This window comes from Nitrospira sp. M1 (genome assembly GCF_965152605.1).
This window is the reverse complement of the sequence record NZ_OZ224217.1, coordinates 2,497,029-2,612,371: the sequence shown is the minus strand read 5'-3', so window position 1 is coordinate 2,612,371 and position 115,343 is coordinate 2,497,029. Positions and strand designations below refer to the sequence as shown.

General features: G+C 46.8%; 104 protein-coding genes (1 of these 104 only partly in view). 95 read left to right on the top strand and 9 right to left on the bottom strand.

All coding sequences use genetic code 11. The features are described from left to right. From ACWHX8_RS11950 to ACWHX8_RS11800, 31 genes are all read left to right on the top strand, one after another. Positions 1 to 172, top strand: partial view of an STAS domain-containing protein gene (locus tag ACWHX8_RS11950; protein WP_447968354.1) — the 3' portion only. It extends 113 nt beyond the left edge of the window; the window shows 172 of its 285 coding nt (coding positions 114-285); the start codon falls outside the window, past its left edge; it ends in the stop codon at positions 170 to 172. Positions 173 to 282: 110 nt separating this feature from the next. After that, complete coding sequence (locus tag ACWHX8_RS11945) at positions 283 to 1,425, top strand: methyl-accepting chemotaxis protein (RefSeq protein WP_447968353.1); 1,143 nt, start codon at positions 283 to 285, stop codon at positions 1,423 to 1,425. Between the two features lie 113 nt (positions 1,426 to 1,538). After that, the gene (locus ACWHX8_RS11940; RefSeq protein WP_447968352.1) at positions 1,539 to 1,910 is read left to right on the top strand and encodes a response regulator; all 372 of its coding nucleotides are present in this window, start codon (positions 1,539 to 1,541) and stop codon (positions 1,908 to 1,910) included. A gap of 106 nt (positions 1,911 to 2,016) precedes the next feature. Continuing rightward, positions 2,017 to 4,131: a chemotaxis protein CheA gene (locus tag ACWHX8_RS11935; RefSeq protein ID WP_447968351.1), complete on the top strand. Its 2,115-nt coding sequence runs from the start codon at positions 2,017 to 2,019 to the stop codon at positions 4,129 to 4,131. Between the two features lie 419 nt (positions 4,132 to 4,550). Further along, a complete protein-coding gene (locus ACWHX8_RS11930) occupies positions 4,551 to 5,057 on the top strand; it encodes a chemotaxis protein CheW (RefSeq protein WP_447968350.1) in 507 nt (168 codons plus the stop codon). A gap of 10 nt (positions 5,058 to 5,067) precedes the next feature. Beyond that, on the top strand, positions 5,068 to 8,037 hold the full coding sequence (locus tag ACWHX8_RS11925; protein ID WP_447968349.1) for a methyl-accepting chemotaxis protein: 2,970 nt from the start codon (positions 5,068 to 5,070) through the stop codon (positions 8,035 to 8,037). A gap of 109 nt (positions 8,038 to 8,146) precedes the next feature. Continuing rightward, on the top strand, positions 8,147 to 8,722 hold the full coding sequence (locus tag ACWHX8_RS11920) for a c-type heme family protein (RefSeq protein WP_447968348.1): 576 nt from the start codon (positions 8,147 to 8,149) through the stop codon (positions 8,720 to 8,722). A gap of 469 nt (positions 8,723 to 9,191) precedes the next feature. Then, positions 9,192 to 9,734, top strand: coding sequence for a c-type heme family protein (locus ACWHX8_RS11915; RefSeq protein ID WP_447968347.1), 543 nt, complete (start codon positions 9,192 to 9,194; stop codon positions 9,732 to 9,734). A gap of 344 nt (positions 9,735 to 10,078) precedes the next feature. Continuing rightward, a complete protein-coding gene (locus ACWHX8_RS11910; protein ID WP_447968346.1) occupies positions 10,079 to 10,543 on the top strand; it encodes a DUF420 domain-containing protein in 465 nt (154 codons plus the stop codon). 90 nt (positions 10,544 to 10,633) lie between these two features. Beyond that, positions 10,634 to 11,449 carry a CheR family methyltransferase gene (locus tag ACWHX8_RS11905; protein ID WP_447968345.1) on the top strand — a complete coding sequence of 272 codons (816 nt, stop codon included), beginning with the start codon at positions 10,634 to 10,636 and terminating at the stop codon, positions 11,447 to 11,449. 199 nt (positions 11,450 to 11,648) lie between these two features. Beyond that, a complete protein-coding gene (gene cheD / locus ACWHX8_RS11900; protein WP_447968344.1) occupies positions 11,649 to 12,257 on the top strand; it encodes a chemoreceptor glutamine deamidase CheD in 609 nt (202 codons plus the stop codon). Between the two features lie 87 nt (positions 12,258 to 12,344). Beyond that, on the top strand, positions 12,345 to 13,406 hold the full coding sequence (locus tag ACWHX8_RS11895; protein WP_447968343.1) for a protein-glutamate methylesterase/protein-glutamine glutaminase: 1,062 nt from the start codon (positions 12,345 to 12,347) through the stop codon (positions 13,404 to 13,406). A 636-nt stretch (positions 13,407 to 14,042) separates the two neighbouring features. Beyond that, positions 14,043 to 16,853, top strand: coding sequence for a chemotaxis protein CheW (locus ACWHX8_RS11890; protein WP_447968342.1), 2,811 nt, complete (start codon positions 14,043 to 14,045; stop codon positions 16,851 to 16,853). 3 nt (positions 16,854 to 16,856) lie between these two features. Next, positions 16,857 to 17,321, top strand: coding sequence for a chemotaxis protein CheW (locus ACWHX8_RS11885; protein WP_447968341.1), 465 nt, complete (start codon positions 16,857 to 16,859; stop codon positions 17,319 to 17,321). A gap of 144 nt (positions 17,322 to 17,465) precedes the next feature. Further along, positions 17,466 to 19,952: a methyl-accepting chemotaxis protein gene (locus tag ACWHX8_RS11880; protein ID WP_447968340.1), complete on the top strand. Its 2,487-nt coding sequence runs from the start codon at positions 17,466 to 17,468 to the stop codon at positions 19,950 to 19,952. A 122-nt stretch (positions 19,953 to 20,074) separates the two neighbouring features. Beyond that, complete coding sequence (locus ACWHX8_RS11875; RefSeq protein WP_447968339.1) at positions 20,075 to 20,440, top strand: response regulator; 366 nt, start codon at positions 20,075 to 20,077, stop codon at positions 20,438 to 20,440. 87 nt (positions 20,441 to 20,527) lie between these two features. Then, entirely contained in the window at positions 20,528 to 21,628 is a 1,101-nt protein-coding gene (gene cheB / locus ACWHX8_RS11870) for a chemotaxis-specific protein-glutamate methyltransferase CheB (protein WP_447968338.1), read from the top strand. A 28-nt stretch (positions 21,629 to 21,656) separates the two neighbouring features. Further along, a complete protein-coding gene (locus tag ACWHX8_RS11865) occupies positions 21,657 to 22,514 on the top strand; it encodes a CheR family methyltransferase (protein WP_447968337.1) in 858 nt (285 codons plus the stop codon). Continuing rightward, entirely contained in the window at positions 22,501 to 22,950 is a 450-nt protein-coding gene (locus ACWHX8_RS11860; protein WP_447968336.1) for a chemotaxis protein CheX, read from the top strand. Before ACWHX8_RS11865 ends, ACWHX8_RS11860 begins: the two co-directional genes overlap by 14 nt. A 33-nt stretch (positions 22,951 to 22,983) precedes the next feature. Then, entirely contained in the window at positions 22,984 to 23,373 is a 390-nt protein-coding gene (locus ACWHX8_RS11855; protein WP_447968335.1) for a PilZ domain-containing protein, read from the top strand. 207 nt (positions 23,374 to 23,580) lie between these two features. Continuing rightward, positions 23,581 to 23,937 (top strand): STAS domain-containing protein, encoded by a 357-nt coding sequence (locus ACWHX8_RS11850; protein WP_447968334.1) that lies wholly within the window; start codon positions 23,581 to 23,583, stop codon positions 23,935 to 23,937. Positions 23,938 to 24,299: 362 nt separating this feature from the next. After that, the gene (locus ACWHX8_RS11845) at positions 24,300 to 25,604 is read left to right on the top strand and encodes an HD-GYP domain-containing protein (RefSeq protein WP_447968333.1); all 1,305 of its coding nucleotides are present in this window, start codon (positions 24,300 to 24,302) and stop codon (positions 25,602 to 25,604) included. After that, on the top strand, positions 25,601 to 28,648 hold the full coding sequence (locus ACWHX8_RS11840; protein ID WP_447968332.1) for a response regulator: 3,048 nt from the start codon (positions 25,601 to 25,603) through the stop codon (positions 28,646 to 28,648). The genes ACWHX8_RS11845 and ACWHX8_RS11840 overlap by 4 nt, the downstream gene beginning before the upstream one ends. 29 nt (positions 28,649 to 28,677) lie before the next feature. After that, positions 28,678 to 29,595, top strand: coding sequence for a response regulator (locus ACWHX8_RS11835; protein ID WP_447968331.1), 918 nt, complete (start codon positions 28,678 to 28,680; stop codon positions 29,593 to 29,595). Between the two features lie 102 nt (positions 29,596 to 29,697). Next, on the top strand, positions 29,698 to 29,922 hold the full coding sequence (locus ACWHX8_RS11830; RefSeq protein ID WP_447968330.1) for a helix-turn-helix domain-containing protein: 225 nt from the start codon (positions 29,698 to 29,700) through the stop codon (positions 29,920 to 29,922). Between the two features lie 797 nt (positions 29,923 to 30,719). Further along, positions 30,720 to 31,103, top strand: a complete 384-nt coding sequence (locus tag ACWHX8_RS11825) for a chemotaxis response regulator CheY (protein ID WP_447968329.1) — start codon at positions 30,720 to 30,722, stop codon at positions 31,101 to 31,103. Between the two features lie 59 nt (positions 31,104 to 31,162). After that, positions 31,163 to 31,780, top strand: a complete 618-nt coding sequence (locus ACWHX8_RS11820; RefSeq protein ID WP_447968328.1) for a protein phosphatase CheZ — start codon at positions 31,163 to 31,165, stop codon at positions 31,778 to 31,780. A 107-nt stretch (positions 31,781 to 31,887) separates the two neighbouring features. Beyond that, positions 31,888 to 33,816 (top strand): chemotaxis protein CheA, encoded by a 1,929-nt coding sequence (locus ACWHX8_RS11815; protein WP_447968327.1) that lies wholly within the window; start codon positions 31,888 to 31,890, stop codon positions 33,814 to 33,816. Positions 33,817 to 33,942: 126 nt separating this feature from the next. Further along, positions 33,943 to 34,884, top strand: a complete 942-nt coding sequence (locus tag ACWHX8_RS11810) for a chemotaxis protein (RefSeq protein WP_447968326.1) — start codon at positions 33,943 to 33,945, stop codon at positions 34,882 to 34,884. 35 nt (positions 34,885 to 34,919) lie between these two features. Next, on the top strand, positions 34,920 to 37,022 hold the full coding sequence (locus ACWHX8_RS11805) for a methyl-accepting chemotaxis protein (RefSeq protein WP_447968325.1): 2,103 nt from the start codon (positions 34,920 to 34,922) through the stop codon (positions 37,020 to 37,022). 55 nt (positions 37,023 to 37,077) lie between these two features. Next, positions 37,078 to 38,751 carry a methyl-accepting chemotaxis protein gene (locus tag ACWHX8_RS11800; protein WP_447968324.1) on the top strand — a complete coding sequence of 558 codons (1,674 nt, stop codon included), beginning with the start codon at positions 37,078 to 37,080 and terminating at the stop codon, positions 38,749 to 38,751. A 45-nt stretch (positions 38,752 to 38,796) separates the two neighbouring features. On the opposite strand, the gene ACWHX8_RS11795 is transcribed toward ACWHX8_RS11800, so the two are convergent. Then, positions 38,797 to 39,072 carry a hypothetical protein gene (locus ACWHX8_RS11795; RefSeq protein WP_447968323.1) on the bottom strand — a complete coding sequence of 92 codons (276 nt, stop codon included), beginning with the start codon at positions 39,070 to 39,072 and terminating at the stop codon, positions 38,797 to 38,799. A gap of 151 nt (positions 39,073 to 39,223) precedes the next feature. Here ACWHX8_RS11795 and ACWHX8_RS11790 point away from each other — a divergent pair, with 151 nt between their 5' ends. The 45 genes from ACWHX8_RS11790 (at position 39,224) to ACWHX8_RS11570 (ending at position 85,764) form a co-directional block, all read left to right on the top strand. Next, on the top strand, positions 39,224 to 40,384 hold the full coding sequence (locus ACWHX8_RS11790) for a protein-glutamate methylesterase/protein-glutamine glutaminase (protein WP_447968322.1): 1,161 nt from the start codon (positions 39,224 to 39,226) through the stop codon (positions 40,382 to 40,384). 88 nt (positions 40,385 to 40,472) lie between these two features. Further along, on the top strand, positions 40,473 to 40,931 hold the full coding sequence (locus tag ACWHX8_RS11785; RefSeq protein ID WP_447971906.1) for a chemotaxis protein CheW: 459 nt from the start codon (positions 40,473 to 40,475) through the stop codon (positions 40,929 to 40,931). A 19-nt stretch (positions 40,932 to 40,950) separates the two neighbouring features. Then, complete coding sequence (locus ACWHX8_RS11780) at positions 40,951 to 41,712, top strand: flagellar motor protein (protein ID WP_447968321.1); 762 nt, start codon at positions 40,951 to 40,953, stop codon at positions 41,710 to 41,712. A 34-nt stretch (positions 41,713 to 41,746) separates the two neighbouring features. Then, positions 41,747 to 42,490 (top strand): flagellar motor protein MotB, encoded by a 744-nt coding sequence (locus tag ACWHX8_RS11775; protein WP_447968320.1) that lies wholly within the window; start codon positions 41,747 to 41,749, stop codon positions 42,488 to 42,490. Between the two features lie 371 nt (positions 42,491 to 42,861). Next, entirely contained in the window at positions 42,862 to 43,581 is a 720-nt protein-coding gene (locus tag ACWHX8_RS11770) for a flagellar hook-basal body protein (RefSeq protein ID WP_447968319.1), read from the top strand. Positions 43,582 to 43,730: 149 nt separating this feature from the next. Then, positions 43,731 to 44,522, top strand: a complete 792-nt coding sequence (gene flgG, locus ACWHX8_RS11765) for a flagellar basal-body rod protein FlgG (RefSeq protein WP_447968318.1) — start codon at positions 43,731 to 43,733, stop codon at positions 44,520 to 44,522. Between the two features lie 3 nt (positions 44,523 to 44,525). After that, on the top strand, positions 44,526 to 45,266 hold the full coding sequence (flgA, locus tag ACWHX8_RS11760) for a flagellar basal body P-ring formation chaperone FlgA (RefSeq protein ID WP_447968317.1): 741 nt from the start codon (positions 44,526 to 44,528) through the stop codon (positions 45,264 to 45,266). Then, positions 45,263 to 45,970 carry a flagellar basal body L-ring protein FlgH gene (locus ACWHX8_RS11755; protein ID WP_447968316.1) on the top strand — a complete coding sequence of 236 codons (708 nt, stop codon included), beginning with the start codon at positions 45,263 to 45,265 and terminating at the stop codon, positions 45,968 to 45,970. The genes flgA and ACWHX8_RS11755 overlap by 4 nt, the downstream gene beginning before the upstream one ends. 13 nt (positions 45,971 to 45,983) lie before the next feature. Further along, the gene (locus tag ACWHX8_RS11750) at positions 45,984 to 47,150 is read left to right on the top strand and encodes a flagellar basal body P-ring protein FlgI (protein ID WP_447968315.1); all 1,167 of its coding nucleotides are present in this window, start codon (positions 45,984 to 45,986) and stop codon (positions 47,148 to 47,150) included. 77 nt (positions 47,151 to 47,227) lie between these two features. Continuing rightward, positions 47,228 to 47,587, top strand: a complete 360-nt coding sequence (locus ACWHX8_RS11745; protein ID WP_447968314.1) for a rod-binding protein — start codon at positions 47,228 to 47,230, stop codon at positions 47,585 to 47,587. 83 nt (positions 47,588 to 47,670) lie between these two features. Next, the gene (locus ACWHX8_RS11740; RefSeq protein ID WP_447968313.1) at positions 47,671 to 47,991 is read left to right on the top strand and encodes a flagellar biosynthesis anti-sigma factor FlgM; all 321 of its coding nucleotides are present in this window, start codon (positions 47,671 to 47,673) and stop codon (positions 47,989 to 47,991) included. A gap of 25 nt (positions 47,992 to 48,016) precedes the next feature. Beyond that, the gene (locus tag ACWHX8_RS11735; RefSeq protein WP_447968312.1) at positions 48,017 to 48,508 is read left to right on the top strand and encodes a flagellar protein FlgN; all 492 of its coding nucleotides are present in this window, start codon (positions 48,017 to 48,019) and stop codon (positions 48,506 to 48,508) included. 6 nt (positions 48,509 to 48,514) lie between these two features. Then, positions 48,515 to 50,173 (top strand): flagellar hook-associated protein FlgK, encoded by a 1,659-nt coding sequence (gene flgK / locus ACWHX8_RS11730; RefSeq protein ID WP_447968311.1) that lies wholly within the window; start codon positions 48,515 to 48,517, stop codon positions 50,171 to 50,173. 66 nt (positions 50,174 to 50,239) lie between these two features. Further along, positions 50,240 to 51,367, top strand: coding sequence for a flagellar hook-associated protein FlgL (gene flgL, locus ACWHX8_RS11725; RefSeq protein ID WP_447968310.1), 1,128 nt, complete (start codon positions 50,240 to 50,242; stop codon positions 51,365 to 51,367). Between the two features lie 231 nt (positions 51,368 to 51,598). After that, positions 51,599 to 52,558: a GGDEF domain-containing response regulator gene (locus ACWHX8_RS11720; protein ID WP_447968309.1), complete on the top strand. Its 960-nt coding sequence runs from the start codon at positions 51,599 to 51,601 to the stop codon at positions 52,556 to 52,558. Next, positions 52,558 to 53,001: a hypothetical protein gene (locus ACWHX8_RS11715; protein ID WP_447968308.1), complete on the top strand. Its 444-nt coding sequence runs from the start codon at positions 52,558 to 52,560 to the stop codon at positions 52,999 to 53,001. The genes ACWHX8_RS11720 and ACWHX8_RS11715 overlap by 1 nt, the downstream gene beginning before the upstream one ends. A 140-nt stretch (positions 53,002 to 53,141) precedes the next feature. Further along, the gene (fliW, locus tag ACWHX8_RS11710) at positions 53,142 to 53,627 is read left to right on the top strand and encodes a flagellar assembly protein FliW (protein WP_447968307.1); all 486 of its coding nucleotides are present in this window, start codon (positions 53,142 to 53,144) and stop codon (positions 53,625 to 53,627) included. 122 nt (positions 53,628 to 53,749) lie between these two features. After that, positions 53,750 to 54,001, top strand: a complete 252-nt coding sequence (gene csrA / locus ACWHX8_RS11705) for a carbon storage regulator CsrA (RefSeq protein WP_447968306.1) — start codon at positions 53,750 to 53,752, stop codon at positions 53,999 to 54,001. Positions 54,002 to 54,317: 316 nt separating this feature from the next. Beyond that, a complete protein-coding gene (lhgO, locus tag ACWHX8_RS11700) occupies positions 54,318 to 55,574 on the top strand; it encodes an L-2-hydroxyglutarate oxidase (RefSeq protein ID WP_447968305.1) in 1,257 nt (418 codons plus the stop codon). Positions 55,575 to 55,621: 47 nt separating this feature from the next. Continuing rightward, positions 55,622 to 56,554: an NAD-dependent epimerase/dehydratase family protein gene (locus ACWHX8_RS11695; protein WP_447971905.1), complete on the top strand. Its 933-nt coding sequence runs from the start codon at positions 55,622 to 55,624 to the stop codon at positions 56,552 to 56,554. Then, on the top strand, positions 56,541 to 57,041 hold the full coding sequence (locus ACWHX8_RS11690; protein ID WP_447968304.1) for an NUDIX domain-containing protein: 501 nt from the start codon (positions 56,541 to 56,543) through the stop codon (positions 57,039 to 57,041). The genes ACWHX8_RS11695 and ACWHX8_RS11690 overlap by 14 nt, the downstream gene beginning before the upstream one ends. A 41-nt stretch (positions 57,042 to 57,082) precedes the next feature. Further along, positions 57,083 to 57,847 carry a nucleotidyltransferase family protein gene (locus tag ACWHX8_RS11685; RefSeq protein WP_447968303.1) on the top strand — a complete coding sequence of 255 codons (765 nt, stop codon included), beginning with the start codon at positions 57,083 to 57,085 and terminating at the stop codon, positions 57,845 to 57,847. Beyond that, the gene (locus ACWHX8_RS11680; RefSeq protein ID WP_447968302.1) at positions 57,844 to 59,052 is read left to right on the top strand and encodes a methyltransferase domain-containing protein; all 1,209 of its coding nucleotides are present in this window, start codon (positions 57,844 to 57,846) and stop codon (positions 59,050 to 59,052) included. Before ACWHX8_RS11685 ends, ACWHX8_RS11680 begins: the two co-directional genes overlap by 4 nt. Next, positions 59,049 to 59,975 carry an NAD-dependent epimerase/dehydratase family protein gene (locus ACWHX8_RS11675; protein ID WP_447968301.1) on the top strand — a complete coding sequence of 309 codons (927 nt, stop codon included), beginning with the start codon at positions 59,049 to 59,051 and terminating at the stop codon, positions 59,973 to 59,975. The genes ACWHX8_RS11680 and ACWHX8_RS11675 overlap by 4 nt, the downstream gene beginning before the upstream one ends. A gap of 15 nt (positions 59,976 to 59,990) precedes the next feature. After that, positions 59,991 to 60,980 carry a GHMP family kinase ATP-binding protein gene (locus ACWHX8_RS11670; RefSeq protein WP_447968300.1) on the top strand — a complete coding sequence of 330 codons (990 nt, stop codon included), beginning with the start codon at positions 59,991 to 59,993 and terminating at the stop codon, positions 60,978 to 60,980. Between the two features lie 106 nt (positions 60,981 to 61,086). Next, positions 61,087 to 61,734, top strand: a complete 648-nt coding sequence (locus ACWHX8_RS11665) for a D-sedoheptulose-7-phosphate isomerase (RefSeq protein WP_447968299.1) — start codon at positions 61,087 to 61,089, stop codon at positions 61,732 to 61,734. A 196-nt stretch (positions 61,735 to 61,930) separates the two neighbouring features. Beyond that, positions 61,931 to 62,983, top strand: coding sequence for an SDR family oxidoreductase (locus ACWHX8_RS11660; protein WP_447968298.1), 1,053 nt, complete (start codon positions 61,931 to 61,933; stop codon positions 62,981 to 62,983). 2 nt (positions 62,984 to 62,985) lie between these two features. Continuing rightward, positions 62,986 to 64,521, top strand: a complete 1,536-nt coding sequence (locus ACWHX8_RS11655) for a PfkB family carbohydrate kinase (RefSeq protein WP_447968297.1) — start codon at positions 62,986 to 62,988, stop codon at positions 64,519 to 64,521. Between the two features lie 102 nt (positions 64,522 to 64,623). Beyond that, entirely contained in the window at positions 64,624 to 65,631 is a 1,008-nt protein-coding gene (locus ACWHX8_RS11650) for an NAD-dependent epimerase/dehydratase family protein (protein WP_447968296.1), read from the top strand. Continuing rightward, a complete protein-coding gene (locus tag ACWHX8_RS11645) occupies positions 65,624 to 66,706 on the top strand; it encodes a thiamine pyrophosphate-dependent dehydrogenase E1 component subunit alpha (protein ID WP_447968295.1) in 1,083 nt (360 codons plus the stop codon). Before ACWHX8_RS11650 ends, ACWHX8_RS11645 begins: the two co-directional genes overlap by 8 nt. Next, positions 66,703 to 67,761, top strand: coding sequence for an alpha-ketoacid dehydrogenase subunit beta (locus ACWHX8_RS11640; protein WP_447968294.1), 1,059 nt, complete (start codon positions 66,703 to 66,705; stop codon positions 67,759 to 67,761). Before ACWHX8_RS11645 ends, ACWHX8_RS11640 begins: the two co-directional genes overlap by 4 nt. Positions 67,762 to 67,790: 29 nt before the next feature. Further along, positions 67,791 to 68,804: a GDP-mannose 4,6-dehydratase gene (locus ACWHX8_RS11635; protein ID WP_447968293.1), complete on the top strand. Its 1,014-nt coding sequence runs from the start codon at positions 67,791 to 67,793 to the stop codon at positions 68,802 to 68,804. A 12-nt stretch (positions 68,805 to 68,816) separates the two neighbouring features. Beyond that, a complete protein-coding gene (locus tag ACWHX8_RS11630) occupies positions 68,817 to 69,536 on the top strand; it encodes a hypothetical protein (protein WP_447968292.1) in 720 nt (239 codons plus the stop codon). Between the two features lie 114 nt (positions 69,537 to 69,650). After that, positions 69,651 to 70,478 (top strand): SDR family NAD(P)-dependent oxidoreductase, encoded by an 828-nt coding sequence (locus tag ACWHX8_RS11625; RefSeq protein WP_447968291.1) that lies wholly within the window; start codon positions 69,651 to 69,653, stop codon positions 70,476 to 70,478. 43 nt (positions 70,479 to 70,521) lie between these two features. Then, positions 70,522 to 71,766 (top strand): class I SAM-dependent methyltransferase, encoded by a 1,245-nt coding sequence (locus ACWHX8_RS11620; protein ID WP_447968290.1) that lies wholly within the window; start codon positions 70,522 to 70,524, stop codon positions 71,764 to 71,766. Between the two features lie 25 nt (positions 71,767 to 71,791). Then, the gene (locus tag ACWHX8_RS11615; protein WP_447968289.1) at positions 71,792 to 72,574 is read left to right on the top strand and encodes an SDR family NAD(P)-dependent oxidoreductase; all 783 of its coding nucleotides are present in this window, start codon (positions 71,792 to 71,794) and stop codon (positions 72,572 to 72,574) included. Next, positions 72,567 to 73,379, top strand: a complete 813-nt coding sequence (locus tag ACWHX8_RS11610; protein WP_447968288.1) for a transketolase — start codon at positions 72,567 to 72,569, stop codon at positions 73,377 to 73,379. The genes ACWHX8_RS11615 and ACWHX8_RS11610 overlap by 8 nt, the downstream gene beginning before the upstream one ends. Further along, entirely contained in the window at positions 73,376 to 74,338 is a 963-nt protein-coding gene (locus ACWHX8_RS11605; RefSeq protein ID WP_447968287.1) for a transketolase family protein, read from the top strand. The genes ACWHX8_RS11610 and ACWHX8_RS11605 overlap by 4 nt, the downstream gene beginning before the upstream one ends. Next, positions 74,335 to 75,021 (top strand): class I SAM-dependent methyltransferase, encoded by a 687-nt coding sequence (locus tag ACWHX8_RS11600; protein ID WP_447968286.1) that lies wholly within the window; start codon positions 74,335 to 74,337, stop codon positions 75,019 to 75,021. Before ACWHX8_RS11605 ends, ACWHX8_RS11600 begins: the two co-directional genes overlap by 4 nt. Before the next feature lie 38 nt (positions 75,022 to 75,059). After that, positions 75,060 to 75,719 carry a class I SAM-dependent methyltransferase gene (locus tag ACWHX8_RS11595; RefSeq protein ID WP_447968285.1) on the top strand — a complete coding sequence of 220 codons (660 nt, stop codon included), beginning with the start codon at positions 75,060 to 75,062 and terminating at the stop codon, positions 75,717 to 75,719. Between the two features lie 155 nt (positions 75,720 to 75,874). After that, positions 75,875 to 76,885 carry a GDP-mannose 4,6-dehydratase gene (locus ACWHX8_RS11590; protein ID WP_447968284.1) on the top strand — a complete coding sequence of 337 codons (1,011 nt, stop codon included), beginning with the start codon at positions 75,875 to 75,877 and terminating at the stop codon, positions 76,883 to 76,885. Between the two features lie 101 nt (positions 76,886 to 76,986). Next, complete coding sequence (locus ACWHX8_RS11585; protein WP_447968283.1) at positions 76,987 to 78,066, top strand: zinc-binding dehydrogenase; 1,080 nt, start codon at positions 76,987 to 76,989, stop codon at positions 78,064 to 78,066. A gap of 37 nt (positions 78,067 to 78,103) precedes the next feature. Further along, positions 78,104 to 80,581 (top strand): glycosyltransferase, encoded by a 2,478-nt coding sequence (locus ACWHX8_RS11580; protein WP_447968282.1) that lies wholly within the window; start codon positions 78,104 to 78,106, stop codon positions 80,579 to 80,581. A gap of 37 nt (positions 80,582 to 80,618) precedes the next feature. After that, positions 80,619 to 84,842: a glycosyltransferase gene (locus ACWHX8_RS11575; RefSeq protein ID WP_447968281.1), complete on the top strand. Its 4,224-nt coding sequence runs from the start codon at positions 80,619 to 80,621 to the stop codon at positions 84,840 to 84,842. Positions 84,843 to 85,002: 160 nt separating this feature from the next. Then, complete coding sequence (locus ACWHX8_RS11570) at positions 85,003 to 85,764, top strand: SDR family oxidoreductase (RefSeq protein ID WP_447968280.1); 762 nt, start codon at positions 85,003 to 85,005, stop codon at positions 85,762 to 85,764. A gap of 375 nt (positions 85,765 to 86,139) precedes the next feature. Here ACWHX8_RS11570 and ACWHX8_RS11565 read toward each other — a convergent pair whose 3' ends face one another. Beyond that, positions 86,140 to 86,304, bottom strand: a complete 165-nt coding sequence (locus tag ACWHX8_RS11565) for a hypothetical protein (RefSeq protein WP_447968279.1) — start codon at positions 86,302 to 86,304, stop codon at positions 86,140 to 86,142. Between the two features lie 35 nt (positions 86,305 to 86,339). Continuing rightward, positions 86,340 to 86,750, bottom strand: coding sequence for an FkbM family methyltransferase (locus tag ACWHX8_RS11560; protein WP_447968278.1), 411 nt, complete (start codon positions 86,748 to 86,750; stop codon positions 86,340 to 86,342). Between the two features lie 227 nt (positions 86,751 to 86,977). Here ACWHX8_RS11560 and ACWHX8_RS11555 point away from each other — a divergent pair, with 227 nt between their 5' ends. Together ACWHX8_RS11555 and ACWHX8_RS11550 are read left to right on the top strand one after the other, a co-directional pair. After that, positions 86,978 to 87,142 carry an integrase core domain-containing protein gene (locus tag ACWHX8_RS11555; protein WP_447968277.1) on the top strand — a complete coding sequence of 55 codons (165 nt, stop codon included), beginning with the start codon at positions 86,978 to 86,980 and terminating at the stop codon, positions 87,140 to 87,142. A 790-nt stretch (positions 87,143 to 87,932) separates the two neighbouring features. Further along, positions 87,933 to 88,964, top strand: a complete 1,032-nt coding sequence (locus ACWHX8_RS11550; RefSeq protein WP_447968276.1) for a TylF/MycF/NovP-related O-methyltransferase — start codon at positions 87,933 to 87,935, stop codon at positions 88,962 to 88,964. 150 nt (positions 88,965 to 89,114) lie between these two features. Here ACWHX8_RS11550 and ACWHX8_RS11545 read toward each other — a convergent pair whose 3' ends face one another. Both ACWHX8_RS11545 and ACWHX8_RS11540 read right to left on the bottom strand, forming a co-directional pair. After that, positions 89,115 to 90,215 carry a methyltransferase domain-containing protein gene (locus ACWHX8_RS11545; protein WP_447968275.1) on the bottom strand — a complete coding sequence of 367 codons (1,101 nt, stop codon included), beginning with the start codon at positions 90,213 to 90,215 and terminating at the stop codon, positions 89,115 to 89,117. A 536-nt stretch (positions 90,216 to 90,751) separates the two neighbouring features. Then, complete coding sequence (locus tag ACWHX8_RS11540) at positions 90,752 to 91,546, bottom strand: FkbM family methyltransferase (protein ID WP_447968274.1); 795 nt, start codon at positions 91,544 to 91,546, stop codon at positions 90,752 to 90,754. Positions 91,547 to 92,109: 563 nt separating this feature from the next. On the opposite strand from ACWHX8_RS11540, the gene tnpA reads away from it, so the two are divergent. The 17 genes from tnpA (at position 92,110) to ACWHX8_RS11455 (ending at position 109,313) form a co-directional block, all read left to right on the top strand. After that, positions 92,110 to 92,541 (top strand): IS200/IS605 family transposase, encoded by a 432-nt coding sequence (gene tnpA / locus ACWHX8_RS11535; protein WP_447968273.1) that lies wholly within the window; start codon positions 92,110 to 92,112, stop codon positions 92,539 to 92,541. A gap of 536 nt (positions 92,542 to 93,077) precedes the next feature. Next, the gene (locus ACWHX8_RS11530) at positions 93,078 to 93,764 is read left to right on the top strand and encodes an FkbM family methyltransferase (protein ID WP_447968272.1); all 687 of its coding nucleotides are present in this window, start codon (positions 93,078 to 93,080) and stop codon (positions 93,762 to 93,764) included. 459 nt (positions 93,765 to 94,223) lie between these two features. Further along, the gene (locus ACWHX8_RS11525; protein WP_447968271.1) at positions 94,224 to 95,510 is read left to right on the top strand and encodes a glycosyltransferase family 9 protein; all 1,287 of its coding nucleotides are present in this window, start codon (positions 94,224 to 94,226) and stop codon (positions 95,508 to 95,510) included. Positions 95,511 to 95,518: 8 nt separating this feature from the next. Further along, a complete protein-coding gene (locus ACWHX8_RS11520) occupies positions 95,519 to 96,619 on the top strand; it encodes a glycosyltransferase family protein (RefSeq protein WP_447968270.1) in 1,101 nt (366 codons plus the stop codon). Continuing rightward, positions 96,616 to 97,689, top strand: coding sequence for a glycosyltransferase family protein (locus tag ACWHX8_RS11515; RefSeq protein WP_447968269.1), 1,074 nt, complete (start codon positions 96,616 to 96,618; stop codon positions 97,687 to 97,689). The genes ACWHX8_RS11520 and ACWHX8_RS11515 overlap by 4 nt, the downstream gene beginning before the upstream one ends. 17 nt (positions 97,690 to 97,706) lie before the next feature. Beyond that, on the top strand, positions 97,707 to 99,524 hold the full coding sequence (locus ACWHX8_RS11510; RefSeq protein WP_447968268.1) for a CgeB family protein: 1,818 nt from the start codon (positions 97,707 to 97,709) through the stop codon (positions 99,522 to 99,524). Positions 99,525 to 99,626: 102 nt separating this feature from the next. Further along, positions 99,627 to 99,851 carry a four helix bundle protein gene (locus ACWHX8_RS11505; RefSeq protein WP_447968267.1) on the top strand — a complete coding sequence of 75 codons (225 nt, stop codon included), beginning with the start codon at positions 99,627 to 99,629 and terminating at the stop codon, positions 99,849 to 99,851. 185 nt (positions 99,852 to 100,036) lie between these two features. Further along, positions 100,037 to 101,692: a glycosyltransferase family 9 protein gene (locus ACWHX8_RS11500; protein WP_447968266.1), complete on the top strand. Its 1,656-nt coding sequence runs from the start codon at positions 100,037 to 100,039 to the stop codon at positions 101,690 to 101,692. Continuing rightward, complete coding sequence (locus tag ACWHX8_RS11495) at positions 101,676 to 102,209, top strand: hypothetical protein (protein ID WP_447968265.1); 534 nt, start codon at positions 101,676 to 101,678, stop codon at positions 102,207 to 102,209. Before ACWHX8_RS11500 ends, ACWHX8_RS11495 begins: the two co-directional genes overlap by 17 nt. 244 nt (positions 102,210 to 102,453) lie before the next feature. Next, positions 102,454 to 103,281: a flagellin N-terminal helical domain-containing protein gene (locus ACWHX8_RS11490; protein ID WP_447968264.1), complete on the top strand. Its 828-nt coding sequence runs from the start codon at positions 102,454 to 102,456 to the stop codon at positions 103,279 to 103,281. Between the two features lie 76 nt (positions 103,282 to 103,357). After that, a complete protein-coding gene (locus ACWHX8_RS11485; protein WP_447968263.1) occupies positions 103,358 to 103,798 on the top strand; it encodes a flagellar protein FlaG in 441 nt (146 codons plus the stop codon). Between the two features lie 106 nt (positions 103,799 to 103,904). After that, the gene (gene fliD / locus ACWHX8_RS11480; RefSeq protein ID WP_447968262.1) at positions 103,905 to 105,293 is read left to right on the top strand and encodes a flagellar filament capping protein FliD; all 1,389 of its coding nucleotides are present in this window, start codon (positions 103,905 to 103,907) and stop codon (positions 105,291 to 105,293) included. A 26-nt stretch (positions 105,294 to 105,319) separates the two neighbouring features. Next, positions 105,320 to 105,712 carry a flagellar export chaperone FliS gene (gene fliS, locus ACWHX8_RS11475; protein ID WP_447968261.1) on the top strand — a complete coding sequence of 131 codons (393 nt, stop codon included), beginning with the start codon at positions 105,320 to 105,322 and terminating at the stop codon, positions 105,710 to 105,712. Between the two features lie 7 nt (positions 105,713 to 105,719). Further along, a complete protein-coding gene (locus ACWHX8_RS11470; protein WP_447968260.1) occupies positions 105,720 to 106,040 on the top strand; it encodes a hypothetical protein in 321 nt (106 codons plus the stop codon). Positions 106,041 to 106,609: 569 nt separating this feature from the next. Then, a complete protein-coding gene (locus ACWHX8_RS11465) occupies positions 106,610 to 106,897 on the top strand; it encodes a hypothetical protein (RefSeq protein WP_447968259.1) in 288 nt (95 codons plus the stop codon). Positions 106,898 to 107,029: 132 nt separating this feature from the next. Further along, the gene (locus tag ACWHX8_RS11460; RefSeq protein ID WP_447968258.1) at positions 107,030 to 107,635 is read left to right on the top strand and encodes a PilZ domain-containing protein; all 606 of its coding nucleotides are present in this window, start codon (positions 107,030 to 107,032) and stop codon (positions 107,633 to 107,635) included. Then, positions 107,541 to 109,313, top strand: a complete 1,773-nt coding sequence (locus ACWHX8_RS11455; protein ID WP_447968257.1) for a CsgG/HfaB family protein — start codon at positions 107,541 to 107,543, stop codon at positions 109,311 to 109,313. Before ACWHX8_RS11460 ends, ACWHX8_RS11455 begins: the two co-directional genes overlap by 95 nt. Before the next feature lie 94 nt (positions 109,314 to 109,407). Here ACWHX8_RS11455 and ACWHX8_RS11450 read toward each other — a convergent pair whose 3' ends face one another. The 4 genes from ACWHX8_RS11450 to lon form a co-directional block, all read right to left on the bottom strand. Continuing rightward, positions 109,408 to 110,802, bottom strand: a complete 1,395-nt coding sequence (locus ACWHX8_RS11450; RefSeq protein ID WP_447968256.1) for an HD domain-containing protein — start codon at positions 110,800 to 110,802, stop codon at positions 109,408 to 109,410. Between the two features lie 126 nt (positions 110,803 to 110,928). Further along, positions 110,929 to 111,378, bottom strand: a complete 450-nt coding sequence (locus ACWHX8_RS11445; protein WP_447968255.1) for a DUF2062 domain-containing protein — start codon at positions 111,376 to 111,378, stop codon at positions 110,929 to 110,931. Positions 111,379 to 111,399: 21 nt separating this feature from the next. Then, the gene (gene thiL / locus ACWHX8_RS11440) at positions 111,400 to 112,440 is read right to left on the bottom strand and encodes a thiamine-phosphate kinase (protein WP_447968254.1); all 1,041 of its coding nucleotides are present in this window, start codon (positions 112,438 to 112,440) and stop codon (positions 111,400 to 111,402) included. A 4-nt stretch (positions 112,441 to 112,444) separates the two neighbouring features. Next, positions 112,445 to 114,910, bottom strand: coding sequence for an endopeptidase La (gene lon / locus ACWHX8_RS11435; protein ID WP_447968253.1), 2,466 nt, complete (start codon positions 114,908 to 114,910; stop codon positions 112,445 to 112,447). Positions 114,911 to 115,343: the final 433 nt, after the last annotated feature.

The window sequence follows — 115,343 nt, the reverse complement described above, 5'->3', positions numbered from 1 at the left end:
TTCGTGTGAACTCGATGTTTCGGACGTTGAGCGCGTGGATTCTTCTGGAATACAGTTATTGGTCGCTGCGTCGCAACATGGCTCATTGGGTATTACGGGGATGACTTCCGCGATACGTGAAAAAATTATTGGGGTCGGGTGTGAACAGTTAGTCACGATCCAGGACAAATAAGTTCGAGAACGATCAGAAGAGGGGGTATCGATGAACACGAACATTCACACCAATCAGATAATGCGCCACGGTGGAAAGTTTGTGCGTCCCTGTCTGAATGGAGGTTGGCGATGAACGTGGATTGGTGGTGGGTGATGGGTGCGTTGTGTGTTGGTGTGTTGGTCGGGTATTTCGGGAGGCGGCACCAGTCTGAATCGTTCTCCTCTGGTGACGAATCGATCAGAAATGACGAATTGGAACAACAACGACACGTGACGCAAAGTTGGCAAGCATTTGGTCGAGCACTCACTCCGTTGCTTCCAGTGTTTGTCGGGCAAATGAAGTCGGTGATTCAAGAGACCGAAGAGGCCGCGTCTGGGCTCATACAGCGATTCCAAACCATCTCCACGCGTGCGCGAGAACAAGCATCTGAAGCCGAGGCCCTGCTCGTTGCGGGAGAAGCGATCGATTCATCAGGGAACGATACGTCGGTTGAGGCGATCTTACATGAAACCAGACAGACGATGGACATGTTTGTCGGTCAGGTGACCTCGACGTCACAAGTGACGCTGAGTACGGTGTTGGTGATGGAAAAGGCGGTCGGGACAACATCACGAATTGCAAACGTGGTTGAAGAGGTTGAGTTTATCGCCGATCAAACCCGTCTTTTGGCATTGAATGCCGCGATTGAAGCGGCCAGAGCAGGAGAGCACGGGCGAGGCTTTGCGGTTGTGGCCGATGAAGTCACGAAACTGGCCAATCGATCTGGGCAAGCAGCAGAGCAGATTCGAACATTGGCGACTGAGGTCAAAGAAACGACAGAGTCTGCCATGACCGAATTGCAATCCTTGGCGTCCCTTGACATTTCCGACACCTTGGCGGCTCAACATCATGTAATGGAAATGACTGAAGTGATGGTGAATAAAAATCAAGCGCTGAAAGATAATATGACGCAGAGTACCGATCGCGCAAAAGAACTTGGAAACGATATTTCACAAATTGTGATGTCCATGCAGTTTCAAGACATCACGCGGCAAAAGTTGGAGCATGTCTATCAGCCGCTGGAACTCATTTATGGACCGTTACGTGAATTTCAATCCCACGATGATTCGACCGTGTTTCCAGAAGAAGTGTTTCATCAACTGAAGGAGTTAGAAAATTCGTACACAATGGAATCCGAGCGTGTGCTGATGAAGGCGGCCAAAGACGGGCAGGAAGCGGTCGTTGTGGGAACGGCCACTGAAACGAAAGAAGAAAGTGTGACCTTGTTTTAATCCATGAAAATTAGGGCAGTCTGACACAGACGTGAGTTATGAATAACAACAAGAAAAGAAGCGTTGGGGCAGAGAATGTCTGTTACCGAATTTAACCGGAGCGAGGTATGGCCATGGGTAAGACGGTATTAGTGGTTGATGATTCAGTCTCTATGCGACAAATGGTGACATTCACGTTGAAGGGGGCAGGGTTTGACGTGGTAGAGGCTGGGGATGGGCAGGAAGCTGTCGATAAACTGAACGGCGGTGCCAAGCCTAATCTCGTCATCACTGATTTGAATATGCCCAACATGGATGGCATATCCCTTATCAAAGCGATTCGGGGCATGGCGGCACATAAGTTTACGCCAGTGTTGATGCTGACCACGGAGTCGGCTGCGGATAAAAAGAAAGAAGGGCAAAGTGCAGGGGCGACAGGGTGGATCGTGAAGCCGTTCAACCCGGATCAAATGCTCGCGACAATCGGAAAGGTATTGCCGTCATGAACTGTACGCCGTGTATTCGCATTGTTGGCACGGAGTCTGAGCCGTTTCCTGGAACTAATGAACACATCACACACCACACTCGCTACCTGTACTAGAGGACAAGCCCATGGCTGTTGATCTTTCTCATTTTCAAGAATCCTTCTTCGAGGAATCCGCTGAGCACGTTGAGACAATGGAGACTGGCCTTCTGGAGTTGGAGCAACGGCCGACAGATCTCGACTTATTAAATCGAATATTCCGTGCTGCTCATTCCATCAAGGGGAATGCCGGCATGTTTAATTTTACGGCCATTGGCGGATTGACGCACAAGATGGAAAACATCTTGGATAAGTTGCGCAATAGCCAAATGCTGGTCACGAAAAACATTATTGATCTGCTTCTGCAGGCCTTAGATGGATTGAAGACATTGTTAGATGTTGCACATAGCGGAGACGCCTATGATGAAGATGGCATCCGCGTGATTGAAGAGCAGCTGGTCGCCTGTTGTGAAGCGGCTCCTGTTGATGATGTCTCAAGTCCGACTGCAACATTTCAGGCACCTGTTGCCGAGTCACGTCCCGCGTCGTCACGGACCATTACGATTTTCTGGAAACCATTGGTCGAGTTATTTCAACGCGGTCTTGACCCGGCACAGATATTTAAAGAACTGGAAGGCTATGGAGTGCTGAAAGAATTACGTGTCGATACTGGTGCGCTGCCACAGCTGTTCGAGCTGGACGCCGAATGTTGTTATTTGGCATGGACCGTTCTGCTAGAGACCGACAAGCCGGTGAACGATCTTGATGCCGTCTTTGATTTTGTTCGCGATGGAAGTGTGCTGACATTTACGGAAAGTGAACCCCATCCTACGGAAGAGGAAGGCTATAAAACCATCGGTGAGATTCTTGTCGATGAAGGGGCTGCCTCTCCGGCTCAGATTGAGACGGCGCTCGCGAAGCAGAAACCATTAGGTCAGATATTAGTAGAAGAGAAAGCTGTTTCCCCACAGCAGGTGAATCAGGCGCTGACCAAACAGCAGCAAATGAAGAAAGGCGAAACTGCGTCAATTCGGGTGGATACGGAAAAAATCGACAAGTTGATTAATTTGGTGGGAGAGCTGGTCATTACGCAGTCCATGATCACCGATCTTGGCGAAAAATTTACCATGAATCAGTTGCCGATTTTGCAAGAACGCATCATTCAGTTGGAACGTAACACGCGGGAACTCCAGGAACGGGTCATGTCGATTCGCATGGTGCCGATTGGCGCCACGGCGTTCAATCGGTTTCCACGCCTCGTTCGCGATCTCGCAAGCAAAAGTGGAAAGAAAATTCAATTGGTCATGTCTGGAGAAGATACGGAATTGGACAAGACCTTGATCGAGGCCATAGGCGATCCCTTAACCCATTTGGTCAGAAATTCAGCCGATCATGGACTTGAAGGCCCAGAAGAACGTGTCGCGGCAGGGAAACCGGAATTGGGAACCATTCGCCTCAATGCCATGCATGACGGCGGAAGTATTTGTATCAGCGTGGAAGATGATGGTCGAGGGCTCAATAAACAGAAAATTCTCAAAAAGGCCATCGAAAAAGGGTTGATTACTGAGAGCGAATCTCTGAGCGATGAAGCGGTTTGGCTGTTAATTTTCCGGCCTGGGTTTTCCACGGCTGATACCATTACCGATATTTCCGGTCGGGGGGTTGGCATGGATGTGGTCAAACGAAATATTGAAGCGCTGGGAGGGAGCGTGGCCATTCAGTCGGTCGAGGGGAAAGGGTCAAAACTCACACTGAAACTTCCGTTGACCTTAGCCATTATCGACGGCATGACGGTTCGTGTCGCTCAAGAAAACTATATCATTCCTCTTATTTCCGTGACTGAATCCATTCGACCGAAACCTTCAGAGCTTCAAACGGTCGTTGGCAAAGGGGAAGTCTTTAACCTTCGAGGTGAATGGGTGCCGATGGTTCGGCTGTACGAGGTGTTTGGTGTGCAGCCGGAGTTTAGCGATCCGTCTGAGGCCTTATTAGTGATTGTGGAATCCGATGGAAAACGGGTCGCGCTGTTTGTTGATGAACTCACAGGTCAACAGCAAGTGGTCATTAAGAGTTTAGAACAGAATTTTCAAAAAATTGAGGGCATATCGGGAGCGACAATATTGGGAGATGGACAGGTGGCGTTGATTCTTGATGTGCCGAGTCTTGTCAAATTATCCAAAATGGCAAAAGTAGAAGCTGCCTGAGGCGTGAAGCGGGAAACGTGAAAGAAGAGAGCAAGAAATAGAGTTCATGAGTATAGCGAATCTCAATTCGGTCCAGTTGAAGCCTAAGGATTTTCAATGGGGTGCCAAACGCTTCAAACATCAGAAGGTTATACCCGCTTGGATCGACTAACCATGCTTGACGTTACCTATCACGTATTGGATGGGAAGCGCGTACACGGTGGCGCTTGATCTCGTTTCGGTATAACTGAATCGGCTATAGCGTAGTGCGGTACAACGGTTCAACCAACGGAAGTTATGAGAACCAGCTATATATGGTGAAATTGAAAGCAAGTGAAAAGGATGAGGGATGAAATACATGATGAAAGAGCTAGCGAGAGTTTTCTCTTTCGCCTACCCCTTCACTCCTTACTCCCTTACTGATTAAGAAGGAGGATTTCATGTCCACAGAGGTAGCAGAGGCGACGGAAACCCAAATCGGTTTGAATACCGATAGTCAACAATATCTGACATTTGACTTAGCTGAAGAACATTATGGCGTGGACATTCTCAAGGTTCAGGAGATCAAGGGCTATACGGCCGTCACAAAGATCCCGAATACCCCTGACTATGTCAAGGGAGTCCTTAATCTGCGGGGAACAATCGTTCCAATCGTGGATCTTCGCTTGAAGTTTGGAATGGAGCCAACTGAGCCGACGGCGTTTACCGTCATCGTGGTGGTGAATGTCAGAGAGCGAGTGATGGGATTCCTCGTCGATGCGGTTTCAGACGTGTTGGAGTTAGCTAGTAAAGACATCCAACCGCCTCCAGATCTTGGTCAGAAATCGGATATTACCTTTGTGTCGGGCATTGGGAATACGAATGATCGTTTGGTGACATTATTGGATATTGATCGGGTGATGGCCGAAACCGACGTTGAGGCTATCACGGCCAATCGCTCGGAATAGGACAGAAATCATGAAAAAACATCGGAATGAGTTTCAACAGACTCAGACATTACTACAGACATCAAAGGGGGGTGAGGGTGCCATGAAACAGATGATGCAAACCTTTCTAACGTGGGGAATTGCGGCCAAATTGGTCACCGTATTCCTAATTTTCGGGGTGCTTCCAATGTCGGCGGTCGGATTGATTGCCTATAACGCTGGAGAAGACATGAAGGCCGGAGTCGGCATGCGGTTTCAGGCAATGGCCAAAGCGTTATCCGATAAGATTGATCGAAATCTGGCTGAACGATATGGCGATGTGCAGGCATTTGGCTACAACGACGCCGTACATCGAATTTCTCAGTGGTATGATCCCACACCGTATAATACGATTAGCCAGGTCATGAATAGATACGCGGCAGCGTACGGAATTTACGATTTGCTGATTATGGTGGATACGCGCGGCGATGTGGTGGCCGTGAATAACCAAGATTCGAAAGGCAATCCAATAGACAGTCAATTTATTTTCGAGAAAAATTACAGTCAATCACCATGGTTTAAAGCGCTCGAAAAGGGAGAATTTACGACCAAACGAACGTATACCTCGGCCGGTAACGACACATGGACGGGAACGTACATCGAAGATACGCATATCGACAAAGACGTGGCGCAAGCGACGGGACGAGATGGGTATGTGATGGGATTCTCGGCGCCGGTCTATGGTCATAACGGCGAAGTCGTAGGGTATTGGACGAACCGGACCAGCATGCGAGGGATTGAGCAGATGTTCCTCATGACCTATCGATCGTTAAAGTCTCTAGGATATCCCGGAGCGGAGGTGACGCTTATTGATCCCAAGGGTCGGGTGCTTGTGGATTTTGATCCGACAACATATGGCACGGAGGATGTTCCGCGAAATTTCGATGTGCTGCTGAAAACCAATCTCGTGGAACAAGGCATTCCGGTTGTCCAGGAAGCGGTTGCGGGAAAGGATGGATTTGAGACTGGGGTCCATGCCAGAAAGCAAATTTCTATGGTAGCAGGCTATACCCATCTCAAGGGATCCATGGGATTTCCCGGCATGAGTTGGTCGATGCTGGTACGTGTGCCTGAGGAGGAAGCCTTAGCCGACGCCAATAGTGTGCAATCGAGTGTCATGCAAACAGGGTTGATTTGTTTAGCCTTGATCGTACCCATTGGATGGTTTGTTGGCCGAACCGGAGCCCAGCAAGTGGTTCGAGTGCAATCGGCGGCAGAAAAAATGTCTGCCGGCGATTATGATGCTCGGGTCGATGTAATGTCTAAGGATGAAATCGGACAATTGGGCACGGCGTTCAATAGTATGGCGGAGAAGATTCAAGAAAACGCGAAAGAGGCCAAAGAATTTGAAATTAAAATGAAGGCGGTGAATAAGGCCCAAGCCATGATTGAATTCAATCTGGATGGCACGATCCTGACGGCCAATGAGAACTTTCTTAGTACCGTGGGTTATTCGATGGACGAAATCCGTGGCCAACATCATCGGATGTTCTGTGAAGCCGCCTATTCGAATAGTCCGGAATATCAGAACTTCTGGGCGAAGCTCAATCGCGGGGAGTTCGATGCGGGCGTGTATAAACGCCTAGGCAAAGGGAACAAGGAAGTGTGGATTCAAGCTTCCTACAACCCCATCATGGATGCCAGTGGGAAGCCGTATAAAGTCGTGAAGTTTGCCACGGATATCACAGGGCAACAGAAGGCACTTAATGAGGTGGAAGGTCTCATCAGTGCGGCAGCGAAGGGTCAACTGTCTTCTCGCATCGATGCGGGGCAATTTGAAGGCTCCTCAAAAGCCCTCACGCAAGGCTTTAATAGTTTGTTGGATGCGGTGGTGACACCACTTAATGAAGCGCAGATGGTCATTGGGGCTGTTGCACAAGGTGATCTCACCACGCAAATGACGGGTGCCTATCAAGGTGAATTCGAGAAAATTAAAACGAGTTTAAACCTTGCCATAGACAACTTAGTTAACACGGTGAAGTCTGTACGAGAAGGAGCCGATTCGGTATCGATGGGTTCCACGGAAATTACTCAAGGCAATGAAGATCTTTCGCAACGGACCTCGCAACAGGCATCGGCGTTAGAAGAAACCAGTGCCTCCATGGAGGAAATGACGTCGACGATTAAACAGAATGCCGATAATGCGAAGCAAGCCAATCAATTGGCGGTTGCGGCACGCGAAGTCGCAGAAAAAGGTGGAGCGGTGACGGAAAAAGCTGTCGATGCGATGAGTGAAATCAACAAGAGTAGTAAGAAAATCGCGGATATTATTAATGTCATCGATGAAATCGCATTCCAAACCAATCTCTTGGCGCTGAATGCTGCGGTGGAAGCCGCACGTGCCGGAGAGCAGGGGCGCGGGTTTGCGGTTGTGGCCTCGGAAGTGCGTAATTTGGCCGGACGATCGGCGACGGCTGCCAAAGAAATTAAAACCTTGATTAATGAATCTGTTCAGAAGGTTGGGGACGGGAGTGAACTGGTGAACCAATCCGGCCAAACCTTAGAGGAAATCGTAAATTCCGTGAAACGGGTGACGGATATTATTTCCGAGATCAGCGCGGCGTCACAGGAACAGGCGGCTGGTATTGATCAAGTCAACAAAGCCGTCATTCAGATGGATCAGTCCACGCAGCAAAATGCGGCTCTGGTGGAACAGACGACTTCGGCGTCTCAATCTATGCGGCAGCAGGCCGGTGAGTTGTTGACGCAGGTCGCATTTTTCAAAACCGATGATGCTGGGTCTGCCAAGTCGGGAAGCGGCGTTCAGCCGGTCAAGCGGAGTGGAAGCGCACCAGCGAAGTCAATGGGCTCAGTCGCTCAGCAGAAAACGGCTCCGTCCGCAAAGTCGTCACCAGCTCCGGCTCACTCGTCGTCATCGGCGGAACCGGAGAAGGCGGGAGTTGGTTCTGGAAACGGTCATGATCGCCGGCAACGCGACGATGACTTTTTTGAAGAATTCTAGAAGCTGTACGGCGTGAGGCGTAAGGAGGCATATGAGAGAGGTTGTGCTCTGTATGCCTTTCGTCTCACGCCTAACCCTTAACGAATATTGTTGAAAAAAAGGAGACCATATGAGAAGCCTAAGAAAGAAGCCATTCTGGTCTGTGGTCATCGTATCGATGATGATCCTCATAGGAAGCGGTATGACTGTGCTATCAACGAGTCAAGCGACGATGACCAAGGACTTTACGCTGGATCGCGATGCGATGACCAAGTATATTCTTGCAACGGTAAAAGCGGCTCGAACTGTGTATTCTCAAAGTGTTCTGCGTAAGGTGAAAGCGTCAGGGATGAAAGCGTCGGAAGATTGGGTCAAGGAAGACCATGCCGTGATGTTGCCTGCGCAGTATGTTAAGGCATTAGGTTATGAGATCCAAGGCTATGAATTGTCACTTGTGGGGACCTATCCGCTTTACAAAAGTAACCAAGCCAAGACGCCAATGGAAAAGGAAATGTTAGCCAAGCTTGCAAGTGGAAAGGAAAAGATGCTGACGTTCCAAGATGGAACGCAATTTAAGGGCATGTCGGCGGATTTCGCCATTTCGCAAGGTTGTGCCGATTGTCATAATCAGCATCCCAACACCACCAAGCGTGATTGGAAAAAGGGTGACTTCATGGGAGCCATTATCATCCGTATGCGTGGATAATGTTGTTGTGTGTGAAGCGTGAAGCGTGAGATGCGAACATATCTTACGTTTCATGCTTCATGTTTTTTCGTTTCTTTCCTGTCTTTTCCCTCTTTCGATTCATATCTTTTTGCCCTCCGCCCACTTCATGCTTTATGTCATTCCCCTGTGCGTGGAAAAAAAACGCTACCGGACTTCTCGTCATGTTGCGAGAGTACATGCCTCTTGACGGATTGAGTGTTACGGCTCTCTTGGTCTATTCATGTCTTGATGACATGCAATCTTAGGCAAGACTGTTGCCATTTTCATACGATTAAAAAACGATGGGGGCGTGGAGAATTCTTTCCGTTTAGAGTTTCATGTCATGGAAGAGCACTGTGTAACAGGTCTCCCATGTTTGACATTTTTCGTTCTATGAGCTACCGTGAGATCTCAAGGTTAAGTGTATTTTCTTAGTATTTATTATCATTACTCTAAAGGAGGGGGTATTATGAGGAATTATTTGCTGAGATTTTCGACTGGGGTTTGTGCTGTGACGGTAGGGGTGGCATTGGTGATTCCATTTGCCCAGGCGGGTGATATCAGTAAAGGCCAGGCTGCCGAATTTATTCTCGCTACGGCTAAGGCTGCACGTACAGTATACGTAAAAGATATAATCAGCAACGCCAAGAAAGGCGGGGTGAAGCCTAATGAAGATTGGGAAAAAGCCGATCACTCGGTGATGTTACCCGCACAGTTTGTCAAAGCCGTCGGTTCGAAGATTGAGGGATTTGAATTAGGATTGGTTGGAACCGACCCTCTCTTTCCCTCGAATGCGCCAAAGACCGATGCTGAAAAAAAGGCATTGACCGAATTAGCAAGCGGGAAAAAAGACGTTGTGACCTTTGAAGACGGTGGGCAAACAGTCGGGATGTCCGCCGATTTTGCCATTGTTGATGGTTGTGCCGATTGTCATAATCAGCACCCCAAAACGACCAAGAAGGATTGGAAAAAGGGTGATTTTATGGGTGCTATCGTCGTCAGGATGAAATAGCATTCGAACCAGAGATGTATGCCCAGATCGCGTAGAGGGTCAAGAATCCCTCTACGCGATTTTTTTCGTCTGCGAAACGTCACGTCTCGTGGGTGTTGTCGTTTCTTGTCCATTCATGATGCGTTCTAAGCAGTTTTTCTCGTAACCAGTTACGGCTTACCAATCAATCAGTCCTTCATTCAGACTTTCCTGCCCGTCATAATCTTACGTTGAGACTGTTCATTATCTTTACATCCTGACCGATAAAGCATTGGCAGACCTCTACAGTGTGTTGGGGCACTCACGATGACAGGGGCAGGTCGTCTGCGTAGGTCTGAGCTCTCATATTGAACACGATGATTTCAATGAACACTGCTGATGTCATGTGGGCTGTCGTCTTGATCGGCATGACGGTTGCCTATGGAGTGGCGCTTTTTGGTGTACGGGCGGCCAAACAGCAGAATGTCCATCGCCATGCCAAATGGATGATGGCCTCATGCACCTTGGTTGGATTGTGGCTTGCCGGGTATGTTGCGAAACAAGTGATGTTTGGACGAGATGAATTTCCGGGAACAGTTGACGAGTATTGGCAGTATTATATTCCTGTTCTTGTCCTTCATACGAGTTTGGCTATGACGACAATTGGTTTGGGAGTCGCGAATCTCTATACCGGTTTGACCCGACTTCGATTGGGAGCGGAAGTGGAAACTCTGGTGAACGTCGTGCGGCGTCATCGGATCCAAGGCAAGGTATTGGTCGGAACATTTTCTGGGACGATTGTGACGGCCTATGTGGTGTACGTCATGTTGTTTCAGTGGGTGCCGAGTTAAACGTCGGTCATTTCATTGTTCGGGACAAGAATGCATGGAGCGAAACACGATGAGACAACCCCTTGAGCAATATCAAATAGGTGAGCACTCATGAATGCAACAATTTCGGATACCGAGTACAGTCAATTTCAAAAATTTATTTACGAGCAGGTGGGGATTACGCTGAGCGGAGATAAAAAGACGTTAATTGTCTCGAGACTTGGGAAACGGCTTCGAATGTTGGAATTATCGACGTATCAGGAATATCTGGATTATGTGCGTGGAGACGCTGGACAGGAAGAACTCACGAACTTATTAGATTTGATCTCGACCAATAAAACCGACTTTTTTCGAGAGCCGGTCCACTTTGACTTTCTTCGTGAAAAGATCTTGCCGACGCTAGCCGATGTGCGACAGATTCGAATTTGGTCTTCCGCATCGTCTTCTGGAGAAGAGCCGTATACGATAGCCATGACGCTCCACGATTCAGTCTTGAATCCATCGCATTGGAGTTTCAAGGTCCTGGCTTCTGATATTTCAACGAGAGTGCTTGCCAAGGCCGCGTCGGGAGTGTACGAAGACGAACGCATTGCCGGACTCGATTCCGATCTGGTACGCCGTCATTTCCTTCGAGGGAAAGGTGAAAAAGCCAATTTCGTAAAAGTCAAACCGCATATTGCGAATGTCGTGCGGTTTTGCCGTATTAATCTTATGGATGACGCCTTTCCCATTCGCGAACCGTTAGACGTGGTCTTTTGTCGGAATGTCATGATTTACTTTGATCGTGATACTCAATCACGTCTGGTGCGTAAGTTTTATCGATATCTTAAGCCTGGCGGGTATCTCTTTATAGGACATTCCGAGAGTTTACAGTGGGTGGAGCATGAATTTACGTACATTGCTCCCACGATCTATCAAAAAGTATAGAGCAGAGAGCGGATGATATATGGCCAAAGGGTAAAATTCGCACAACTATAATGAATCCAAATAGGTATTAGTTTGCGTGAACACGGTTGTTGTGTACTGTATGGCTTCTGAGCAGCATCTTCTGTTGGCTTCCTATTTCAGAGTCTCCTGCAGAGCAAGTAGCGAAAGACATTGATCAACTAACCCTTGAGTCATAATTATGTCACAAAGTTCAAATATGGAGTTTGGACACATCCGAAGAATGAAAGACATTCGATTTCCTCATGAAGTGGCAGTCATTCTTCCGGGTGAGTACTTTCTCAGTGAAACACCCATGGTTGTCTATACCGTCTTGGGGTCGTGCATCTCGGTCTGCCTCCGAGACCCGCAAGCTGGAATAGGCGGAATGAATCACTTTATGTTAGCCGCTCCAAAGGGGCAGCATGACAACGATGCCTGGTCGGAGTCGGGGCGATACGGCAGTTATGCTATGGAAATGTTAATCAACGGTATTTTAAGTCGTGGTGGGCATCGTAAGCGCTTGGAAGCTAAGGTCTTCGGTGGTGGGAAAATTTATGACGGCAGTTTGGATGTCGGAGCCAAAAATGCCGCGTGGGCATTGGATTATCTTCAACAAGAGGGGATGCCGCCAGTAAAAGCTGATGTCGGGGATGTCTGTCCTCGGAAGGTGTATTATTTTACGGATACCGGCAAAGTCTTGATGAAAAAGCTGGATCGCGTGCAATCTCAAAAAATTGTACAACAAGAGCGACAATATGAATCGACGCTCAAAAAAGAGCCTGCGGCAGGTGAGGTGACGTTGTTCTAAGCAGCCACATAAAGGCTGTCACACCTGGAGATGCTGCGTGTGTCGGCTGGTCTGCGTTGTCTGGTGTTCGATAACAAGGAGTGACGAATGAGTACAAAAAAGATTCGAGTGCTGATTGTCGATGACTCTGCGTTGATTCGAGGGGTCATGACTGAATTGTTGCGGCAAGATCCTGAAATTGACGTTGTGGGGTCGGCGACGGATCCCTATGCTGCGCGCGATAAAATCAAAAGTCTGAATCCCGATGTGCTGACTCTTGATGTTGAGATGCCCAAAATGGATGGGTTGACCTTTCTTCAGAAAGTTATGGCTGGTCATCCCATGCCCGTCGTGATGGTCAGTTCACTGACTGAATCTGGTTGTGAAACAACCTTACGCGCGTTGGAGCTTGGTGCCGTTGATTTTATCACCAAGCCGAAAATCGACGTGCAACATGGGTTAGAGGAACTTGCTGAGTCGATTACAAGCAAGATTAAAACCGCGGCGGCGGCCACGGTACGAAAACGAACCCCGACAACTGTGAATCCCGATCGTCTTCGTGAATTAGCGACGCAATCTTCCATGATAAAAACGACGGATACGATCATTGCGATTGGGGCATCTACCGGTGGAACTGAAGCGTTGAAAGAGTTGCTTGAAGTGCTTCCGCCAAGTGTCCCACCGATTGTTATTACGCAGCATATGCCGGAACGATTTACCAAAACCTTTGCCGATCGCTTGAATCAAGTATGCCAGATTAGCGTGAAAGAAGCAGTGGATGGAGATAGTGTCATTCCTGGACAGGCGCTTCTTGCGCCGGGCAACTATCATATGGAGCTCCGCCGAAGCGGTGCGCGTTATCAAGTCACCCTCAATCAAAACCCTCCAATCAATCGTCATCGTCCTGCTGTTGACGCGATGTTTCGTTCTGTTGCGCATTATGCCGGTGCCAATAGTCTTGGAGTGATCCTTACCGGTATGGGTAATGACGGCGCGGCGGGGATGCTTGAAATGAAAAAGGCGGGTGCGTTTAATTTGGCTCAAGATGAAGCGTCATGTGTCGTCTTTGGTATGCCGAAGGAAGCGATTAAGGCTGGTGGGGTTGATAAGATTCTTCCTTTGTCCGACATTCCTGCCGCTATGTTGTCGCATCTGAAGAGTGTCTCGTAAGTAGACCGTATGTCGGATAGGGAAACCGGAAAATATCATGAGAAAGCCCATTGCAACGCTCATCTCAGATGCAGGTTCCTAGTTGTGTCTTGTGATTCATCTATAGCATTGTGATGAACAGTATGGAATAAGAACGCTGGCTTTCCCACGGTTCCTGATCTGAGACCTACCTTCCTTTGTCGTGTCATATCTTTCCTCCTTCCTTACATTCAATATGTTGTTGGGATACGCAACATGTGAATTCCTCTGCTGCCCGATTATTGTTTGTCATATCGTCCGACCTGAGTGCATTGGCATTATTTTCGATAGTAGAGACCGAGCTTTCCTGGTGTGCCTATGACTCATGAGTTGTAGAGAGTATTCTGACTTGCTTCCATTGCCCACCAGGGACACCTTGTCATAGGCAAAAATTTCCCAATATCAGGTATATCTGCTGTACGAGAGTATGATGAAAATGCATTTTCCTATCAGATCTTTAACTTTGTATGAAATTTCTCCGAAAGAAATAAGAGGAGTCTTCATTGATTTGACGCTCCAGTGAATGGTGATAGGTCCGCGTATGACGGTCCTCATTGTCAGATCGTATGACCGTCTATATCGATGAATTGGCATGATGTCTGAAAGAGAACGTTCTTGATGAATAATATGGATGTGGCCGTTTCGGAATTCTTAATCGAAAGCGATGAGAATGTGAGTCATATTGAACAAGACTTGATCAGTCTTGAATCGGCTCCTGATCAGCGTATCCTCTCAAGTATTCTTCGAGCCATTCACACCATTAAAGGTTCCTGCGCATTTTTGGGATATTCGAAATTGGAGGGGCTAACGCATACAGGCGAACGGCTTCTCAATTTGGTGCGCGATGGCGAATGTGCACTCACTCCGAAGATGATACCGACACTCTTGAAGATGGTTGAAGCGATTCGCCACATGTTAGAAATTATCGAGCAGGAAGGCATGGATGGTGAAAATGATTATGCCGAATTGAAACATCAATTGGAGGCACTGAAATGTGGGGGAGAGGCTGATGTTGAACCGGCTAGCGACGTGTCGGTTGTGACCTCCTTGCCCTATTCGTCTGTCGATGCGGAGATCGTGCTGGAACGTCCACCGAATACATTCGAGGTGTGTGAGCCGGTTCGATCCAATCCCGAATTAGATGAAGCCGTCGTAGAGTTTCTCAAGGAAAGTCATGAAAGCCTGTCGCAGGTTGAAAGAGATCTTGTTGATAGTGAAAGCCATCCGAGTCAAGAGAAGCTGGCATGTATATTTCGCGCAATTCATACCATCAAAGGAACGTGTTCTTTTCTTGGATATGCCAAGTTGGAAAGTCTGACGCATGCGGGAGAAACATTATTGAGTTGTCTTCGTAATGGGGAACTTTCACTCACCGTTGCGAGAGTAAGCGCGCTGTTGTCTTTAGTTGATGCCATTCGAATGATGCTTGCAAGTATCGCACACCACCGACATGACGGGAGCGATGATTGTCTTGAGCTAAAAGCGAAGCTCTTTGCGCTTCAGACGTCAGAGTTTGACGTGCCAATGAGTCCTGCGTTGTCAGGAGAAGATATTTCCTCTGCATGGCCATCTCCAGGTCTGCCGCCGCTCTCAACAGGGACGGGTTCCTCGACGACGTCACGGCAGGGTTCTGCCGACTCTCGTTCACAGGACTTGGTGGATCGTGGTATGCGGCACCATGCAGCGGGTTTGGTAGAGGATTCACGCCAGCCCGGAGCGGTAGGGTCATCAATCCGTGTTGATGTGACGGTATTAGATACATTGATGAGGATGGTTGGGGAGTTGGTCTTGACTCGCAATCAAATCGTTCAGTGTCCTGGTATGCAACAGGATTCCACATTCATGGCGACGGCTCAACGCCTGAGTATGATTACAGGAGAGTTGAAGTCGGGGCTTATGAAAACGCGAATGCAAGCTATTGGGAATATGTGGAATACGTTCCCACGAGTGGTTCGGGATCTGGCTCTTGCCTGTGGGAAAGATATTCGACTTGAAATGGAAGGACAAGAGACCGAATTGGATAAGGTGCTCCTTGAAGCGATTCAAGGCCCGTTGACGCACCTTGTACGAAATGCTGTCGATCATGGCATCGAACCTCCTCAGGTTCGGGAGGACACTGGAAAACCACGTCAAGGACGAATTGTATTGCGTGCGTATCATGAAGGAGGACAGGCGCATGTGGAAATTGTTGACGATGGTGGGGGGATTAAGACGCAACGCGTAGCGCAGACGGCGATTGCGCGTGGTGTCGTGTCAGAGGCTGATGTTTCGCGGATGCAGGAGCATGATCTTTTGCAACTTGTATTCTCTCCCGGCTTATCAACCGTATCGGAAGTGACAAATTTGTCCGGGCGCGGCGTCGGCATGGATGTCGTAAAAACCAATATTGAAAAAATTGGTGGAAGCATAGAAATTACAAGCACGGCTCAGAAAGGCACGACGGTGCAGCTCAGCGTACCGTTAACGCTTACGATTAGTCCGGCTCTTATCGTGACGGTTGGTGAGGAACGCTTTGCCATCCCCCAAGCCTATCTTCAGGAATTTGTCCGCATCGATGCGCAATTATATGCTCAGAGGACAGAAGTCGTTCAGGAGGCCTTGATGTACCGGTGGCGCGGACGCGTCATTCCACTCCTTCATTTGCACAACGTATTACAGGTCGCTCCTGTTGTATCCGAGAGTACAGCAGGGTCGTTGTGTTCAGACATCACCAATATCGTCGTCCTACAGGCTGGTCGTTTTCGATTCGGGCTTGTCGTGGATACTGTCCAGGATATTGAAGAAATTGTGGTCAAGCCACTTGGGACGCCACTGCAGGGATTAGACGTGTATGCAGGGGTGACAATTATGGGTGACGGTCACGTGGCTCTGATCTTAGATGTGATGGGTTTGACTCGTCGTGCCAATTGTGTGTTGGGTCAAGGTTCGCTCTTGCCAGTTGTGAGCCCTGCACAAGAGGAGGGGGCCGCCCGTTCCGGGAAATCTCAGATGTGTGTCATCACTCAGGTTGGTAATGATGAGCGTGTGGCCATACCGGTCCACAGGGTCATACGAATAACCGATGTACAGAAACGTGTGTTGCACATGGTCGATGGGAACCACGTGATGCGGTATCAAGGTCAGATTGTAGTGATTGTGCGGTTATCCTCACTGCTAGGGTCGTATTACGAACCATTATCTGATGAACGTGACCTGTGGCACGTCGCGCTCATGGATCATGATGGCCAATATGTAGGAGTTGTTCTTGATCGAATTATTGACATTGTGGATGTTCAGGTTGATGGGCACGCAACATCGAATCGTCCAGGCATTCTGAGCTCGACCGTCATCCAAGGAAAAATGACCGCGCTATTAGACATTGATGTTGTCTTGAAGACCGGTTTGCCAAAGTCCGTGGGATCAGTAACCCTGGAATGTCTGGAGACTTGAGTCATGTCAGGAGTCCGACAGTTCTGTACGTTCACCGTCGGTACGTTCTTGTTTGGCGTAGATGTTCGTGTTGTGCAGGAAGTCCTTCGCGATCAACGCATGACAGACGTTCCATTGGCTTCTCCTGTTATTCGAGGGCTGATGAATTTCCGGGGGCAAGTCGTTACGACGCTTGACCTTCGTCGTCGATTAGGAATTGACGCTGGGTCGTTCGATTCTTCTCCTATGAATGTTGTCATTCGAACTGATCATGAACCGATCAGCCTTCTTGTCGATGAACTTGGAGATATCATCGACGTTACTGATGATGCCTGGGAACTTCCGCCTTCCAGCCTTGACGGCGAGGTGAAGGCATTACTCGTTGGAGCGTATACATGTAATGACCGAATGCTGTTGGCTCTGGACGTGGGAAGGGTGATGGCCGTGTCTCATGAGGACCATGCGCACGATCACGCGGTTTCGCTGTGAGATTCTATGAGGGGAAAGTGGACACTGATATATGCGTATCGGCTATGGGACATCGTGTTGCCACTCTCTATCGCACAAAGACAATGCCGGCGAGAGCACGCTCATATGCTGTTTACACGTTGAATCCGAAGAGGAGAAGAGACGATGAGTCGATTTGAGAAGTCTGTACGCAAGTGTAGTATTACGGCAAAACTGATTGGCCTGTGTGTCATTTTTGGAGTTGTCCCAATGACGGCCATTGGATTCATTGGATTCGATGCCGCTCATCAAATGGAAGAAAAAGTTGGGGGGAAGTTTGAGAGTGTGGCCAAAACGATTGCTGATAAAATTGATCGGAATCTTTTCGAGCGATATGGTGATGCTCAAATTTTTGCACGCAATGAAGTGGCGCAATCGCATCTCCAATGGGGGAGTCCTTCGATGGCGCATGAGCTGACGAAAGCCATGAATCACTACGTGGCGACTGCCGGAGTCTACTACCTGACGATTATGGTGGATACCGAGGGGTACCCCATTGCCGTGAATTCAACGGATGCTGCAGGCTCTCCGATTCCCACAGCCCATCTTCTGCAAAAGAATTATCGAGCAACGCCCTGGTTTCAAGCATTATCAAAGAAGAACTATACCGTCGCGATGCCATTTACTACCCCCAATGCTCATCAGTTGACCGGAACATACATTGAAGACATTCATGTCGATACCGATGTCAAAGATGTCTATGCTGGTGACGACGGGTTGACTATCGGATTTTCAGCACCCGTTGTTGATCAAGATGGGAATGTCATTGCGTATTGGAGTAACCGCACCAAGTTTGCGCTGGTCGAACATATTATTCAAGAAGCGTATCAGGAACTCAAAGCTGAAGGGTTTTCAAGTGCTGAATTGACATTGTTAGATGGTCAAGGTCGAGTGCTCGTGGACTACGATCCGATCGGATATGGAACGGAACGCATGGTTCATGATTTTGAACATGTCATACTCAAGTTAAATTTAGCTGAATCGGGAGTCGAGATTGCCCAAAGGGCTGTTGCTGGACAATCCGGATATCAGAATGGCATTCATGCACGAAAGCAAATAGTCCACGCCGGAGGGTACACGCATTTACAGGGGGCATTAGGGTATCCGGGAATGAATTGGTCGGTTCTGGTGCGGATTGCGAAAGAGCAGGCGGCGATAACGCCGATGAAACTTAAGATGGCCATCCTGCTGACAGGGGGCGTGTGCTTGCTTGTCTTGTTGCCGCTTGCATGGTGGGTTGGACATAAGGGGACGGCACGAGTCAAACAGATTCAAGGTGTCGCTCAAGCAATGACGGCGGGCGACTATAGTCTTCGTGTGAACATGCAGTCATCTGACGAAGTTGGGCAATTGGCCAACACGTTTAATCATATGGCGGATAGGATTCAACATAGCACGCGAGAAATGTCCCGGATCAATTCAATCGTCGAACATGCACCGATCAATATCATATATGTGAATCATGACTGGAAGATTCAATACATGAATCCCGCTTCAAGAAACACGTTGAAAACCATTGAAGCGTATTTGTCTGTCACTGCCGATCAGCTGATTGGTCATTCACTAGAAACTTTCCACAATGATCAAGATTATCAGCAACGACTGTTGGATATTCAGAACAATCCACCAGGAGAAACTCACATTCATGTCGGTCCAGAAATCTTGGAACTGTTGGCAAGCCCGATTTACGATGCGACGCATCAGTACCTCGGAGCGATGGTGGCATGGCGCGTCATGACGCAACAATTAGCCTTAGAACGTCAGATTCAAGAGTCGGCAGCGTATGAAAAAGCACAAGCGGAAAAGTTGAAGGACGGGGTCGCAGAAATTGCTTCGATTGCGACGTCCTTAGCCAGTGCTGCGGAAGAGCTGAATACTGTCAGTCGTCAAATGGGAGGTATGGCCGAAGAGACATCCAATCAAGCACATATTGTCTCGGGTGTTGCAGAGGAAGTGAGCAAGAATATTCAGTCTGTTGCGATTGGTTCAGAAGAGATGAGTGCCAGTATTCAGGAGATCTCGAATAATACCACGAACTCTGCACGTGTCGCGACAGAGGCGGTGACTGCTGTGGTGACCGCGAATGCCACCGTTGGAAAACTCGGACAGAGTAGTGCAGAGATTGGCAGTATTATTAAAGTGATTAATTCGATTGCGGAACAAACGAATCTCTTGGCCTTGAATGCGACCATAGAAGCGGCCCGAGCAGGGGAGGCAGGGAAGGGATTTGCGGTGGTTGCCAATGAAGTCAAGGACCTTGCGAAAGAAACGAAGCATGCCACTGAGCATATTAGTCACATGATTGAAACGATTCAAGCCGATACCAAAGGTGCGGTGGATGCCATTGCTCAGATACATGAAGTGATTCAACAGGTGCACGATTTTCAAAATACGGTAGCCAGCGCGGTCGAAGAGCAAACCGTGACGACCAATGAGATGAGTCGTCATGTCTTCGAAGCGTCAAAAGGCGGAGTAGAGATTGCGAGTAACATTGCACATGTGGCTCAGGCTGCGACCAGTACCAATGAAGGTACGCAACAAACAAAGGCTGCTGCCGAAGAATTAGCGAAAATGGCTGCCAATCTTCAATTGGTGGTGGGAAAGTTCACGTAACGCATCGGATTGGAAGCATCCAATCTCTTGTGTCGTGTACGGTTCCTACCTGGGGGCCGTGAAATGGATATCCAATAACGAGTCAGGATTCATGGAGCGTGGTGTCGAGGAGGGAGGTGTGTATGCATGTGTTGGTGATTGATGATTCAAAGGCCATGAGGATTATTCTTCGGCAAATTCTTGAATCACTTGGCGGACAAGTGGAGGAAGCTGTTGATGGAAGGGACGGTCTCCAAAAGTTGCAGGCGATGGGACCTGTCGATGTGGTGTTGGTTGATTGGAATATGCCAGCCATGAACGGTTTGGAGTTTCTCAAGACGATACGGGCAGACGCCTCCTATCCACGTGTTCCCGTGATGATGGTGACAACGGAAACCGAAGTCTCTCAAATGGAAAAGGCGTTGGATGCCGGTGCTGATGAATATGTCATGAAGCCGTTCACGAAAGATGTGATTCGTGAAAAACTCAGGTTGATTGGTATTCAGTAATACAAGAACGAGGCAGTGGTGGTGTACCGTTGTCTCCCTGCGTGTCAGATCAATGCATATGATGTACGAGGGTCTCTATACCTTGTGATGGCAAATATTCGTGTCCTGATTATTGAAAGCTCTGCTGTGATTCGTCGTCTGCTTGCAGACGAACTGAGTCGTGACTCCAAGCTCGATATTGTAGGGAAAGCTGCCACTGGTGACATTGGTTTGGCGATGATTGCACGGGATAGCCCGGATGTCGTGAGTGTGGGCATCGACATGTCTACTATGGATGGCCTGGCGATCGTCAGTGAAATTCGACGAAGATATACGCATCTTCCCATTGTTCTCTGTAGTACGCTCAATCAGCGTGCGGCTCGTGAAACACTTGAAGCCTTATCTCGCGGGGCCGATGATTATGTCACGATTCCGTTCAATATTGAACGTGATGCTTTTGGGAGAAATCGCCTACGAAACGAATTGATTTTCAAAATGAAATATCTCTGTCACCGGTCCATTCATGACGCGCCCGTTGACCCACGTCCAGCAACTGCACGTGACGCGTTCGTGAGTAAACGAGACGTGAAGATGGCACGTGTTGACATCGTAGCGATTGGAGTATCGACCGGTGGACCAAATGCATTGGCCGATGTGCTGTCGCAGTTTTCACAAGAATTTCCTGTACCGATTGTTATTGTTCAACATATGCCTCCTATTTTTACACAGTGTTTGAGTGAACGATTATCGTCGAAATGCGTCATTCCTGTTCAAGAAGGGGTGTCAGGAATGACTCTGCTTCCGGGGCAAGCCTGGATCGCGCCAGGAAATCATCACATGACCGTCGTCTCCAAAGGGCATCACGTCGAATTGGCCTTGAATCAACATCCCCCTGAAAATTCTTGCCGTCCGTCGGTTGATGTGTTGTTCCGTTCAGTGGCCCATGTGTTTGGTAATCGTACGCTGGCAGTCATATTGACAGGGATGGGACATGATGGCCTAGCGGGGAGTACCGTGATTCGCGCGAAACATGGACACATCATCGTGCAAGATGAGGAGAGTTGTGTGGTGTGGGGAATGCCCGGGGCCGTGGCGCAAGCCGGATTAGCCGACAAAGTCCTTCCACTGTCACAGATTGCGGGTGAGATCACACGACGAGTGTCTGTGGAGCGTACAGTATCAATTATGCCACCTCAGGCAACAGTGTAATTCTATGTTGTCTTGTAGTCGTAGCCATATGTCTCAATCTTTATCTGAAGCCGAAATGCAATTTATCAGTGACCTTGTGCGAGAGCATTCCGCCATTGTCGTTGAGGCCAAAAAAGAGTACTTAGTTCGAGCTCGACTCGACCCTATTGTGAAGGAAGAGGGGTTGACGTCAATCACTGATCTTGTTTCCCAATTACGTGGCACTCCGTATGGACAACTTCATCGACGTATCATTGAGGCCATGACCACGAATGAAACAAGTTTTTTTCGTGACCTTACGCCATTTGAAGCATTACGAGATACGGTGCTCCCTGATTTGATGAAAAAACGAGCGGGCAGCAAATATGTGAATATTTGGTGTGGTGCGAGTTCGAGTGGTCAGGAGCCGTATACGATGGCTTTAGTGATTCGTGAACTGTTTTCTGACATAGATTCGTGGAGCATAAAAATTTTCGCAACAGACATCTCCACCGAAATGCTTCACCGCTGCAAGGAGGGGAAATATAGTCAACTCGAAGTGAATCGTGGGCTTCCGGTGAAACTGTTGTTGAAGTATTTTTCGAAACGCGGCCTATGCTGGCACGTGAATGATCAACTTCGAAAGATGATTGAGTTTAAAGAGATGAATCTTGTTGGACAGTGGTTGCCGTTTCCGAAGCTCGACATTGTGTTTTTACGAAATGTACTGATTTATTTTGATGTTGAAACCAAAAAGAGAATATTAGCAAAAATTCGAGAACATATGAGCCCTGATGGGTACTTATTCTTAGGTGGATCAGAGACCACGCTCAACCTTGATCCGGGGTTTGAACGAGTGTCCATCTGTAACACCTCCTGCTATCGGCTTCGTCCAGTTATGAAGGATTCACATCATGCAATTTCTTGAACAAGAAATTTTGGAGATTACAGAAACGACCTGGCAGTCATTACTGGGGTTCGAGATTCACGTGAGACAGGTTTCTTCTATCCCACGGCTTACTGAAAGCCCCTGTATTGGGTTCGTGAGTATTTCCGGTGAGTGGAATGGTGTGGTGTTGTTACAGGGTTCTGATCCGTTAACGAAATCTGCCGCTGCGGTCATTTTTGGAAAAGATCTGAGCGCGGTGACACACGACGATCAACGTGATGTGCTGTATGAATTGACCAATATTATTGCAGGGAACATGAAGTCTCTTCTTCCCAGTCCGTGTCAACTCTCTCTTCCCATTGTGCTTCTGTCGCCTATCATGTGTTGTCCGGTTTCCGGACTTACACGGATCAGTGCATTATGTTTCGATTGTCAGGGACAGCCCATGTATGTGTCGGTGTGGCAGGAACCGTAATGTGAGATTGTGACAAAAAGGAGCACGCGTAAAATGAGTGATACGCCAGGACGTCGAGCATGTACACGAGTGGATGTGACGCATGTGGTTGAATTGCAGGCAGGTGAGACGAGACCTATTCAGGGCGTTCTGTATGATGTGAGTCTCAATGGGCTGTATGTTCAGTGTGCGGACCGACTTCCGTTGCATGCTGATTGTCATGTGACATTGAGTCTCGATGGTGGAGATGGTGAACTGTGCATTCATGCCACGGGTCGTGTCGTGCGGATTGATGATGCCGGGCTTGCCATTCAATTTACGAACATTCTGGGTGAAGACAGTCTTGCACATCTTCGAAATCTTGTGCTGTTGAACAGCCACGAATGTCTCCCGCAGGTAGAACAAGAGTTTCGTGAGCACTTAGGTGTGAAGGCGAAAGAGTAGGTTTTTCCGTTTCTGCGTCTTCGTTTATGTAGATTCGTGAGTTTTTATCTTTTCCATGAAGTCTTTACTTAATTTTTCTGTTCGTTGTCCGATAACGGGAATAGGTCGGGAGAAGAAACGTGTGAGTGAGTTGATGGTTCACGTTGAACGGTCCACACGAAACGTGAATGATGCCATTGGACGTTTTATGGTTTAGAGGAGGGTACGATGCAAATTACTGAACAACAAGAAGGTGAAGTGGTCGTTCTGGAATTAGAGGGCCGGTTTGATTTTGGCGCAAGAAAGGTCTTTAAGGATACCGTCGAGCGACTACAAAAAGATGGCTGTTCACATATTATTATTAATATGGAACATGTGTCGTTTGTTGATAGTTCGGCCTTGGGATTATTGGTGATTGCGCATCAAAATTTAAAGGTGAAACATGCACAGCTCAGTCTCGTGAATCCGCAGCCCTATGTTCGACAGGTGTTGGATCTCGCGAATGTTCCCAAAATGGTTCAAATATTTCCTACACTTCAAGACGCCAAGCGTGTGTCTCCGAGTGCGGCGCCTGTCAGTCAGTAAACTCGTCGCCGCTGTGTTCCAACAGTATGATGCATGCGGAACCCTTATAGATCGTAGGCGTATAGTCGATTCAATGATAGCGAAACCAGGTAATCTTCAGCCGTATGTGCATCACGTATACAGCGCAACAACGCACGTCGTACAAGCGAAAGTTAAAAGGAACGGCTATCACTTCCATATCCTTGACGCGTTGGATGCCGCGTAGAAAGTCCTCATTGTACAACGTGAACCCTTCTGAAATAAAAATCGCACCTGAAATAGGAAGCCAACAGAAGGTGCTGCTCAGAAGCCATACAGCATACAACAACCGTGTTCAAGCAGACTAATACGTATTTGGATTCGCGATAACCGTCAAAGGCTTTATGACGAAGGCATCAGATTCCCCTGTTCGTCCTCCTACAGCCTCCAAGACGAAACGGATAGCCACCAGCCAGCTTAAGTCTGGGATGTTTCTCGTTGGTGTCTATCAGTCATGGTGGAAATCTCCATTTTTTCGACATAATCGTCTTCTGAAGACACAAAAAGAGGTTGACCTTCTTCTCAAGTCTGATGTCACGGAAGTCATGATTGATCCGACCCGTGGATTGGATGTTCATGAGGATGGAGAAGACGCATCGCCCGCATCATCTACTGCTACTGTAAGCCCAGATGTCGTCGAGCCTCAGAAGGAAGAGGGGCCTTCCTCGTTACCTGTCCGCTCACCCCGAGAAGTTTCCATACAGATTAAACACGATGCTGTAGCCGCTATAGAACGTGTGTTTGAAGGTGTGAAGACCGGATCCATCATTGATCACCCTACGCTCCAACACACAACCCATGCATTATTAGAACAGGTGCTTCATCAAGAGCAGGCGATGGCTGAAGTCTATTTACTGCAGAATCTTCAACTTTTTGATAAGACATTATATGGTCATGTTGTCGATGTTGCGATTCTCTCAATCATGGTTGGATTCCAGCTTGGCTTGTCTGAAAAGGATTTAGAAGTTCTCGCTCTCGGTGGGTTGCTCCATGATGTTGGTCATGTACGAATTCCACGGAATTTACTGCAACGAAAACATGCATTAACTGAGTATGAACAAGTCATTTTTGAACGTCATGTCGAGCGAGGTCTTGCCATTCTTGAGCAATGCCCATCGATTTCATCCGATGTGCAGCGGGTCGTCGCCGAACATCATGAACGGCAAGACGGGTCTGGCTATCCCGATCAGCGAGCTGCTGACGAGCTTTCAATTCTGAGTGACATTATCGGGTTTATTGATCAATTAGATTTGTTGGTCAGTCCCTGGGGGCCACCGCCAGGTCTCCCAACGGCGTTAGCCATTCGTACACTGTACCGGCTGGCAAAAAACGGACAGTTACGTACCGAGTCTGTCGAAGCACTCATACGATGTCTCGGGATCTACCCACTTGGCAGTCTTGTCAGTTTGTCAACGGGAGAACGAGCCGTGGTCATCAAAGCTAATCCTCTCGAACGGTTAAAACCAACAATAAAACTCATTTCGGATCAAGATGGTACCTTGTACGATTCGCCTATTATCGTCAATCTTGCCTCTAGCAGGGTATTGAAGGGGGAGCGGGTTATCGATGACATCCTCAATCCAATCAGTGTCCATATCGATGTTGAGCAATACTTTGCTCACGACTCCATGAACGAAAGCCATAGATGAGTACGCATCCAATCACACCCGAAAATCAGCAACTCAAAGATGCATATCGTCGACAAGTCTCGATGAATCATGCTTTATTGAAAGCCCTTGCGGTTGGGGTCTGTATCCTCGACGATTCTGGGAAAATTGTCACGTTGAATGATGCCGGGGCTCGTATGTTGGGATGGAGTGAATCGTTCGTTCGTGAAAAACATGCGCATGAGATTTTTGAATGCCTGACTCCTGAGTCTGATTACGAATCGGCCTATTGTCCCATTCATAGATGTGAGCAGACTCGTTCTCTTGTCTGGACGCCTCAGATACGATTTCGCACGCGTGCTGGTGAATGGTGCTGGGTTGAATTGTCGAGTCTCGCCTTGGATGATGTCGGTGGTTCCGGGATGATGATGACGTTTCGGGATCTCAGTACAGAACGGCAATTGCGTGAAGATTCACACAAGCTGGCTTCGATTCCGGAAGAAAGTCCATTCCCTATCATCGAAGTTGATATGGTGGGAAACTTGCTGTATGCCAATGCGGCGATGATTCATCTGATGCATGAAATTGACCATCGTTCTTCCTGGCCGGCTATCGGATTTCCTCTGCAATACCTTAGTGTCATTCAAGAATGTTTAACGACGAATATCGTGCAGAGAGATATTGAAGTTCATCTGGGACCGTATCAATATGTCTGGGTGTTTAGTCCCCATCCAGCCCTCGGGTTGGTGCGTGCGTTTGGCATGGATGTGTCTGACCGGAAATTAGCCGCAGATGAGTTGGCGGCCTTTGCGGATAGGCTTGAAAAAAACAATCGAGAGCTTGATGAGGCGCTGGTGAAGGCCGAGGCGGCGACAAAAGCTAAAGCGGCGTTCTTAGCGACGATGAGTCATGAAATTCGAACTCCATTAAATGGCGTGATTGGCATGACGGAGATGCTGTTACATTCCTCGTTAACGTCGGAGCAAGCCGAATCTGTATCGTTGATGCGCTCCTCAGGTGAGTCCCTTCTGACGATTATTAACGATATTCTGGATTTTTCTAAAATTGAAGCTGGGAAGCTACACCTTGAAATTGTCAGTTTTGAAATTCGGCAATTGCTCGAGGATGTGTTGGATGTATTCGCTGAACGCGCTCACAACAAATCTCTCGATTTCGCCAGCATTGTTTCCCCGGATGTTCCTGAGTCACTCGTTGGTGATCCGAATCGCCTTCGGCAAATTCTCACGAACTTTATCGGGAATGCCATTAAATTTACCGAGCAAGGAGAAGTGTTGGTGAGAGTCGAAAGACTCCGTCGTCAGGAAGACTCGAGACAGAGTGAGGTCACGAACATGACTTCGACTGTATCTGAGAACCCGTCTGCATTGCGCGCTCAAGTCGTACATGTTCCATCTTCAGCATCCGGCCTGTGTGTACGTCTTTCTGTGTGTGACACTGGGATTGGTATTTCTGAACATGCACAACAGCACGTATTTCAAGCCTTTTCTCAAGCTGATGTCTCGACGACGAGAAAATATGGAGGGACCGGTCTGGGCTTAGCCATTTCTCGTCAGCTTGTCGAGTTGATGGGAGGCGTCATCGGTGTTGAGGCTTCTGATGGGGGTGGAGCAACGTTCTGGTGTCATATTCCGTTTGACAGTGATGCAGACGCTCCCAGCCACGATGTTGAGTGTTCTCCTTCACTGGCACAGAATCGAGTCTTATGTGTCGGGTCTCCATCGGCTACTTCGCAAATGCTCGAGGGTCTTTGTCATGAGTTGGGAGCTCAGTGGGCTGTGACGGCAGACTGCACGCAAGCACGTTCTTGGTTACGTGCGGGATTAAAGGAGTCGCGTCCCTATACCACGGTATTGGTTGATTCTTTGATTCCTGATGCGTATAGACTGAAGTTCATCAATGCGGTGAAAACCGATCCTCTCCTTAAACAGGTCAACATTGTCATGCTTGTCAATAGAGGAATGCCTGCGCCTGACCAAAAGGGTCAAGAGACGATGATTGATGCGGTGTTGACGAAACCTGTTCATCGTGCACAATTACAACAATGCTTGGACCGGACGCGAGGCGAGGCTCTTGTGCCTCAGAGGCGATCGAATGAGACGGCTGAGATCGTTCCCATATTCTCAGGGTTATCGGTGTTAGTGGCTGAAGATAATTTAGTGAATCAAAAAGTCGTTTCCTGGGCTCTAAAGAAAATCGGGTGCCATGTGACGATGGTCGGTACTGGACGTGAGGCGGTGAGAGTGAGCTCAACTGGTGACTATGACGTCATTTTTATGGATTGGCAAATGCCAGAAATGGATGGCCTGGAAGCCACGCGTGCAATACGGGCGCGTGAAGCATTAGGCGTGAAGCGTGAAGCGGAAGACAGAGAAATTGAAGCATCTACCGAGATACGAAATACGAGCGACGAGCAACGAGACACGCTTCGTGTGCCAATCATCGGCATGACGGCCAATGCCATGAAGGGCGACCGAGAGGAATGTTTGCATGCAGGAATGGACGATTATATGGCTAAGCCTATTCGCGTTCATCAACTGTCGGCTATGCTCAGCAAGTGGTTGCCGACGTGTTTGAATGCATCGTCGGCAATGTCTCAGCCTTTCGAGGAAGCGGTATCCAGCTTGGGTGGAACGCAGACGACATCTGATAGCCCGTCAACGGAGATGGATAAACACGATACGGCTATTGTCTATGATGTCACGAAAGCCCTCGATGAGTTAGGTGGTGATTGGGTTCTTCTTCAGAGCCTGGTGATGATATTTCTTGACTCGGGTCCCAAGCTTATGGAATCGATTCACACGGCGTATGAGGCCATGTCGTATGATGCGCTGTGGAATCATGCGCATCAACTGAAAGGATCGTTAGGCGCGTTGCATGCGCTCGATGCGGCCCATGCTGCTACTCGTTTAGAAAAGGCGGCGCGTTCTCACGATCATCAGTCATCAGTGCAGGCGTATGTAGACTTACAGCAACAGTTCAGTCTATTGATTCCTGCGTTGGAGAGAGTCGTGTCTCAAGACGTGGTCTCAGAGTCGCATCGTACTCGTTCGGGAGTGTCGTCGTAACGTCCTGTCAGTGAAATGAGTGTTGCATAATGACGCAATATAATCAGGAACGAATTCTCGTCGTTGATGATGAACAGTCGATCCTTGATGCGATGGCCGAAGCCATTCGTTTATTAGATTGCACGGTGATCACGGCTCAAAATGGGGAGGAGGCTTGGGAAAAATTTGAAAATGAAAAGCCTGATGTTGTCGTGACGGACGTACGGATGCCGCATCGAGATGGATTGACGCTTACGACTCAAATCAAAGCCTCTCAACCCTTGTGCCCAGTGATTGTTGTCACAGGGTTTGGCAGTGAGCAGGCTGCTGTGGCTGCCTTAAAAGCCGGGGCTTCGGATTATCTTGTGAAACCCTTTCAGTTGAGCGAACTTCGTGAAGCGGTTGATCGGGCCTGTTCACTCTTACGGGCGAGGTGGGCTGATGAGTATGTCCTGGCGATTGTCGATGATATGACGAGTTCCTTCGTGATCGATAATCTTCCGGAAATGCTCGGGAGTGTGGTGAATGTGATTCTCAAAACGTTGACGGGATGTCTTGCTGGTCAACAATTGCTGAGTGTCCGGGTGGCATTGCAAGAATTACTGATGAATGCGATTGAGCATGGGAATTTAAATATTACTCCTGAAGAAAAAGCGAATGCACTCATAGATGATACGTATGATCAGCTCTTGCAAGTTCGTCGGGAGGACCCGAAATATCAGGCACGTCGAGTTCGACTGTCATGTTCGCATGATGTGCGTAAAGGCAAGGTCCACATTCGAATCGTCGATGAGGGGAATGGATTTGAGTGGACAAAGCTGTTAGATCGAGACGTTCGAACCTTGCCTCAGACCGCACGGTCAGGACGAGGTATTTTTTTGGTGCAAACTCTTGTGCCTGATGTGATGTACCATGGAACGGGAAACGAGGTGACCTTCAGTGTCACGTATGACAGTGTTCGACAATAAATTCACACAATTGTGGGCTATTTTCGTCGAAAAGTTCTCAAGTTTATGAATCTTCGCTCCGATACGAAAAGCATTAGTAACCATATGCAACGAGGTATCTCCATGAATGATTTGCTCACGTTACACGAAGTTTCCACTTTTTTAAAAGTTCCAAAGTCCACAATTTATAAACTTGCCCGTGAACGACGGTTGCCAGGTCATAAAGTTGGCAAACACTGGCGTTTCGTCAAAGAGGAAATTGAGGCCTGGGTGCAAAATGCCGGAATCGAAGAGGCCGTTGGTGTCGGGCATCAGAATGGTTCATCGAATGGATTTAGCTTGAACTAACACGCGTTGGAATATGGGGATTCTGTTGTTAGATGTCTGTGCCATTCGGTTATTGTATGCGGTCTGTTTACATGCTGCTTTTACCCTGTCTTCATCATATGATTCATGCGGGGGGTGTCGCTCCCGCATGAATCCCATCATCGTGCATGAGTGAGAGGTCGCCTTCATTCATACAGAAATGAAAGGCCTCTGCCTTTCACAATCTGAATCTTCAAGTGGCCGGCAGGTTTCTGTGTTACCTCGACGTGTTTGAGGCGATGCAGAGCAATGATTGCACGTATCGATTCGACCCTCTACCTCGAGTACCCTTGAATGCTGGCTCGTGAGTGTTGAGAGGAGAGTGGTCGAGAGACGTTTGAGTCATCGTGCCGAATGGGCCTCTTCTCTGTTCTTCATCTTGTATTTCTGCCTTTTTCCCCGACGCGTAAATCCCACAGTTTTCCATTCCACAATTGATTACGCGGGTTCCTCTCCAATTGTAAATATTCTCACGTGATTGCTTAAGAAATGCTGTATGTTGACCGATTCTCAACATACGGTATACGCATATGAGGGAGACGACTTACGTGAGTATGCGCAATTTGACAGTCTATCACGTGTAACCAAGAAGACTGTCGGGAACGGTAGGGCCAAGGGATAGGACGAAGCAGATTATCGTGCAGTTTGAGGAAGATACTTATGTGATGAAAGTGGCAAGACTGCCATGCTGTTTACGTGAATAGGGAGTGGGGCGGCAAAGCGCCGTTGGGAACGAGTTTGTTCAAAGTGTCACGAGATCACGAAGGAGGGATAAGGTTATGTTGGACACGAGTATGAAGGTGTTAGTCGTTGATGATATGTCGACGATGCGTCGTATCGTGAAGAATGTGTTAAAGCAAATCGGGTATTCAGATATTGCCGAAGCGGAGAATGGCCAAGATGCCCTGACAAAATTAAAAGCTGGTGGGTTTGGGCTGGTTGTGTCTGACTGGAACATGCCCGTGATGCCTGGCATTGAATTGTTGCGCAATGTGCGGGGTGATGCCAATCTGAAATCACTGCCCTTTCTGATGGTCACGGCGGAAGCACAAAAAGAAAATATTATTGAAGCGGTGCAGGCTGGCGTGAGTAATTATGTGGTGAAGCCGTTTACGGCCGAAGCGCTTCAAGAAAAGTTAGAAAAGATTTTCGCGAAGAAATAATGCCATGGATTCACTGCTCGATGTGCCGGTAGCCGCCGGAACCAATAAAGGAGATCGTTATGCTCGTAGATCGAGGCTTTGAAGACACGAATGAGCCTGTGACGGAAGAACCCGACCAGTCTATCTATGATGAATTGGGAGAGTTGACGAAATATGTCGAAATGATGACTCGGACAATTGGGGAAATGGAAGTTCCGGTGGCTTCGACGTCCGATCAATTACCGGATGCGACTGCGCATCTTGGAGAACTGGCCAAGATTACCGAAGAGGGTACGCACAAGGTCATGGCGATTACTGAGGAAATGACGGAAAATCGAGATCGACTCAAGACCATGGTGCAGAATATGGCAGGTGCTTCACCAGAAGATCTTGCGAAACAGGTCAAGGCCATCACGATCTTATTGGATGCGGATGAAGCACGGATTACCAATATCACCGTCGCGCTCGGCTTTCAGGATATTGTGGCCCAACGTGTGGCGAAGCTCGTGACTGTGTTGGATGAAGTCCAACATAAGCTCTTAAAACTTGTGGTGGTGTTTGGTTTACAACATAAAAAAGGCCAAACCAAAAAGGAGGGGCGTGGGTACGACATGTTACATCAGCTTGAAGCTTCTAAAAATACCGCACTCAAGCAAGACTTTGTGGATGATATTCTTTCAGAGTTTGGATTTAACTAAAGGATAGGAATTGGTGACGAAACTGTAAGGATTGACGATGTCCATGAACATGATTGCCCCCTTTCAGTGTCTTTCGCCTATCTCCCACCGACAAGACGGAGTTTCTCATGAACGATGAGATGAAAGAAATCTTAAATGATTTCCTCGCCGAAGGTTCTGAAATGTTGGAAGCCCTTGATCAACATTTCGTGCAACTGGAAGCCGATCCCAATAATACCGACCTCTTGAATGAAATATTTCGTGCCATGCATAGCATGAAAGGCTCAGCCGGATTTCTTGGATTTACCAATCTTGTTGAAGTGGCTCATCAAGGTGAGAGTCTCTTAAATAAGTTGCGTCAGGGAGACATTAGCGTTTCCCCTCTCATCATCGACATCATCCTCGAAGCCGTGGATGCCGTCAAACTCCTACAAGAAGATATACGAGATACCGGAGAAGACACGCATGTCGATACCAGTGTTATTGTGAATAAACTGACGCTGATGCTTGATAGTGCTCCTGTCCTCGGATCTCAAGATTCGAGCGCACGTGCAGACGAGATGCCAAGTGTCCCGAGTGAGGAAGCCTCGACGACAATTTCAGAACAAAGAGTATCGCCGGGACTCGTTCTACCAGAGGGTGATGTGTCGGAAGAAGTTTTGTCAATTGAAGCACCTGTCAATGCCGAAACCCAAGAATCTACAGAGTCGCCTTCGAGCAGTTCGGCGGTGCCATCACCAACTCCAGAGCCAGAAGCTGATCTTTCAGTGATGTTGAACAAGATCAAGGATGTAACGAATCGTTCGATTCAGGCTGCGAAACCTGCTCAAGGTAAAGCGGGTTCGGGAAAGGAAGAAGATCAGACTGTCCGTGTCGAAACGCGTCGTCTTGACCATGTGATGAATCTCGTTGGAGAGCTGGTGTTAGGCCGGAATCGATTGATGAAACTGGGCTATGGTCTTGAGGAAAGTTTCGAAAATGATCCTCATGTTCGTGAGTTAGGGGTGACCTTAGCCCAATTGAATCTCGTGACCTCTGACCTGCAGCTCGCCGTCATGAAAACACGAATGGTGCCAATTCGTAAAGTCTTCGCTAAGTTTCCACGTCTTGTCCGAGATGTGTCGAACAAGCTCGGGAAGCAGGTTCGTTTGGAGTTACTTGGCGAGGATACGGAAGTTGATAAATCTGTTGCTGATGAACTTGGCGATCCACTGGTGCATTTAGTGAGAAATTCAATGGACCATGGGTTGGAAACGGCGATAGATCGACAGAATGCTGGGAAAGCATCGGAAGGGTACGTACGACTGACGGCATCACAAGAAGGCAATAGTATTGTGATACGGATTGAAGATGATGGTCGTGGCCTACAAGCAGAAAAAATAAAGGCCAAGGCTCTTGAACGGGGTTTAGTGTCTGAAGTCGACCTTGCGTCCATGGGGCCTCGTGAAATGATGAGTCTGATCTTTCTTCCTGGGTTCAGTACGGCGGATCAAGTGAGTGATTTATCCGGTCGTGGCGTGGGGATGGATGTTGTTCGTACAAATATTAGTCGGATGAACGGAAGTATTGAATTAGACTCTGAACCAGGTCATGGGAGTCGTGTGACGATTAAGCTGCCCTTAACGGTTGCGATCATTCAAGCGCTGATGGTTGAAGTGGAATGCTGTACCTTTGCGATTCCACTCGCCTCGGTCATTGAAGCCGTCAAAGTCACGAAAGATGAAATTAAGACGATCAACGGGCAAGCGGTGCTAAATCTCCGAGAACGTATTCTTCCGTTAATTCATCTTTCAGAGAAATTTCAGATTCCAAGTCAGTCTGCTCCCGAGGAATGTTATGTGGTCGTGATTGCCATCGGTGAACGGCATTTTGGTGTTGTCGTTGACCGATTGCGCGCACAAGAAGAAGTGGTCATTAAATCACTTGGCGAGTTTTTGTCTGAAGTGAAGGGTGTCGCGGGAGCGACGATTACTGGAGATGGCAAGGTCGTCTTAATTTTAGATATGGCAGATCTCGTTGAGGATATACGGGGTGCTCCGTTGACAATGATGGCATAAATCTGAGTGCAACGTCAGGTGATGCACGTCAATGAAATGGCAAGGATGAAGAGCATGCAAGACGGTATTATGCATTTATACGTATCGCACATTCGATGATTGACGACTCGTAGAGGGAGTAACACCATGTCGAAATGGATGGCGGAAATTGATCAGCGGACGAGATTGGCTGGCGCCAATAAGATGGAACTGCTGATGTTTGATCTTGGAACCGACGAAATTTATGGCATTAACGTCTTTAAAATTCGTGAGGTCATGAAGGTTCAGCCCATGACCAAAATTCCAGATTCTGATTCTCGAATTTTAGGCATCGTGAATCTCCGTGGTGAAAATATTGCCTTAGTGGATCTCAAGCAAGCGATTGGTCTCGGAGTGTTGGAACATGAGGGAGCCAAGCTTATTATCACGGAGTATAACGATCAGAAGCAGGGTTTTCTTGTGGCAGGTGTCGATCGCATTATTCGAATGTCATGGGAACGCATCCATACTCCACCGCCTATGGTGCATTCGAGCCGTCAAGGTTCGGTCACGGCCGTGACGAAATTGGATGATGGACGCATGGTGTTGATTCTTGATGTTGAAAAAATTCTGATTGAATTACATCCGACATTATATGATGACATGTATGCAAGCATCGAAGTGTGTTCTGGATTGACGGGAAAGCGGCTTCTTATCGCCGATGACTCATTAGTGGCGCGAAAGCAAATTGCCAAGACGTTGGAGCGATTGGGGGTACATTGGGAGGAAGCCTGTACGGGAAAAGAGGCATGGAATCGGCTGCGGGCGATCGCGCAAGATGCTGAGATCACGGGGCAACCACTGGATAAGTATGTCGATGCGCTGTTGACGGATATTGAAATGCCGGAAATGGACGGTTTTTCATTAACCAAGCATATTCGACAAGATCCTCGTCTTGCCGGCTTACCGATTCTCATGCACTCTTCGTTATCGGGAAGCTGCAATCTTGATAAAGGGAAATCTGTCGGAGTCACAGATTTCGTGACGAAGTTTGATCCAAATGTTTTACGAGAAAAATTGATTCAACACGTTGCAACCACGGCTGTGTGACGCCGCGTCATTGCGACAACTGAAGGGAAACAACGATGGCTTCACAATTTCGCATCTCACAATGGATGCTAACCCCCAAATTGGTGCTGCTCCTCATTGTCTTTGCCGTGATCCCAATGGGAGTCATTGCGACCATTGGCGTGTTCGCGAGTTATCAAATCGAGGATGTCGTCGGTAAGCGTTTGGCAAGTATGGCGTTTGGGTTGGGGGATAAGATCGATCGGAACCTTTTTGAACGCTACACGGATGTCAAAGCCTTCTCACTGAATCATGTGCTCAATGAACGAGAGGCGTGGTATCAAACGAGTGAGGCTGGGAATGCCATCACCCGCGCCATGAATGCCTACATTGCCAATTATAAAGTCTATTCATTGTCCATCGTCGTTGATCTGCAGGGAAACGTTATCGCGGTCAATAGTCGAGATGGAAATGGAGAGCCAATTGATTCGACATTTTTGTACCAACAAAACTATCGAGACCGTTCATGGTTTCAAGCCTTGGAACAAGGTGTCTACACCTCGGACATGCCATTTACGGCCTCCGGAAATGATCAGTTGAGTGGAACCTTCATCGAAGATGTGCATGTCGATCCCGATGTCCAACGTGCGTATGGAAATCACAACATCTTGACACTTGGCTTTTCCGCACCTGTCTACAAAGAGGGTGAAGTGATTGCCTATTGGTCGAATCGTACCAATTTTGCCTTAATCGGTGATTTGATTCAGCAAGCGTATATGGAGCTGGAAGCTTCCGGCTATCCATCTGCGGAAGTGACCGTGTTGGATGCGACCGGGCGCGTACTGGTTGACTATGATCCTTCTTCTCAGACGACCAAAAACATTGTGAATAATATGGACGTTCTCTTTACCTTGAATCTTGTCGAGAAGGGGATTTCAGCCGCTCAACAAGCGGTGCTGGGAAAGACTGGATATGGAAATGCCTTTCATGCACGGAGACATATTCTGCAAATTGCTGGGTACACGCATTTAGACGGTGCGCTTGGATTTCCCGGTATGAACTGGTCTGTCCTCGTTCGTGTTCCGGTTGAAGATGCGCTTGCGCAAGCTATAGCGATTCAACGGACTATTCTTCTTGCCGTCCTGATCTGTTCGTTGTTGGTTATTCCACTTGGGGTGTGGATTGGTCGGAAAATTGTCGGTCGCGTGAAGCCGGTTATGGAGGTGGCCAATCTGGCGTCTCAGGGAGATTTTTCACGTCGAGTCCCTGTCACGACGCAAGATGAACTCGGACAGATTGGACAAGCGCTCAATGGGTTTTTAGATCATTTGAATCATATCATGAAACAGTTTAATCAGGTGGTTCAAGCTGTGGCGACTTCTTCAGAAAAACTCTCAGTGAATGGTCATGAGGTTGCACTGGCAAGCCGCGAACAGACGAGTCAAGCCACTCAGGTTGCGACTGCCGTTGATGAAATGTCGGCGACGGCATGTGAGATGGCCAGAAATGCACAAGTGCTGGCCGGAACAGCTCAGGAAGTGAATCATTCAGCCGTGAAAGGCGGAGAGATTGTTGCAAACTCCATCAACGGCATGGAAACGGTGACGACGACCATGCAAGCATCAGCCGATCAAATCAATGCTTTAGGGAAGCGGTCGCAAGAGATTGGGGAAATTATTCGCGTGATTGAAGATATTGCCGATCAAACCAACTTGCTGGCGTTGAATGCGGCAATCGAAGCGGCTCGTGCTGGCGAGCAGGGTCGAGGCTTTGCGGTGGTCGCTGACGAAGTGCGGAAACTTGCGGAACGCACAGGAAAGGCCACGAAGGAAATAGCCGGGGTCATTGAAACGGTGCAAGTTGGAACACAAGAAGCTGTTCAGTCAATGGAAGCTGGCACCACTGAGGCACAAAATGGCATGCTGTTAGCTCGTGAAGCTGGTCAGCGATTGAATGAAATCGTTGAAGGTGTTCAACGTGTGGCGGATATGATTCATCAAATTGCCGGTTCAACGGAAGAGCAATCACTCGTCTCGGATCAAATTGCACAGAATATTCAAGCCGTGGCAAGTCTGAGTCAGCAGAATGAAAACAGTGTGGGAGAGGTCGCGGCGGCGACAGGCGATATTGCACGAATGGCGTCTGAGCTTCAAGCATCAATTCGTCATTTTCGCTTGTAATGCGGACATATATGGATACGGTCATACGTCGTACTTACATGAAAGGAATCGGGGCATGAGGAGCATGAAGATTGGGGCAAAGTTGATTGCAGCAGTTGGGTGCCTCGCCACGGTGATGATCTTCATCGCTCTTCTGTTTCTCTACAACCAAGAGGAACATCGTGTATATGCGTTATTAGACGAACGTAGCAAAATGATTCAAGTCCAGATGGAAGTCATGCGGGCCTATGTTGCGAAGAACTATGTGGGCAAAATTAAAAAAATGCCAGTTGGTTCAGAGATCGTTGTTGCACGTGAGCATGCCACCAATCCGTTGGCGATTCCATTTCCAGCCACAGCCACACAAGAAATCGGAAAGGCACTCAGTGACAAAGGTGTGTTTCAAGCACGATTGATCAGTGATCGACCCATGAATCCCGCGAATGCTCCTGCTGACGAATTTGAACGCAAGGCCATAGACGCGGTGATGGCTGGCGCGGATTCGTATGCTTCGGAAGACATACTTCATGGCGTGCCGACTTACCGGCGAGCGAGTGCTGATAGAGCTTCCGAGCCTGCCTGCGTGACGTGTCACATTGATAAGCAGGTTGGAGATGTGATCGGCTTATTATCCGTGTCCATTCCCATGGCTCATGCGAAGGAAGAGATGATGGCCTCTGTGACTCGGACCGGAGGAGCCTTGTTCGCCATGCTGCTCATCTGTTTGGCTGTATTCTACGTGTTTCTACAAAAATTTGTCTTACGCCCTCTACACAGTTTGACGTTGCTCTCAAAGGATATTGCACAGGGTCAAGGTGACTTGACGAAGCGAGTCCCTGTGGTCAGTCATGACGAGATTGGCGAGTTGGGACGGTATTTCAATTTGTGTATTGAAAAAATTCAACGATCGATGGGAATGGTTTCAGAGGCGACGCGTCGAATTGTTGTGTCGGCAACGGAGCTGTCGACGACCTCGAATGAGTTATCGCAAAGTTCAGAGGGGCAAAACTCACGAATGGTGCAATCGACTTCAGCCGTTGAGGAAATGACCATGACTGCGAGCGAAGTGGCCAGGAATTCAACTGAGGCGGCTCGTCTGGCTAAGGATACGTCAGAAACAGCACGAACCGGACATGAGGTGATGATGGAAACCGTGGCTGGTATGGAGCAGGTGTCTGAAGCCGTTGGGCAATCCTCGACGATTATTGTGACGCTTGGAAAGTCATCCGATCAAATTGGGGACATTGTTCGTGTGATCGAAGATATTGCCGATCAGACGAATTTACTTGCCTTAAATGCTGCCATCGAAGCGGCGAGGGCTGGAGAGCAGGGTCGTGGGTTTGCCGTGGTCGCTGATGAAGTGAGGAAATTAGCTGAACGGACGACAAAAGCGACCAAAGAAATTGGCGATATGATTCGACAAATTCAGCACGATACCAAGAGTGCCGTTGCCTCAATGGAAGATGGGACACAGCGCGTGCTGGGGGGCGTCGAGTTAGCGAATAAGACCGGTGAGGCGCTTGAAAAAATACAAAGCATGGTGGATCAAACGACAGACATGATTCAACAAATTGCCGATGCGGCAGAAGAGCAGTCCTCTGCCACTCGACAAATAGCTACTGATCTAGAAACTGTTGCGCAAAGTTCAAAAGAAGCGTCAGGTGGTGTAACGGAGTCTGCAAAGGCCAGCCATGATTTGCGTGTGCTTGCCACGGAACTACAGTCATTGATCAACACGTTTCGCATTTAGGTGTGTGTCGATGAATATCTATTGTTGGATCCTTGTCTGTCCATGCTATGAAGAGGCATGGGGATCAGGGGGAAGTGGCGGGTTCGGAGGTGACGACTTTTGTCCATTGCCTTGCCGTTGATTCACCGCACGTTCCAGGAGGCCAACGGAATCTTTGAGAAGGTCTGCGGCGCAGGAAAGCGTGACGTGAAGTTGTTGCATGGCATCATTCCATCGCCCTTCTTTTTGTAATTCTTGGAAACGGCGGTGTTGTTCTTGAAGTATGGCCTTTTTGGCATCAAGCATGAGACGTTCGACTTCGGTACTAGGATGACGGTTCATGGGTATTTCCAATCGTTAATATAAAAAATATGATATTCGGCAGACTATCAGAGGCTCAAATACCCTTTCAAGAATACGTTCTCGCATATTGTATTCGATTACGTCTGAATGAATTAGATTCCTCCACAATGCGATGGAATTCATGAAAAACATGGAAATACAGAAGGCGACTATTCGCGTGCTTGTGGTTGACGACTCCACGTTTATTCGCCACGCGATTGCCAGGATGCTTTCAAAGTATCCTGAAATTGAGGTCGTTGCACAAGCACGCAATGGCGAAGAAGCCCTCGCAATGGTGAGGGAATTCTCGCCAGACGTCATGACGTTGGATATTGAGATGCCAGGCATGAATGGATTGGATGTGCTGGAAATTGTCATGAGGGAATGTCCGACTCCCGTCATTATGGTGAGTTCACTCACGGAAGACTCAGCCAAGGAAACGCTTCGTGCCCTGGAACTCGGTGCGATTGACTTTATTTCCAAACAGCTTGATGGTTCCTTGCTGAAAATTTCACAAATTGAAGCACATCTCTTGGAAAAAGTAAGAGCCGCGGCTTCCTCACGTGAGAAAATCGCCGGATTTCTCTCAGAGACGACGAGTCGACAGAGTCCAAAGGATTTCTCCAAGGTTTCACACAGTGAAGGTCTGTCATGGCCACTCAAGGGTGAACGTCAATCTGAGTCACGTGATTCCGTGGATTCATTAGTCGTGATTGGTTCTTCCACAGGTGGCCCCAAAGCTATTCAAGAGATGTTGATGCAATTCCCTTCATCGTTTCCATGCGGAGTGCTTGTGATCCAACATATGCCAAAATTCTTCACGAAACCATTTGCTGATCGTCTAAATGAGCAATGTGCCGTGTCAGTGTGTGAAGCCAAAGATGGAGATGTTTTGCAGGTAGGCAGAGTCTTCGTGGCACCTGGCAGTCGGCATCTTCGTCTTGAACAACACGGAGGCCAGAAGGTCACTGTTCGGATTTCATCTGATCCAACACATTTGCCATATCGGCCGTCGGTGAATCTTGCCATGGAGTCGGCTGCGAACATATTCGGCTCTTCGCTTATTGGGGTAGTCCTGACGGGGATGGGGAATGACGGTGAGTTGGGTATGGCGGCCATCAAAGCCGCAGGAGGCTGCACGCTTGTGCAAAACGAAGAGTCGTGCATTGTCTATGGGATGCCAAAGGCTGTGATTACGGCAGGGCATGCCGATGTTGTTGTTCCGATCTCAAGAATGGCTGCAGAAATTGTTGCACGTGTTTCTCGCCTCACAGAACGCCAGGCGGTGAGGTCATTGGAAGTGTGCGGATAAGGTCGGGATGTCCAGCGCGAGAACTGTTCATCGTAGTGCCAGGGAGGAGTAATTCATGCCAGGAGAACAGACGCAACCCATGATGGTCATGGACGAGTTAGGCGAAGACGGTGGAACACTTTTACAATTAGTGAGTTTTCATGTCGGTGAGGAGGAGTTTGCCATCGATATTCTTGGCGTACAAGAAATTATTCGAGTAGTGGAACTCACGCCTGTTCCGAATGCCCCCTATTTTGTCGAAGGCGTGATTAATTTACGTGGAAAAGTTATTCCAATTTTGGATCTCCGTTCTCGATTCGGGTTGCCGCCGACTGACCGTACCAATGACACAAGGATTATTGTTGTCGAAATTACCAAAACAGTACTGGGTTTTATCGTGGACTCTGTTGAGGAAGTGCTTCGGTTGCCAGAGAGCCTTATTGAAACGCCGCCCAGTACGGGTCGGGGTGGAAGTGCTGAATTTCATAAAGGCGTTGGCCGAGTGAATGGACGTCTGTTGATGCTGCTTGACCTTGGACAGATTCTGGGCGTCGAAGCAGGCATGTAAAATTTTAGGATCGTAGACAATGGATATTCTTACAGTCGTTGGGCTCGTCATCGCTGCGGTATCAATTCTTGGTGGACAGGTCTTGGAAGGTGGCCATATCAGTTCAATTGTGCAGCCGACTGCAGCATTGATCGTGTTTGGTGGTACGATTGGGGCGGTGATGATCAACTACCCCATGGCCATTTTCATGAAAGCCATGGGGAGTGTGGGGATGGTATTTGGCAATGTCTCGGTTGATCAAAAAGGCATTATCGCCCAAATTGTGGAATTGGGGAACGTGAGTCGGAAGCAGGGTCTCTTAGCGCTGGAAGGACAAATAAAAAGTATCGCGGACCCACTCATGGCGAAAGGGGTTCAATTGGTCGTGGATGGAACGGAACCCCCCAAGATTCGAGAAATTCTTGAAGTAGAAGTTGGAATGTTTGAAGAAGAATATACATTGGCTGGCAAGGTATGGGAAGCATTCGGGAGTTATGCGCCAACCGTTGGTATTCTTGGTGCAGTCATGGGATTGATTCATGTGATGGAAAACTTGGCGGACCCTTCCTCATTGGGCGGTGGTATTGCCGTGGCCTTTGTGGCGACCATTTATGGCGTTGGTGGTGCGAATCTCATTTTTCTTCCCTTTGGTGGGAAAATTAAATTGAAGGCCAAAGAGATGATCGTAGGGAAATTGATGGTGATTGAAGGGCTCGTCTCGGTTGCCCAAGGTGAGAATCCTCGGATGATCGAGGAAAAGCTTAGCGGATTTTTATCGGAAGCCGAACGAGCAAAATCGTGATGCGTTCGCACCGATAGAAGGCAAGGCCGTTTCGTTGAAAAAGAAACACGAAGAACATGAAAATCATGAACGGTGGCTGGTCTCGTATGCCGATTTTATCACCTTACTCTTTGCCTTTTTTGTGGTGATGTATGCGGTGTCTTCCGTCAATGAGGGGAAGTATCGGACGTTGAGCGAGTCCCTGGTTAGTGCCTTTAGTAATCAGAAGCCCGTCGGCAGTCCCACGATCATTGAACTACCGTTTGAAAAGCAAAAGGAAGTCCTCACGAATGAAGAATCGCAGATCAAGCGGAACGTGCGTGCGTATGTGAAAATCGCCAATGCGATACAAAGTACGAAACTTCCAGATGGTGTGTCAGTGACATCAGGGAAGCGAGGATTGAACATCAGAATTTCTGATGATGCGTTATTTGCTAGCGGCAGTGCCAGCATTCGTCCTGAAGTCAAAGAGTTTTTAGACTTGATTTCGAGTCTCGTGAAAGATCTTCCCAATTATATTAGTGTCGAAGGTCATTCCGATGCGGTTCCCATTCGAGCCGCGACGTTTCCGTCTAACTGGGAGTTGTCTGCCTCACGCGCAAGCGTTCTTATTCGATACTTTACGGACGTTCGCGGGTTAGATCCGCAACGATTTTCTGCGACAAGCTATGCAGGCTATCGTCCTGTGCAATCCAATGATACGGCTCAGGGACGGAGTGCGAACCGCCGCGTTGAAATCATTGTGCTTCGTCATACGCACACGCCAACCCTTCCACGAAATCCTTTCGTCAATCCCTGAATCTTAAAATGCTCAGACGGGTATGGAGGCGAGTTCGTGCCTCTGGCATTCTGACGGTCAAATTGCGCTATACGTGTTCAGTGTTGTGCCGTCCTTCGGATAGGTAAAAAGCCTCTTGCTCGGCATATTGTGCCTTCAGATCATCAAGTCTGAAATGGTTGGACGTGAGTCGAATCGACTTCATGAGGAAAGATCTGCTTCCTGACAGGAAATATCTTCCCACCCTGTCGAGATTCCACAAGGGTTTTGTGTGGGTTACACCCATTCCTTCCCCACTTCCCAGCTCCCACTTTTCATTTCTGGATGATTCTCATCCCTTGGCATGTCCGTTGCTTTGATACGTTTGAGACTCATCTTTTCAGGAGACGACTATGAATCGTGGAATTTATCCGCCATTAGCTGGGGCCATTTCATTTGAGCGACGCCTAGAAGTGCTGTCTCATAATATTGGGAACGTCAATACCACAGGGTATAAAAAAGACAAGCCTGTTTTTGAAACGATTCTTGGTGCCGCATCTGGAGCTTCGGTTGCGGGGATGGATTTGTTTCCTCGTGTTGGCAGAATTATTCCGGAAGTACAGCAGGGGACACTTGAACAAACCGGTCGGAAATTGGATGTTGCCCTCAATGGTCCAGGGTTTCTTGTCGTCAAGACGGCAGATGGAGATCGGCATTTTCGAGGCGGACGTCTCTTTCAGAACGAAAAAGGCGAGATCATTACGCATACAGGCGATCCCGTGTTGGGGAAAGCCGGCCCGATAAAAGTGCCGCCTGGAGAGATTGCGATTGATCGAAATGGTGAGGTGAGTGTCAATAATATTGTCGCCGGTCAATTTCGAGTTGAAACGCTTCCTCCATCGACCATTCCCGTCAAAGCCGGAGACTTGTACTGGATCATTCCTGGAAATGTTGATGTGGCTACGGATACCTCCATTCAACAAGGGATGTTAGAAAAGTCCAATGTCAACCCAGGCATGGACATGGTGGAGCTCATTAAAGTCACACGCGCGTATGAACAGATGCAAAAAGCCATTCAGACGATGGATGAGCTAGCGAGTCAAGTCATTCAGGTTGCACGTGTGCAGGGATAGAAGACGTGAGGGGTGAAGCGTGAAGCGTCAGAAAAAATATCATCTGTTGTTCAATCGTCGCTTCACGTCTTACGAAAATGTCATGTACGTGACCAACGTGAAATTATGATGAATCTATTGAACCGTGATACATGTAAGGAGAAAATAACATGATTCGTGCCATGCATACAGCGGCAACCGGCATGTTTGCTCAGCAACTCAACATCGATACGATTGCGCATAATTTAGCGAACGTGAATACGACGGGATTCAAGCGCGGGCGTGCGGAGTTTGCTGATTTACTGTATCAAATTCAACGATTGCCTGGTTCGAGTGCATCAACCGTGGGAGTGTTTCCTGTGGGTATTCAGGTCGGACTTGGTGTTCGACCCGTGACCGTGTCTAAGGAGTTTGTCCAGGGAAACTTAAAGCAAACTTTTAATGATCTGGATTTAGCCATTGAGGGTCGGGGGATGTTTCAGGTGACTCGTCCAGATGGAACGACGATGTATACCCGCGGTGGTTCATTTAAACAAGATAGTACGGGGAATGTCGTGACCGGAGACGGCGATACGCTTGTTCCAACAATTACGGTTCCATCAGGGGCGTTAAAAATTGATATTGGTCAAGATGGAACCGTTTCCGCATTGTTGCCAGGTGTTGCGACGGCAACACAGATCGGGCAGATCCAACTCGTTCGGTTTGACAATCCGGCTGGCCTCGTGGCGCGAGGAGATAATTTGTTTATTGAAAGTGCGGCATCTGGCCCAGCGCAACAGGGGACTCCAGGGTTTTCTACAGGGTTTGGGCTGATTCAGCAAGGATTTTTAGAAACTTCCAATGTCAATATTGCTGATGAAATGGTGAATATGATTATTGCGCAACGAAGTTATGAACTCAATGCGAAAGCCATTCAAGCATCGGATGATATGATGCAAGTGGCAAATAATCTAAGGCGGTAATATATGAAGCGAATCATAATATGTAGTGTGTTCATGACGTTGGTGAATTTCCTTCCCATTGGCGAAGCCTGGGCCAAAGCTCCCATGCAAAAGCCGACGGAAACACAACGTGTCGCGATTCGACAGTTTCATGAAACGATTATGAAGGATTTGCACGCACGAATCACCTCGCCAGATATGAAGATTGATGTTCAAGTGTTGTTTCCTAAGACGTCGCTTGAAGTGCCTGCCGGGCGATTGACCTTAGAAGTTCAGACAAATCGTTTAAGTCATCTCACTGGTCGTCGAGCGTTTCGGGTGCAAATTATGGTGGATTCGAAGCCTATCAAGACGGTGAATATTGTCGCATCGGTGTCTGTTCGCACAGACGTGCTGACTCCCGTGCGGTGGATCAAAATGCACGAAGTGTTGACAGCGAAAGATGTCATGAAAACAACAGTCAATCTTCGAACATTCCATCAAGATATTGTGATGGATCCGACTGATATCATTGGCAAACGAGCGACACGTGCGCTACCTCCACACCAACCATTCCGGGCTTCGTTCGTGGCTGAACCGCTGCTCGTTCATAAGGGCGATAGAGTCATGATTGAGGTAAGACGTGGTGGACTCTTTGTGCAAACGCTTGGTGTCGCGAAGGCTTCCGGTCAATCAGGCGAACTCATTTCAGTCACGAATCAAACGTCGGGCCGTGATGTTCTTGCTACCGTGTTGTCTGCGGGAGTTGTCGAGGTACGATTTTGAGTCGTTTCAGAACACACGTCCTGACGAAAACATCCCTGGCTCTTGTTCTGGGGTTGGTGGTGCTTGTTACAGGATGTACCACACCACAGCCGTCCACAAAAAAAGTCGAAGGCGACACATTCGAACAGCCACCGTTGTCTCTTCCTGAAACGACCGGCTCGCTATGGCAAGAAGAGAATGGTCGTGCATATTTATTTGAGGATCGACGGGCAAGTCGGATCGGCGATATTGTGATTGTGGAAATCGTCGAGCAGCATAAAGGATCAAAGTCGGCGAATACGAAGGCTGACCGGGAGTCGACCTATAAGAATTCAATCGGGGGTTCGATCTTTGGGTTCAATAACTTTGCGTCGACCTTTATTGAAGGGATGGGCATCGATTCGTCAACTGAAAATGAGTTTGAAGGGAGTGGATCGACCAGTCGCGAAGATACCTTGACCGGTACGATCGCCACTCGGGTGACGGAAGTCTTACCGAATGGAGATTTACGAATTTCTGGGCGACGAGAAGTGACCGTGAATAGCGAAAAACAGACGATGATTCTGAAGGGGATTGTCAGGAGGATTGACCTGGATACGACCAATACCGTCATTTCTTCTGCGATTGCGGAAGCCAAGATTGAATATACGGGACTTGGTGTGGTGGATGATGTGCAACGTCCAGGCTGGTTGGTCAGAATTCTTGATTGGATCATTCCCTTCTAAGGAGAAATGTAAATTGCAAAATGTAACAGTCAATATTCGAGAAAAGCCAAGTCTTTTTCACACTCTTACATTTTGCGTGTTACCCGTTGCATGTTGCATGTTCCTATTGCCGTCAGCCGATGCGGCGCGGATTAAAGACATCGCATCGATTGAGGGGGTACGTGAAAATCAACTGATTGGATATGGTTTAGTCGTTGGCCTGGATCGTACAGGGGATTCCGTCGTGGGTGGACAGTTTACGGCGCAAGCCATTCTCTCGATGCTGAATTCGATGGGAATAAATCTCAAGGTTGATCCGATTCAGTTGCTGACAAAAAATACTGCCTCTGTGATGGTGACTGCCAAGCTTCCGCCGTTTGCCCGACCTGGCATGAAATTGGATATTCAGGTTTCCTCGTTGGCCAATGCAAAGAGTTTGAAAGGGGGGACATTATTATTGACCCCATTGAAAGCACCCAATCAGCAGGTGTATGCCGTCGCGCAAGGACCAATTTCCACATCAGGCTTTGAAGCTGGCGCGTCTGGGACATCGGTCACGAAAAATCAACAGTCGGGTGGTATCATTCCGAGTGGGGCGATTGTTGAAAAGGCTGTAGACCTGAGTATTGAAAAGTGGAAGGCTTTTTCGTTGAGCATCAGGCACGCTGATTTTACGACTTCGCTTCGTGTGGCTGATGCCATTAATACGCATTTTGGATCAGGGGTGGCCTTGCCGGTGAGTTCGGGGCAAGTCAAAGTGGTGATGCCGAAGTCATTTCAAGGGAAAATTGTTCAATTAATTGCTGCCGTTGAGGGGCTGAATGTGGATGTAGATGTTCAAGCCAAGGTTGTGGTGAATGAACGAACCGGAACCATTGTCATGGGCGAACATGTGCGCTTATCCAGCATGGCTATATCCCATGGAAGTTTGACGATCAAGATCAAGACGGACTTTGAGGTTTCGCAACCAGAAGCTCCAGGTCTCATTGGTGGTGGGGCTGGTCAAACAGTCGTCACGGCCGAATCCGATACGACGGTTGAAGAAGAAGCTGGGCGAGTCATCCAAATTGATCAATCGGTGACGTTGGGTGACCTGGTGAAGGCGCTCAACTTCATTGGCGTGTCTCCTCGAGATCTTGTTGCGGTCCTGACGGCGGCCAAAGCTGCTGGCGCACTGCAGGCCGATATGGAAATGATTTAAGAGACAGTCACCGAGAAACATCGTCACTGAGGCAATGCGAGAGCAAACGTTGTGCAAGATGAAAGGAATCTAAAAACGTGATAGACGGAGTATTGAGTTCTCCACAAATTTCGCCGATTGACACGTTAGAGACTGCGCGGCTTCAGAATCTACAGAAAGCCGGCAATCCTAAAGAAATTCGAAAAGCCGCCTTGGAGTATGAAAGCTACTTTCTCTCATATCTGATGAAGGCGATGAGGGCGACTATTCCGAAGGGGAGTATAACGGCCAATCCAATGGGCGAAACCTATCATTCGTTTTACGATGAAGAAATTGCGAAACGAGCCGCGAAATCCGGAGGGATTGGCCTGGCCGACTTTATGTTGGCCTCCTTGGCAGAGGAACCGTCTCAACCGATCCCGCCTCTTTCGTTACCTCCCAATCCGCTCCAGAAATAGTCGTTACGTACTGTTTGCAGATGACTAGTTAAGTTCTGACACATAGTCTCCGATATAGTGTTATAGAAGGAGGCGAGGTACTTATGACTATTCCCAGTCTGGATCCGACTGGTGAGCTGGGTCGATTATTCTCCGCAATCCAGCCTAAAGCCGTTCCCCCGAACGATCAGCGTCAGTCGAATCAGGTTTCAGGAGGCCGCACGAATGATGATGTGGCTCTTTCAGCCTTTGCGCAAGAAGTCCGTGATCTGACACAGCAGGGATTGCAAGAGCCTGATATTCGTCATGATCGTGTCCAGGCTGCTCGTGAGGTGCTTCAACGCGACCAGACTCTGGCCAGTTCAGAGCAGGTTGCTGATGCGCTGTCACGTGATACGATACTGAATGCGCTGGCTCTTTCATAACGCTATCAATTGAAAGGTGGGTCGTATGTCATCAGCGAGTCTCTGGGAGAAGCTTCGTCATCTGTTTCACGATGAATATCTTGCCTATGAACATTTAACGGAGTTGCTTCACGAAGAATGGACGGTGTTGCGTCAGCTTGACTATCTGCAGTTACTCGATGTGACTCGTCGAAAAGAAGTGGTCATGATTCGTATTCGCTCCATAGAAGAAGAGCGGGTGGCGTGTGTCAAGACGTTGCAGCAGTCCACTCCACAGGAAGAACCGCTCGCATGGGTCGCGCAGTCAACTGTGCCTGAGGCTGCACCCGCAAAACGTGCGTTGACGCAGCTCGTCTCCATAGGTCAGCAGGTGCAAGCACTCAGTAATCAGAATTCTGGACTCATCAATCGTGGGTTGCAAGTTGTTCGTGAGGCGATGTCTCTTGTGCACGAAGGAGTCGGCGTGAAGCCGCTGTATGGGGAGTCTGGGTGTTTAACGTTTGCTGCAGCGTCAACTTCTCTGAATGTGGAAGGGTAGGGACGAATGGCTGGGATCGGACATCTGTTTGAGATCGGTAGAACCGGAATTCGTGCGCATCAGCAAGGTCTTGCCACGACGTCTCATAATATCAGCAACATTGAGACCAAGGGGTATACCCGTCAAGAGGTCGTGCTTGAGGCCGCATCGCCTGCCAATGGTCAAGAAGCGTCTGGTGTACGCGTCAACGACATTCGGCGAAATGTCGATGTCTTTCTCGAGCGGCAGATTACCAAGTTAAAGGAAGATGTTGGGCGACTTGATGCCCGACGCAATTATTTGGTGCAGGCCGATGGAGTGTTTACCGAAGGCGAGAACAATGGAATCGGGCATGGGGTCACGAAATTCTTCAATGCCGTTCGTGATGTTGGGACGAATCCTGAGGGGGCTGTGCAGCGCACCGTGTTGCTGGGAAAAGGCAACTCGTTGGCTGATGAAGTGAATCGTGCTGCAGGAACACTCGATCAGATTCGACGGGATGCTGATGGGGAAATCGGACGGCATATAACGACGGTCAATAGTTTAGCTACAGAAATTGCCACGTTGAATGATTCTATTTTTCATGCTGAGGCGAGTGGCGGTGCGGCCCACGATCTTCGTGATCAACGTCAGGTCCGTGTCAATGAAATGGCTGAACTGGTTGATGTGTCAGAAATCGAAATGCGTGATGGGTTGGCGATTATGGTCGGTGGCCATCAATTGGTGAGCGGGAATCATGCGAATAGGCTTGTGCAGACTCCAGATGCTGATAATGCACCGTTTAACGATATTGCGATTGTTCGGAGTGATAATACGACATTAGCGATCACCTCACGAATAACTGACGGACGGCTCAATGGCCTTGTCACGTTACGTGATTCAGATATCGTGGGGTTTCAAGATCGCCTGGATCGATCTGTTGCCGTATTGGTGAATGAATTCAATCAGCAGCATGAAGCCGGGTTTGACCTAGATGGTGACACGGGCAATGCATTCTTTTCGGCATTGAGTCCTGAAGCTCCTGTTGCCCATGATTTGAATACAGGCGGCGCGGTCGGAACATCCGTTGCGGTCACCACCGCGAGCGCATTGACGTTTAGTAATTATGAAATAGCCTTTACCAATGCGACGACATTTGATGTGCGCGATACCACCAATGGCACGACGGTCCTCAGTGGGCAAGCCTACACCTCCGGGAACAATATTGTCTTTGATGGGCTAACCGTGGTGGTCACCAATGACTCGGGCGCGCCTGCCGCTGATGATGTCTTTCGCGTGAGCGCGCATGCAGGGGCCTCCGTCGATCTTTCTGTAGCGCTTACCGATACTGACGACATTTCCGCATCATCAACCTTAGCTGGGGTTCCAGGAAACAATGTGAATGCCTTGGCGTTAGTGGATATTCATACAGCAAGACAGAGTACCTTAGGCAGTGTGACGTTGAATGATTATCACGCCATTACCGCCGGGAATGTTGGGAGCGCGACACGCGAAGTCGAGTTTTCCCTTACGGCCAAAAAAGCAGAAACCGAACAGGTTGAAACGTTTCGTGAAGGGGTGTCCGGGGTCTCGTTGGATGAAGAGTTAACGCATCTCTTGAGTTTTCAGCGAGCCTTCGAAGCCTCGGCCCGTTTGATTACAGTCGCAGATGATCTGCTGCAAACGGTGCTGGCTTTAGGTCGATAACATCCTGATACGTTGAGCGTGACATGACAGACATGTCTTACTGAATGTTGGTTTGGAGTATACGCCATGCGAGTGACTGATCGGCAACAAACACAGGCCTTACTGACAGCCGTCCAAAATGTGCGGCAAGGAATCTTTGAACGGCAAGAGCAAATTGCTTCTGGGAAGCGCGTGAATCGACCTTCCGATGATCCTGCTGCAGCCGAGCGTATCAGCCAGTTTAAAAATACACTCAAGACTACCGATCGTCGATTGTTTTCAGTCAATGAAGGTATTGGACGACTGAGTCTGTCCGATAGTACGTTCGAGTCCGTTGGACATGCCATCCAACGAGGACGGGAATTGGCTATTCAAGCTAGGAATGACACCAATTCCGACGTGGAACGGGCCAATATCGGAAAAGAAGTGAATCAATTGTTTCAATCGCTTTCCGGCTTGGCAAACACACAACTCAATGGTCGTTCTATCTTTGCTGGCCATCAAACACAAACCGATCCTTATGTGCTTGGTGCGGTCACGACTTCCCTGGGAGCGAACAATGCAGGGTCTGGAACCGTTTCCGGTGTCGTAACAACTGCAGCGGCGCTCCAACCTCATCTCTATGAAGTGCAGTTTAATGGCACAAACTATGATGTGTTGAATGTTACGACAGGGGAGACGGAAGCCTCCGGTGCGGGAAGTCCGCTCACATTTGATGGATTAACGGTGACCATTGGCGGAGCGCCAACGACTGGTGATGTCTTTTATGCGAGGTCAGGGTATATTTATCAGGGTGATTCGAACGAGGTTGCTATTGAAATTGGAGATGGCAAAACGGTCAGTTCCAATGTTGCGGGTGATCGTGTCTTCTCAGGTCCGACGGTAGATCTGTTTACGGTGTTTCAGAATTTCCACCAAGCGCTGGCGACGAATGATGAAGACGGGATTGGCACTGCGATTGCCAATCTTGATACCGCTCTCTCGCAAGTGACGAATGCGCGAGCAGATGTCGGGGCACGAGTCAATCGGTTGGATACGGTCAAGGATAGTTTGAGTTTGGTCCAGGTCACGATTGATACCCTTCGATCCGATTATGAAGATGCCGATTTTGCCAAAGTTGCAACGGAACTTTCTACGCTTCAAGTAAATCTGCAAGCGTCGTTGTCGGTGCTTACCCGTCAATTTGAAACCAGTCTCCTCAATTTTCTTCGGTAAAGTGTTTATCACACAAACACCTTCGCGTCCTGCTACAGGTTAGGGTCTTCTTCTCCGATAAGTTCGATACAGACAGGAATCAATTCGTAAAGGAATGGCACGGAGAGGTCGTGCTCGACGTATCTTGATGGAGCGTGCTCAGGGTAAGCAGATGGGGTGAACGACCCTCTTTCTCGTGTTACCTGCAATTTGCCGAATAGTGATCGGTTTTGCGTAAAGGAAGTGAGTCTTATGCGAGTCTTAGTGGCTGACGATGATCCGTTGACATTGCACATGGTTGTCTATCGCTTGCAACAATGGGGGCATGAGGTTGTGACCTGTCGCAATGGAGAAGATGCCTGGAACATGTTGCAGTCGGATAATCTGCCACAGGTGGCCATTCTTGATTGGATGATGCCAGGGCTTGATGGTGTGCAGGTATGTCGGAAGGTTCGAGAGCAATCGGGTGATCCATACGTCTATATCATTTTATTAACGGGGAGAGATGAGACGCAAGATTTGATTGCCGGGCTTGAAGCCGGAGCTGATGATTATCTTTGTAAACCGTTTCATCTGGGGGAACTGGAAGCTCGACTTCGTTCTGGCAAGCGTATCGTGGATTTACAAGCTGAGCTGATTGCGGCTCGAGAATCACTCCGAGTGCAAGCCATGCAAGACCCATTGACAAAGTCATTAAACCACGGGGCCATCATGGAGTATCTCCATCGAGAACTGGCTCGTGCGCAACGAGAGAATCTTCCATTAAGTTTGATCATGATCGACCTTGATGAATTTAAGCAGGTGAATGATACCTATGGTCATTTGGCTGGAGACTATGTTTTGGTCGAGACGACTCGACGGTTTCATGGTTGTCTTCGCCCGTATGATGCGATTGGACGATATGGCGGAGAGGAATTTCTCATTGTTCTTCCCGGGAGCGATACGGCGACCGCTATGAAGCAAGCGGAACGGATACAAGCTTCTCTGCTGGAAGAACCGATTCTTGTTTCAAATTCTGCGATTGCTATTACGGTGAGTCAAGGGGTGACGACCTGGGAGCCGTCGTGTTCAGACGATGTGCGGGCACTCGTTAATGCCGCAGACAATGCGTTATATTTAGTGAAGAGCAGTGGCCGCAATGGTGTCGAATTTATTGCATACGATCAGGTGACGCAGGCGGAGAATCTGATTGTCCCGAGGCATGATGGCTAATGCCATGCATGCTCCTCATTCATCAGGATCCCGTGCAGGTATGCCTCTTGGCTATGCTGTTGGAGCTGGAGTCCGTTGAACCTGTCATCTGTCATGGTCTTGAGCAGGCTATGGATGTGTATCATGCGCGCGATGATATTGATGGGGTTATCCTTGATCTCCAGACGCTCAAGGCCGGTCAAAGCCCATTTGTAGAACGAAGTCACGGGTCACGATATTATTCGATGCCTATTGGGGGGGTGTCTTCGCAGTATGACGACTGTGATGCTGAGCAAATTTGTACAGAGTTTCACCTTGACGGGTATCTGTCGCTACCGGTAAAACCACAACGGTTTCGTCAATTTATTCAAACCCTTCTTCAGGAAAATATGGTTTCAACTCCTGCTCTCACCATTCCAAGTTGCTCCTTAGATAAGAATTGCACTACATTAGGGAACCGGTAGCTCCAAACTTCTTGGTTTTCAACTCAACTTCTTTGCCGTAACGACCGATAGATGATAGAGAAGGCCGCTTGTACACACCGTGGCCAACGTAGGCCGATTTTGGCTCATTCACTTATGGTATTACGGCATAAAGGACTGTTATGAAGGTTGCAACCAGTCGTTTTGGCGAAGTTGAAGTAACCGAAGAGTCGATAGTGACATTCCCTTCGGGACTTGTGGGATTACCCAATTACGTGCGGTATGTGGTATTTGATGTTGAGCAAGGCTCAGGATACCAATGGCTACAATCGCTGGAAGATGAAACCTTAGCCGTCGTGATCATGCCTGCTGATGTTCTTGAGCCTGAATTTCCCAAGCAGATCACTGAAGAAAGCGTGATGGACTTGAATGTGAACAATGATGACCAGGTTTCGATTTCCGTCATTGTCACGATCCCGGCGGGAAGACCCGATCAAGCGACGGCGAACTTTCGTGCTCCGATTGTGGTCAATCTCCGCACACGAATAGGCAAACAAATTATTTTGCATGAATCTATTCCGTTGCATGTTCCGCTCTTGCCAGAGGAGCCGGAAGCTGAAGGTGAAACTTCGGATACTATCTGTTTACAAGAGGCTATGAAGTCGTGATAGGGTTGTGTATCATCGTGGATGAGAGTCACCATGTCATGCGTTCGTCGAGTGCACGTGTACAATTGGCTAATTAATAACTGGTCCTAGACTGAAACTTTCAAGACCGCCATGGAAGGCTGATGTTAATACTCACAAGAAAAAAAGATGAAGCAATTCGCATAGGCGAAGATATTCGAATTGTGTTAGTGCAAGTAAAGGGTGGCCAAGTTCGACTTGGTATTGAATGTCCAGCGGAAACGAGAGTGTTACGAGAAGAGCTCTATGAAGCTGTTCGCCAAGAAAACTTAAACGCTATTTCCGTCGATCCTGAACAAGCGCGAACTCTCCCGAAACCGACAAATCTCCCTCAACGAAAAATTCCTCCCTCCTAAACTCTTCTCCGTTACCGTATTCTTTCAATTAGTACAATTGAGTTTTTGGCTATAGCCGTTTCAAATAACTTCCGCATGCTTGAAGTGAGTAATCGCGCGAGGTTCGTTGCTTGACCTCAGATGGAACTTATTTTGATTCGCTATAGATGTGGTTATTGCCGATTTCTGCCAGATTCTCTCATCAATTTCTACCTGCTTTGTAGGCAAAAATTTCCCTTCCATTCTCAGTGCGTATCCGACGATTGTTGTAACTTTCAAAATCCAGTCGATTTTTCAATAGTTGTGGTGGCATAGGTTTTGAATCGTTTTGCGTGAGATGATTGATAAAACCGTGGATGTCATTATCATTGGAGGCGGAGTGCTTGGGTGTGCGATTGCGCGAAGCTTAGCTGCACAACGTCGAAACGTCATACTCCTGGAAAAAGAGCCTGCTGTAGGTCTACATGCGAGTGGTCGAAACAGTGGCATTGTTCATTCCGGATTCCATCAGAAGCCGGGCTCATTGGCAGCGCGATTATGTGTAGAAGGCAGTCATGCCATTCGCAAGTATGCCGAGTCTCGACGAATTCCCTATGAACAAGTCGGAACCTATGTCGTGGCCTCTGATGAGTCACACGTTGCAATGCTGGAAGACTTAAAAGGGCGAGGTGATCGGAATGGCGTGCAAGATCTGCAAGTCATTCCAGTTTCACGTGCACAAGCGAATGAACCAAGTCTTCATGGACATACTGTTCTGTATTCGCCTACGGGCGCCATCATTGATTCACGGGCCTTGACGAAGTCTCTCGCGAATGATGCCGTCAGGTCTGGCGCGCAGATTCTGTATTGGCAAGAGGTGGTGGACATCCAGGAACGCACTGACGCGGTCCATGTGTCCACCCGCGACGCACGATACACAGCTGAGATTGTCGTCAATTGTGCTGGTGTGCATGCAGATCGCCTTGCGCATGGGATGGGGGTTGGTGGGGACTATGTTCTGGTGCCGTTACGTGGCATCTACTTTACCATCACACGTTCAGGCCCTCCATTAATTCAATCTATTGTCTATCCCGTTCAAAATTTCGCATCGCCATTCTTCGGCGTGCATGTGACGCGCACGGTGTATGGATCTGTCCTGGTTGGGCCTGGTGCTGTGCCGGCCTTTGGACGTGAAGCGTATCACCCACACTTAAATCGTTTTGCAACTCTGGCCAAATTAACGTGTCAACGTGCCGTGTGGAAAGCGGTATTCCAGAATCGCAAGCTTCTCCGCCTTGGCTGGAAACACGATATGCATATTTCGACTCAACAATATTTCTGGAAGGAAGCTTGCAGGGTAGTTGAAGGGTTAGAGCTGGAAGACCTATCGCTTGGGAGTCGAATAGGCATTTTCCCACAATTAATAATCCGATCTGACGGTCAATTAATTGACGATCTTGTCGTGGAATCGACAGAGCGAAGTATTCATGTGTTGAACATGGTCGAACCGGGAATGACCTGCGCCTTATCGTTTGCCAAGTGGTTAACGGATCGGATGCAAGGAGCAGGGCAGGGTGCAAAATTTAAAACGCCCTCGTTAGCCAGTGTGTCGTAATGACGCTTGAGTCGGTTACGAATATATAAAGGACAACGCGTATGCCATTGAAGGTACTTGTTACTGGTGGGGCCGGTTACATCGGATCAATGTTGGTTCCCGCATTGTTGGGGCAAGGCTATCACGTCACAGTTCTTGATAATTTTCTGTATCGACAATCCAGTCTAATGGAGTGTTGTGGGAATGCCAATTTTGATGTCATTCGTGCCGATTGCCGAGATGAACGTGAAATAAAAAATGTTCTGAAAGATAAAGATTGTCTTATTCCACTCGCGGCATTGGTTGGCGCTCCATTATGTGAACAGGACCGTTTAGGGTCTCAATCGGTTAACTTTGACGCGATACAGCTTCTCTGTAAGTTGGCGTCCCCGGCACAAATGGTGCTCTTTCCTGTCACGAATAGTGGATATGGAATTGGTGACGCTGGGCAATATTGCACAGAAGAGTCTCCGTTACGTCCCCTGACTCTGTACGGAGAAACAAAAGTGAAGGCGGAACAAGTCGTTCTTGATCGAGAGTCCAGCATGACCTTTCGCCTTGCAACTGTATTTGGTTCGTCTCCGAGAATGCGGATGGACTTACTGGTCAACGATTTTGTATATCGCGCAATGCATGATAGAGCGGTCACAATTTTTGAAGGACATTTCAAGCGAAACTATATTCATGTGCGAGATGTCGCGAGAGCATTTGTGTATGGCATCGAGCATTTTGATGCGATGAAAGGTCGACCGTATAACTTAGGCTTGGATGATGCCAATCTTTCAAAGATTGAATTATGCCAGAGAATTCAATCTTTTTTTCCGAACTTTGTCTATCTTGAGGCCCCTGTAGGAGAAGATCCAGACAAACGGGATTATATCGTCTCAAATTCCAGGATTCATAAGGCTGGATTTACGACTCAATGGTCTTTAGATGATGGAATTCTCGATCTAAAGAAATGCTACACGGTGTTAAGGAAAAATCACTATGCCAATGTGTAACGACATTCAGTTCTCAACCGCCTACCCCACCATGTTTGCTCAACGTACCGTTGGTCCTCACACGATCGTACGGCTTGGCGTCGGTGTGGTGATTCGCGACGAACGGAATTGGGTTCTTCTTGAACAGCGATCTGATTGTGGTTGGTGGGGACTTCCCGGTGGAAGGCTTGAGGTCGGTGAGTCGATTACACAAACAGCTATGCGTGAAGTAAAAGAAGAGACTGGGCTTGATGTGGAGATTATTCGTCTCATTGGCATTTACTCTGACCCTCAAGAGCGCATTGTGACATATCCTGACACGAAAGATGGTCTTCAACTTATTGATGTGGTTGTGGAAGGAACGATCGTATCTGGGAGTTTGACTTGCAGTGATGAAAGTTTAGAGCTGTGTTTTTATCCACTTGATAAACTTCCCGCAGAGTTAATCCCTCCCTTTCGACAACCCATGCGAGATGTCGTACAAGGGATAAGTGGAAGGATTGTGTGACATATTCAGTGATAGTATTTTAACACTGCTTGGTATTTGCAATGAGTCAACTCGTAAAACACTCGCTTGATGTTGTCATACTTTGTGGGGGCAAAGGGAGTCGATTGCAGTCGGTTGTGTCAGATAGGCCAAAGGCGATGGCCGTGCTTCGCGGTCGTCCGTTTCTTGAGTGGCAGTTGCTTTCGTTGTGCGAGGCAGGCTTCAAGAATATCTTGCTTTGCACTGGATACATGGCGAGGAATATTCGAGAATACTTTGGTGGAGGGGAACAGCTTGGGTTGCGAATTACGTATTCGGATGAACCCGAGCCACGGGGAACTGGAGGTGCTCTCCGAAGTGCATTGTCCAATATTCAGACTGATCCCGTGTTGGTGCTGAATGGAGATTCCTGGTGTGACGTGGATATCGCGAGCCTCGTTGGCTTTCATATGAAATGTAAGGCTAGCGGCACGCTGGCCTTGACTGTCGTCGAGAATCCACAGCGTTACGGGCAAGTCAAGTTAGGAGAGAATGCGGAAATTATAGACTTTTTAGAGAAAGGGCGATCTTTTGCGCCCGGTTGGATTAATGCAGGACTGTATGTGCTATCGCGTTCAGTCTTAAGCCGTATTCCTGCAAATGCCTGCCTTTCATTGGAACATGACATTTTTCCTCAATTGGTACACAACGGTTTGTATGGATATTCGGGCGAGCATCAATTTTTTGATATTGGCACTCCAGCTTCATATGCGCAAGCTGAACAAGAATTTGAACACGTATTTCATGGTTTTCAAGAGAATCGTCGAGTTATGAGGATGATGGTATGAACTGTAGAATTTGTGATTCATCTGACCTAGATCTTGCGATAGATTTGAAAGACCAGCCTTGGTGCAATCATTTCCTTCGTGCCGAGGAAATAGGCACTGAACCCGTCTATCCACTTCGCGTCGTGTATTGTCAGAAGTGCCATACACCACAGTTAGATTATACGGTGCCGAAAGAAGTGATGTTTGGAGATCATACATACTTGTCAGGTGTCACTCGTACACTGGACGAACATTTTAGGTGTGTGGCGAATGAAGTTGATCGTGTCTTCTTCAAGAGTCTTACGAAAAAACGAGTCTTGGACATTGGTTCAAATGACGGAACGCAACTCAAACATTATCAACAATTAGGGTATGACGTGTTGGGAATTGAATCTTCCAAAGGGACAGCTGAAATTGCCAATCAGTCTGGAGTGCCGACTGTACATAATTTTGTCAGTGGTGAACTCCTCATGCAGTTACCCGAAAAATTTCAGGTCATTAATGCGTCAGGAGTTTTTTTTCATTTAGAAGATCTTCATGACATTACTGATGGAATACGTTTGGCGTTAGATGAGGATGGCGTATTCGTGGTGCAGTTTCTGTATATGAAACGAATAGTCGAAAACCTGGCCTTTGATCAAATCTATCATGAACATTTGCTGTATTATAATTTAGAGACGATTGAGACATTATTAAATATGCACGGATTATCAATGCTCGATGCATATCTTTCCCCGATTCATGGCGGCTCGATTGTTGGGTTTGTGGGGCCGATTGGGCGATGTGAACCTTCTTTGCGGCTACAAGATTTACGAAAAGAAGAAGTGTTGCAACAGAGCAATGCCTATTCGACATACAAAGCATTTAGTGAGCAGATTACTCTCCTGAAAGCAAGGAATAGAGAATTTCTCGAAACTGCTAAAGATGTTGAGAAAAACGTATACGGGTTTGGTGCTCCCGTCAAAGGCAATACCCTCCTGAATTACTTTGAAATTGGTCCTGAATATTTAGATTGTTTAGTTGAGAAAAATGAGTTGCGTCGTGACCTGTATTCTCCAGGACAATATATCCCGATAGTCATGGAAGCGGAGTTGGCGGCTCCTCCGGATATTTATTATGTTTTGGCATGGAACTTTAAAGAAGAAATTTTAACAAACAACCAGGCACTCATTGCACAGGGCGTTGAGTTCTATTTTCCCATTAATCCTCGTCCTGTCTTAATATGAAGATATTGGTGACCGGCGCAACAGGTTTTCTCGGACGGGCATTGTGTCAACGGCTAACTGATGCCGGGCATACGGTTGTCGGATTAGGATCGCGCGACGCTGATCTGACTGATCCGAAGAGTCTCAATCAATTTAATCGCTATCACTATGACTTCATCTATCATCTTGCGGCCTGGACGCAAGCCGGGGATTTTTGCCTTTCTCATCCAGGTGAACAATGGATCATCAATCAAAAAATCAATACCACCGTTCTTTCCTGGTGGCAAGCATATCAATTTCAAGCCAAAATGATTGGAATTGGAACGAGTTGCTCGTACGCACCAGATCTCGATACGTGCGAAGAGCACTATCTCAGTGGAAATCCTATTGACAGCCTATTTTCATATGCCATGACAAAACGCATGCTGTATGTTGGGTTGCAGGCCATTCAACGTCAATACGGTGGGGCCTTTGTGTATGTGGTGCCATCCACGCTCTATGGTCCCGGATATCATACTGACGATAGGCAATTACATTTTATCTTTGACTTAATTCGAAAAATTCTCCGAGGAAAGCACTATGGAGAGCCTGTGGTGTTATGGGGAGATGGGGAGCAGACGCGTGAGCTTATTTACATTGAGGATTTTATTTCTTTCCTTCTTGCAGTGAGTGAACATTGCAAAAACGACATCGTGAATATCGGGACAGGTAAGGGATTAAGTATTAAGTATTTTGCTGAAAAAATTTGTGAAAAAGTAGAGTATCCATTTGATGCCATTCAGTTTGATCATTCGAAATATGTTGGGGCACGGTCGAAGTTCTTACATATCGGCAAGTTACAGCAGTATGTGAATGATCTCCAGTTTACTTCATTAGAAGAAGGATTGACGGCCACGATAGATTGGTATGAACAGCAAGTTTCGTGGAAGAAACCGAAACAATAGATTGTCATTGACACGATGATTATTACGCAAACTCCAGTCAGGATCAGTTTCTTTGGTGGCGGCACCGATTACCCAGAACATTTCACTGCGTATGGGGGAGCCACGCTTGGAGCATCCATCGATAAATATACGACGATTTCAGTGACTCCCTTGACAAAGTTTTTCGATCATCGGATTCGAGTCAGTTATTCTCGTATGGAATTATGTACGTCAGTCGAGGAGCTTCAACATCCATCTATTCGTGAATGTTTACGATATGTCAACATTGACGGTGGAGTGGAAATGAGTGTCGTAAATGATCTGCCTGCTCGTACAGGGCTCGGGTCATCCTCCTCATTTACCGTTGGATTGTTGCATGCGCTTCATGCCTTTAAAGGAGAGTTGGTCAGCACCGAACAACTGGCGAAAGAAAGCGTATATGTGGAGCGAGAAATGATAAAGGAACGAGTCGGGCTCCAAGATCAATATACGTGTGCGCTTGGAGGCGTTGTCAATTTGGAGTTTCATGATGTTGACCGTGTTGATGTCAGACCGCTGATTGTTCAGAAAGAACGCCTGGCAGCCTTAGAAGAACGATTGCTGTTATTTTATACCGGTCAGCAGCGAACAGCTCACGATATCCTTGAGCATCAAATGTCTCGCACTAAGAATGGTGACGTGGTCTCTCAGCTTACCCATATGCAGTCGCTCGTCCAAGAGGGAGCAACAATATTATGCAATGGTCGAGATCTCAGAGAGTTTGGAGAATTATTACAAGAAAGCTGGATGTATAAACGACAGTTGTCTGATGCCATCAGTAATTCATTGATTGATGATGCCTACGAGCGAGCGTGCAGAGCTGGAGCCGTCGGTGGAAAATTGTTAGGGGCGGGAGGGGGAGGGTTTTTGCTCCTCTATGTTGAGCCGTACAATCAAAAAGCCGTCAGGCAGTCTTTGGTCGGTATGCCGGAAGTGAACTTCCATTTTGAAAGCCAAGGGTCACGGTTGATTTTTTATCGACCATAGCCATGTCGTCGATACCATATCATCGTTCTTCTGTATGGCACTAATTGGTCTAAATATTGCTTTTGATATTGGTGGAAATGCTGAAAAGGTCACGTAGGAATTAAAAATGAAAACAAGAAAGAAACATGTTGTCGATCCTCAGCAATTTCTCGTTGATTATTTCTCGAAATACCATGAGGCGTTATTGAAATGCGATGTATCCAGCAAATTGATTGAATTGAAGGAGATGATGACTGAGTGTCATGCAAAGGGCAACAAAACCATCATCGTTGGAAATGGTGGAAGTGCGGCTATTGCCAGTCATTGTTCTGTGGACTTTAATAAAGCAGCTGGCGTGCGATGCATGAATTTTAATGAAGCCTCGTTAATAACGTGTTTGGCAAATGACTACGGTTATGAAGCATGGGTCGCAAAAGCTCTAGAATTTTACGCAAAATCAGGTGATCTTGTCATTCTTATTAGTTCAAGTGGGAAGTCTTCTAATATGATTTGTGGAGCTGACTACGCGTTAAGGCACGGCCTGATGGTGGTCACGTTTACTGGGTTTGCTCCGAACAATCCGCTGAAAAGTCGCGGTCATGTAAATTTTTGGATTAATAGTTCCTCGTATAACTTTATTGAATGTTTTCATCAACTGTGGTTGTTAGCTGTTTGCGATCTTATTGCCGAGTCTCGTTCTATGACGAGTAACCCCTCTTCGAAAAAACATACCAAAATTCAGACTGTCTCTCCCTCAATGCCTACAGCGGCATAGCGGTCAATTGTGTGAACAATATCGTCAATTTCTTGACGTATTATTTTTCAAGATTTCCATAAATAAAAAAACTCCTTACTTAAAGGCCTTTTTTCGTATGAAAATACAAAAATTATGAGGTCTGATATTTGCATTGACTTTCGATTCATGATGCATGACTGAAGAGAGAGTATTGAGGAGATTGGAAAATAGATTGATGGTTGTATTGAATGCTAAGAAAAAACATATTCTTGTGACTGGCGGCGCTGGTTTTATCGGTAGTCATCTTGTTGAACGTTTGATTCAAGATGGACATCAGGTTCGTGTTCTCGACAATTTGTCGACAGGCCGTCGTGAGAACTTGGATCACGTCTTTAATTCACTGGAGGATGAGCATCGATTACAGTTCTGTCAGGGAGACATCACCGATCCAAAGATCGTCGATGAAGCGCTGCGTGATATCGATTGGGTTTTTCACCTGGCTGCATTGGCTGACATTGTTCCGTCTATTGTTCATCCATTGGATTATTATCAAGCCAATGTGACGGGTACGGCAACAGTTGTAGAGGGTGCACGAAAAGCGGGAGTCAAACGGTTTATCTACACAGCGTCATCTTCCTGCTATGGAATTCCAGATTCGTATCCAACTCCCGAAGCGGATGCCATCCAACCTCAATATCCCTATGCCTTAACAAAGTATCTAGGCGAACAAATAGTCATGCATTGGGCAAAGACGTATGCCTTGCCGGTTGTCTCACTTCGTCTTTTTAACGTCTATGGCCCGCGTGCTCGAACCTCAGGTACTTATGGAGCGGTCTTTGGCGTCTTTCTGGCTCAAAAGCTACAACAGAAACCATTTACGGTTGTGGGGGATGGTACGCAAACTCGTGACTTCACATTTGTGACCGACGTTGTCGATGCCTTCGTCAAGGCGGCAGAGTCTCAATGCTCTGAAGAAATTTACAATATTGGTTCTGGTGGCACCTATAGCATCAATCGTCTCATCGAACTCCTCGATGGAACTGCCGTTAACATTCCCAAGCGTCCAGGAGAGCCTGATTGTACTTTTGCCGATATTACGAAGGCACAGAATTCGCTTGGATGGTCGCCGTCAATTTCATTTGAACGAGGGGTGAATATGATGCTCGAACACATTAGTTCATGGGAAGGGGCTCCAGTGTGGGATCCCGTTTCTATTGCCGCAGCCTCTTCCGATTGGTTTAGGTATTTGGGTAGAGGAACGGCTGAATCTGTGACATGTGAGGTCTAGGCATGGCAAGTGTGACGGTCTTAAAAAAAACGCAATCTCTTGAAGACTTAGAGGCACTGCTTCAGGATGCTCGTTCTCAAGGAAAGACCATCGTGCATTGCCATGGAGTCTTTGACTTACTGCATGTCGGTCATATTCGTCATTTAGAAGAAGCGAAAGCATTGGGGGATGTGCTGGTTGTGACCGTGACTCCTGATCGCTATGTGAACAAAGGTCCACATCGTCCAGCGTTTCAGGAAGATCTTCGTGTGGAGGGAATCGCGGCGTTAGATGCCGTGGACTATGTTGCGGTGAATCGTTGGGACACAGCGGAGAATGCGATTAAATCCTTAAAGCCGGACGTCTATGTCAAAGGACCGGACTATAGTCAGGGTCGACCGGACTTGACCGGTGGGCTGGCTCGAGAAGAGGCTGCAGTGGAATCAGTGGGTGGACGCCTTGAAACGACCAATGACGTGCAGTTTAGTTCGACGAGTCTCCTCAATCGCTATGTGCCATTGTTTCCTTCTGATTTAAATGGATGGTTAACACAGTTTCGAGAACGATACACGGCCAAGGACATTATCGATTATCTTGAGCGACTCCGTTCACTCCGAGTTCTCGTTATTGGAGAAGCGATTATCGATGAATATGTATATTGCCATGCGTTAGGAAAGTCTTCCAAAGAACCTATTTTAGCAATGCAGCATGTCTCACAAGAAAAACAGCTTGGAGGAAGTTTAGCTATCGCGAATCACCTCGCAGGTTTCTGTGAACATGTGGAATTGGTGTCATACCTGGGTACGATTCAACCACATGAGAAATTTATTCGACAAAATTTGAAGCCAAATGTTACCCCAAGCTTTGTGTTGAAATCTGGGTCTCCCACCATCGTCAAGCGTCGGTTTATTGAAGAATATCAATTCACCAAACTTCTGGAAGTGTATGAGATGAACGATGCCTCACTGACCGAACGGGAGGATGGAGAATTATGTGACACCCTGGAAGAAGAATTAGCACAGTGCGATGTGGCCATCGTGGCAGACTTTGGACATGGATTGTTGTCGTCAGCCGCAGTTCAGCTTCTGGGAGAACGAGCACCATTTTTAGCGGTCAACACGCAAATCAATGCTGCGAATATGGGATTTCACACTATCTCGAAATATCAGAAAGCGGATTATATCTCTATTCAAGAAAAAGAAATACGAGTGGATCGACGGGATGCTCGTGGCAAGTTGCCCCCAATGGTAGAAGAGCTCTCAAAGAATATGGGTTGTCAGTCTATTATGGTCACACAAGGAAATAAGGGAACATTATTGTATCACCACGAGGATGGATTCTTCGATAGTCCATCCTTAGCTGTAAAGGTTGTGGATCGAGTGGGGGCAGGAGATGCATTGTTTGCCTTGACAGCTCCATGTGTCGCTACCGGAGTGCCTTCGGATGTTGTGGGATTGCTTGGGAACTTAGCTGGTGCGCAGGCTGTCATGACTGTCGGAAATAGTGCGTCACTTGATCGCCTTCAACTACAACGAAGTGTTGAATCACTATTGAAATGAAAAATCCAAATTGTAAATTGAAAAATAAAGTACATGAAAGAATTCTTTTCGGACAAAATTTTTCACGTTTCACTTTAAAATTTACAATTATCAAGGTGGCTCATGATGTCTGAACAAGAAAAAAAGCAGGTTCTTGTCACCGGAGGCGCTGGCTATGTGGGGTCGGCATTAGTGCCTCGACTATTAGCCGAAGGGTATCGAGCCAAGGTGTTGGATCTCTATCTCTACGGAGAGTCAGCGTTAGCGTCTGTACGGGGGCATCAGAACCTTGAGGAAATACGAGGAGATATTCGGGACTCTCAATTATTGGAACGAATAATACCGGGATGTGATGCGGTCATTCATTTAGCGTGTATTTCTAACGATCCAAGCTTTGAATTGAATCCGTCTTTAGGACGTTCGATTAACTACGATGCTTTTTCAGGTTTAGTTGACTGTGCACGCGAGTCTGGTGTCAGACGTTTTGTGTATGCCTCGTCCTCTAGTGTGTATGGCGTGAAAGAAGAAGAAAATGTGACGGAAGATCTTCCGCTTCAACCTTTAACGGACTATTCCAAATATAAAGCGTTGTGTGAGGAGGTTCTGCTTAAGAAACAACGTGCAGGTTTTGAGGTGGTGATTATTCGTCCCGCCACGGTCTGCGGCTATTCTCCGCGTCTGCGCTTAGATCTTACCGTAAACATTCTGACCAATCATGCAGTCAATAATAGAAAAATTATGGTGTTCGGTGGTGAGCAAAAAAGGCCGAATATTCATATTCAAGACATGATTGAGGTGTACACACAATCATTGAATTGGCCGTCTGAGAAAATTGATGGGCAGGTCTTCAATGCTGGCTATCATAATCATTCCGTATCAGACATTGCCGCGATGGTGCAGAGTAAAGTTGGACAAGATGTGGAAATTGTTCACACTGAGACCGATGATCATCGTTCCTATCATATTTCTTCAGAAAAAGTGTTTCGTGTTTTAGGATTCAAGCCAAAATATTCAATACGAGATGCTGTTGGAGATTTGATCGCAGCGTTTGAAAAAGGGGAAATCCCTAATTCCTTTGAAGATAGTCGATATTACAATATTCAACGTATGAAAGAAGTCCAACTTGTCTGAGCCGATTGGCACAGCCTCTGTTGTCTTCCAGAAACCAATGGCCACACCAAGCAGTATGGAAAATCTTGGCAACTCGCTTTCTTCTGATTATCTTCGACATCTCTACCTTGAAATGCTTCGAATTCGAATGGTTGAAGAGCGAATTGCCGACTTGTATTCAGAAAAAGAAATGCGTTGTCCTGTTCATTTGTGCATTGGGCAAGAAGCGATTGCGGTAGGTGTGAGTGCATCCTTGAAGCAGGAAGATTTGGTCTTGAGTGGCCATCGATCACATGGTCATTATCTGGGTAAAGGTGGAGATCTTTCCAGGATGCTTGCGGAGATCTATGGCAAAGAAAATGGGTGTGCCAAGGGAAAAGGTGGGTCCATGCACCTCGTTGATCTTTCGGCGGGGTTCTTAGGTGCTACTCCCATTGTCGCGAGTTCAATTCCGATTGCCGTCGGTGCCGCATTTGGTGCCATGCTACAAGGACAAAATATCGTCATCGTCGTGTACTTTGGAGAGGGCGCCTCTGAAGAAGGGACATTCCATGAGAGTGTGAACTTTGCCGTATTGAAAAACCTCCCGGTCATATTTGTCTGTGAAAATAATTTGTACTCGGTGTATTCGCCTTTGTCTGTCCGCCAACCTCGTACACGCGATGTCATGCAGATTGCAGAGGCTCATGGATGTGAGGGCAAACGTCTCGATGGCAATGATGTGCGTGTGGTCTATGAGTCAGCTGCACAGGCCGTACGCAAGGCAAGAAGCAATGGGGGGCCAACCTTCCTCGAATACGAGACCTATCGGTGGCGAGAACATTGCGGGCCAAACTTTGATAATCATTTGGGATATCGAGCGTCGTCTGAATTTGAAGAATGGCGAACGAGGTGCCCAATTGCAAACACAAAAGAGCAGTTGTCCCAATTCGGTTCGTGTGCTCCAGTCTGGGAACAGAGACATGTGGAACGTCTCTCTTCAGAAATAGAAGCTGCCGTGCAGTTTGCTAAACAAAGTCCGTTTCCGTCAAAGGATCAGTTGTTTCAACATATATATGCAGTTCCTTCTTTGCCAGTGGAAGAAAAGGCAGCATGACTCGACAACTCACGTATACCGAAGCTCTCAAGGAGGCGTTGGACCTGTGTCTCGCAAAAGACCCCAATGTGTATGTGATGGGATTAGGGGTTCCGGATCCAAAAGGCATATTCGGGAGTACGAGAGGATTACAAGAACAGTACGGGGAAACGCGAGTTATGGATATGCCCACCTCAGAAAATGCGATGACTGGCGTGGCCATTGGTTCCGCTTTAATGGGCATGAAGCCCGTGCTGACCCATCAGCGAATGGATTTTGCTTTGTTAGCCGTTGAACAAATGGTCAATCAGGCAGCGAATTGGCATTACATGTTTGGTGGACAACACAGCGTACCGTTGGTCATCCGTTTGATGATTGGAAGGGGGTGGGGACAGGGACCTCAGCATTCCCAAAGTCTTCAAGCGTGGTTTGCACACATTCCTGGGCTTAAGGTGGTGATGCCGACTACGGCGTATGATGCAAAAGGATTGCTTATCGCAAGTATCGAAGATCCAAATCCAGTGGTGTTTCTCGAGCATCGCTGGCTTCATGAAACAATCGACTATGTACCGGACGGACTCTACCGGGTTCCTTTGGGGACGAGTCGAGTGCTCAGAAAAGGCACGGATGTGACGATCGTTGCAACTTCCTATATGACGCTTGAGTCGATCAGGGCAGCAGATATGCTGGCAGAGGATGGAATTGATGCTGAGGTGGTAGACATTCGAAGTTTACGTCCTTTAGATGACTCGCTCATCCTTGATTCTGTTCGAAAAACCGGACGTGTGATTGTTGTGGATACAGGATGGACCTCATTTGGTATCTCAGCAGAAATTGTTTCCCTCATTGTTGAACAGTCTTTTCATGAACTTACATGTCCACCAAAACGAATAGGGTTACCTGATTGCCCGACCCCAACATCTCACGCGTTGGCGGAACATTATTATCCACGCGCCATGCACATCATGAATGCGGCACGGTCCTTGATGAATATGCCGGAAATGTCAGAAATGGATATGCGAGATTCTCCTCACTCACTTGATGTGCCGGATCAGAGTTTCGTCGGGCCATTTTAAGAAGGAGTGAGATGGAGAGGGAACAACGAATGAGAGATGTGAAGAGTGATGTCTCACGAACAATAGTTGTTATTGGTAGCAACTCTTTTTCAGGTAGTGATTTTATAGATGTGCTCTTAGAAGATCCCAGTAATACGGTCATAGGTCTAAGCCGATCAGCAGAAAAAGGCCGGACGTTTCTTCCGTATCTGCGGCATAGTCGAGCAAAATTTACTTTTCATCAAATGGACTTGAATCGAGATGGTGATCGAATGATTCGACTGCTTGATTCAGTGAAGCCAGACTACATTGTGAATTTTGCTGCGCAAAGTGAAGTCGCGCCAAGCTGGCAGCACCCTGAACAATGGTTTCAAACCAATGCGGTCGCACTTGCCAAGCTTACGAATGCCCTTAAGGAACGAGAATACCTGAAGCGCTATGTTCACATTTCGTCTCCCGAAGTGTATGGGACATGTGAAGGCCGTGTGACGGAGTCTGCACCGCTGAATCCCAGTACACCCTATGCGGCTTCTAAGGCAGCAGGCGACCTGTATCTTTTTACTTTAGTGAAAAACTATAACTTTCCACTCGTCATGATTCGCGCCACCAATGTGTATGGCGCATATCAACAACTTTTTAAGATTATTCCCAGAACGATTATTTCGTTAAAGATGGGAAAGAAAATTCACCTGCATGCTGGAGGGAAGGCTGTGAAATCCTATATTCACATTCGTGACGTCTCGAGAGGTGAGTTATTGGCGATGGAACAGGGGATGGATGGTCAAATTTATCACTTCTCTCCTGATCGTGGGATTGCGGTTCGAGATGTCGTCAAACGGTTATGCGTATTATCCAAGAAAGACTTTACCCAGGCAACGGTTACCGTTGAAGAACGATTGGGGCAAGACGCGGCATATGAAATCGACTCGACTCGCAGTCGAGAGGAGCTGGGATGGTCCACGGAGATTTCGCTCGATGAAGGCCTACAAGAAACCGCAAGCTGGATTGAAAAGAACTGGCAGGTTATTTCCAACAGCGCCTTGGAATATCAACATGCGGCGTAAGAAGGTGAGTATATGATAGAGGGCGCTGAGGAGTCTCGACGAGCACCTGCATTATCTTTCGCTACAGACGGGTTCGCTATTGTTGAAGTCTTTTCTGAGATGGAAGTTCAGAGACTCAAACAATTTGCGAAGCATTGGGTCTACTCTCTTCTTGGGAAACGGGTGTCCAATGATGAGTCGACATATCCATTAGAGACATACCATGTTTGGGGAGAAGAGCTAAGAATTGAGCACGAAAAAATATTTTGTGCAAAGAATCGATATAGAAACCCTAAAGACGAAATACGAGGAATTTTACTGAATGCTCGGGTGAACGATTATTTAGACTCCATAGGGGTTCGTTCATACACACTTTGTGACGATGGAAAAGGCTGGTGCGGTTTCCGCTTTATTAGACCTCGAAAGGGAGATGGCTATCCGCTTTCCAGAAAATCTTGGGGCCCTGCCGGAAATGTTATTTCGTGCTGGGTTCCCATCATTGGGCTTTCAACTATGGAGACTTTAGGGTTGGTGCCGGGTTCTCATTTAAAAGACTACTCAAAGTATTTGCCCAAGAATGAGAAGTTCTGTAGTGGTGAGTATCGAGCTGATCTTACGTTCGCTCCTGAGGAATTGTATCACCCTAGCTTAGAGATGGGTGAGGTTCTCTGGTATCACCCTGATACTTTGCATACAGAAGAAATTATTGGAGGAGATGTAGCACGGTTGAGCTTGGAGTTTCGAGTAGCCTGAGGTCTTATGTCAAGCAAGCTGACTGATACGTTAGGCAATGTACAGTCTGCGCAGATCTTTATCTTAGATTGTTTAAAAAATTACTGAACGTAATTGTCAATTATTGAGGGAAAAATGTGCCACACTCGTGTAGCCTTGATAACTGGAGCTGGATCAGGAATTGGTCGAGAGATTGCCAAATATTTCTCCTTACGTCAAACATATGTGGTGATAGCAGATATTAATGAATCTGCTGGGGAGCAGACGGTAGGAGATATTATCCAACTCGGTGGTAAGGCTGCATATATCCACACCGATCTGACATCAGAGGATGGAATTGGTGCAATGATTCACTTTGCCGTGTCTACCTATGGCCGCATTGATTACTTGATAAACAATGCGCGCCCCTTTCTACCTCGTGGCGATTACGGGCAGACTTTGGATGATTGGGATATGGCAATGAATGTTTTACTGAAGGCTCCAGCAGTTGCCGCGAAACATGCCTTACCGTTTCTCCAAGAATCCGATTGTGGAAGTATTGTGAATATCGCTTCAACGAATGCTTTTCTCATTTCTCATCAACCAGTGACATATCATGTTGCGAAGGGTGGTCTCCTCCAGTTGACCCGTTACTTAGCCTATCAGTTTGGGGGCAAAGGAGTACGGGTGAACGCAGTCTGTCCCGGATTGATTCAAAAAGATACCGCCATGACGGATTTGGGTTCCACAGAGAAGCGATGGAATATGACAGAGATGGCAAAGGTTGTCGTCCCACTCAGTCGTCCTGGAGTACCGCAAGAACTATCAGAACTGACGTGGTTTCTTTGTTCGGGAGCAGCATCCTATTTAACTGGCCAAGTTATCACGCTGGATGGTGGAATGACGTTGGGAGATCAGTTTGATGTGTGTCTTAGAGCACAAGAATCTCTATATCATTCAGCTCCATCTTCTCCACACATTTAGAAAATTAGAAATCATGGAACATTCTTCGTCAAGAGACAATAGTATGACAGCACGTTTACCTGTAAAGGAGCCATTGCTTGAAATGACGGATGCGTCATCGGTTATTGATATTAAGGTGCAATGTACCATTTGTGAGTCGTCAGAAATTGTCCCTGTGATCAGTCTCCCCAATTTCCCAATCACTGGTCGTCTTACTTACGAAGCTCCTACGTTTATACCTCAAGGGATAGATCAAGAATTTCTGATGTGTCTACGGTGTGGGCATAGTCAGTTGAAAAACCACATCTCGCCAGATTTACTTTACAGGTCGAACTATGGCTTTCGGACGTCCCGGGCAGACAGTGCTATGAAGGGCGTAGAGTTTTTTCTTGAACGTCTGCATGAGTACACTTCGAAGAAGCGTTTTCGGATGGTTTTGGATATCGGGTGTAATGACCTGTATTTGCTCGAGCAAATGACTCAAACCGCTGCATCACGCGTCGGTATCGATCCGATATGGATGGAACAGGAGAGTTCATCAAGGTCAGAGATTCAAGTAATTGGGGCCTATCTTGAGGACATCGACCTCGAAGTTCTCTCCGAGATGGCACCAGACTTGGTTGTTTGTCGCCATGTCCTTGAGCATGTATCAGACCCTGGTGAGGCGCTTCGGCGTGTCATTCACGCGACAGGATCTGACGCCATCTTTTTTGTCGAAGTCCCTTGCCTGGATGCGCTTGTTATGAAGTATCGATTTGATCAAGTATTTCATCAACATTTGCAATACTTTTCTTTACATTCACTGCTAAAACTCGTTCATCAGGTAGGTGGAGAATACTTAGCCCATTGGATGAATTACCATCATTGGGGTTCGGTGATTGTGGCTTTTAAGAAACGAATGCCTGGAGTAGATTCTGTCAACCATGGGCATGACATCATGTGGTCTATAGGTGATATCCAGGATCGTTACAAGACTTTTCAGAACCAATGTGGCATTGCGAAAGAAGTGCTAGAGGGGAAGGGAATGAATCCACGATATGGGTATGGTGCATCCCCCATGTTGCCAACGCTAGCGTATCATTTACAGTCAGATCTCTCTTGTTTAACTGCCATTATAGATGACGATGCTTCGAAGGATAATTGGTTTTATGAGAATCTGCCGGTGCAGATTCATACGCCAAGCGTTGTGCGCGATTGGGAAGATGCAACTGTGTTAATCACTGCCCCAGAAGGGGTGACTAGTATTATGGCGCGATGTCATCAGTATCAGCCCAAACATGTTCTTTACCCATTACCTCTGATGTCATAATTATTGTGTAAGGAGTATGGTTGAAATGGAACTAGGTCTCACAGGAAAACGTGCCTTAGTGACTGGGGCTGGGCGAGGGTTAGGATGCGAAATTGCTCAGTCATTGGCTCGTGAAGGCGCAACCGTTGCGGGAGTGTCAAGAACTGTAAGTGATCTTGAGAAATTGCAGACAACTCTTGATGGCTACGGGAATGGGCATCTTATTCATGCACTGGACCTTGCTCATGAAGATGGCCCAACGACTCTTTTGAAGGTTTTGAAGGAACGGGATTTTTATCCGATCGATATTATTGTTCATAATCTTGGTGGCACACTCGAAGTTTCTGATCCATTCTGCAATCTGAGCGATTGGCGTCGAGTCTTTCGTCTCAATCTTGAAGTCGCGATAGAGCTCAATCTCTTGTTCATGCCTAAGATGCGGGAACAAGGTTGGGGGAGGGTTGTGTTGATAGGGTCGATTTCAGGTGAAGAGAATCATGGGCCGATTCCATACTGTAGTGTGAAAGCTGCTCTTTCGGCTTATGGCCGAAGTCTTGGCCGTGTTGTGGCGCCTGATGGAGTTGTGGTCACCACTGTTTTGCCTGGTGCAGTCTTTACTGACGGAGGTTATTGGGATCTGGCCTCGAAAGAGCGACCAGAACACGTCAAGAACTATCTTTCGTCCAGGATGGCCATCGGTCGATTCGGTAGGCCTAGTGAGATTGGCAATGTTGTAACATTTTTGTGTTCTGAACATGCATCATTTTGTATCGGGTCGGTCATTCCTGTCGATGGAGGGCAAGGAAGGAGTTATTTCGCCCATGATTAGTTTGCCAATGTTAGGCAATGAAGAGAAACGAGTTTCAAATAGAGATTTGCGAACGCAGATAGTGGAGATGGTCTACAAAGGGCGGGATGGGCACATCCCGAGCGCCTTCTCTATTGTCGATCTTATTCAGACACTCTATGCGAATTTTCTTAAGTTTGATGCCAGTGATCCAGATGGGGATGAACGTGACTATTTTATCTTGAGCAAGGGGCACGGTTGTTTGGCGTTATACGTGGTTCTTCGACGATTTGGATTTCTTCAGGATCACGATCTCGATATGTTCTGTCGACCTGGAGGAATTTTGGGCGAGCATCCAGATTGTACAAAAGTGCCTGGGGTGGAAGCCTCGACCGGATCATTGGGACATGGGTTGCCCTTCGCAGTGGGCATCGCCACAGGCTTGCAATTGCGGTCAATGGCAAATCGTGTCGTCGTGTTAGTTGGTGATGGAGAATGTCATGAAGGAACCGTGTGGGAAGCTGCGAATGTTGCCAATAATCTTCAATTGGGAAACTTGTGTGTCATTGTTGATTGGAATCAGTCTGCTGCGCAGCTAATGTCACGAGATGACTTACCAGCGAAGTGGAAGGCGTTTGGCTGGGATACGTATGTCATCGATGGACATACAGATGACCTAATGAACACGCTCAGGAATATACCTTTCAGTCATCACGGTCAACCAACTGCCATACTTGCCAGAACGATAAAAGGGAAAGGGGTTTCTTTCTTAGAGGGACACGGAAAGTGGCACCATCGTATTCCCAATCATACGGAGTATCAGGCGATATTGGAGGAATTACGATGAGTGCTGTAACGGTACGTCAGCAGTTTGCGGAAACGATGCATGCAGTTGGTCGAAGCGATAAGTCTCTCGTGGTGTTAGTGGGTGATATCAGTCATTCTATTTTGCAACCGTTTGCGAAAGAATGTCCTGGGCGATACTTCAATGTAGGTATTTGTGAGCCTACCATGATGAGTATGGCAGCAGGAATGTCAAAGCTTGGATTCTTTCCCGTTATCCATACAATTGCACCTTTTCTGATCGAGCGAGCATTCGAACAAATTAAACTAGACTTTTGTTATCACCAGTTAGGCGGAAATATCATCACGGTAGGCAGTGCATTTGATTATGCCAATCTAGGATGTACCCATCACTGTTATGGGGACTTTGCTCTACTCAAAACTCTGCCGGATGTCCAGCTGACGTATCCTGGAAGCGCCGATGAGTTTGATTCGCTTTTTCGCCAGAGTTACGCAAATAATCGACTGACCTACTTTCGCTTACCTGGTCGTGACCATGGCCAACAATTTCGTCATGAGCAAATCGTACTTGGCAAGGGGATTCGTGTGTGTACGGGAAGCAATTTGACCTTAATTGCTACGGGGCCTCAGCTTAAGAACACGTTGGAAGCAAAAGCGTTATTGCAAGAGGCTGGGTGGCATGCAGATGTGCTGTATTTTCATACCTGGCGACCGCTTGACAAAGAAATGATTCGTGTAAGCGTCAGGAAGACTGGACGGGTTGTTGTAATTGAAGAACATATGCGCAGTGGTGGGTTGGGTGATGAGGTGCTTAGAACGTTAGCGGGGCAAGAAAGGTTTGAGTTTTCTTCTTTAGCTATTCCAGATCAATATGTTACCGGATATGGGTCGTATGATAATCATTGTGAGCATTTGGGTTTAACGCCAAAAGGAATTTGTGCTCGTGTGCTTGATGAATTCGGTACAAGGCAAATTTTAAAAGGAAAGCGGAAATTAGCATGACGGTACAGACCAAAGAATCTCAAAATCAAACTCAGATTGAGTCCTATCTTCGAGATGGGGGGGTGTGCTTGGGGCCGTGGACGAGTCATATTTGGCGAGATGATCCTCGGCATTTAGGGTTTCTTCTCGCACGTTATAAATTTTGCGCGAAGATGTTGATTGGACGAAAGCATGCGTTGGAAGTGGGATGCGGAGATGCCTTTGGTCTTCCGGTAGTACTCCAAACAGTTAACTCAGTTCATGGGATCGATTTTGAGCCACTGGTAATCGACGATGCGCAAAAAAGACTCGATGATGCCTTGTTACAAAGGATCACGTTGAGTGTGCATGATATGACAGAGGGTCCGCTTGAAGGTTCATTTGATGCAGCCTATTCTTTAGATGTGATTGAACATATCCCAACAGATATTGAACCACGATTTATGGATCATCTGTGCCAATCGTTGACGCCACATTCCGTCTGTATTATCGGTACACCAAATATTGAGGCTCATCGCTTTGCCAGCCCATTGACTGCAGAAGGTCATATTAACTTGAAAAGTGCCGAAAGCCTTCGAGCGCTCATGGAAAAACATTTTCATCACGTTCTAATGTTTTCCATGAATGACGAAGTGGTTCATACAGGGTTTTCTCCTATGGCACATTACTTATTGGCTGTAGGTCTTGAACGGATTAGGCCCTAGTGCATTTGTCTTCACAGAAAAGAGAAAAGGATATGTAAATGACAGAGATTAACCTTCTCGATAAATACCCTTGCTCGAAACGGCCTATCGAAGAACGGGGCGCCTTAATAACCGATGTACATCGGAAGATTGCTAGAAAGTTTGATAAGGAATACTTTGACGGCGATCGACTTTATGGATACGGGGGGTATTCCTATCATCCGCACTTTTGGCAGGAAACAGTCAAGCGATTTGCTGAATTCTATGGACTGACGAATGAGTCAAGTGTCTTGGATGTTGGTTGTGCCAAAGGGTATATGCTTCATGACTTTAAGGAACTGCTTCCTGGTTTGACCGTTACTGGTGTGGATGTCTCAACGTATGCTCTCGAGCATAGCATTGAATCCGTGAAGCCGTATCTTCAGCTCGGCAATGCAAAGGAACTGCCTTTTCCAGATAACTCCTTTGATTTAGTGATTTCTATCAACACGGTTCACAATCTCAATCTTGTGGATTGCAGGCAAGCGTTGAAGGAAATTCAACGAGTCTCGAAAGGCCTTGCGTTTGTGACGATGGATGCTTGGAGAACGGAAGAGGAACGAGAACGCCTATTAAAATGGAATCTGACGGCCTTAACGTATATGGACGTTCAAGAATGGAAAAAAGTTTTTGAAGAGGTAACCTATACAGGTGATTATTATTGGTTTATCGCGGCATAGGAACGTATTGAGAGCGTGAGGAGGCTTGGAACGAGAGTCGTGAATCACCATATGGTTCACTCATTGAAAACAGCTCAAACGTATGGCTCGCAATGTAAATGGGATTAAAAAACGATCAAGATACAAGTGTACCTTTTACCACTCGTAGGTGAACTATGAAAGCACTCATTACTGGGATTACAGGACAAGATGGGTCATATCTAGCTGAGCTCTTGCTTGAAAAAGGGTATGAGGTACATGGCATTGTTCGACGGGTCGCGATGGAAGATCCGGACCGGCGTTTATGGAGGATACGACACATAAAGAATGACTTGCACTTGCATGCCGCTTCCTTGGAGAGCTTGCCAAGTCTATATCGAGTCTTTAAAGAGGTGGTGCCTGATGAATGCTACCATTTGGCCGCACAAAGTTTTGTGACCTATTCCTTTGAAGATGAGTTCTCTACGTTACATGCCAATATTAATGGGACCCATCATGTCTTATCTGCCCTGAGGGATTGCGCGCCAGATTGTCACTTTTACTTCGCGGCCTCCAGTGAAATGTTTGGAAAGGTCGCATGTGTCCCTCAAGATGAGTTGACCGTATTCCACCCACGATCGTCCTACGGTATTTCCAAGGTGTCTGGGTACCATCTCACTCAGAACTATCGTGAAGCGTATGGGGTCCGAGCATCGTGCGGTATTTTATACAATCATGAGTCACCACGCCGTGGGTTTGAATTTGTAACAAGAAAAATTTCCTATCATGCGGCGGCAATCAAGCTAGGCCTGAAAGATCAGTTACAACTTGGGAATCTTGAAGCCCTCAGAGACTGGGGGCATGCGCGTGAATATGTGACAGCCATGTGGATGATGTTGCAGCAAGACAATCCCGACGATTATGTGATTTCCACAGGAGAGCAGCATTCGGTGAGAGAGTTTGCTGAGGAAGCCTTTTCCCATCTTGGCTTGGCCTATCAGGACTATGTCGTGAGTGATCCCCAATTTTACCGACCAGCTGAAGTTGAAACGCTCTTAGGTAATGCGACAAAAGCCAAAGAACGATTAGGGTGGATACCTCAGGTCAAGTTTCAGGATTTGGTGCAAGAAATGGTGGAAACCGATTTGGAATTACTGGAGAAGGGGGACATAAATTTTGCAAGAGCTAAAACCTTGAGTGCGGTCTAAATAGATAGTCTTCTTTTCGTATCCTGTCTTTGCACGCGGTGATGTGTGGAAGGATCGTTCGTCGAAATTGTCTGCCTATAAAGAAAGAGCCGTATTCTGATATGCCCAAAATGATTACAACAACTCAGGCTGCTGTGCTCTTTGATCCCCACACACCACTTTCTCTTCTTACCCTTTCACTGCCAATTCTAAAACCCGAGCAACTTTTAGTACAAATTGCCTATAGCGGAGTTTGTCGTACGCAACTGTTAGAGATGCAAGGGATGAAAGGACCAGATCGATTTCTTCCCCATACGCTTGGGCATGAAGGGTCAGGGGTTGTTCTTGACATTGGATCAGCGGTCAAGAAGGTCAAGCCTGGCGACCATGTGGTCTTATCATGGATCAAGGGGGCGGGAGGGGAGGTAGCCGCAACGCAATATGAGAGTGAAAAGGGATGGATAAATTCTGGCGCCATTAGTACGTTCATGACGCATACAGTGACCTGCGAGAATCGGGTCAGTCAAATTCCCAATACGATGCCCTTACGTGAGGCGGCCTTGTTGGGATGTGCCGTCCCCACTGGCGCCGGCATACTTTTCAATACAGTTCGCATGCAGCCAGGCAGTAGTGTGGCTGTCTTTGGGCTTGGAGGAATTGGACTCAGTGCAGTGATGGCTGCCCGTTGTATGAAAGCCAAAAGCATTATCGCAGTAGATATCTATGATCACAAACTTGAACACGCTCGTAACATTGGTGCTACGCATACAATCAATGTACGAATATCTGATGTAAAAAAAGAGATCTTAAGCATGACCAATGGTCGCGGTGTCGACTATGCGATTGAGGCCGTCGGAAGTCGAGAGGCGATGGAAAACGCATTCAGTGCAGTGCGGTTGAATGGGGGACTATGTGTGTTGGCGGGCAATGTATCTCATGGAGAGACCATCTCAATCGACCCGTTTGATTTGATCAAAGGGAAGCGGCTGATTGGCACGTGGGGAGGAGAAACGCTCCTTGAACGGGACGTTCGCCTCTATATCGAAAAATATCTTAGTGGTGATCTTCCCTTGGGGCAACTCATTACTCACGAGCATCCGTTAGAAGAAATCAATCAGGTGGTTCAGGCTATGGAATCTGGCGATGTCGGTCGGGCATTAATCAAGATGGGTCAGGCCGACCCACTAGCTCGAACTAACTAAGGCAGCTGTGATTTTGTGAACCAGTGGAAAAAAGAAAATGGCTAGTCCTTCAATATCAGTCTTGATGCCTAACTACAATCATGCCCAGTATCTTGAAAAGGCATTACAGAGTATTCTTGCTCAAAGTTTTCAACCAATGGAAATTATCGTTGTGGACGATTGTTCCACCGACAATAGTTGGGAAATGATTCAGGAAATTGCAAGTAGGTATTCTATTCTACGTGTAGTTCGTAACGACCAGAATCATGGAGCCGTATTTTCTGTTGGGAGAGCTTTGTCTTTAGCAACTGGGGATTATGTGTATTGTCTTTCAGCCGATGATATGGTTTTCTCAGGATTTTTCGAAAAGTCTATACTTCTTCTTGAACAGCATCCAGAAGCTGGTTTATGTACCTCAGATCCTGTGACATTTGAGAGTCAATCTAATGAGGTAATCCGATCCTTTTTAAGTTGGAGTAGTGAGCCCACATTTTTTACATCCGATCGGTTACCTGATGTTCTTCATGGCGATCATATTTCGTGTCATGCGTCTTTAGTCAGGCGTATGGTGTTGCAAGAGGCTGGGGGTTTTCTTTCAGAATTGAAATGGCATTGTGATTGGTTCGCGTTATTGGTTGTGGCTTTTAGATATGGAATTTGTTATCTGCCAGAACCTTTAGCTGGTATACGAATACAGCGAGACGGGTATTCTTCTTCCGGGAGGAGAGATCCAACACAACAATATGAAGTCCTTCGCCATGTCATACAATTATTAAAGACTTCTACGTATAATGATGTTCTGCCCTATTTCGTTCGCAGCAAAGTGATGAGTCACTTTGGTGATGACATCGTTCATGCAGTGCTGGAATCGCCTGAGCATTGGGATATGCAGACCTTGATGTTGATTCATTGCCCGCTTTGGCAATGGAATCGGTATGTTCAGGGCGAGACGCTGAGTGCAGCAACACTCGAACGGTATTCGAGGCACGCAAAGAATGTTGACTCATCTAGTAACTGCTCTGATCCAGCTATTGCACAAGCGATTTTGTCTGCGACTGTGCCGTTTTGTGTTGAATTGGTTCGAGAACATCCCGACCAGGTTGAAACGCATTTGGCTTTAGCATTTGCCCATGCAGCATTAGGTGATGACTCCCGCGCTGTAGAATTCCTGAATAAATCAATCTCTCGTTTTCCCACCAATATGAATGTGCGTTATGCCTTGGCAATGATGTATGAACGTACAGGTCAGCTTAAGAGAGCTATGCAAACCTTAGAGATGGTTGTCGAAATTGACTCTTCTCATGTGCGTGCTCAAGAGAGGCTGAAGGACTTGGAAAAGGTTGGTCTCCACGCAACGAACACCTGTTCAATTTCCAAGAGCGTTGAGCAACCATTAGACCATGCGATGCAACAAGGGGCGCTGAGCAAAAATGTAGGTGCTGGACAGATGAGACGTCCAAAGTTTTCGATAGTCACTCCGACTTATAATTGCGGTTCATTGATTCGCGATTGTATAGAAAGTGTCTTGCAACAAAATTACGAGAATTTCGAGCATATCGTCGTGGATGGTGGTTCAACAGATAATACTATCGAAATCCTTAAGGAATACCCACATGTGAAGTGGATTTCTGAGCCAGACAATGGAGAAATCGAAGCATTGAATAAGGCTCTGCGAATGGCTACTGGAGATATTTTTGGCTGGCTTAATGCGGATGATTGTTATGTCGAGGGAGCATTGCTTCGGGCAGCCAAAGAATTACGTTCTGCTGATGGCCAGCATGTAGTGTATGGGAAAACTATTTTTATCAATGACGCGAAAGAAGCAACGCATTGGGTGATGCCGATGGCACCCATCAATATGGTGACGCTAACAAGATGGTTTAAACTTAATCTGTTTCAACCTTCAATTTTCTTCTCTCGAGTGTTATTGAAAGACGTTGGGTTCTTTAATGAACACCTCTGTTACGGAGCTGACTACCAGTATTGGTTCAGGATTGCAATGAAAGGGTATAAGTTTCATTTTGTTGACCAGGCGTTTTCCAAATCGATGATTTATCGGTCGGGAGGTAAGACGGAAACGCCTTATGCGGTAAAAGCCAAAGAATGGTGGGACATTTGTATGGCTTTTCTCCCATGCTTAGAAGTTGGAGAGCAAATTCATTTCTTTAAGGATTTTTATACCTTTCGATTGACCCACGCTGCTGACTATTACAAGGGAGAAGTTATTGATTTTTCCGATTGTAAGGAAAGTGTCATAGGTTTTATGCTCGCCTTTCGTGAATGTAAACGAGTCGATCCAGGTTTTTTCTATAAGATTTTAAGCAGTAGACTGCAAAACTCTTCGCAAGATTCCCTTCTCATTACAGCGAATCTCCTTGGACTGTATGCTGAAAACCTTTTTCAGCATAATCAGTGTGTTGAGGCTCAACAGGCTTTTGAATGGGCATTAGCCCTAGAATCGAAAGATCCAGCTGTACGAAGTCAGTTTGGCGCATTGCCATTGGTCTGCAGAGGGAACGCTGACACGGTCGCATAAACGTAAGGTGACTTAAGATGTTTTTACGAGTTAGCCAATGAAAAAGATACTGATTTTTTGGCCATTTAATGCGTTGGGTGCACGGACGGGGGCGCATCAAGTTCAACTTGCTGATTTGATGGCGCTTTTGAACTTAGGGTATGAGATCACATTATTTGCTTCAGATTTATTTGGAGACCCTGATACGGGTTGGCATGTTGACGATGTGAGAAAGTTTGAAGAGGCATGTCACATTAAAATTCATCTTGCGCAAGCCAATTCAGTTGAGAAACTATTCCTGCTCAATCAACAAGTATATCATCCAGATACGTGGGATATGTATCAAACTCCTTGGCTCTTGAGAGAGTTTCACAATGTCTTTTTGGAGGTCAAGCCGGATCTTGTGCTTATCTATTACGCATGGTGGGGGCAGCTTGCTGTGGGTGATGCGTATAAGTCGGCGACTCGTATACTCAGAAGTGTCGACTTGCTAGAAATCAATGGGCATTTAAGCAAAAAAGTCTCACCATTCTTAAAAGAGCCGGTTATACCTGAAGATGTCGATCCTTCGGTAATTGATGAAGCGTTCTATGATGAATTGTGGAATCATTCTTACGAAAACGAGTCCAAGGAAATGAAGGTTTATAACGCGTACGATGGAGTTGTTACGATTACAGAATCAGATGCTCGTATCATTCGGACGCACTCGACATGCAGGGCCGTACGTACTGTTCCGACCGCATGCGCCCTTCAACATATAAAAAATTCCTATGATGGATTACCGTTGTTTGTGGGGTCCAATAATCCGCTCAATCTCCAAGGGTATGTATATTTTGTCAGGAAAGTATTGCCTCGGGTGTTAGGGAAGATTCCTGGATTTCGATTACGCGTGGTTGGTGGATTTTCAGAGAAGGTAGAAAGGGTTCAAGGAGTCGAGTTGTCAGGCTATGTACCCGATTTAAAACCTCTGTATGCAGCCAGTCGATTCACGGTTTGTCCCATGCTGGGAGGAACAGGGAGTCAAATAAAAATACTCGAGTCGATGGCGCATGGTGTTCCGGTTATTGCCATGAAAGCGGTCGCAAGTGCATCGCCTATCGAACATGGTGTGAATGGGTTTGTTGCTAATGATGCAAAGGAATTTGCTCAATATGCGATTCAATTATCTATGGATTCTGCTTTGTGTCGAAAGCTTGGAGAGGCTGCACGGCAAACTATCGCTGAGCAGCTTTCAATGGAGCAGTCTGTAGAGCGATGGAGAGAAGCCCTATCAGCTGCTCAAGAAAAAGTAACGAGAAGGACCGAACCACAGGCCATTTCTCTGAAATCTCAAACCCCTAAAAAGGTCAATGCTATGTCCTCACTACGAGAGTCAGCACTTTCACGCCCTAAGATTTCCGTTGTAACTCCAACGATGAATTGTGCTCAGTATATTCGTGGCTGTATTGAAAGCGTCCTCGCACAAAATTATGAAAACTTTGAGCATATTATCGTCGATGGAGCTTCAACAGACGAAACGGTTGAGATACTCAAAGAATACCCCCATCTCAAATGGGTGTCCGAAGCAGATAACGGAGAAGCTGAAGCATTGAATAAGGCGCTTGCGATGGCAGACGGTGACATCATTTCCTGGCTCAATGCCGATGATAATTATTTTGGTCATGATGTGTTTCGAATTGTCGCATCAGAAATGAATTCTCATGAAGGTCGGCATCTTGTCTACGGAAAAACTCTCTTGACGGATGAACCGCAAGCCATCGCGTGGTTGCAGATTCCTAGAGTGCCAATCACATTGCCCATATTAATGAGATGGTTTGACCTGATAGAGCTCTATCAACCGTCGATGTTTTATTCAAAAGAACTTATACACACAATAGGGAAATACCGAGAAGATTTATTTTTCTCCATCGACTACGAATTCTGGCTCCGGATTGCCGCCCAAGGGTATTCATTCCATTATGTCGATCATGTGCTCTCACAATCACGATTATTTCGTGAGAGTGGAAAGTCAGCGCTGCCGCGAAAGGAACAAGAAGAAAGCTGGACACAGACAGCGACTGCTTTTCAACATCATCTGAGCGAAGTCGAGCGAATCCATTTTTGGAAAGACTACTATCACTATCAGTTACCATACTTGAAGCAATCCAATGAACCGATTACCCTACCTGACGATGAATGGGCGCAAATTGGACTGGCGCTTGTGCTTCGCGGTTGTGGGGTGGGGTTAGAAGTTGTGAAACTGCTTGAGCAAACGACGACGCAATCTCCACAATGTTCTGATGCGTATTGGTTGCTAGGTGACGAATTATTGCGCGGAACGAAAGACTATGATCGTGCAAAACCTATTTTAGTACAAGCTCAAGCACTTACCTGTCGCAAGCAACAAGAGGCTGTGAAGATGCAGGCTTCTTCAAGCATAAATTCGGATTGCTTGATACGTGAGGTACAACCTGCAATGAAGGCAAATGTAGAGAAGGAGCCGGTTTCTCGTACATCTATAAACGAAAAGCACGACCCAAGCAGGCAAGAGCGGCCTCTTCGAGTGTTATTTCAAAATCGACCGAATGCCGTGTCTCATCCTGGTGGAGATACATTAGTGATGAACAAGCTCAAAAATGGTCTTGAGCAATTAGGTATTCAGGTCGATATTGCATTGGGACAATCAACATTAACAAGCTACGATCTTGTTCATTTATTCAACTTTGCCACGCCAGAATATACAGAGCATTGTGCAAGAGAAGCCCTGCAAGCAGGGATTCCTTTTGTGGTCACAACTCTGTTTGAAGATTGGCCACGATTTCTTTCAAAGTGTTCTGCGTCGATTGATGTGTTTAGGCAGTATTTTGAAAATGGGTTTGATGAAGAACAATTTGCTTTAAATCTGAATCAGATTCGAGGGCTACCTTCAGTTCCACCTTCTGAGAATTCCTTTGTTGCTCAGCATGCGTCCTGCCTCTTCGCCAGCGGCGAAGTAGAACGTCGCCGATTGCTTGAAATTTATCCTGAGAGTAAGCGTGTTGAAGTCGTGAAGTTTGGGATGGACCATCTCAATGCTGATGTTGGTCCAGAATTGTTTTTCGAAAAAAATCAAGTGAAAGATTATGTTTTATGCGTTGGTCGGCTTGAGACGAGGAAGAACCAATTGATGCTCTTGAAGGCGTTACAAGATGAGCAGGTTCCGATGGTATTTGTTACCGGCGGGGTCAAGTATCAAGCTGAATATGATGACATGTGTCGTCGATTCCCACGAAAGGCTCCTACGATATTCGTTGATCGTTTGTCAGATGATATGCTGGCATCGTGTTATCGGGGTGCAAAAGTATTTTGTCTCCCAAGTTGGTATGAATTGCCTGGAATTGTGACAATAGAGGCCGCTCGTTTTGGTTGTGCCGTTGCTGCTACGTCTTGGGGGACGCTCAAAGACTATCTTCCATACGGTGTACATTATTGTGAGCCTGATGACCCAAATAGTATTCGAGAGGCTGTACTTCAAGCGATAAGCGTTCTACCTTCTGCGCATCTTCAGACAGATGCTTTGCAGTATACCTGGAGTCGGACGGTCAATCAGCTTGTAGGTTTGTACCACGATATTCTTAAGAAACCTAAAGAATCATCGATTCAAAATGTTCCCACTTCCCATCCTACGTCTTATTCTCCTCAACCTGATCCTTCTGAATTCGAAACAGAGCTAAAAGATGCAAAAGACGCCCTTGCACAGGGGGAAATTGATAAAGCCAAAATGTATCTTGAACAGCTTTTTCAAAGTCATCCGACTCATTCAGAAGGATGGCTAGTATCTGGGGTCCTATCTATGCAGCAACAGAGCTATCAGGAAGCGGTCCATGCTTTTAGTAAGGCTTTACGCTTTGGAGGAGATGATCGAAAATGCCGCCTCGGGCTTGCTATGGCTTATCAGGGACAAACAGCAGATGAGAAGGCAAAAGCAGTATTGCTTGAGGTGCTGCGTGCATACCCCGATGATGAAGAGGCCATTCATTGGCTGATTCGTGCTTGTACGGCTCTAGATGATTGGGAAGAACTCGAGCGTTCACTCTCGTACTACGTTCAGCGAAATCCTGCCAACAATTCTGTCCGATTTGCGTTAGCGAGTGTGCAAATGAAACTTAAAAAAGTTCAAGATGCACAGGCTCATATGCAAACACTACAGGTTCTTAGCCCAAATCTTGAAGGGTTAGATGAACTGAAGAAAGTGCTCGGAGGTTTTGACATAGATCATATTTCTGCAAGTAGCCAACGAAAGTCAGCTTTGATAGCAAGATGATTATTGCTAAGCAATATTCACTATCTAACGTGCCTTACCATTATGGAGTTTAATCTTGAAGGTGCAGGACTTGTAGGTTTTGGCTTGTCGTGAGTAGTGGCCCAAATTGTTTTTTTCGGTTTTTGAATATGAGTTACTTTGAATCTAGCAGGAGTATCTTGTGTACCCAGAGTTGAAATCTAAAGTGGTGTTGGTGACTGGTGGGAGTTCAGGTATTGGAAGAGCTGCGGCGCTGGCTTTTTCCAAGGCAGGCGCCAAGGTAATTGTCGCTGCAAGAAGAGTGGAAGAAGGGAACGAAACCGCTTCAATGATTCGTGAGGCAGGTGGGGAAGCTAATTTTGTAAAAACGAATGTCTCTAAAGTATCAGATGTCGAAGCCTTAGTCAGTAAGTGTCTTGCCCTATATGGGGAGTTGAACTATGCCTTTAACAATGCGGGTACCGAGGGGACACCCTTTATCGCTACTATAGATTATGATGAACAAGTCTGGGATCGTGTTATGGCAGTCAATCTCAAAGGGCTGTTTCTCTGTATGAAATATGAGATTGCGGCAATGTGCAAACAAGGGAATGGTTCCATCGTAAACATGTCGTCGATTGCGGGTTTAAAAGGGGGTCGAACGGGAGTGGCATATCATGCGAGTAAACATGGAATTATTGGGCTGACTAAAGCGTCAGCTGTCGAGTACGCAGAACAAGGGATACGCATTAATGCCGTGTGTCCAGCGATTATTAGTACTCCAATGACAACACGGGTAGTCTCTCATGATAAATCTCTTAGTGGAAAGATGGCAGAGTTGTGTCCAATTGGAAGGGTAGGAACTCCTGAAGAAGTAGCGGCTGCGGTTCTGTGGTTATGCTCTGATCAATCTTCATTTATCACAGGGCACGCACTACCTATTGATGGTGGTCGTCTTGCTTAGGCAAGGGGATTCAACAGGACTAGATTTGTGGTAGCCTCTTAGTATTATCCAAAAGTTGTTTGAGAATACATAAAGCATTAACGAAGTCTCTATTGTATCGCCCGCAATTAATCAGATTGGCTTTTTTGAAAAAAATATTCTGAAGTATATTTGAATTTACTGGAAAGACTCGTGTATTTCAACGACACATGACTCTTTATGAGTTTTAGTCACGGATAAGGGTAGGATATGATTAGGAGGAAATTTTGGCAGTTTATATGTATTGTGAATGGAAAGAACATTTGTATGGAAAGGTATCTCAGATAACAATTGATCATCTATGAAGGAAAATATTTTTTCTTTTAAGTTTTGATTCGAAGAATCTACAATGTGTTGCTATGCATAAGGATAGGGCCCAAGAAATTTCGTAATATAAACTAAATAAAGGGTGTACCCTATATCTCTAAGAATATTGAAATATTGAGGGATGGGGAAATCTGTTTTACCCACACCAACTTCAAAGAAGATGATAGGCTTGTGTTGCTTTAACACTTTTTGCATTCCGATAATGACACGGTCCTCTGCTCCCTCTACATCTATCTTGACAAAGTCTGGCGCGACTTCAAGCTCTTCACAAATAAATAATCTAAAGATATTGTCCTGACATTAAATTTTCGGATCATTGTTCCAAGACGATCTGAATTTGCAAGTTCAATGCAAATTGTTGATGCCTGGTCGTGCAGTTCATTACTGCCAGAGAACAATATATCCTGACCGATTGCGTCATTCACAGCATAGGAGAAAGGGAATGTGTTGCTGCTAGAGCAATGTATCGCGACATTTTCAAGTTGCGGATATAGGTCGGGATGAGGCTCAAAGCTATACATCCTTCCTTTTCCCTCTACAATTCCAGAGAAACGTCTAGCATAATTTCCCTTATGTCCACCAACGTCAAGGACCGTGTTGCCTGCAGAGATGAGCTTTTCAAAAAGCTTAAAATGGTCCATGGAAGTCTTAAGGTCGGAACCTATTGAGTGAGAGTCGAATGTTACTGAGAGTCAGAGAACTACAGAGAGTTTTAACTCAGAAGATTCTTGTAATCTTTATAAAATAGTACTATTGATTGGAATTGAGTCAAGCTTATGAAGGACCCTATTTACACCCTTGCTGGACTGGCTCTTCAATTTTCGAACCGCGAGGCAGATGAGTTTCTGGAATAACTTCTGACGGACTTGTGAATGTTCTCCAGCAGGTGCGGATCGAGTCCTCACGACCTGGAAAGTCGACGGCCAACGCATGTATCAAATCGTTCAATGGGACGTTTCGTCGGAAATGCCTCAACGTGCAATGCTGCATCGCGCTGGATGAAGCGAAACAACGAATTGCAATTGGGCGGTAGGAGTCTAACGCGAGTCGGCCTCACTGCGCTCTTCAGGACTAAACGCCGGACGAATTTGCCAGACAGTGTATTGAGAATCATGAGTAACCGAATAATGGGGCAGGTCAATGCTGCAAAGAATATCATTCATAATTGAATTTGAATCGTTGTCTTGATACCGAAAAGTACGCCGATGTATGTCTCTCTGAATTAAAGAATCGAACAAGAATGACCGACAACAAGAACGAATATGTTACATCGTTGTGTTATTCAATTGGTGAGATTGGAAATCCTTCTTCAAACCTTTCTTGGCATTGCTTCTTTACGAGAATGCTAGCCGGATGAAGAGTTTGATCTCTTATGTGCAAATCCTTTGGTTTCTGTTGGTTCTTATTTTTCCGGTATTAGGTAGATTTTTTCTTGAGCTGGTACGAGATGGGAACAAAATAACAAAGATTGCTCCAGAAAAGGAGTGACTGTTCTTTGTTCGGCAGGAAATTTTATAAAAAGATGTCAAGGCGACCCCTACTTGCTGGCCTCTAACTTGAGTAATCATCCTCGTGCGATGCTTGCGAGTCATTTATATGCCTGTGAGGTGATGAGCTCTGGTTGCTATGGGCCTCTTTCTTTTCTGATTCAGAATTGGGTGAAATATTTGCAAATTGTCGGGACTCATCGTGGGGAACATCGCGTGCATCTTGCGGAGATGTTTTCTGGAATGTGTTGTCACGTATTGAAATGATACTACCTTCCATGTCTTTCTTTAGAATGGGTGAATGATCATTTTCGGACCTAGGAGATATCGGAAATAATGGAATTAAGATCAGGCACAGTATTGAGTCGATATTTACATGGATCAATGGATCTTGCTCTTTATGATCTATATGGCACTTCCCTATCTGCCTTTTCTCAAAAAACGACACTGCGTGTCGCCGTTGTCGGTGTAGATACTTCTTTATTTGACAATGTAGAAGCCATACATGACTTTGGGTTAACGATTAAGGGATATTATGCTGGAAATCCTGCTGACATCTTTCATCCGAGCAAACCAATCCAAGATTTACAGAGCTCTGAGTACGATCTGTTAATTGTTGGAGCGATGTCTTTGTCTGAGGAGATCGCTTTACTTGAAAAGCTGGGAGCACATTTTTCTGACCATAATCAGCTAAGCTGTCCTATCCTTCTCATGAGGCGGTTGTTGACTGGAGTGAAGGGTGCGCTTGAGAAAACCTCTAGGTTAGAAACATGTTTAAACTTTCGTAAACTTAGTCTTATTGCTCATGCGCTATTGGCAACCTACGATGGGTGTATTCTTGAATGTGGAGCCTTTCGAGGTGGAACCACCGTGTTTATGGGGAAATTGCTGAATGAATGGGGTGATACTCGGAAGATCTATACGTGTGATACCTTTGAGGGTATGCCGATTCCTACTTCATCTGATCAAGAAACAATTTATCAAGCTGGTCTCTTTACAGAGACTTCATTAGAAGGCGTCTCGCACTATGTCCAAGAACAAGGCTTAAACCAACAGGTCACGTTGGTCAAGGGGCTTGTTCAGGATACATTGCCGAACGTGTTGCTAGGAGAGCCACAAGTCTCATTTGCATTGGTTGATACCGACCAATACCAAGGAACTCTGTCAAGCCTCAAGCTCATCGTTCCGAAGCTTCAAACGAATGGTATAGTGCTCGTTGATGATTATAATGTCGAAGGAGTCAAGAATGCCGTTTCCGAAATACGTGAGCAATATCCTCAGGTAGGCGGCGCGGAGGTGTCCATGAATTTTTATATGCTTTGGAATCGTACCAATCGATACTTTTTGTCAAGCTGTCAGGTCTGCTAATGCCGATATTCTCTTTGGTATATATGCCTTCCTATCGTGTGTCGTTCAACACACTATCTTAGGCTGCACGCCTTCAGTGCTTCTTTCTTATCTGATCGACATGTCTTTTCTTGTAGGGTATTCGCAATTTGTGTATGAGTGCGATTGCATTCAGATCTGAATGATCCTATCTTGCACATCACGTTTTTGGGCTTCGAGTAATGTATTCAAGGCTTCGTAGGTTGGTAGGGCTGCAGTGAGTTTCTCAAGTGTTATCCGTGCCTCCTTAAACTTTCTTTGTTGAATGAGCATTTCCACCGTGCGGGTCCATTTTTCAAGACTGTCAGGATCTTGTTCCAGTAAGATCTTATAGGTTCGTAGCGCTTCCTCGTTTTGACCTGCGTCTAGGCATTGTTCGGCAAACCAAATATACATCCGCGTATCGAGTAAAGAAAAAGCCTGAACGCATTCAATTTCCAGCCAGTTGCTGTTCTTCTTTCGAATCACATCTCCTGCTTTTTTCGCAAGGTAGAACTCAGTATTGAGTTTCATCGAACGACTAGAGCCGTTCCATGTATCTTCCACATGTGCGATATGCATTTTTGCGCTGTGTGAGTGATGATGATTCGGCTGGATGTTATTGGGTTTCGCTCTAGTCTGTGTGCTTGAGTTTATTTCGTTCTCACCAATTATCTGAAATCCACATCGCTGAAATTCTTTTACAAGCTCGTCGGTACTGTACTGTCGCATCGAAATCGTATCTTCTAAGGCCGTATCACGAGAAACACCAATTGGAATCTGAAAGGCCAGATATCCATGAGTGTTGAGTACCCGATGACTTTCCTCTAAATATCGTGCAAATACAGGTCGAGGCATATGCTGAAAGGCGACAAATGAATACACCAGATCAAAGGATTGGTCCTGAAAAGCCTGTAGGTCAACTCCAGATGTTTCTAATGTCTCGACATTGTCCAATCCATCCAACCATTTCTTACTTTGGGTAATCATTTCCCCGGAAACATCGATGCCGACAAGCTGTTGAAAGTGAGAGGCAAGTGGTTTGAGGACACGGCCGATCCCGCAACCAATATCCAGAACCGTCCACGAGGGGGAAGAGTAGGCGGCGACGCGAGATAGAAGGGCCTTGGCCGTATCCTCTCCGGATTGTTTAAATTGGCGGTCATTATGAAAATTCTCAGTCGCAACCCAAAATGGAGCATGGTGCGTTGCCCGACGATTCCACTCGCGCTTCATTTTTTCAGCAATATTCATGGATGTACTTTTTCTCAGTGCAAGGCATGCGTATGCGTGCGGTCATCATTTCGAATTGATGTCATACGTAGATTTGTTGCGTAAGGGCAAGGACGGGTGTATGACTGTGTGCTCGTACCGTTCAAACGGTGCAAGAGTATTGCTTTCTCTTTCTTTGTGACGTTCCCTGGACTACAGTGTGTCTTTCATCCTTGGCGAGAGACTATACAAATTAAAGAAGTAAGCAAGAACCACTGACAACGTAAGTTATAGCCGTTCCAATTTACTTCCGTCTGTACGACGTGTGTTGTTGCGCTGTGTACATGATGTACATTCGGTTGGAAGTTATTTGGTTTCGCTATAATATGTCGCATCTTCTTCAATTGGTATGACTTGGAGGTGTCCCCGTCCCCATTCTTTGTCGTGGGTCCTTGTATGGTTTTCTGATTGGCATCCAAACTCTGGGGGAGGACTGCAAAAGAAAAATTGTAATCATTGATGAATTGTATAGCGAGAAAAGTTCAGTAGAGAAAATCCGAGTGGTTTCGAGTAAAGCTTTATGTCAAGAGTGGAACAGCTTCAGATAATGGCATGAAATGCGTTGTGTGAAAAATTTGCCTATCTCTTTCTCTTTGTATTGCAAGAACATTGGTATGGAAAGGTATCGTAGACAATAATTCGTCATCAGAAAATTCCAAAAGGGATTTGACTAAATTCTCGTTTGAAGAATTAAGAGTATTTTCCCATGAATAGGGTGGGGCCCCGAGAAACTTTGTGAAGTCTGTTAAGTAAAGGGTGTATCCAAAGTCTCTGAGAGTTTTTAAATGTTGGGGAACTTGGTTTTTCCATTTAGTGAGTCCAAATTCAAATAGCACCGTAGGGTGAAATCGACCGAGAGTCTCACGCATTCCTGAAATCACTCGGTCCTCTGCACCTTCTACATCTATCTTAACGAAGTCGGGAAAGACTTCAATTTCTTTGCAAAAAAAGTCTAAAGGTATAGTTTTAACTTGAAAGTTTCGCAAGTTTTGACCAAGGCGGTCAGACGTGGCTAATTCAACACAAATGGTGGATGCCTGGTCATGGATTTGATCGTTCCCAGAGTACAAGGCTGCTTGACCTAAACTGTCGCTCACAGCATAAGAAAAGGGGAAAATGTTACCCAATGGGCAATGTACTGCAACATCTTCAAGATGAGGATAAAGGTCGGGATGTGGTTCGAAGCTATAGACTTTTCCTGTTTTTCCTACCATGCCGGAGAAAAATCTAGAATAATTTCCCTTATGCCCTCCAATATCTAGAACAATGCTACCTTCGGATAGTATCTTATTGAAAAGTATGAAATGGTCCATGCGATATTTCTTACTTCCGTATTGCCTACATATTGATAATGCGTTTTGTTCTTGAAATAAAGATCCCCTCAGCAAGCTACGGGGGAATAGCAAGTTTAGAAGCAATTAACATGCCTCTTTATTGAGTGAGTTCCTGGATAAAGGTTTCTTAATTTGTGGTGCTCTCTATTTCTCATGCAGCCACGAACTGAGTCAAATAGCTGGATTGATAATCTAGTTCGAGCTGCGTTGGCGTTTTATCAATTAACGCCGAATGGTGATACGTTTCGTTATAATCCCTGACCAACTGGGTTGTAGGTTCTTGCAATTCTTGGTGGCTTCTCCATTCTCACGACAAGACAAATTTTCCTTCAGGGTACGCATCAGCCGTAGGATGTGCCTGCGATCTTTGGAATCGTATGTGTTGCTATCGCTTGTCAAGTTGTTAGATGTGCGAACACTGGTCTTTTTCAAAATTCTTTCTCTATCTCGTCACTAAAATGCACTTGGAAGCCCCGCCCTTTGGGCGGGGAGGAAAAGTGCAGCCGGCCGGGGGCCGGCCCAGGTTGTGATACCATGGGCCTATGCCCGTTCAACGGACAAGCCATGCGGTTTACGACACGAAATACCATCTGGTTTGGGCACCGAAATATCGCAGGTGGATTCTTCGGGTTGATATCCGACAACGGGTGGAGCAGATGTTGCGGCAGATTGCCGAAGACTTTGGCTTTGAGGTGGTCGAATTGGAAGTGGCGAAGGAACATGTCCATCTGTTTCTGAATTTCCCCCCTCGGTACTCGATTGCCAAGGTTGTGGGAATCTTGAAGAGCATTTCAGCCGGCCAGCTATTCCGCGAGTATCCGGAGTTGAAGAAACACTTGAGGAAGCGCGAGTTTTGGGAGGATGGGTATTTTGTTCGGACGGTGGGAGATGCCGTGACTGCAGCCGTTGTACAACGCTATATTCGGTACCATCGCCATGAAGAACACGAAGCGTCGCAACTCAAGTTGTTTTAGAGAGGAGTTTAGAAAGCCCCGTCCTGTGGGCGGGGATGTTTACTTCTAATTTTTCTCCCTCCTACGGCTGTGTTTTTTCTTCTTCCTTACGTTCTCTTCTTGGTATATCGCTTTCTGGCTTGTTCTCAGAAGAAATTAAAGCATTTACCTGAAAGTGCCGACAACTAAAAAGAATATGCCATATTGTCTTGCTAGCCAACGGTTACGATTGGGAGATTTTCTTCAAACCTCACTGGCTATTTTCTTTTTAAAGTCTCGCTTTCCCGACGATCAGTTTGATCTATTATGTGTCATGCTATGTATGTCATTAGACATATTCTTCTATGGCGTGTGGCATGTCCTGTCTTGAGAGGGGGATGAATGGGGAATTTCACGAAGACTAAGAGAGAAGTGTTTTGAGGGAGACAGTGAAATCTGTATTTTACTTCTTATATAGGTAATATTTCATAGGTATTAAATTTTTATAATGACCGCATAGTTTATGCTGGTTTAACTTTCAAATATCTTTTCCCATATAGATAAAAGGAGAGAGAGTTATGTATGAGGACTGCATTAGAAAATTTATTTCAGAAAATGTCAGCCCCGGCCATACGGTCTTTGATATTGGTGCAAATCAGGGACTGTATACGAGTGAAATGGCTGTTAGGGTTGGGCATTCAGGAACCGTGCATGCATTTGAGGCTAATCCAGCGATGGCTCAAGTTCTTGCCCACAACAATTCCGCCAAAAATGTTTTTGTTCATCCTATAGCGCTTTCCGCTGATGAGGGTATACGCAAGTTTTATATTGATATACGTGAAGGGGTAGGGGCTGTGGCTAGCTCGCTGAACGTTTTGGACGATCTTCATGAAAAAAAATTGGTAAAAGAAATCTCTGTTCAAACATCAACCATCGATCTGATTTGTCAGCGCAATAATGTGATGCCAAATTTCATTAAAATTGATGTCGAAGGACATGAGTTAGAAGTATTCCGTGGATCCGTTAACATTATCAACAAGTATAGACCAGTGATGGTCTTCGAGTTTTGGGAAACATGGTGGGATAAAGGTATTCGACATATTTTTGAGTTTTTGGCTCAGAGTTACAAATTGGTTCGACTGCAGGACGGCAAAGACGTGGAGAAATTCTACTATGAGCAGAAAAGACATGATGTCGTGGATATTGGTTGTCTTCCTTTACAACAAGCACGTCATCAACCAATGAACCTTCAGTACCTAATTTGAGTCAACTTAAACATCATCTTATCCAGTGAGCCCTGTGCGTACTTTTGATAGCCTTATTTATGAATGTTACTAGGAGTCCTTGTCTGAACTCCATGTTTGCCTTCATGCATACTTGATGTGCGCTAGCTTCAAATTGCCTTATATTCACAACTATTTTCAATAGTTCCGTGCCCTGGAAGTTCAACTCCCCACTGCAAGTTATGAGATACCCCTTTGAGGTTTTCCGTTTGAAAAAGGGTGAGATGTGATTTGCCATCTCGACTATTGCCCTTCAATCTTCTTTATTTTGCTTCGAGGTTTCTTATCTGAAAATGCTTTTAACTCCTTTCTGATATTCCCTGATTCAGGGGAGATCGTCTTATGATTTCTACACTTAAGAAGCCGGTTATTCTTCGCAAGGGGAAAGGGGTACAAACAAATTAAAGAATTGAACAAGAATGGCCGACAACATCAAGGAACATGTCCAAGCGCCTCATTATTCAGCTGGCAAGATTAGGAGACTTTCTCCAATCTCTACCGACTATTGCCTCTTTGAAGGCTAACATTCCCGACGATCAGTTTGATCTGTTATGTGCCGCACCCTTGGTTCCCCTAGGTGCTTTTTTCCCAGCTGTTGGGCAAGTTTTTCCTTGGGATGGTGATGAGTGGGGCCAGATTGCCAAAAGTTGGTCGCATAAGAGGGAAAATGCTCTTGCAAAGGCGTCAGATTGCTTGAGACGGTGTCAGGCTGGATCTTACTCGCTGGCCTATAATTTGAATAATCATCCTCGTGCGATGCTTGCGAGTCATCTATATGCAAGTGAAGTGATGGGCTCCGGTTGCTATGGTCCTCTTTCTTCTCGAGTTCCCAATTGGGTGAAATATTTGCAAATTCTCGGGACTCATCGTGGCGGAAATCGTGTGCATCTTGCCGATGCATTTTGTGGGATCTGTGGAGTGAGGCCTCCGACTAGTATTCCAATGCTAACACGTGTAGACAGAGAGCCCCCCATGGGGCTCAGCAGCTTTTTTTCTGACAATGATATTCGTGTGGCACTTGTTATCGGTTCTGGTGATGCTGATCGTCGGATTCCTCTTCAGATGTGGGACGAATGGATTCGTACATTTCTGACAGCCTGTCCGGAAGGGCGAATCATGCTCGTTGGTGGAGCCGGAGAGCGGCAGTTGACCAATGCCCTTTTGGATCGAATTCCATCACTGTATTTGGGACGAGTTTGGAATGCCTGCGGGCAGACATCTCTTCCGCACTTAGCGAATATATTATCTCAGTGTGATTGGGTTATTGGTTCCGACACGGGGCCTCTTCATCTAGGTGTAGCCTGTGGAGCCAAGGTACAAGGTTTCTATTTTTCTCGTGCGCGAGTGCATGAAACGGGACCCTATGGACACGGCCATTGGGTATGGCAGGCGGACCAGCAAGTGAAAAATGAAAAGTTGAAAATGGAAAATTCAGGTTACGATACTACACAACAGACTAGTGAAGGTAGTCTGAGGCCGGAATTGTGGCCTGTGCAAGAAAGCGTTGAGTTGTTGTTGACTGAAACGTGTGTAGCCATTCCAGAAAGATGGAGTCTTTGGAAGAGTCAACACGATGAGTGGGGTGCACATTTTGTCCAATATCCAGATTCGAATAGAGAGTCTGGTGGTTATCGTACACAAATTTGGAAAATACTCAATGGACGGAATGTGGATTGGGACTCTGTGCATGAGCTGATGGGGCTATCGGTTTCGGCTCACGTTTCATAATGCGTACTATGAAGATTTTGTTGTTAGGATTTCCTGTGTTGAAGAAGGCCTTTCTTCAATGTGGGCATGAGGTGCTGACATGCACAACAGATCAATGTGGAGATATTTGGATTGAGGAATTTCCTGTGTCTATTGATCACGTGCTCCAATCATTGCCGCGTGGATGGAGTCCTGACCTTGTGTTCTTAATGGACGAGAGTACGGAGCCTATGTTTTTGCGCTTAGAACGTCTCGCTATTCCAACCGCATGGTACACAATTGATGCGCACCTTCATTTACATTGGCATAAAGCCTACGCAGCAGTATTCGATTTTGTATTTGTGGCACAGAAAAATTATGTGTTGGATTATACCTGTGATACCTCACGCCAGGCCGTGACGTGGTTACCGTTATTTTCTGACCTTGAACGAGATTGTCATTGTGCATTACCCAAAATCTATGATCTGAGTTTTGTAGGTGTCATCAATTCGACGTGGAAACCTGAACGGAGTCGGTTGTTAGAGGCTGTGGGTGTACGAATCCCTCTGTTTACCACCACCGGAGAATATGTGAGTGTCTTTAACCGTTCGAAAGTCGTGTTGAATGAATGTGCAGCCAATGATGTAAATTTTCGTGTCTTTGAATCGTTGGCATGTGGAAGCTTGCTGTTGACGGAACATGTGGGAAATGGTTTTGATGAATTATTTCAAGATCGAAAACATTTAGTCATGTACGATCGAAGTAATATCAATCAAATTGTCGAGTTAGCGCAATACTATGCTCATCACAAACAGGAGCGAGAGGATATTGCCTATGCTGGGCGACAGGTTGTGCGCAATTCCCATAGTACGGTGCATCGAGCGCAAACTATTACTGAGATTATTCAAACGTCAAACGCACATATGTTCGTCAGTTCGAGACAAGCAAAATTGTCAGAAGTGTACGAGCGACTAACATACGTGTATGAGCATGCTGCTGGTATCTATGAAGTTGCGAGTCAACGATATCAACGGTCTGCCTTGCAATTTCGTGAGTGTGTGCGAATACAAATGACGTATCAAAACGTTCGAAGAGACGTGCTGCAACGTTTAAGCGAACATGTACAATGTTCGAGTGCGGTCAGTTTATGAACATTCTGCTGCTTGGGCTTTCTGTTCTGAAGGAAGGATTTCAAGCATGTGGTCATGATGTCTTAACGTGTACATCAGACAATACTGGTGATGTGCGGCTGCCTGAGTTTCCAATTGAGATCGATCGTGTGCTACAGGATTTGCCGCATGGATGGGATCCTGACTTTGTATTATTGACTGATGAAAGCACCCATCCCCTTTTCTTAGGTTTGGAACACCTTAATGTTCCTGTCGGGTGGTATGCGATCGACTCTCATCTTCATCATCGTTGGCATAAAGCCTATGCAGCGGTATTTGACTTGATATTTGTTGCGCAACGAGACTTTGAGTCTCTGTATGTGCGAGATGAATCGAGGCAGTGTGTCCGTTGGCTTCCCTTGTTTTCTCTTTCTGATCCGACACAATCAGTTCAACCACTTAGAAGGCACAATCTGAGCTTTGTCGGGACGAATAACTATGCTCTGAATCCATTACGGCATCGTCTTCTCGAAGAATTACAACAGGTCTATCCACTGAATGTTGAAACGGGTGATTATATTTCAGTGTTTTTACAATCGAAAATGGTGCTTAACCAATGTATCGACAATGATGTGAATTTTCGTACATTTGAGGCGATGGCATGTGGTGCTCTCTTGTTGATGGAACGGGTTGGAAACGGGTTGAAAGATTTATTTCAAGATCGGGTTCACTGTGTGCTGTATGAAAAAGGCAACATCGAACAAATTATAGAGATAGCTGAATACTACATGTTACATGAAGACGAACGTATCAAGATTGCTGCTCTGGGTCGCTCAGAAGTGTTGTCAAAGCATACAGGGGTTCATCGAGCTCAGACCATTTTAGATATGCTTGCAGCTATTGATCGCCAGGCTGTTCTTCAACAGCGGAGAGCTAGGCAAGGTGAAATTCTCTTTTTACTAGCACCGGTCTATGAGTACGCGGCTTCCCGTTACGTTGAGAGTGCAACGAGTCGATTCTTGAACAATCAGTCTATGGCTTCTCAAGCGACGGCTGTGGCTGAGAAGTTTCGACATGCCGGTCTTCAGATTCATCATCGGCTAGGTATGTAAGAGCTCTAGGATACTCTATGAATATAGTACAAAAAAATCTGAAGCTTCTTCGTGTGCATGATCCTATTCTTGCGAATAGGCTCAAGGACGTGAATGGAGGAGTGTTGAAGGTATTGACTGCCAAAAACGGTATGCCAACAGCGCAGGTTCATGAGCAATGGATTCATAGTGCCTATGATCCCTGGAAGGAAGCTCAAGCGTGGGCAGAACATGCAGTTCTCGAGCATCGTTCAGGAGAGGCTTTGCTGACCATTGGTGTTGGCCTCCTCTATCACGTCGAAGCCTTAACGCAGATCCTTAGTAAGGAAACACAGATTCTTGTTTTAGTGCCAGACCTTGGTGAGTTGCTTGACTTACTGACGGTGAGGTCTCTTGCAGGATGGGGTGAACAGATACAGTGGTTATGGGGTGATGCCGAGGATCTGGCTGATCGTGTCAGTCAAGCGTATTCTCGAATCCGTTTTGTCCGTCATGCCCCTTCTGCTGTTCTTCATGAACCGTATGTCAGAGCCTTTCAATATGCACTTCGTGAACGAGTATCCTCGAAACAAGGAGGAAAGCTGCATGTTGCCGTCGTCGGACCAATCTATGGGGGGTCTCTATCCGTGACGAACCATGTGGTTCCAGCGTTGGAAGCTCTTGGGCACCGGGTAACATGGATTGATCATTCGATTCACTATCCTGGATATAAAAATTTAGAACGTCTTCGCGACCAGCAGTTGCGAATGACCATGCAGAGTAAATTTGGCGATACGCTTGGAGTCGTGAGTTTGGCCCATATTGCTGATGATCCACCAGATCTCGTCCTTGCGATGGCACAAGCGCCATTATCTATGCCTGTCTTAGAGCAACTTCGTAAAAAGAACGTGGTGACGGCCATGTGGTTTGTAGAAAATTTTAGACATTTAACCTATTGGCAACAAGTCGCGTCTGGATATGATTTTTGGTTTGTGATGCAACAGCAAGCTTGTATTGATGCGCTCACGCATGCCGGCGCGAGGCAGGTTTCCTATTTGCCGCTCGCGGCGAATCCTGCCATCCATAAGCCTGTCACGAGTCGTTTGGAAGAACAAGAAGAGTTTGGCGCCGACGTTTCATTTCTTGGGGCTGGCTATCCGAACCGACGACAGTTACTTCAATCATTACTCAATCAAGATTGGTTATTCAAGCTTTGGGGCAACGAATGGGAGAATCCAGGTCCATTAGGTGTTGCTTTACAACGAAGCGGGGCACGAATCGATTCAGAAACCAGTGTCAAAATTTTTAATCACACAAAGGTCAATATCAATTTACATTCGTTTACTGGGCATGGGTTTGATCCTGATGGAGATGGAATTAATCCGCGTACGTTTGAACTTGCTGCGTGTGGGGCATTTCAGGTTATCGATACCCGAACGCTGTTATCTCAACATTTCGACGAGACGATGCTCGCAATTCTTCAAAAGCCTGAAGACCTTGTGCCCACAGTACAAAGGTATGTTTATGACACGGATGAACGGCAAGGCATGGCCGAAGCCTCGCGGCAGCATGTCTTAGCCCATCATACCTATGTGCATCGAATGGAGGCATTGCTCGGGACGGTGGGTCTTCATATGCCGGATCGTATAGGGGAAGTGTTACGAGGTGATCGGAGTACTGATGCCTTAGTGGCGAAATCCAAAAGCAATCCGGAGTTAATTCCAATGGTGAACGCTCTTCCACATTCTGATCGTGTGGAATTGCAAGATGTTGCGGCGAATATCAGGGCCAAAGGTCCGACAGCCGTGTTAAGTCGAGATGAATTGTTGATCCTGATGATGGACGAGTATCGACAAGAGACGCGGGATTTTGTGTGAAACTGCAAAATTATCAATGCAAAGTGTAAATTGAAGAGTGTAAAGAAAAAACTCAACGTGCAAAATGAAAATTGAAAAATAGAGGAAGTACTGAGAGTTAAGTTGAAAAACCAATTACCAGAACGGTTACTAGACTTTGGAGTGAGTATTATTGCCTTGAGTTCTCAAATGTGGCGATCCGCTGTGGGACGACATATTGGCTTTCAGCTACTTCGCTCTGCCACTTCGTCTGGAGCGAACTATGAAGAAGCTTGCGGTGCAGAGAGCAAAGCTGACTTTATTTATAAGATGCACATAGTGTTGAAAGAGCTACGGGAGTCTCTATAGTGGTTGCGACTTATTGAAAAGGCTGAATTACGTACAAACAAACACGTTTTGCCTCTTAGGTTCGAGGCGCAAGAACTTGCGAAAATTATTGGAAAGTCTCTTGTAACAGCTAAGCAACGGACAAGAAGACACTGAAGTTGTATTTGATGTTTTCCATTTTGCACTTTGTATTTTGAAACTTCCTGATGCCTAAACAAGTTCTCATATTAAATATCACTCGCATGGGCGATTTGATCCAAATGACGCCGTTGTTGAAGCGATTAGAATATGAGTGGCCTGGTGTGGCGATCGATTTGATTGTCGATAAAGAATTTTCTGAGATCGCACAACTTCTTCCGGGAATACGGCATGTTCTGTCATATGACTTTCAAATGTTAATAGACGAAACGCGTGTACGAGCTCGAGACTTTGTGTCGATGTATGATGAGATGGCAAGATGGGCTAAACCTTTAGTTCAAAATGGATACGACCGGGTCATCAATCTGACATTTAATCGGCGTAGTGCATACTTAACTGGTTATGTTGGGGGTTCCGATATTCGTGGATTGACGACCGCACCCGATGGGAATGTGATCGTCAAGGATCCTTGGATGGCCTATTTTCTCGATATGCATACCTATAGAAGGATCAATCGCTTGAATTTAGTCGATGTGTATGCCCTTGGTGGAAGTGGCACCGGTCCGTACGAGTCAGTGGAACTGAAACGGCAGGCTTCTGATTGTGAATGGGCACGTGTCTTTCTTGCGGCCTCGGGGTCCCCAGCCTATTGGATTGGCGTACAAATTGGAGCGAGTGACGTCATGAAAGCCTGGCGTCCTGAGTATTTCGGTCAGACGATGGCGCTAATCAGTCAGCAACTCAATGTTGGATTTGTGTTAATTGGGAGCAACAAGGAATTGCCAGTCGCCCAGGAAGCCGTCCAGGTCTATAAAAAAACTGGAGGCTTGGCGCCACTCTGCTACGCGATTGGAAAAACAACCATTTCACAACTCGTTGGCCTTTTATCCCAGTGTGATTTAATGCTGACTAACGATACTGGACCAATGCATGTTGCCGTCGGCGTGGATGTGCCTGTCGTCAATGTGTCTGTTGGCCACGTTGATTTTCGAGAGACTGGACCGTACGGACCCAAGCATTGGGTCATCCAGCCAGAGATTGAATGTGGTCCATGTGGATTCGACCAAGTCTGTTCCCATCAGAGTTGTAAAGAACGACTTCTCCCGCGGAATGTCTCAGAGGTGTGCGTCCATGCATTGGGGAGAGGCGCGTTGCCGGCTTTCTCGCTCGGAATGCGAATCTATGAGTCTGCTATCGATCCGGATCAACTGGGAACCTATCATCTTCGCGTTGGCACAGAGCCTCGTCTGTATCAATGGTACGGAGATTTTTGGAGGAAGTTCTGGTTTGACACCTGTGCGGGAACGCCAAGTCGAATGCACATTTCTACCGATCATCCCCAAGATTTTGAGCATGTACAAGAGATCTTTGTACGATTAGAGCCGATGCTCACGGCTCTTTGTGATCATGCTGATGAATTTGTGAGGCTCACGTCTTCCAAGCCATTAGCCGTTGATCGTCTAAAAGCATGTCAGGAGCGTTTAAATTGCCTGGCGCATGAGGCGAGAAAACTTGGACGAACGTCACTCGCCTTTACCCCAATCACCACAGCATGTTTTCGAGATACACATAATTTACAGCAGCCCGATCTTTCGGGGATGGCCCGTGAACATGCGCGAGCCTATGCCAAATGGCGTCATCGTACATGGGATGTCGCAGGGCAGTTAGGCCTTAATCATACATCAGCACTAGCAAGGAGGATGGTACATGCAAGTACAACTTGATGAAGAAGTGTGGGAAATGGCTGATACCGCCAAGCTTGAGGACGTGATCGCGCGTGTGAGTGATACGGCACATGCCAGAGGGTGCTTGGTGACAAATTTACAGGTCGGGTCACGATCATTGACCGATCGTGATTTAGTTCCGTCGATTCTTTCGCAAGTGGCAGGACCATTGGGAAATGTCGTCGCCACGAGTCAGCCGCTTCAGTCAATTGTCGAGAGTAGTGCATCCAGTGCTGAGGAATATGGTCGTGGGTTGAAGGTTGATGCGGAAAAGTTAGTGCAAGCGTTTCGCCGCGGAGAAAAACGGTTTCGACAACTCGATGATTGGTTTGGACGGCTAGCTGATTATGTGGAATGGGTTGAGCTTGCGAGGGCAGTTGAAGACGCTGACGTCCAATCTCCGTCGATGGTGAGTTGGGTGCAAAAGGTGGTGGCCGCTCGTGAACGCTCAGATATGATTGAGATCGCTGACCTCTTAGAGTTTGAGGTTATGCCACGTTTGCCCAAGGCTCCATGAATCGCTTACAGATATATTTTAAGGAAAAAGAGTTGATTCAATGTATGAAATTCTTCTGTGTTTGTGCGTGTCTTTTATGTGCTTGCAGGAAATCCTCAAGTCTTTGCCGTGAATTCCGATAGGTATGATCGAAACCCAAATTTGATGACTCATCTTGGGAAAGGAAGGTTGGGGATACATTTATCATTCACGAAACTTTAGAGTACGGATACTCTGAAGTGGCACATTATCAAGGAGGATTTTTATGGCACTTGTTGTAAACACAAACATTGCATCTCTTAATGCTCAACGGAACTTAGAAACGAATACCAATTCGTTGAATGGTTCTGTGGCTCGTCTTTCTTCCGGTCTCCGGATTACCCGAGCAGCTGACGATGCTGCTGGTCTGGGTATTTCAGAAACGCTGCGTGCACAGATCCGAAGTATCAATCAGGCTGCTCGAAATGCAAACGACGGTATCAGTCTTTTGCAAATTGCCGACGGTGGCGCCGCCAATGTCGGTAACCTTCTCGGACGACTTCGAGAATTGGCAGAACAGTCAGCCAGTGGTATTCTCGGGTCCACTGAACGGTCATACTTAGATCAAGAGTTTGTCGCATTGCGATCTGAAATCGACCGTATTTCATCGGTGACAGAATTTAACGGTGTGAAGCTATTGAGTGGAGCTGATAATAATAGTCTTTCCATTCAAATCGGATTCAGAAGTTCTGCGAATGATACCTTGTCGATTCAATTGGACGATCTCAATACCGCTCAGCTTAACTTGTCGACCACGAACGTCTCAACGGCTGATTCAGCGTTGAGTGCTTTGGGAAGCATTGACAGCGCAATTAGTGCTGTGGCCAGTGCTCGTGCCACGATCGGTTCCTTGCAAAATCGAATTGATGCGGCTGTTCAAAACTTAGCAGTGGGAGGTGAAAACCTTACGGCTGCCGAGTCTCGTATTCGGGATGCTGATATTGCGTTAGAGACATCAAAGTTTGTCAGAAATCAAATTTTAGTGCAAGCTGGAACGTCGATTTTGGCACAGGCCAATACGTTGCCTCAGCAGGCTCTTGCGCTATTGAATTAATAGAGATGAGGAATAGAGCAAGGCCGCATGGCGGCCTTGCTCATTCTACTCCGTTTATTCACGGAGGGAGGATATTATGATACAGAGTGTTCCGGAACCTACATCGGCTGTGTTGTCTATCGGGCAAGGCGTACGAGACCGTTCTGGAGCCAAGGCGACTGCAGATCTGAGCGACGTTCAAGAAAAGAAATCATCACTTCAATTATCTTCTGCGTCGAAAGATCGTATAGGTGCTGTAGGAGCGGAAGGTGCTTCAGAAATTCAAGATGCTTTAGACACGCAAGGCGTGTTAGGAAATCAGGATCTGAAAGAACGAGTTGCACAGATCCAAGATACTCTTAATCAGATCGATTCTCATGTACAATTTTCTGTCGAAGAAGAATCGGATCGCGTGGTTATCAAAGTCGTTGAACGGGAATCAGGAGAAGTGATACGTCAAATTCCTTCTGAAGAGGTCTTGCGTGCTCAGCGATTTTTTGATGAACATTCAGGGATTCTTCTTGAGGAAGAAGCGTAACGAGTTACAATCCATCAACTATTTGTCGACGGTGTGGTTACAGTCTAAGGTAGACTTAAGTTTTTTTAACATGCAGGATGCACCAACATGACAGGGAGCGTTTAATATGGCTGTAAGCTTTGGAGGACTAGGAAACGGAGTCGACTTTGGGCAGATTGTCGAATTTCTTGTTCAAGCTGAACGTTTACCCATTGATCGGTTGACAGAAAAAAAGCTGGCGTCACAAGAGAAGTTGACAGATTTTGGGACGTTAGGGACTAAACTCCTGACTCTTCAAAGCGCCGCGAATAGTATTCAAACTCGTATTAGTTTTGATAAGACGAAGGTCGATGTCAGTACTGCCAGTGCTCAAAATGTCTTGACGGCCTCTTCTTCTTCAACGGCCACAGCTGGGACTCATACGGTGACAGTGAATCAACTGGCCACCGCTCATCAAGTGTCATCCAAAGCGTCAACAACCGTCGCGTCGACTGATACAAGCATTGTGGGTGGTGGGGGTGGAACGTTCACCTTTTCGGTAGCTGGTGGGGCTGCGCAGACTGTGAATTTAGAGGGTGACGCCACACTAGATGATCTCAAGAATGCTATTAACGATTTAGGGGCAGGGGTCAGTGCGTCCACGCTCAATACCGGTAGTGAATCCACGCCTGCGTATCGGCTTGTGTTAACGGCCAATGACACGGGGGCAAGCAATGCCATTTCGATTACCACAGATAGCACCTCGCTCGACACCGTCACGACTGGGGTTGATACTTTTCAGGGAGCGTTAGATTCTGAAATCGTTCTTGGGACTGCAGGTAATGATCAGGTAACGCTACAGCGGTCATCCAATACGCTTTCCGACGTGATTGCAGGAGTGACCTTAAACCTTCAGGGTGTGGATGCGACGAATCCGGTGACCATTTCCGTTTCCCAGGATACGGAGGCGGTAAAAGAAGGTATTTCGTCACTTGTTGAGGCCTATAATGATGTTGTGAAGTTTATTGATGAACGAACATTTTTCAATGAGGAAACAAAAGAACGTGGCATTTTCGTCGGGGAATCTCTCACTCGTAACGTACTCGACAAAATACGTGGAGCACTTTCTGGACAAGTGAGTGGCTTGTCGACCATCTCGTCCGCAGGCCAAATTGGATTTCAAACTCAAACGGCTGATGGGACGATCGTGCTCGATGATGCTGCTCTTGATGCGCGATTGGCTGATTCTTTTGATGAAGTGCGGGAACTCTTTATCAATAATCCAACGAATGGGACCTCTGGCATTGCCGATCGTTTGCTGGATGCCGTTGATGCTTTAGATGATATCGAATTCGGCGCACTGGCACTACGGCAGAATTCACTCACGAGCGAGATTGATGATTTCGATGATCAAATAAACGTTCTCGAAACACGTATTACTCTGTTTGAAGAGCAGCAGCGGATCAAATTTGCGAATCTTGACGGATTGTTATCCAGCTTGCAGTCGCAGCTTGATAATTTGAATTCGTTAATATAATGACAACCTAGGGAAGGGTCGGTAGTATGATACAAGGTGCTCAACTCTATGCCAAAACTCAAGTGCAAACAGCGTCCTCTGTGCAAGTTGTTGTCTTACTGTATGACGGAGTGATTCAGTCATTGAAACTTGGACAGGAAGGTATTCGAACCGACAACCGGCAAGATAAGGCTCGATTTCTTGACCGTGCGCTTGCGGTTGTCAATGAATTGTCTGCTTCTCTCGATATGGAGAAAGGTGGCGCCATCGCAACTGATTTACGCCGTTTGTATGAATATGTTCAATATGAACTGACGCAAGCCAATTTGCATCACGATGCCACTCGCTTGAATGGTCCTATACGATGTTTAGGGGTCGTTCGTGAGGCTTGGGTTGAATTAGCGCGACAAGGCGCAATGGCTGAAGCAGTTGGAGTCTAAAGAAACGATGACATCACGCGTTTCTCAGCATCCTATCGAACTTTTGACCCAAGAAGCACTGCACTCATCTGAGTCCGGGAATTGGGATGATGTGGCTTTGCTGTATCAACGTCGGGCGCAAGAATTTGTGTTCAATGAACTCCCTACCACGGTGGTAAAACGGCTTATTGCTATCGATCTCGTCATTCAAGCGCGCGCGCGGATAGTTCAAGCCGCCACGCAACAACGTTTGGATGATATGCAGGAGCAAAGTCGAAAGTTACGACAGCGAAAACAAAAATTGACCTATTCAAACTCAGCAGGAACTCGATTTGTGAGATCTGCCTGATTGGTGTGAGTCTCTCGTGAAGGCCAATCGTCTCTCAATTCCAACTATACAATTCTCTCTACCGTGTTCCGACTTGTAGCATAAAATACAATGTACACGTTTCGGACCTCCCTGGAATCCTTTTCCCTGATAGCTTTCGTTGTATTTCAATTACAGAACACGATTGCGGGTGCGTCAAGAAGTTGACGCTGTCGGTCAGTTGAATCAACACCTTTGTGGCAAAATTTTTCTCAATTCTTCCTTTTTGTTCTAAATAACTCCCTTTGTATTATATGAAAAAGTATTTCTATAGTCGTTTTATATACCTCCCGCTATAGTCGATTCAAGGAATTTCAGCTATAGCCGTTCCAATATATTTCCGTCTGTATAACGTGTGTTTTTGCGCTGTGTACATGATGTAAATTAGGCTGGAAGTTATTTGGTTTCGCTATAGTTGAGACATTGTACCGCGTGGAGTACGTGGTATTTTCTTGTTTGGAGTGTATTGAGATTCGCTATGGTGGTATGACAATTGCTTTTTAGAAGTTGAAGTTACGGTCAGTTCAAATTACAAATACCCAACACGGTTTATGCACAACAGCATTCTTCCTTCAACCTCTTTTGCGCAAGATAAGGCATCGACGTCACATGATGAGCGAGAGACCTTCAAACAGCAGGTCCATGTGTTAGCAAATAAGTTATTGCCGATTACGGTATTTGCTCAATTGGCTCTTCGACATTGCAAAGATCCACAGGTCATCAAGTATTTAGAGAAAATTAATGTATCTGCGGAAGAGGCTCGGGTGATTGTCAATCAGATTCAACAGTTTGAGGAACACGATATTCCGTTATCAACGACGGAAACTTCAACGTCATAATGGGGTGCGCCGGTACGAGTATCCTGTCTCTCGATTCTCGGGTTGTTTTTCTCAAAAGCTTGTGCTCCTGTAACGAAACTATGTATCAAAAAATCGTGTGATATGTTGATCTGAGATTTTAAGAGGCCATATATGAGTAATTCTGATAGTGATGAACGTCGAAAAGACGTTCGTGGGTCTATCAATGCATGTGTGAATGTCGACCTGCCTTTAGCGCTTTCCTACGAAGCTGTTGAGCCGAGTGAAGCGCAAATGGCTCAGTGGCAGTGGGAGGAGTTGGCTGTCTCACCGGACTTGGTTCGAGCGATGGTTGATGAAAAGGATCTCACCATTAAAGATCCGCTTATGCTTCAGATGTTAACTCGCATCGATTGGTTATTGACATCGGTCCTCAAAACCCTCGCAAAGGAAAAGCGGTTAACGAATAGCATTCCGCAGTTTATGAATGTCAATCTCAGTGGTTCAGGCATCCGGTTTAAGACAGACAAAGAATTTCCACTTGAGAGTTCGCTTGTACTGCGACTGATTCTTCGTCCGTTTGTTCCCATTCAGGCTATAGGGAAAGTCGTGCGAACGGGTCGTGTTGAAAAAGGGGATGAAGCCTATTTTGAAACGGCTGTTCAGTTTACTGAGATTTCTGAAGATGATCGCGAGGCCATTATTCGCCATATCATCCGCTCGCAGGCCATTATTCAGCGTCACCGTCAGAGTCACCCTCACGGATGGGTCGCAAGTTAAGGCAGTCTTGGGTAATCTTGTCGTCCTGCTTGTCCCGGTTCTCCTCGGGCTCTTGAGTTGCTCGACCCCTCCAAATGTTGAGTCAGTATCAACGTCTCCTCCAGTTCGCGTTCAACAACTACCTCCACTCTCCCTTCCTCATTCGTTAGGTATTCTGCCATTTGATTTGTATAGTGATGTTTCACAGTGGGAATGGTTACGACAAGGTCTTCCCGACATGCTCGTAACAGATTTAACGCTCGCAACAGACATTCATATCATTTCTCGTCAATCGCTGGGAGAAGTTTTACGGGAACAGTGGATTCAGCATCGCGGCATGACGGATCCTGATTCGACTATCAAACTCGGTCAGGTTAGCGGGGCACGTTACCTATTAAAAGGGAGTGTGTATCACCTGAATGTGCAGCTGTCGGTTGAAATGCATCTTCTTGATGTGGAGCGAGGTGTGGTCGTTCGTGCAAGTCGAGTGACGGGAACCGTTGATGATGTTCCAGCTCTCGAACGGGATTTGTCTCAAGAAGTTGGAGAATTTTTTGGTTCCCAGGCAGCTTCAAATGTCAACATTTCTATTGAGCCGGATATTGAGCCAGTGCGTACTCCTTCCTTTAATGCTGTCGTACGAGAAGATGTCGATGCTGTTCACGCTTCAGATCTCGGTTACAATCCTCAGTCTCCGGTATTGGCGAGTGATGTGCCCTTACGTCTTGATCGAACGCGGCGACTGCGAGAAGAGGCATGGTTATTTGCCGATGAAGTGTGGCGTCGAGGTTTCGTCATTGAGCTTGGTGTTCCCCATGACTTTTGGAATCTTTTGCGTGATGATGCAAAAAAACAAGATGACAAGAGTCTGTGGCTTCCAGTTTCATCATCCTTTTCTCCTGACAGACTGCGTGACATCCATCGGAATTTGAAGTTTTCTCGTGTATCCGACATGAATGAAGAACCTGCAAAAGGGAAACTTGTGTGGGAGGCCGAGGGGAATGCGCCTCGTTTATTTGCGGAACGATTCCGTGCTCCCCGCCGAATCTTTGTGCGGGCGATTTCTCAATCCGGTGAGGTACTTGCCGTGACGTCACCCTGGTCTTGGCGAGTGGATCAAGCGATTGAAGTTGACGATTCTGGAGTCATACGCGTGTTACTTTTACCGGAACCAATGATCGTTGGGAACGCAGAATTTTCCACGAAGATGTTAAGTCGACATCGGAGAATAGACCATTTCGATGCGCTTGTGGTGTCTGTGCCAGAAGAGCGTAGACTCGTCTCTGTCGAAGTATTCAAGCCTGGCAACGTGAAATCTCAAGAAGGTCACATTTTCGAACAACAGCGGGTAGCGGCAGAACGCAATTTGAAACATTGGTTCTTGGGAAATTGGAGCCCCCCAGTCACCGAGTCACGTCCTGTGCAAGGCTACCTTCCGGGAAATCGTCGTTCAATTCACTTACGTATTCGTGTAGAAAAGGGAATCGTCGAGGATATTCAATTGACTCGGGAACTTCATGAGGACGTCTTGCAGGCTGATATGGAGCGTCTGATGAGTCAATTGCTTGGTGATTGTGTGTATGATTGTCACGGCGAATCAGGTGAAGGCGTTGAGGCGATGGATGTCTTTGCTGCAAGGGTTCAATTAGATTTACTGAAGGACCTCCATCATGTCGGGCTTGGAGAAGTCGTACCGTGAACGAGAAATGTCTCTGTTGAGATCTCTTATCTTCTTCCGGATAGTCTCCACTTTCCTTTCTTCTCCCTCGTGATATTGTTCAGTTTCAGCAAGCCTATCCCTCTTCTCCCAAGACGTGCTTGGCCGCTAGAGCGAGTTCTGTATCGGCGTTGTGGTTGTGCGTGTAAATGCGAAATTGCACAATTCTTGCCGGGAGATATTCAAAAAACGTTTGTAGACTCTCTTTGGCGACATGATGGGTGGAGGGGTCGTAGACAAAAATTTGAAATCCACCCATATTCAGCAGATTGATTGGACGTGGATCTTGATGAGCCATATCAATCCAAAATTTCATGGTCCGTAGGTGAGGGGGAAGAGCCTTGCGAATGTGATCTTCAAGCCGTGAAGACTGAACGCGTTTGCGATTTCTTGAGTCGGTTGGAATTGAAACGAGGGTCGTATACGCCATTTTCCATTTAACGTTTCTGGTTAAGATTCTTCCCCATTCCCGCCCAAGTCGCTTCTTGACGCGGTGGGTATCACGTTCCCATGCCCGGACAGCTTCAATGATGTGCCAATCGGTGAGTGCAAGATAGGTGTCAAGATCATCAAGGGGATTGTGCGGGTAGAGATATCGCATGGTGTCGGAAAAAATTTCTTGCAAATGTAAGTCAATGGCTCTTGTCGTACGATGGTAGTACACGTTGGTATACAAATAGAGTCGTGCATGTAAAAACATTTGTAATGCAGGGAGACCTGATTTGTGAATCGTGAGGCCTTTATTGGTGAAAAATGTATAGTGAATGAGTCGTTCAATATCGACTGGACCAATGGCGACCCCACACATGTAGGAATCACGAAGGATATAGTCACAGTTATCAGCTGTGTAGACTCCGCCCAAAAGAGGTTGTAAGGCGGTGAGCCATGGAGGATACCCCTGAGTCGGCTTGTGTGGATCTTTGAGAATGAGAAACGCGACATGGTCGGGGTTGAGTCGTTCACCTGACATGAAAGGGCCGGATGGACTACGAGTGATCTGTTCAATGATCGTCCCTAGTTTCGTTCGGATAATGACTTGCCCAATTTGTTCATGGGTAAGATGAAATCGATTCAGGAAATGATGATCGAAGAAATGGCAGAACGGCCCATGCCCCACATCGTGGAGTAGGGCTGCGACGCGAAGTAATTCTTCGATATAGGGTTGGGAGGGTACATCATGAACCATATGGCACAGCGTCGGGTACACATGAGTAGCGAACCGTCCAGCCAGATGCATGGCTCCCAACGAATGTTGAAACCGAGTGTGTTCCGCTGCAGGGTATACCCAATGCGCACTTTGCAGTTGGTAAATATATCGTAATCGTTGCAGCCAAGATGAATCGATCAGATCTTGTTCTGTACGTTCGTGTGAGGTTCCATCTGTACGCGGAACCGTGAAGGTGATATAGCCATGAATTGGATCAGCGATGAGAGAGGTGCCGTCATGTGGAAGTCGTGGGTCCTGTTTCATAGGCGAATCCGAATTTCTTTTGATGTATTGTTGTTTATGCGGAAATTGTCGGTTAACCGTTCTTGCGTCGTATGGCCGTGGCGCATGTGATCGTGGAATGTTTTGAGCCGCATATTGCGAGTTATTCTAGTGCGATTTATTTGAACGGTAGCGATGAATAACAAATAACATAATAGGGTAGGCGAGGAGTGCACTCATGAGCCCAAGGATACACCCTCCGAATATGAAGGGGAGCAAGTAGGGGGTAAGGCTTTCAAAGAGGTTGTCAAAATGGAGGTGTGAGAAGTCAATACTTGGTGTTGTGGATGATCCAAACACGGTCAGTCCTGTGTAGAGTGTGACCCCTAATATAGGGGCAATGGTCCATGGGTTATTCAGGAAGGCTCCCATGAGCATGGCGACGTAATTGAGCCGAAACGCCCAGGCTAATAGGACTACGCTAACGGTATGAAATCCATAATGGGGGGCAAAAGCAATAAAGACTCCAAGCGCAAAGGCGAAAGCTGTTCGTTGCGGTGATTCCTCAAGATGCAGGATTTGGACAAGCTGCTCACGAACGTGTTTTATTGATACCACAAGCGTTGCCTGCAGGGAATATTACTGAAAATGATCATAACTATTTTGAGGCAGGGCTTGTCGAGCACCATCTTCTAATAGGATGTGAAGCCCTTGTTGGGACGGTCGAATCGTTCCGATGCGGGTAATCAGATGTCCGAGACGGATCGCCATACGTTCTAGTCGTTTCTGATTTTTTGGTGAAACCGTAAACAGCAGTTGATAGTCTTCCCCACTCGCAAGTGAGATCTTCATTTGTGAGTCGCGGCTATACGAGATATACGCGGCACATTGCGTTGAGATCGGAATATTCGACATTTCAATATCGGCTCCAACATGACTGGCTTGACACAGGTGATGCAAATCTCCTGACAAACCATCTGACAGGTCTATGGCTGCTGTGGCCAGGCGACGTTTCGCTAATATTTGACCAAGATGGACTTGTGGAGTTGGATGAAGATGACGCTGTATCAGAAATCGTACGACAGACTTGGGTAGTTGTCCAGTATATCGAGACGCGTTGTCTTGTAATAATCGTAGGCCTGCAGCGGAGTCGCCAAGTGTTCCCGTCACGTAAATCTGATCTCCGACATGTGCTCCGTTTCGACACAACGCGTGTCCGGCTTTGACCTTCCCAATGATTGTGATGCTGATGCAGACATCAGTCTTGGACGCACAGGTGTCGCCCCCGATGACGGCGATGCGAAAAGTCCGACAGATGTCTCGAAGTCCGCGATAGAGCGCCCGTACTTGTACAAGTGGGTGAGATGGTGGAACGGCCAACCCAATGAGCAGGTATTGGGGCGTCCCTCCCATGGCGGCCATGTCGCTGATATTCACGGCAGCCGATTTGTAGCCGATTTCTCGATATGATGCGTAGCGTGAATCGAAATGAATGCCTTCAAGCAAGAGATCTTTTGAGACGAGCCATTCGTTTCCGGATGTTGGTGTGACAATGGCCGCATCGTCCCCGATACCGCGGGGTGATGGCAGACTGCAGTCAACAAGATCTTGCTGGATCGTTTTGAGTAACTCAAATTCGCCAAGATCTGAGACGGTTCTCCGAGAGGGAGTGCGAGGCATATGATCAGCGGGCTGAAGATTTTCGGCTTGTGATTTTTCGTCTTTTGGTGGACTTCGTGCGTGAAGGCTTCGCGATTACGCGTCGTGTCGTGGGAGTTTTGCCATTCAGAGCTTGCTGTGAGACTCGAGGTTTGCTCTTTTTTCGAAGTGCCGTTTTCAATACCTCGGCCATCGATTCGACGAAGACAAATTCGAGATCTTTCATGAGATGCTTTGGGATATCATCTAAGTCTTTTTCATTGCGTTTGGGAAGGATGATGCAGGTCAGTTTTGCACGTTTGGCCGCAAGAATTTTTTCTTTAAGCCCGCCAACCGGGAGCACGCGTCCGCGAAGCGTAATTTCGCCGGTCATGGCCACATCGCGCCGGGTTGGAATATTACTCAAACTCGAAGCCAAGGCCGTTGCCATGGTAATGCCTGCTGAAGGCCCGTCTTTGGGGATGGCCCCTGCTGGAACGTGAATATGAATGTCTTTTTTGGTGAAGAGATCAGCATGAATATTCAAAACTTTGGCTTGCGTTCGAATGTAACTGAGTGCCGCTTGCGCAGATTCTTTCATCACTTCACCGAGATGCCCTGTCAAGGTGAGGTTGCCTTTGCCATTGATAGACGAGGCTTCAATGTAGAGGACGTCTCCGCCACTTTCCGTCCACGCCAATCCAGTGACGACGCCGATTTCGTCATGTTCTTGTTCCTGGTCCGGGAGAAACTTCGGTGCGCCTAAATATTTATTGAGTGTTCCTGGCGTGACGGTTGAGCGAGTCGTTCGCCCTTCTGCGACACGTTTGGCCACTTTGCGCATGACATGCGCAATTTCACGTTCAAGGTTTCGAACCCCGGCTTCTCGCGTGTAATGAGAAATAATTTGTTGAATCACCGGTTCCGTGAGCCGGAGATGATCCTCGGTGATGCCGTGTTCGTCTAATTGTCGAGGAATGAGGTAGCGCTGAGCAATGCCAAGCTTTTCTTCCTCGGAATATCCAGGAATGCTGATAACTTCCATGCGATCGCGTAGGGCTGAAAGAATAGGATCTGTCAAATTAGCCGTGGTGATAAACATCACGTCACTCAAGTCAAATGGAACGCCGAGATAATGATCGGTAAACGCATGGTTTTGTTCAGGGTCTAATACTTCTAGGAGCGCAGCGGACGGATCGCCTCGAAAGTCCATGCCGACTTTGTCAATTTCATCAAGCATAAAGACCGGGTTGTTTGTGCCGGCTTGCTTTAAGCCTTGAATGATTCGCCCAGGGAGGGCGCCAACATATGTGCGTCGATGTCCACGAATTTCGGCTTCGTCTCTGGTGCCGCCGAGGCTGATACGAATAAATTCCCGTCCCAGGGCTTTTGCAATGGATTTGCCCAGAGAGGTTTTACCGACCCCCGGGGGACCGACAAAGCAAAGGATCGGACCCTTCATTTTTTCTTTGAGTTTTCGAACGGCTAAATATTCTAAGATACGTTCCTTAACTTTTTCCAGATCATAATGATCTTGGTGCAGGACCTTGGTGGCGGCTTTAATATCCAAGTTGTCTTGTGAACGGTGGCTCCAGGGAAGGTCAACCATCCATTCTACATACGTTCGAACAGTGCCAGACTCAGCGGCATCGGGATGCATTTTCTCTAAACGCTTCAGCTGCTTTTCGCATTCTTTGAGAACTTTGTCTGGCATTTTCGCATCGGTCATGCGTGTTCGAAACTCGGAGACTTCTTCTCCTCGGTCATCCAATTCCCCCAATTCTTTTTGAATGGCCTTTAATTGCTCGCGCAAAAAATATTCTCGCTGGGTTTTATCCATCTCGCCTTTGGCTTGAGCCTGAATTTTCTGTTGCATCGACAAGACTTCATGTTCTTTGGCGAGGATTTCTCTGACGCGGGTGAGCCGCTTGAACGGATGTTCAATTTCTAACACTTCTTGCGTCATGTCCACTTTAAGGCCCAGATTGGAGGCAATGATATCTGCGAGTCGTCCTGGTTCATCAAGGTTTTCAATGACTGTAAGAACATCGGGCATGATGACTTTGCCAAGACTCACCAATTGTTCAAGTGACTCTTTAGTCGTTCGCATCAGAGCTTCATGCTCAAGCGATACGTGAGGGATGTGGGTGTCTACGATTTTTTCTATATTGACGGTATAAAATGGTTTCGATTGTGTGTAGTCTAGAATGCGCGCTTTGGCCAGGCCTTGCACGAGGATTTTGATCCGTTCATCTGGAAGCTTAAGCATCCGCATGATCATGCCAACCGTGCCGACTGTGTGTAATTCATCAGGTTTCGGCAATTCGATCTCTTGTGTTTTTTGCGTGGTGAGAAAGATCATCCGATCGCCAGCCAATGCCTCTTCGATGGCCTTGATGGAGACGTCACGCCCTACAAACAGGGGTAGCACCATATACGGAAAGACCACGATATCGCGAACGGGAAGGAGTGGGAGTGATGAAGGGATTTCGGCTTGAGGACGTTCTTCCATAGCTAACGGTTCTTCCATAAGTGATGTAATAGACTTAGTATGGCTTACGTGGCGGTATCACGGTTGGCAAGAATGCATGAGACGTACGTGAACGTGCACATGCAATCTTGGCGCAATGGGTCTGTGGGTTAGGCACGATCATGGTGACGATACTAGGAGAAGGGTAAAAATAATGTCAAGAAAATCTCGTCATTCTGAAATGATCACGATGTAGCGCGACACCGTACTTTACAAGAATCGTATTTCAACTATATAATTCGATGTCTTCCTATAAGAGTATTCAAGTCTTACAAATTCTTAGCATTCCTACCCTGGTCGTGGGCAAACTGTTTCGGACTTTCCCTGCTCACTGGTTGGGTATGACCAATCAATAACTCTTGTCTAATTCAGCATTTTTCATTCAGAGTTTTCATTCCATACTGTACTCCGTGCT

Bases quoted from the DNA above. Each gene is read 5' to 3' on its own strand.
- ACWHX8_RS11945 (WP_447968353.1), top strand. From the start codon at position 283: ATGAACGTGGATTGGTGGTGGGTGATGGGTGCGTTGTGTGTTGGTGTG.
- ACWHX8_RS11940 (WP_447968352.1), top strand. From the start codon at position 1,539: ATGGGTAAGACGGTATTAGTGGTTGATGATTCAGTCTCTATGCGACAA.
- ACWHX8_RS11935 (WP_447968351.1), top strand. From the start codon at position 2,017: ATGGCTGTTGATCTTTCTCATTTTCAAGAATCCTTCTTCGAGGAATCC.
- ACWHX8_RS11930 (WP_447968350.1), top strand. From the start codon at position 4,551: ATGTCCACAGAGGTAGCAGAGGCGACGGAAACCCAAATCGGTTTGAAT.
- ACWHX8_RS11925 (WP_447968349.1), top strand. From the start codon at position 5,068: ATGAAAAAACATCGGAATGAGTTTCAACAGACTCAGACATTACTACAG.
- ACWHX8_RS11920 (WP_447968348.1), top strand. From the start codon at position 8,147: ATGAGAAGCCTAAGAAAGAAGCCATTCTGGTCTGTGGTCATCGTATCG.
- ACWHX8_RS11915 (WP_447968347.1), top strand. From the start codon at position 9,192: ATGAGGAATTATTTGCTGAGATTTTCGACTGGGGTTTGTGCTGTGACG.
- ACWHX8_RS11910 (WP_447968346.1), top strand. From the start codon at position 10,079: ATGAACACTGCTGATGTCATGTGGGCTGTCGTCTTGATCGGCATGACG.
- ACWHX8_RS11905 (WP_447968345.1), top strand. From the start codon at position 10,634: ATGAATGCAACAATTTCGGATACCGAGTACAGTCAATTTCAAAAATTT.
- cheD (WP_447968344.1), top strand. From the start codon at position 11,649: ATGTCACAAAGTTCAAATATGGAGTTTGGACACATCCGAAGAATGAAA.
- ACWHX8_RS11895 (WP_447968343.1), top strand. From the start codon at position 12,345: ATGAGTACAAAAAAGATTCGAGTGCTGATTGTCGATGACTCTGCGTTG.
- ACWHX8_RS11890 (WP_447968342.1), top strand. From the start codon at position 14,043: ATGAATAATATGGATGTGGCCGTTTCGGAATTCTTAATCGAAAGCGAT.
- ACWHX8_RS11885 (WP_447968341.1), top strand. From the start codon at position 16,857: ATGTCAGGAGTCCGACAGTTCTGTACGTTCACCGTCGGTACGTTCTTG.
- ACWHX8_RS11880 (WP_447968340.1), top strand. From the start codon at position 17,466: ATGAGTCGATTTGAGAAGTCTGTACGCAAGTGTAGTATTACGGCAAAA.
- ACWHX8_RS11875 (WP_447968339.1), top strand. From the start codon at position 20,075: ATGCATGTGTTGGTGATTGATGATTCAAAGGCCATGAGGATTATTCTT.
- cheB (WP_447968338.1), top strand. From the start codon at position 20,528: ATGGCAAATATTCGTGTCCTGATTATTGAAAGCTCTGCTGTGATTCGT.
- ACWHX8_RS11865 (WP_447968337.1), top strand. From the start codon at position 21,657: ATGTCTCAATCTTTATCTGAAGCCGAAATGCAATTTATCAGTGACCTT.
- ACWHX8_RS11860 (WP_447968336.1), top strand. From the start codon at position 22,501: ATGCAATTTCTTGAACAAGAAATTTTGGAGATTACAGAAACGACCTGG.
- ACWHX8_RS11855 (WP_447968335.1), top strand. From the start codon at position 22,984: ATGAGTGATACGCCAGGACGTCGAGCATGTACACGAGTGGATGTGACG.
- ACWHX8_RS11850 (WP_447968334.1), top strand. From the start codon at position 23,581: ATGCAAATTACTGAACAACAAGAAGGTGAAGTGGTCGTTCTGGAATTA.
- ACWHX8_RS11845 (WP_447968333.1), top strand. From the start codon at position 24,300: ATGACGAAGGCATCAGATTCCCCTGTTCGTCCTCCTACAGCCTCCAAG.
- ACWHX8_RS11840 (WP_447968332.1), top strand. From the start codon at position 25,601: ATGAGTACGCATCCAATCACACCCGAAAATCAGCAACTCAAAGATGCA.
- ACWHX8_RS11835 (WP_447968331.1), top strand. From the start codon at position 28,678: ATGACGCAATATAATCAGGAACGAATTCTCGTCGTTGATGATGAACAG.
- ACWHX8_RS11830 (WP_447968330.1), top strand. From the start codon at position 29,698: ATGAATGATTTGCTCACGTTACACGAAGTTTCCACTTTTTTAAAAGTT.
- ACWHX8_RS11825 (WP_447968329.1), top strand. From the start codon at position 30,720: ATGTTGGACACGAGTATGAAGGTGTTAGTCGTTGATGATATGTCGACG.
- ACWHX8_RS11820 (WP_447968328.1), top strand. From the start codon at position 31,163: ATGCTCGTAGATCGAGGCTTTGAAGACACGAATGAGCCTGTGACGGAA.
- ACWHX8_RS11815 (WP_447968327.1), top strand. From the start codon at position 31,888: ATGAACGATGAGATGAAAGAAATCTTAAATGATTTCCTCGCCGAAGGT.
- ACWHX8_RS11810 (WP_447968326.1), top strand. From the start codon at position 33,943: ATGTCGAAATGGATGGCGGAAATTGATCAGCGGACGAGATTGGCTGGC.
- ACWHX8_RS11805 (WP_447968325.1), top strand. From the start codon at position 34,920: ATGGCTTCACAATTTCGCATCTCACAATGGATGCTAACCCCCAAATTG.
- ACWHX8_RS11800 (WP_447968324.1), top strand. From the start codon at position 37,078: ATGAGGAGCATGAAGATTGGGGCAAAGTTGATTGCAGCAGTTGGGTGC.
- ACWHX8_RS11795 (WP_447968323.1), bottom strand. From the start codon at position 39,072: ATGAACCGTCATCCTAGTACCGAAGTCGAACGTCTCATGCTTGATGCC.
- ACWHX8_RS11790 (WP_447968322.1), top strand. From the start codon at position 39,224: ATGGAAATACAGAAGGCGACTATTCGCGTGCTTGTGGTTGACGACTCC.
- ACWHX8_RS11785 (WP_447971906.1), top strand. From the start codon at position 40,473: ATGGACGAGTTAGGCGAAGACGGTGGAACACTTTTACAATTAGTGAGT.
- ACWHX8_RS11780 (WP_447968321.1), top strand. From the start codon at position 40,951: ATGGATATTCTTACAGTCGTTGGGCTCGTCATCGCTGCGGTATCAATT.
- ACWHX8_RS11770 (WP_447968319.1), top strand. From the start codon at position 42,862: ATGAATCGTGGAATTTATCCGCCATTAGCTGGGGCCATTTCATTTGAG.
- flgG (WP_447968318.1), top strand. From the start codon at position 43,731: ATGATTCGTGCCATGCATACAGCGGCAACCGGCATGTTTGCTCAGCAA.
- flgA (WP_447968317.1), top strand. From the start codon at position 44,526: ATGAAGCGAATCATAATATGTAGTGTGTTCATGACGTTGGTGAATTTC.
- ACWHX8_RS11740 (WP_447968313.1), top strand. From the start codon at position 47,671: ATGACTATTCCCAGTCTGGATCCGACTGGTGAGCTGGGTCGATTATTC.
- ACWHX8_RS11735 (WP_447968312.1), top strand. From the start codon at position 48,017: ATGTCATCAGCGAGTCTCTGGGAGAAGCTTCGTCATCTGTTTCACGAT.
- flgK (WP_447968311.1), top strand. From the start codon at position 48,515: ATGGCTGGGATCGGACATCTGTTTGAGATCGGTAGAACCGGAATTCGT.
- flgL (WP_447968310.1), top strand. From the start codon at position 50,240: ATGCGAGTGACTGATCGGCAACAAACACAGGCCTTACTGACAGCCGTC.
- ACWHX8_RS11720 (WP_447968309.1), top strand. From the start codon at position 51,599: ATGCGAGTCTTAGTGGCTGACGATGATCCGTTGACATTGCACATGGTT.
- ACWHX8_RS11715 (WP_447968308.1), top strand. From the start codon at position 52,558: ATGCCATGCATGCTCCTCATTCATCAGGATCCCGTGCAGGTATGCCTC.
- fliW (WP_447968307.1), top strand. From the start codon at position 53,142: ATGAAGGTTGCAACCAGTCGTTTTGGCGAAGTTGAAGTAACCGAAGAG.
- csrA (WP_447968306.1), top strand. From the start codon at position 53,750: ATGTTAATACTCACAAGAAAAAAAGATGAAGCAATTCGCATAGGCGAA.
- lhgO (WP_447968305.1), top strand. From the start codon at position 54,318: ATGATTGATAAAACCGTGGATGTCATTATCATTGGAGGCGGAGTGCTT.
- ACWHX8_RS11690 (WP_447968304.1), top strand. From the start codon at position 56,541: ATGCCAATGTGTAACGACATTCAGTTCTCAACCGCCTACCCCACCATG.
- ACWHX8_RS11685 (WP_447968303.1), top strand. From the start codon at position 57,083: ATGAGTCAACTCGTAAAACACTCGCTTGATGTTGTCATACTTTGTGGG.
- ACWHX8_RS11680 (WP_447968302.1), top strand. From the start codon at position 57,844: ATGAACTGTAGAATTTGTGATTCATCTGACCTAGATCTTGCGATAGAT.
- ACWHX8_RS11675 (WP_447968301.1), top strand. From the start codon at position 59,049: ATGAAGATATTGGTGACCGGCGCAACAGGTTTTCTCGGACGGGCATTG.
- ACWHX8_RS11670 (WP_447968300.1), top strand. From the start codon at position 59,991: ATGATTATTACGCAAACTCCAGTCAGGATCAGTTTCTTTGGTGGCGGC.
- ACWHX8_RS11665 (WP_447968299.1), top strand. From the start codon at position 61,087: ATGAAAACAAGAAAGAAACATGTTGTCGATCCTCAGCAATTTCTCGTT.
- ACWHX8_RS11660 (WP_447968298.1), top strand. From the start codon at position 61,931: ATGGTTGTATTGAATGCTAAGAAAAAACATATTCTTGTGACTGGCGGC.
- ACWHX8_RS11655 (WP_447968297.1), top strand. From the start codon at position 62,986: ATGGCAAGTGTGACGGTCTTAAAAAAAACGCAATCTCTTGAAGACTTA.
- ACWHX8_RS11650 (WP_447968296.1), top strand. From the start codon at position 64,624: ATGATGTCTGAACAAGAAAAAAAGCAGGTTCTTGTCACCGGAGGCGCT.
- ACWHX8_RS11640 (WP_447968294.1), top strand. From the start codon at position 66,703: ATGACTCGACAACTCACGTATACCGAAGCTCTCAAGGAGGCGTTGGAC.
- ACWHX8_RS11635 (WP_447968293.1), top strand. From the start codon at position 67,791: ATGAGAGATGTGAAGAGTGATGTCTCACGAACAATAGTTGTTATTGGT.
- ACWHX8_RS11630 (WP_447968292.1), top strand. From the start codon at position 68,817: ATGATAGAGGGCGCTGAGGAGTCTCGACGAGCACCTGCATTATCTTTC.
- ACWHX8_RS11625 (WP_447968291.1), top strand. From the start codon at position 69,651: ATGTGCCACACTCGTGTAGCCTTGATAACTGGAGCTGGATCAGGAATT.
- ACWHX8_RS11620 (WP_447968290.1), top strand. From the start codon at position 70,522: ATGACAGCACGTTTACCTGTAAAGGAGCCATTGCTTGAAATGACGGAT.
- ACWHX8_RS11615 (WP_447968289.1), top strand. From the start codon at position 71,792: ATGGAACTAGGTCTCACAGGAAAACGTGCCTTAGTGACTGGGGCTGGG.
- ACWHX8_RS11610 (WP_447968288.1), top strand. From the start codon at position 72,567: ATGATTAGTTTGCCAATGTTAGGCAATGAAGAGAAACGAGTTTCAAAT.
- ACWHX8_RS11605 (WP_447968287.1), top strand. From the start codon at position 73,376: ATGAGTGCTGTAACGGTACGTCAGCAGTTTGCGGAAACGATGCATGCA.
- ACWHX8_RS11600 (WP_447968286.1), top strand. From the start codon at position 74,335: ATGACGGTACAGACCAAAGAATCTCAAAATCAAACTCAGATTGAGTCC.
- ACWHX8_RS11595 (WP_447968285.1), top strand. From the start codon at position 75,060: ATGACAGAGATTAACCTTCTCGATAAATACCCTTGCTCGAAACGGCCT.
- ACWHX8_RS11590 (WP_447968284.1), top strand. From the start codon at position 75,875: ATGAAAGCACTCATTACTGGGATTACAGGACAAGATGGGTCATATCTA.
- ACWHX8_RS11585 (WP_447968283.1), top strand. From the start codon at position 76,987: ATGCCCAAAATGATTACAACAACTCAGGCTGCTGTGCTCTTTGATCCC.
- ACWHX8_RS11580 (WP_447968282.1), top strand. From the start codon at position 78,104: ATGGCTAGTCCTTCAATATCAGTCTTGATGCCTAACTACAATCATGCC.
- ACWHX8_RS11575 (WP_447968281.1), top strand. From the start codon at position 80,619: ATGAAAAAGATACTGATTTTTTGGCCATTTAATGCGTTGGGTGCACGG.
- ACWHX8_RS11565 (WP_447968279.1), bottom strand. From the start codon at position 86,304: ATGCAAAAAGTGTTAAAGCAACACAAGCCTATCATCTTCTTTGAAGTT.
- ACWHX8_RS11560 (WP_447968278.1), bottom strand. From the start codon at position 86,750: ATGGACCATTTTAAGCTTTTTGAAAAGCTCATCTCTGCAGGCAACACG.
- ACWHX8_RS11550 (WP_447968276.1), top strand. From the start codon at position 87,933: ATGGAATTAAGATCAGGCACAGTATTGAGTCGATATTTACATGGATCA.
- ACWHX8_RS11545 (WP_447968275.1), bottom strand. From the start codon at position 90,215: ATGAATATTGCTGAAAAAATGAAGCGCGAGTGGAATCGTCGGGCAACG.
- ACWHX8_RS11540 (WP_447968274.1), bottom strand. From the start codon at position 91,546: ATGGACCATTTCATACTTTTCAATAAGATACTATCCGAAGGTAGCATT.
- tnpA (WP_447968273.1), top strand. From the start codon at position 92,110: ATGCCCGTTCAACGGACAAGCCATGCGGTTTACGACACGAAATACCAT.
- ACWHX8_RS11530 (WP_447968272.1), top strand. From the start codon at position 93,078: ATGTATGAGGACTGCATTAGAAAATTTATTTCAGAAAATGTCAGCCCC.
- ACWHX8_RS11525 (WP_447968271.1), top strand. From the start codon at position 94,224: ATGTCCAAGCGCCTCATTATTCAGCTGGCAAGATTAGGAGACTTTCTC.
- ACWHX8_RS11520 (WP_447968270.1), top strand. From the start codon at position 95,519: ATGAAGATTTTGTTGTTAGGATTTCCTGTGTTGAAGAAGGCCTTTCTT.
- ACWHX8_RS11515 (WP_447968269.1), top strand. From the start codon at position 96,616: ATGAACATTCTGCTGCTTGGGCTTTCTGTTCTGAAGGAAGGATTTCAA.
- ACWHX8_RS11510 (WP_447968268.1), top strand. From the start codon at position 97,707: ATGAATATAGTACAAAAAAATCTGAAGCTTCTTCGTGTGCATGATCCT.
- ACWHX8_RS11500 (WP_447968266.1), top strand. From the start codon at position 100,037: ATGCCTAAACAAGTTCTCATATTAAATATCACTCGCATGGGCGATTTG.
- ACWHX8_RS11495 (WP_447968265.1), top strand. From the start codon at position 101,676: ATGCAAGTACAACTTGATGAAGAAGTGTGGGAAATGGCTGATACCGCC.
- ACWHX8_RS11490 (WP_447968264.1), top strand. From the start codon at position 102,454: ATGGCACTTGTTGTAAACACAAACATTGCATCTCTTAATGCTCAACGG.
- ACWHX8_RS11485 (WP_447968263.1), top strand. From the start codon at position 103,358: ATGATACAGAGTGTTCCGGAACCTACATCGGCTGTGTTGTCTATCGGG.
- fliD (WP_447968262.1), top strand. From the start codon at position 103,905: ATGGCTGTAAGCTTTGGAGGACTAGGAAACGGAGTCGACTTTGGGCAG.
- fliS (WP_447968261.1), top strand. From the start codon at position 105,320: ATGATACAAGGTGCTCAACTCTATGCCAAAACTCAAGTGCAAACAGCG.
- ACWHX8_RS11470 (WP_447968260.1), top strand. From the start codon at position 105,720: ATGACATCACGCGTTTCTCAGCATCCTATCGAACTTTTGACCCAAGAA.
- ACWHX8_RS11465 (WP_447968259.1), top strand. From the start codon at position 106,610: ATGCACAACAGCATTCTTCCTTCAACCTCTTTTGCGCAAGATAAGGCA.
- ACWHX8_RS11460 (WP_447968258.1), top strand. From the start codon at position 107,030: ATGAGTAATTCTGATAGTGATGAACGTCGAAAAGACGTTCGTGGGTCT.
- ACWHX8_RS11455 (WP_447968257.1), top strand. From the start codon at position 107,541: ATGATCGCGAGGCCATTATTCGCCATATCATCCGCTCGCAGGCCATTA.
- ACWHX8_RS11450 (WP_447968256.1), bottom strand. From the start codon at position 110,802: ATGAAACAGGACCCACGACTTCCACATGACGGCACCTCTCTCATCGCT.
- thiL (WP_447968254.1), bottom strand. From the start codon at position 112,440: ATGCCTCGCACTCCCTCTCGGAGAACCGTCTCAGATCTTGGCGAATTT.
- lon (WP_447968253.1), bottom strand. From the start codon at position 114,910: ATGGAAGAACGTCCTCAAGCCGAAATCCCTTCATCACTCCCACTCCTT.